The sequence below is a fragment of the Enterococcus sp. AN402 genome (genome assembly GCF_040719405.1).
Lineage (GTDB): Bacteria > Bacillota > Bacilli > Lactobacillales > Enterococcaceae > Enterococcus > Enterococcus faecalis.
Genome location: NZ_JBFDTM010000003.1, coordinates 1 through 115,343, shown reverse-complemented (window position 1 = coordinate 115,343; position 115,343 = coordinate 1). Strand labels below are relative to the sequence as shown.

117 protein-coding genes, 2 tRNA genes and 7 pseudogenes (1 of these 126 running past the window's edge) are annotated in these 115,343 nt (G+C 31.8%); 86 read left to right on the top strand and 40 right to left on the bottom strand.

The genetic code is table 11. From position 1 onward, the window contains the following. From AB1I62_RS01145 to AB1I62_RS01095, 11 genes are all read right to left on the bottom strand, one after another. Positions 1–732, bottom strand: the 5' portion of a protein-coding gene (locus AB1I62_RS01145; RefSeq protein ID WP_033598538.1) for an ABC transporter permease. Its footprint begins 42 nt before the window's first position; 732 of the gene's 774 nt are visible here — the first part of the coding sequence; the start codon lies at positions 730–732; the stop codon falls past the left edge of the window. Beyond that, a complete protein-coding gene (locus AB1I62_RS01140; protein ID WP_181039740.1) occupies positions 729–1,634 on the bottom strand; it encodes an ABC transporter ATP-binding protein in 906 nt (301 codons plus the stop codon). Before AB1I62_RS01140 ends, AB1I62_RS01145 begins: the two co-directional genes overlap by 4 nt. A gap of 506 nt (positions 1,635–2,140) precedes the next feature. After that, complete coding sequence (nrdF, locus tag AB1I62_RS01135; protein WP_074653822.1) at positions 2,141–3,091, bottom strand: class 1b ribonucleoside-diphosphate reductase subunit beta; 951 nt, start codon at positions 3,089–3,091, stop codon at positions 2,141–2,143. A 29-nt stretch (positions 3,092–3,120) separates the two neighbouring features. Then, complete coding sequence (locus tag AB1I62_RS01130) at positions 3,121–4,053, bottom strand: ribonucleotide-diphosphate reductase subunit beta (protein ID WP_033598535.1); 933 nt, start codon at positions 4,051–4,053, stop codon at positions 3,121–3,123. 28 nt (positions 4,054–4,081) lie between these two features. Then, entirely contained in the window at positions 4,082–6,244 is a 2,163-nt protein-coding gene (gene nrdE, locus AB1I62_RS01125) for a class 1b ribonucleoside-diphosphate reductase subunit alpha (protein WP_367018912.1), read from the bottom strand. 1 nt (position 6,245) lies between these two features. Further along, on the bottom strand, positions 6,246–6,722 hold the full coding sequence (locus AB1I62_RS01120; protein WP_080482585.1) for a class Ib ribonucleoside-diphosphate reductase assembly flavoprotein NrdI: 477 nt from the start codon (positions 6,720–6,722) through the stop codon (positions 6,246–6,248). 512 nt (positions 6,723–7,234) lie between these two features. Next, a complete protein-coding gene (gene dltB / locus AB1I62_RS01115; protein WP_033598529.1) occupies positions 7,235–8,434 on the bottom strand; it encodes a D-alanyl-lipoteichoic acid biosynthesis protein DltB in 1,200 nt (399 codons plus the stop codon). 796 nt (positions 8,435–9,230) lie between these two features. Beyond that, positions 9,231–9,833, bottom strand: coding sequence for a protein adenylyltransferase Fic (gene fic, locus AB1I62_RS01110; RefSeq protein WP_367018910.1), 603 nt, complete (start codon positions 9,831–9,833; stop codon positions 9,231–9,233). A gap of 278 nt (positions 9,834–10,111) precedes the next feature. Then, positions 10,112–11,050 carry a hypothetical protein gene (locus tag AB1I62_RS01105; RefSeq protein WP_033598526.1) on the bottom strand — a complete coding sequence of 313 codons (939 nt, stop codon included), beginning with the start codon at positions 11,048–11,050 and terminating at the stop codon, positions 10,112–10,114. A 112-nt stretch (positions 11,051–11,162) separates the two neighbouring features. Beyond that, positions 11,163–11,504: a type II toxin-antitoxin system PemK/MazF family toxin gene (locus AB1I62_RS01100; RefSeq protein ID WP_033598524.1), complete on the bottom strand. Its 342-nt coding sequence runs from the start codon at positions 11,502–11,504 to the stop codon at positions 11,163–11,165. Then, the gene (locus AB1I62_RS01095; protein WP_002362431.1) at positions 11,504–11,734 is read right to left on the bottom strand and encodes a hypothetical protein; all 231 of its coding nucleotides are present in this window, start codon (positions 11,732–11,734) and stop codon (positions 11,504–11,506) included. The genes AB1I62_RS01100 and AB1I62_RS01095 overlap by 1 nt, the downstream gene beginning before the upstream one ends. Positions 11,735–11,875: 141 nt before the next feature. Here AB1I62_RS01095 and AB1I62_RS01090 point away from each other — a divergent pair, with 141 nt between their 5' ends. After that, the gene (locus AB1I62_RS01090; RefSeq protein WP_242391762.1) at positions 11,876–12,496 is read left to right on the top strand and encodes a recombinase family protein; all 621 of its coding nucleotides are present in this window, start codon (positions 11,876–11,878) and stop codon (positions 12,494–12,496) included. Between the two features lie 711 nt (positions 12,497–13,207). Here AB1I62_RS01090 and AB1I62_RS01085 read toward each other — a convergent pair. The 11 genes and pseudogenes from AB1I62_RS01085 to AB1I62_RS01035 form a co-directional block, all read right to left on the bottom strand. Continuing rightward, positions 13,208–13,295, bottom strand: a tRNA-Val gene (locus AB1I62_RS01085). Between the two features lie 38 nt (positions 13,296–13,333). Then, entirely contained in the window at positions 13,334–14,356 is a 1,023-nt protein-coding gene (locus AB1I62_RS01080; RefSeq protein WP_367018907.1) for a D-alanine--D-alanine ligase family protein, read from the bottom strand. Positions 14,357–14,368: 12 nt separating this feature from the next. Next, positions 14,369–16,204: a hypothetical protein gene (locus tag AB1I62_RS01075; protein ID WP_367018905.1), complete on the bottom strand. Its 1,836-nt coding sequence runs from the start codon at positions 16,202–16,204 to the stop codon at positions 14,369–14,371. An 8-nt stretch (positions 16,205–16,212) separates the two neighbouring features. Continuing rightward, positions 16,213–17,394: an MFS transporter gene (locus tag AB1I62_RS01070; protein WP_367018903.1), complete on the bottom strand. Its 1,182-nt coding sequence runs from the start codon at positions 17,392–17,394 to the stop codon at positions 16,213–16,215. Further along, positions 17,381–18,328, bottom strand: coding sequence for an ATP-grasp domain-containing protein (locus tag AB1I62_RS01065; protein ID WP_065536096.1), 948 nt, complete (start codon positions 18,326–18,328; stop codon positions 17,381–17,383). Before AB1I62_RS01065 ends, AB1I62_RS01070 begins: the two co-directional genes overlap by 14 nt. 2 nt (positions 18,329–18,330) lie before the next feature. Then, positions 18,331–19,422, bottom strand: a complete 1,092-nt coding sequence (gene aroB, locus AB1I62_RS01060; RefSeq protein ID WP_367018901.1) for a 3-dehydroquinate synthase — start codon at positions 19,420–19,422, stop codon at positions 18,331–18,333. Continuing rightward, entirely contained in the window at positions 19,415–20,179 is a 765-nt protein-coding gene (locus AB1I62_RS01055; RefSeq protein WP_080476208.1) for an SDR family NAD(P)-dependent oxidoreductase, read from the bottom strand. The genes aroB and AB1I62_RS01055 overlap by 8 nt, the downstream gene beginning before the upstream one ends. Beyond that, positions 20,157–21,419, bottom strand: a complete 1,263-nt coding sequence (locus AB1I62_RS01050) for an aminotransferase class III-fold pyridoxal phosphate-dependent enzyme (RefSeq protein WP_367018899.1) — start codon at positions 21,417–21,419, stop codon at positions 20,157–20,159. The genes AB1I62_RS01055 and AB1I62_RS01050 overlap by 23 nt, the downstream gene beginning before the upstream one ends. Further along, entirely contained in the window at positions 21,409–22,185 is a 777-nt protein-coding gene (locus tag AB1I62_RS01045; RefSeq protein ID WP_367018898.1) for a bifunctional 3-deoxy-7-phosphoheptulonate synthase/chorismate mutase, read from the bottom strand. Before AB1I62_RS01045 ends, AB1I62_RS01050 begins: the two co-directional genes overlap by 11 nt. A gap of 15 nt (positions 22,186–22,200) precedes the next feature. Next, the gene (locus tag AB1I62_RS01040) at positions 22,201–24,006 is read right to left on the bottom strand and encodes a hypothetical protein (RefSeq protein ID WP_367018896.1); all 1,806 of its coding nucleotides are present in this window, start codon (positions 24,004–24,006) and stop codon (positions 22,201–22,203) included. A 730-nt stretch (positions 24,007–24,736) separates the two neighbouring features. Continuing rightward, positions 24,737–25,000: pseudogene (locus tag AB1I62_RS01035) on the bottom strand (IS5/IS1182 family transposase); the annotation flags it as partial. Positions 25,001–25,321: 321 nt separating this feature from the next. Here AB1I62_RS01035 and AB1I62_RS01030 point away from each other — a divergent pair. The 4 genes from AB1I62_RS01030 to AB1I62_RS01015 all read left to right on the top strand — a co-directional run bounded on the left by AB1I62_RS01030 (position 25,322) and on the right by AB1I62_RS01015 (position 26,898). Beyond that, the gene (locus AB1I62_RS01030; protein ID WP_367018894.1) at positions 25,322–25,705 is read left to right on the top strand and encodes a DUF805 domain-containing protein; all 384 of its coding nucleotides are present in this window, start codon (positions 25,322–25,324) and stop codon (positions 25,703–25,705) included. A 262-nt stretch (positions 25,706–25,967) separates the two neighbouring features. Continuing rightward, positions 25,968–26,102, top strand: a complete 135-nt coding sequence (locus tag AB1I62_RS01025; protein WP_258286212.1) for a hypothetical protein — start codon at positions 25,968–25,970, stop codon at positions 26,100–26,102. Positions 26,103–26,417: 315 nt separating this feature from the next. Further along, positions 26,418–26,618, top strand: a complete 201-nt coding sequence (locus tag AB1I62_RS01020) for a DNA helicase UvrB (RefSeq protein ID WP_367018892.1) — start codon at positions 26,418–26,420, stop codon at positions 26,616–26,618. A 67-nt stretch (positions 26,619–26,685) separates the two neighbouring features. Then, positions 26,686–26,898, top strand: a complete 213-nt coding sequence (locus AB1I62_RS01015) for a hypothetical protein (protein WP_367018890.1) — start codon at positions 26,686–26,688, stop codon at positions 26,896–26,898. Between the two features lie 151 nt (positions 26,899–27,049). Here the strand turns inward: AB1I62_RS01015 and AB1I62_RS01010 are convergent, their stop codons facing one another. Next, positions 27,050–27,178 carry a hypothetical protein gene (locus AB1I62_RS01010; protein WP_002409262.1) on the bottom strand — a complete coding sequence of 43 codons (129 nt, stop codon included), beginning with the start codon at positions 27,176–27,178 and terminating at the stop codon, positions 27,050–27,052. 89 nt (positions 27,179–27,267) lie between these two features. Between AB1I62_RS01010 and AB1I62_RS01005 the strand changes: the two genes are divergently transcribed. The 6 genes and pseudogenes from AB1I62_RS01005 (at position 27,268) to AB1I62_RS00980 (ending at position 30,347) form a co-directional block, all read left to right on the top strand. Further along, a complete protein-coding gene (locus AB1I62_RS01005) occupies positions 27,268–27,519 on the top strand; it encodes a hypothetical protein (protein ID WP_002358196.1) in 252 nt (83 codons plus the stop codon). A gap of 115 nt (positions 27,520–27,634) precedes the next feature. Further along, a pseudogene (locus tag AB1I62_RS01000) lies at positions 27,635–28,950 on the top strand (Y-family DNA polymerase). Between the two features lie 3 nt (positions 28,951–28,953). Beyond that, a pseudogene (locus AB1I62_RS00995) lies at positions 28,954–29,460 on the top strand (hypothetical protein). Further along, positions 29,435–29,635, top strand: a complete 201-nt coding sequence (locus AB1I62_RS00990) for an excinuclease ABC subunit C (RefSeq protein ID WP_240466857.1) — start codon at positions 29,435–29,437, stop codon at positions 29,633–29,635. The pseudogene AB1I62_RS00995 and the gene AB1I62_RS00990 overlap by 26 nt, the downstream one beginning before the upstream one ends. Before the next feature lie 79 nt (positions 29,636–29,714). Further along, the gene (locus AB1I62_RS00985) at positions 29,715–29,798 is read left to right on the top strand and encodes a type I toxin-antitoxin system Fst family toxin (RefSeq protein WP_115256601.1); all 84 of its coding nucleotides are present in this window, start codon (positions 29,715–29,717) and stop codon (positions 29,796–29,798) included. A 249-nt stretch (positions 29,799–30,047) separates the two neighbouring features. Further along, complete coding sequence (locus AB1I62_RS00980) at positions 30,048–30,347, top strand: type III secretion system protein PrgN (protein WP_163402654.1); 300 nt, start codon at positions 30,048–30,050, stop codon at positions 30,345–30,347. A 782-nt stretch (positions 30,348–31,129) separates the two neighbouring features. Here AB1I62_RS00980 and AB1I62_RS00975 read toward each other — a convergent pair. Next, a complete protein-coding gene (locus AB1I62_RS00975; protein ID WP_002375363.1) occupies positions 31,130–31,672 on the bottom strand; it encodes a hypothetical protein in 543 nt (180 codons plus the stop codon). Between the two features lie 9 nt (positions 31,673–31,681). After that, entirely contained in the window at positions 31,682–32,533 is an 852-nt protein-coding gene (locus AB1I62_RS00970; RefSeq protein ID WP_192190570.1) for a ParA family protein, read from the bottom strand. A 661-nt stretch (positions 32,534–33,194) separates the two neighbouring features. On the opposite strand from AB1I62_RS00970, the gene AB1I62_RS00965 reads away from it, so the two are divergent. Further along, on the top strand, positions 33,195–34,211 hold the full coding sequence (locus tag AB1I62_RS00965; protein WP_192190569.1) for a replication initiator protein A: 1,017 nt from the start codon (positions 33,195–33,197) through the stop codon (positions 34,209–34,211). A 145-nt stretch (positions 34,212–34,356) separates the two neighbouring features. Beyond that, positions 34,357–35,517 carry a TraB/GumN family protein gene (locus AB1I62_RS00960; protein WP_367018887.1) on the top strand — a complete coding sequence of 387 codons (1,161 nt, stop codon included), beginning with the start codon at positions 34,357–34,359 and terminating at the stop codon, positions 35,515–35,517. A gap of 55 nt (positions 35,518–35,572) precedes the next feature. Here AB1I62_RS00960 and AB1I62_RS00955 read toward each other — a convergent pair whose 3' ends face one another. Continuing rightward, positions 35,573–36,493 carry a helix-turn-helix transcriptional regulator gene (locus AB1I62_RS00955; protein WP_367018885.1) on the bottom strand — a complete coding sequence of 307 codons (921 nt, stop codon included), beginning with the start codon at positions 36,491–36,493 and terminating at the stop codon, positions 35,573–35,575. A 752-nt stretch (positions 36,494–37,245) separates the two neighbouring features. On the opposite strand from AB1I62_RS00955, the gene AB1I62_RS00950 reads away from it, so the two are divergent. The 32 genes from AB1I62_RS00950 (at position 37,246) to AB1I62_RS00795 (ending at position 70,267) form a co-directional block, all read left to right on the top strand. Beyond that, positions 37,246–37,626, top strand: coding sequence for a type III secretion system protein PrgR (locus AB1I62_RS00950; protein WP_104890987.1), 381 nt, complete (start codon positions 37,246–37,248; stop codon positions 37,624–37,626). Positions 37,627–37,676: 50 nt separating this feature from the next. Beyond that, on the top strand, positions 37,677–37,898 hold the full coding sequence (locus tag AB1I62_RS00945; RefSeq protein WP_002385566.1) for a hypothetical protein: 222 nt from the start codon (positions 37,677–37,679) through the stop codon (positions 37,896–37,898). Positions 37,899–38,199: 301 nt separating this feature from the next. Continuing rightward, complete coding sequence (locus AB1I62_RS00940; RefSeq protein WP_010715949.1) at positions 38,200–38,505, top strand: hypothetical protein; 306 nt, start codon at positions 38,200–38,202, stop codon at positions 38,503–38,505. Positions 38,506–38,515: 10 nt separating this feature from the next. Then, positions 38,516–41,191: a surface exclusion protein SEA1/PrgA gene (gene sea1, locus AB1I62_RS00935; protein ID WP_367018883.1), complete on the top strand. Its 2,676-nt coding sequence runs from the start codon at positions 38,516–38,518 to the stop codon at positions 41,189–41,191. Positions 41,192–41,210: 19 nt separating this feature from the next. Next, positions 41,211–41,489, top strand: a complete 279-nt coding sequence (locus tag AB1I62_RS00930; RefSeq protein WP_126263878.1) for a hypothetical protein — start codon at positions 41,211–41,213, stop codon at positions 41,487–41,489. Positions 41,490–41,832: 343 nt separating this feature from the next. Continuing rightward, positions 41,833–41,905, top strand: a tRNA-OTHER gene (locus AB1I62_RS00925). 45 nt (positions 41,906–41,950) lie between these two features. Further along, the gene (locus AB1I62_RS00920; RefSeq protein WP_164548981.1) at positions 41,951–42,127 is read left to right on the top strand and encodes a hypothetical protein; all 177 of its coding nucleotides are present in this window, start codon (positions 41,951–41,953) and stop codon (positions 42,125–42,127) included. A 281-nt stretch (positions 42,128–42,408) separates the two neighbouring features. After that, positions 42,409–46,326 (top strand): LPXTG-anchored aggregation substance PrgB/Asc10, encoded by a 3,918-nt coding sequence (prgB, locus tag AB1I62_RS00915; RefSeq protein WP_367018882.1) that lies wholly within the window; start codon positions 42,409–42,411, stop codon positions 46,324–46,326. Between the two features lie 61 nt (positions 46,327–46,387). Further along, entirely contained in the window at positions 46,388–46,744 is a 357-nt protein-coding gene (gene prgU / locus AB1I62_RS00910) for a pheromone response system RNA-binding regulator PrgU (protein WP_048947141.1), read from the top strand. Positions 46,745–46,754: 10 nt separating this feature from the next. Beyond that, positions 46,755–46,952, top strand: coding sequence for a hypothetical protein (locus AB1I62_RS00905; protein ID WP_010829144.1), 198 nt, complete (start codon positions 46,755–46,757; stop codon positions 46,950–46,952). 7 nt (positions 46,953–46,959) lie between these two features. Then, positions 46,960–47,790, top strand: coding sequence for a hypothetical protein (locus AB1I62_RS00900; RefSeq protein WP_367018880.1), 831 nt, complete (start codon positions 46,960–46,962; stop codon positions 47,788–47,790). A gap of 30 nt (positions 47,791–47,820) precedes the next feature. Continuing rightward, entirely contained in the window at positions 47,821–48,000 is a 180-nt protein-coding gene (locus AB1I62_RS00895; RefSeq protein ID WP_002360809.1) for a hypothetical protein, read from the top strand. A gap of 35 nt (positions 48,001–48,035) precedes the next feature. Continuing rightward, entirely contained in the window at positions 48,036–48,371 is a 336-nt protein-coding gene (locus tag AB1I62_RS00890; protein ID WP_010829142.1) for a hypothetical protein, read from the top strand. A gap of 7 nt (positions 48,372–48,378) precedes the next feature. Next, positions 48,379–49,506, top strand: coding sequence for a hypothetical protein (locus AB1I62_RS00885; protein ID WP_367018877.1), 1,128 nt, complete (start codon positions 48,379–48,381; stop codon positions 49,504–49,506). Between the two features lie 530 nt (positions 49,507–50,036). Next, positions 50,037–51,578, top strand: a complete 1,542-nt coding sequence (locus tag AB1I62_RS00880) for a cell surface protein (RefSeq protein WP_367018875.1) — start codon at positions 50,037–50,039, stop codon at positions 51,576–51,578. Positions 51,579–51,747: 169 nt separating this feature from the next. Beyond that, positions 51,748–52,275 (top strand): hypothetical protein, encoded by a 528-nt coding sequence (locus tag AB1I62_RS00875; protein WP_367018874.1) that lies wholly within the window; start codon positions 51,748–51,750, stop codon positions 52,273–52,275. Between the two features lie 64 nt (positions 52,276–52,339). Beyond that, a complete protein-coding gene (locus tag AB1I62_RS00870) occupies positions 52,340–54,871 on the top strand; it encodes a type IV secretory system conjugative DNA transfer family protein (RefSeq protein WP_029682333.1) in 2,532 nt (843 codons plus the stop codon). Next, on the top strand, positions 54,861–56,864 hold the full coding sequence (locus tag AB1I62_RS00865; RefSeq protein ID WP_367018871.1) for a pLS20_p028 family conjugation system transmembrane protein: 2,004 nt from the start codon (positions 54,861–54,863) through the stop codon (positions 56,862–56,864). Before AB1I62_RS00870 ends, AB1I62_RS00865 begins: the two co-directional genes overlap by 11 nt. A 6-nt stretch (positions 56,865–56,870) precedes the next feature. Further along, the gene (locus AB1I62_RS00860) at positions 56,871–57,251 is read left to right on the top strand and encodes a hypothetical protein (protein ID WP_367018870.1); all 381 of its coding nucleotides are present in this window, start codon (positions 56,871–56,873) and stop codon (positions 57,249–57,251) included. A gap of 78 nt (positions 57,252–57,329) precedes the next feature. Next, positions 57,330–58,127 (top strand): hypothetical protein, encoded by a 798-nt coding sequence (locus AB1I62_RS00855; RefSeq protein WP_367018869.1) that lies wholly within the window; start codon positions 57,330–57,332, stop codon positions 58,125–58,127. Between the two features lie 16 nt (positions 58,128–58,143). Then, complete coding sequence (locus tag AB1I62_RS00850) at positions 58,144–60,699, top strand: trse protein (protein ID WP_367018868.1); 2,556 nt, start codon at positions 58,144–58,146, stop codon at positions 60,697–60,699. A 2-nt stretch (positions 60,700–60,701) separates the two neighbouring features. Next, positions 60,702–60,890: a hypothetical protein gene (locus AB1I62_RS00845; RefSeq protein WP_002360822.1), complete on the top strand. Its 189-nt coding sequence runs from the start codon at positions 60,702–60,704 to the stop codon at positions 60,888–60,890. Positions 60,891–60,908: 18 nt separating this feature from the next. After that, complete coding sequence (locus AB1I62_RS00840; protein WP_367018866.1) at positions 60,909–62,060, top strand: toprim domain-containing protein; 1,152 nt, start codon at positions 60,909–60,911, stop codon at positions 62,058–62,060. Beyond that, positions 62,057–63,139, top strand: coding sequence for a lysozyme family protein (locus AB1I62_RS00835; protein WP_367018864.1), 1,083 nt, complete (start codon positions 62,057–62,059; stop codon positions 63,137–63,139). Before AB1I62_RS00840 ends, AB1I62_RS00835 begins: the two co-directional genes overlap by 4 nt. Before the next feature lie 63 nt (positions 63,140–63,202). Beyond that, the gene (locus AB1I62_RS00830; protein WP_367018862.1) at positions 63,203–63,436 is read left to right on the top strand and encodes an antitoxin MazE; all 234 of its coding nucleotides are present in this window, start codon (positions 63,203–63,205) and stop codon (positions 63,434–63,436) included. Then, on the top strand, positions 63,437–63,763 hold the full coding sequence (locus AB1I62_RS00825; protein ID WP_002360827.1) for a type II toxin-antitoxin system PemK/MazF family toxin: 327 nt from the start codon (positions 63,437–63,439) through the stop codon (positions 63,761–63,763). Positions 63,764–63,853: 90 nt separating this feature from the next. After that, positions 63,854–64,492: a hypothetical protein gene (locus tag AB1I62_RS00820; protein WP_367018860.1), complete on the top strand. Its 639-nt coding sequence runs from the start codon at positions 63,854–63,856 to the stop codon at positions 64,490–64,492. Positions 64,493–64,498: 6 nt separating this feature from the next. Then, positions 64,499–65,440: a hypothetical protein gene (locus AB1I62_RS00815; RefSeq protein WP_367018859.1), complete on the top strand. Its 942-nt coding sequence runs from the start codon at positions 64,499–64,501 to the stop codon at positions 65,438–65,440. Between the two features lie 371 nt (positions 65,441–65,811). Continuing rightward, on the top strand, positions 65,812–66,093 hold the full coding sequence (locus AB1I62_RS00810) for a hypothetical protein (RefSeq protein ID WP_002369721.1): 282 nt from the start codon (positions 65,812–65,814) through the stop codon (positions 66,091–66,093). Further along, a complete protein-coding gene (locus tag AB1I62_RS00805; RefSeq protein WP_367018857.1) occupies positions 66,086–66,478 on the top strand; it encodes a hypothetical protein in 393 nt (130 codons plus the stop codon). The genes AB1I62_RS00810 and AB1I62_RS00805 overlap by 8 nt, the downstream gene beginning before the upstream one ends. Beyond that, a complete protein-coding gene (gene mobP2, locus AB1I62_RS00800; RefSeq protein ID WP_367018855.1) occupies positions 66,471–68,531 on the top strand; it encodes a MobP2 family relaxase in 2,061 nt (686 codons plus the stop codon). The genes AB1I62_RS00805 and mobP2 overlap by 8 nt, the downstream gene beginning before the upstream one ends. A 77-nt stretch (positions 68,532–68,608) precedes the next feature. Then, positions 68,609–70,267 carry a hypothetical protein gene (locus tag AB1I62_RS00795; protein WP_367018853.1) on the top strand — a complete coding sequence of 553 codons (1,659 nt, stop codon included), beginning with the start codon at positions 68,609–68,611 and terminating at the stop codon, positions 70,265–70,267. A 186-nt stretch (positions 70,268–70,453) separates the two neighbouring features. On the opposite strand, the gene AB1I62_RS00790 is transcribed toward AB1I62_RS00795, so the two are convergent. From AB1I62_RS00790 to AB1I62_RS00765, 6 genes are all read right to left on the bottom strand, one after another. Beyond that, a complete protein-coding gene (locus AB1I62_RS00790) occupies positions 70,454–71,797 on the bottom strand; it encodes a PcfJ domain-containing protein (RefSeq protein WP_367018852.1) in 1,344 nt (447 codons plus the stop codon). Continuing rightward, complete coding sequence (locus tag AB1I62_RS00785) at positions 71,797–72,570, bottom strand: Cas9 inhibitor AcrIIA9 family protein (protein ID WP_367018850.1); 774 nt, start codon at positions 72,568–72,570, stop codon at positions 71,797–71,799. Before AB1I62_RS00785 ends, AB1I62_RS00790 begins: the two co-directional genes overlap by 1 nt. 121 nt (positions 72,571–72,691) lie before the next feature. Beyond that, the gene (locus AB1I62_RS00780; RefSeq protein WP_367018848.1) at positions 72,692–73,258 is read right to left on the bottom strand and encodes a hypothetical protein; all 567 of its coding nucleotides are present in this window, start codon (positions 73,256–73,258) and stop codon (positions 72,692–72,694) included. 23 nt (positions 73,259–73,281) lie between these two features. Beyond that, positions 73,282–73,473, bottom strand: coding sequence for a DpnD/PcfM family protein (locus tag AB1I62_RS00775; RefSeq protein ID WP_002386503.1), 192 nt, complete (start codon positions 73,471–73,473; stop codon positions 73,282–73,284). Then, a complete protein-coding gene (locus AB1I62_RS00770; RefSeq protein ID WP_002360847.1) occupies positions 73,458–73,643 on the bottom strand; it encodes a hypothetical protein in 186 nt (61 codons plus the stop codon). Before AB1I62_RS00770 ends, AB1I62_RS00775 begins: the two co-directional genes overlap by 16 nt. Positions 73,644–74,239: 596 nt before the next feature. Continuing rightward, entirely contained in the window at positions 74,240–74,470 is a 231-nt protein-coding gene (locus AB1I62_RS00765; RefSeq protein ID WP_367018767.1) for a hypothetical protein, read from the bottom strand. A 54-nt stretch (positions 74,471–74,524) separates the two neighbouring features. Here AB1I62_RS00765 and AB1I62_RS00760 point away from each other — a divergent pair, with 54 nt between their 5' ends. From AB1I62_RS00760 to AB1I62_RS00675, 18 genes and pseudogenes are all read left to right on the top strand, one after another. Further along, on the top strand, positions 74,525–75,019 hold the full coding sequence (locus AB1I62_RS00760) for a hypothetical protein (protein ID WP_002398975.1): 495 nt from the start codon (positions 74,525–74,527) through the stop codon (positions 75,017–75,019). Between the two features lie 65 nt (positions 75,020–75,084). Continuing rightward, positions 75,085–75,537: a single-stranded DNA-binding protein gene (gene ssb / locus AB1I62_RS00755; protein ID WP_002393727.1), complete on the top strand. Its 453-nt coding sequence runs from the start codon at positions 75,085–75,087 to the stop codon at positions 75,535–75,537. Between the two features lie 13 nt (positions 75,538–75,550). Beyond that, on the top strand, positions 75,551–75,703 hold the full coding sequence (locus AB1I62_RS00750; protein ID WP_002395035.1) for a hypothetical protein: 153 nt from the start codon (positions 75,551–75,553) through the stop codon (positions 75,701–75,703). A gap of 11 nt (positions 75,704–75,714) precedes the next feature. Further along, positions 75,715–76,293 (top strand): thermonuclease family protein, encoded by a 579-nt coding sequence (locus AB1I62_RS00745; protein ID WP_367018770.1) that lies wholly within the window; start codon positions 75,715–75,717, stop codon positions 76,291–76,293. A gap of 90 nt (positions 76,294–76,383) precedes the next feature. Then, positions 76,384–76,704: a hypothetical protein gene (locus AB1I62_RS00740; protein ID WP_002395033.1), complete on the top strand. Its 321-nt coding sequence runs from the start codon at positions 76,384–76,386 to the stop codon at positions 76,702–76,704. A gap of 223 nt (positions 76,705–76,927) precedes the next feature. After that, a complete protein-coding gene (locus AB1I62_RS00735) occupies positions 76,928–78,388 on the top strand; it encodes a glucosyltransferase domain-containing protein (protein ID WP_367018846.1) in 1,461 nt (486 codons plus the stop codon). A 543-nt stretch (positions 78,389–78,931) separates the two neighbouring features. Further along, entirely contained in the window at positions 78,932–79,177 is a 246-nt protein-coding gene (locus tag AB1I62_RS00730) for a helix-turn-helix transcriptional regulator (RefSeq protein ID WP_002382821.1), read from the top strand. Between the two features lie 15 nt (positions 79,178–79,192). After that, a complete protein-coding gene (locus tag AB1I62_RS00725; protein ID WP_002405596.1) occupies positions 79,193–80,533 on the top strand; it encodes a glycosyltransferase family 2 protein in 1,341 nt (446 codons plus the stop codon). After that, complete coding sequence (locus AB1I62_RS00720; protein WP_002405595.1) at positions 80,530–82,632, top strand: ABC transporter transmembrane domain-containing protein; 2,103 nt, start codon at positions 80,530–80,532, stop codon at positions 82,630–82,632. The genes AB1I62_RS00725 and AB1I62_RS00720 overlap by 4 nt, the downstream gene beginning before the upstream one ends. Continuing rightward, on the top strand, positions 82,632–84,182 hold the full coding sequence (locus tag AB1I62_RS00715; protein ID WP_085444287.1) for a hypothetical protein: 1,551 nt from the start codon (positions 82,632–82,634) through the stop codon (positions 84,180–84,182). The genes AB1I62_RS00720 and AB1I62_RS00715 overlap by 1 nt, the downstream gene beginning before the upstream one ends. Next, positions 84,183–84,587: a thioredoxin family protein gene (locus AB1I62_RS00710; RefSeq protein WP_002382826.1), complete on the top strand. Its 405-nt coding sequence runs from the start codon at positions 84,183–84,185 to the stop codon at positions 84,585–84,587. A gap of 7 nt (positions 84,588–84,594) precedes the next feature. Further along, positions 84,595–85,089, top strand: a complete 495-nt coding sequence (locus AB1I62_RS00705) for a DUF6568 family protein (protein ID WP_002405593.1) — start codon at positions 84,595–84,597, stop codon at positions 85,087–85,089. A 44-nt stretch (positions 85,090–85,133) separates the two neighbouring features. After that, positions 85,134–85,358 carry an enterocin 96 gene (locus AB1I62_RS00700; RefSeq protein ID WP_010715014.1) on the top strand — a complete coding sequence of 75 codons (225 nt, stop codon included), beginning with the start codon at positions 85,134–85,136 and terminating at the stop codon, positions 85,356–85,358. Between the two features lie 207 nt (positions 85,359–85,565). Next, complete coding sequence (locus tag AB1I62_RS00695) at positions 85,566–85,901, top strand: hypothetical protein (protein ID WP_002382829.1); 336 nt, start codon at positions 85,566–85,568, stop codon at positions 85,899–85,901. 392 nt (positions 85,902–86,293) lie between these two features. Beyond that, complete coding sequence (locus AB1I62_RS00690) at positions 86,294–86,725, top strand: GNAT family N-acetyltransferase (protein ID WP_367018842.1); 432 nt, start codon at positions 86,294–86,296, stop codon at positions 86,723–86,725. After that, positions 86,676–86,929 (top strand): annotated as a pseudogene (locus AB1I62_RS00685) (type II toxin-antitoxin system RelE/ParE family toxin). The gene AB1I62_RS00690 and the pseudogene AB1I62_RS00685 overlap by 50 nt, the downstream one beginning before the upstream one ends. A 716-nt stretch (positions 86,930–87,645) precedes the next feature. Further along, entirely contained in the window at positions 87,646–87,942 is a 297-nt protein-coding gene (locus AB1I62_RS00680) for a hypothetical protein (RefSeq protein WP_367018840.1), read from the top strand. A 64-nt stretch (positions 87,943–88,006) separates the two neighbouring features. Next, the gene (locus AB1I62_RS00675; protein ID WP_367018838.1) at positions 88,007–88,504 is read left to right on the top strand and encodes a hypothetical protein; all 498 of its coding nucleotides are present in this window, start codon (positions 88,007–88,009) and stop codon (positions 88,502–88,504) included. Positions 88,505–89,200: 696 nt separating this feature from the next. On the opposite strand, the gene AB1I62_RS00670 is transcribed toward AB1I62_RS00675, so the two are convergent. Then, positions 89,201–90,028 (bottom strand): LysR family transcriptional regulator, encoded by an 828-nt coding sequence (locus tag AB1I62_RS00670; protein WP_367018836.1) that lies wholly within the window; start codon positions 90,026–90,028, stop codon positions 89,201–89,203. Between the two features lie 404 nt (positions 90,029–90,432). On the opposite strand from AB1I62_RS00670, the gene AB1I62_RS00665 reads away from it, so the two are divergent. The 5 genes and pseudogenes from AB1I62_RS00665 to AB1I62_RS00645 all read left to right on the top strand — a co-directional run. Continuing rightward, positions 90,433–91,110: a WxL domain-containing protein gene (locus AB1I62_RS00665; RefSeq protein ID WP_367018834.1), complete on the top strand. Its 678-nt coding sequence runs from the start codon at positions 90,433–90,435 to the stop codon at positions 91,108–91,110. A gap of 84 nt (positions 91,111–91,194) precedes the next feature. Continuing rightward, positions 91,195–91,506 carry an LPXTG cell wall anchor domain-containing protein gene (locus tag AB1I62_RS00660; protein ID WP_367018832.1) on the top strand — a complete coding sequence of 104 codons (312 nt, stop codon included), beginning with the start codon at positions 91,195–91,197 and terminating at the stop codon, positions 91,504–91,506. A gap of 3 nt (positions 91,507–91,509) precedes the next feature. Beyond that, the gene (locus AB1I62_RS00655; RefSeq protein ID WP_367018830.1) at positions 91,510–92,520 is read left to right on the top strand and encodes a DUF916 and DUF3324 domain-containing protein; all 1,011 of its coding nucleotides are present in this window, start codon (positions 91,510–91,512) and stop codon (positions 92,518–92,520) included. A gap of 12 nt (positions 92,521–92,532) precedes the next feature. Then, positions 92,533–95,133: a bacterial Ig-like domain-containing protein gene (locus tag AB1I62_RS00650; RefSeq protein WP_367018828.1), complete on the top strand. Its 2,601-nt coding sequence runs from the start codon at positions 92,533–92,535 to the stop codon at positions 95,131–95,133. Positions 95,134–95,178: 45 nt separating this feature from the next. Beyond that, a pseudogene (locus AB1I62_RS00645) lies at positions 95,179–95,295 on the top strand (ornithine carbamoyltransferase); the annotation flags it as partial. Between the two features lie 37 nt (positions 95,296–95,332). On the opposite strand, the pseudogene AB1I62_RS00640 reads toward AB1I62_RS00645, so the two are convergent. The 5 genes and pseudogenes from AB1I62_RS00640 to AB1I62_RS00620 form a co-directional block, all read right to left on the bottom strand. Beyond that, positions 95,333–95,605: pseudogene (locus tag AB1I62_RS00640) on the bottom strand (ATP-binding protein); the annotation flags it as partial. A 155-nt stretch (positions 95,606–95,760) separates the two neighbouring features. Further along, positions 95,761–96,579, bottom strand: a complete 819-nt coding sequence (locus tag AB1I62_RS00635) for an AAA family ATPase (protein ID WP_367018826.1) — start codon at positions 96,577–96,579, stop codon at positions 95,761–95,763. A gap of 12 nt (positions 96,580–96,591) precedes the next feature. After that, positions 96,592–97,998 carry a Mu transposase C-terminal domain-containing protein gene (locus AB1I62_RS00630; RefSeq protein ID WP_367018824.1) on the bottom strand — a complete coding sequence of 469 codons (1,407 nt, stop codon included), beginning with the start codon at positions 97,996–97,998 and terminating at the stop codon, positions 96,592–96,594. Further along, a complete protein-coding gene (locus AB1I62_RS00625) occupies positions 97,970–98,572 on the bottom strand; it encodes a recombinase family protein (RefSeq protein WP_148397821.1) in 603 nt (200 codons plus the stop codon). The genes AB1I62_RS00630 and AB1I62_RS00625 overlap by 29 nt, the downstream gene beginning before the upstream one ends. Before the next feature lie 212 nt (positions 98,573–98,784). Continuing rightward, positions 98,785–99,543 (bottom strand): trypsin-like peptidase domain-containing protein, encoded by a 759-nt coding sequence (locus AB1I62_RS00620; protein ID WP_367018822.1) that lies wholly within the window; start codon positions 99,541–99,543, stop codon positions 98,785–98,787. 305 nt (positions 99,544–99,848) lie between these two features. Between AB1I62_RS00620 and AB1I62_RS00615 the strand changes: the two genes are divergently transcribed. The 13 genes from AB1I62_RS00615 (at position 99,849) to AB1I62_RS00555 (ending at position 109,032) form a co-directional block, all read left to right on the top strand. After that, positions 99,849–100,469 (top strand): recombinase family protein, encoded by a 621-nt coding sequence (locus AB1I62_RS00615; RefSeq protein ID WP_033628120.1) that lies wholly within the window; start codon positions 99,849–99,851, stop codon positions 100,467–100,469. A 16-nt stretch (positions 100,470–100,485) separates the two neighbouring features. Beyond that, complete coding sequence (locus AB1I62_RS00610) at positions 100,486–100,770, top strand: hypothetical protein (RefSeq protein ID WP_050444222.1); 285 nt, start codon at positions 100,486–100,488, stop codon at positions 100,768–100,770. Next, on the top strand, positions 100,767–100,973 hold the full coding sequence (locus tag AB1I62_RS00605; RefSeq protein ID WP_192190578.1) for a hypothetical protein: 207 nt from the start codon (positions 100,767–100,769) through the stop codon (positions 100,971–100,973). The genes AB1I62_RS00610 and AB1I62_RS00605 overlap by 4 nt, the downstream gene beginning before the upstream one ends. Before the next feature lie 158 nt (positions 100,974–101,131). Further along, complete coding sequence (locus tag AB1I62_RS00600; protein WP_309219181.1) at positions 101,132–101,326, top strand: transcriptional regulator; 195 nt, start codon at positions 101,132–101,134, stop codon at positions 101,324–101,326. An 865-nt stretch (positions 101,327–102,191) separates the two neighbouring features. Beyond that, positions 102,192–102,494: a hypothetical protein gene (locus AB1I62_RS00595; RefSeq protein WP_367018821.1), complete on the top strand. Its 303-nt coding sequence runs from the start codon at positions 102,192–102,194 to the stop codon at positions 102,492–102,494. A 174-nt stretch (positions 102,495–102,668) separates the two neighbouring features. Beyond that, complete coding sequence (locus AB1I62_RS00590; RefSeq protein ID WP_367018819.1) at positions 102,669–104,885, top strand: putative mucin/carbohydrate-binding domain-containing protein; 2,217 nt, start codon at positions 102,669–102,671, stop codon at positions 104,883–104,885. A gap of 360 nt (positions 104,886–105,245) precedes the next feature. After that, entirely contained in the window at positions 105,246–105,455 is a 210-nt protein-coding gene (locus AB1I62_RS00585) for a hypothetical protein (protein WP_002399367.1), read from the top strand. A gap of 11 nt (positions 105,456–105,466) precedes the next feature. Then, positions 105,467–105,769, top strand: a complete 303-nt coding sequence (locus AB1I62_RS00580; RefSeq protein ID WP_367018817.1) for a DUF6440 family protein — start codon at positions 105,467–105,469, stop codon at positions 105,767–105,769. Positions 105,770–106,196: 427 nt separating this feature from the next. Then, complete coding sequence (uvrA, locus tag AB1I62_RS00575) at positions 106,197–107,525, top strand: ultraviolet resistance protein UvrA (RefSeq protein ID WP_367018815.1); 1,329 nt, start codon at positions 106,197–106,199, stop codon at positions 107,523–107,525. Then, positions 107,522–107,872 carry a UvaF gene (locus AB1I62_RS00570; protein ID WP_367018813.1) on the top strand — a complete coding sequence of 117 codons (351 nt, stop codon included), beginning with the start codon at positions 107,522–107,524 and terminating at the stop codon, positions 107,870–107,872. Before uvrA ends, AB1I62_RS00570 begins: the two co-directional genes overlap by 4 nt. Continuing rightward, the gene (locus AB1I62_RS00565) at positions 107,829–108,041 is read left to right on the top strand and encodes a hypothetical protein (protein ID WP_002360669.1); all 213 of its coding nucleotides are present in this window, start codon (positions 107,829–107,831) and stop codon (positions 108,039–108,041) included. Before AB1I62_RS00570 ends, AB1I62_RS00565 begins: the two co-directional genes overlap by 44 nt. Before the next feature lie 81 nt (positions 108,042–108,122). Then, complete coding sequence (locus tag AB1I62_RS00560; RefSeq protein ID WP_002360667.1) at positions 108,123–108,233, top strand: type I toxin-antitoxin system Fst family toxin; 111 nt, start codon at positions 108,123–108,125, stop codon at positions 108,231–108,233. A gap of 337 nt (positions 108,234–108,570) precedes the next feature. Then, positions 108,571–109,032, top strand: a complete 462-nt coding sequence (locus tag AB1I62_RS00555; protein WP_367018811.1) for a hypothetical protein — start codon at positions 108,571–108,573, stop codon at positions 109,030–109,032. 209 nt (positions 109,033–109,241) lie between these two features. Here AB1I62_RS00555 and AB1I62_RS00550 read toward each other — a convergent pair whose 3' ends face one another. After that, entirely contained in the window at positions 109,242–109,613 is a 372-nt protein-coding gene (locus tag AB1I62_RS00550) for a DUF5388 domain-containing protein (RefSeq protein ID WP_000049959.1), read from the bottom strand. Continuing rightward, positions 109,606–110,450: pseudogene (locus tag AB1I62_RS00545) on the bottom strand (AAA family ATPase). The gene AB1I62_RS00550 and the pseudogene AB1I62_RS00545 overlap by 8 nt, the downstream one beginning before the upstream one ends. 204 nt (positions 110,451–110,654) lie before the next feature. Here AB1I62_RS00545 and AB1I62_RS00540 point away from each other — a divergent pair. The 5 genes from AB1I62_RS00540 (at position 110,655) to AB1I62_RS00520 (ending at position 115,295) form a co-directional block, all read left to right on the top strand. Then, positions 110,655–111,557, top strand: a complete 903-nt coding sequence (locus AB1I62_RS00540) for a replication initiator protein A (RefSeq protein ID WP_367018810.1) — start codon at positions 110,655–110,657, stop codon at positions 111,555–111,557. Between the two features lie 170 nt (positions 111,558–111,727). Further along, complete coding sequence (locus AB1I62_RS00535) at positions 111,728–112,399, top strand: TraB domain-containing protein (RefSeq protein WP_367018808.1); 672 nt, start codon at positions 111,728–111,730, stop codon at positions 112,397–112,399. A 23-nt stretch (positions 112,400–112,422) separates the two neighbouring features. Continuing rightward, positions 112,423–113,013 carry a hypothetical protein gene (locus AB1I62_RS00530; protein ID WP_367018806.1) on the top strand — a complete coding sequence of 197 codons (591 nt, stop codon included), beginning with the start codon at positions 112,423–112,425 and terminating at the stop codon, positions 113,011–113,013. 42 nt (positions 113,014–113,055) lie between these two features. Next, entirely contained in the window at positions 113,056–113,700 is a 645-nt protein-coding gene (locus AB1I62_RS00525; RefSeq protein ID WP_367018804.1) for a hypothetical protein, read from the top strand. A 192-nt stretch (positions 113,701–113,892) separates the two neighbouring features. Next, positions 113,893–115,295 (top strand): IS3 family transposase gene (locus AB1I62_RS00520; RefSeq protein WP_367018802.1). Its coding sequence is split into 2 segments (ribosomal slippage): positions 113,893–114,394 and positions 114,394–115,295, totalling 1,404 coding nucleotides; the frame shifts between segments, so codons are not numbered across the junction. The last annotated feature ends 48 nt before the right edge of the window (positions 115,296–115,343 follow it).

Here is a 115,343-nt window from a genome sequence, read left to right as displayed (position 1 = left end):
GAAAATAATAATATAAAGAACATTCCCTATGAGCAGTTGGTTAGTAGATAAATGCGTTAAGGGTTCCATGATTTTTTCATTACCCAATTGCTTTTGCAAATTTAACATGCTAACAGGATTCCATTTTATCCACTCCCACTTAGTTATAACAGCGGTCAAAATATCGGATATTATAGAAGAAGCAAAATAAAAAACTATCCCCACAGAAATGGCAGCTCCAGAGCTATTAATAAAACAAGCTAACATTAAGACTAAGCTAAGAATAAGCCATAAACCAATATAACTTCCCAATATATTTAACATTAAAGCTTTTAACAAAGTTTGTCCATTTTCTAATGTTTGTGTAAAACTGATAGAAGGAAACAAAACTATTTTTACTATTATAGAAGTAACTGTTGCTACTATATATAGAAAAACTGAATAAATAGCTAATGTTAACCATTTACTAGCCAAAATCTCTCCACGAAAATATTTTCGATAAAGTAAATTTTTTAATGTTCCGTATTGAGATTCCATAGAAATAATAGTGCTGCTTGTTGCAATCATGATAAAAACAATCCAAGAGGTGCCACTAAAACTACTGGTAAACATGGTATCTGGGGCAATCGCACCGGAATATTTTTTTGTAAGTACGCCAGTCGCAATAATAAGCACTACTAATAGTAATGGGGAAATAAACGTAGATTTTTTTTTAGTTAACTTAAAAAGTTCTTGTTTCACAAGCAAAATCATTCTTGAACACCAGCTTTCTTTTCATCTAATATTTCAAGCAAAGAACTTTCTAAATCGTTATCAAGGTATTGAATATCTTTAACTTGTATTCCGTTAGTAGATAAAAGTTGGATAATATCACTTAATTGTTCCTCCGAATCTTTAACTATTTTGAGTTCAGTTGGACTCTCAATAAGAAATTTTTCTTTTATTAAAAGCTCTCTAGCTAGTTCATTCTGTGACGTTTTTAAAAGAAAGTAATGTTTCGCTGACTGATTCAATTCATCTATAGAACATTGACGAATAATTTCACCGTTATTAATAATAATAAACTGATTAGAGATTTTTTCTAGTTCACTAAGGATGTGGCTTGAAATTAAAAAAGTTGTACCGGTTTTAGCTAATGCTAATATAATTTCTCGCACATCACGAGTTGCTTGAGGATCTAGTCCATTCATTGGCTCATCTAATACAACAAGTTCAGGACTATTTATTAAAGCTAACGCAATTCCTAATTTTTGCTTCATTCCCAAAGAGTAGGACTTCGCTTTTTTATGAATATACTCTGTCATTTTAAGCATAGTCACGAGATTGTCAATAGCGGCTTTATCTTTCGTTTCAGAAAATAACTTCAGGTGGTCATAACCAGAAAGAAAAGGATAAATTCCAGGATATTCGATTAAGGCTCCTACTTTATCTAGCCCTTTGTGACTAGTTGGTGAAATCGGTATATCTTTAATCTGAATAGTTCCTTCTTGATATTGAATTAACCCTAATAATGCTTTCATTATCGTTGTTTTTCCCGCGCCATTAGGACCTACTAGCCCAATAATTTGTCCTTGTTTCAAGGTGAAGTTAATATTCTTTAGTGCTTGCTTTTTACCAAAGTTTTTTGATAAATGTTGAATAGACAAAATTTCTATCAATTGTCCCACTCCTTTCATATTCTTTACTCTTGCATTATATACTTTTGGTAGCACATTGTCGCTAGGTCTTTAGTATGATTAAATAAACTAAAAATCATTAATAGATATTGAGATAAGTTTTGAGAAAAAAGAAACCTTATTTTGAGGGAGTCTTTTTAAATGATTTTTATCGTATCAAAAAACGATTATTTATGAAACTGTATATACACTATTAAAGTAGATAAAAAATGAATATTTTAAATAGACTACTAACAAATTTCTTCTTTCAATTTTGGAGAAAACATATTAATAGCTGAATTTTGTTTTCTAAGATTATAAGAGATAAGAGCATAATGTATTTGATTGGCATCTTTAAATTCAATATGAGGAGGTTCTATAATTTGTATGAGATTCAAAATTAGGAAAAAGACTGTCACAATCTTTCGGATTTTTTTAGATATAATCGTCGATAATCTTTAAAAATACGAACTTACACAATGTTCTTTACAGGCCATTTAAATAAATTAAAAAAGATAATCATCATCCTTCATAGATTCAACGCTACCCATTAAATATCCTGCTCCTACTTGTGAAAAGAAATCGTGGTTTGCTGTTTCAGTTGAAATACCATTCATTACAATAGGGTTAATACTAGTAATTGTTACATCTTCATATCTAACTGGAAATCCCATATTTTGCAAAGACTTATTGGCATTATATTTAATAAAGTCTTTTACTTCTTCAACTAAACCTACAGATTCATATAGCTCTTCGGCAAATGCAAATTCATTTTCTAATAAGTCATCTAATAGTTCATACATCCAGTCCTTCAAATCCTCTTGTTCATCAACTGTTAATTTAGAAAAGCTCATCTGGAACTTATATCCAAGATAAGTTCCATGTACGGACTCATCTCGAATAACGAGTTTGATAATTTCCGAAAGATTTGCTAATTTATTTTGTCCACGATACCATAGGGGGATAAAAAAATTGTTATAGTATAATATACCTTCTAAATAAACACTAGCTATTTTTTTCTTTAAATTATCACCGTTTTGATATATATCGTTTATTCTTTTTACTTTGTATTGCATTCTATAATTATTATTCATCCAATTGTAAATATCATCAATTGTTGATGAATCATTTAGTGATGTTAAGATAGTTCCATAGCTTTTGGCATGGATTGATTCCATCATTAGAAAGTTATTAATCACAGCTATTTCTTTACGAGTTATAGCATCTTCTCTCATTACATTAACGCCTTCCTCCGATTGTAATGTATCTAACAAAGCAAGGCCACCAACAACTCTATTAATCAGATCCTTTTCAGATTGAGAAAGAGTTCTCCAATCTTTTAAATCATTTGAAACTGGAACACGAGTGTCTAACCAAAATTGAGCGGTGGCTTTATCCCAAACATATTCGTCAAATTCATCTTCTATTATGTTCCAATTTACTGTTTTTACTGTCATATCTAATACCTCCGGTTATTATTTCAAAATTAGAATGTATAATCATCATTAGAAGTTTTTTCTGTGTAAATGTTATTACACTTTTGTGCTTGTTGAAAAAATTTATTAGTGGTCATTAATAAGCTATCTAAATAAACTTTAGTTGATGGTGTTAGTTGCTCTTCAAATTGTTTTTCAAATCCCATAGAATCAAAGGCATAGTTTGCTCCATATGATAATAAATTGTTGGCATATGAACGGGTATTTTCTGATAAACTATCATAGAAACAAATTTCTTCTAAAATAGTTTCTGCAGAAAACTCCTTGAACCAATTTATGAAATCACTTCTAGAATCTTGAGTTAGAGTCATAAATGCCTTTTGAAATTTATAACCACTATAGGCTATAAAAAGTCCACTACCTTGTAAAATATTACGAATTATTTTGTTTGATTGAACTAACTCTTTTTCTTTTAAAATAGGAGCATAACATCCAAAAGTCAGTGCGCTTTCAAGAAAAATAAATGCAGCTTTTTTTTGAAAGGTATTTCCATTCTTAAAAATATGCTCAAAGAGATTTACTTTCTTTTGTAATATAGGATTTGTATCAGCAAATTGATAATACTCATATGCTTTATCATTTAAATCTAAAGAACGAAAAATTGTAGTAAAAGATTTTGTATGAACAGACTCCATAAACGTAATTACATTAAGAATAGCTTCTTCTTGTTGTGTCTGAACATTTTGGCGTAAACTCGCAACTCCAATTTCAGATTGAATAGCTGTATTTAAAGATGCACAAGCTAATAAATTACATATTTCTTCTTTCTTGTTTAATTCCAATACATTCCAAATTTTTCTATCTTCTTTAAGAGAAATTCTAGTATCTAGCCAAAAATTATTAGTTAATTTCTCCCATGTATACTGATCTAAATAATCAAGTTGTTCATTCCAATTGATTGCTTTATAATATAAAAAGCCCATAGTATATCCTCCGTTTTATTCAATTTTTTTAAATCATACAAGCATCGCATTCATTAGAACTAGAAATTTCATCATCTTCTGTGAAAGTACGTACATAATAGAGAGATTTAATTCCCTTTGTCCATGCATAGTTTCTAAGACGATTTAAATCACGAGTAGTCATCAATTCATTTCCTTCTTCTTTCCATTCATACAAGCCTTTTGGTAATACAGACCGCATAAATAATGTTAAACTCATTCCTTGGTCAATATGTTTTTGAGCCACAGCATATGTGTCTATGATTTTTCGTTGATCAATATCATAAGCAGAGATGTAGTAAGGTAATGTATCTTCATTTAAACAAGGAGCAGGATAAAAAATTGATCCTACTTTAGTTTCTTGTCGTTGTTCAACTAATTGAGTAATTGGGTGTATTGAGGCACTGGTTTCGTTAATATATGAAATAGACCCATTTGGAGCAATTGCTAATCGATTTCTATGATATAGTCCATATTTCATAATAGATAATTTTAAATCTTTCCAATCTTCAACAGTTGGAAGTTTAATGTGTTTAAATATTTTTTTTACCTTGTTATTTTGTAATACAAATGGGGTTGAAATATAAGTATCAAAATAACTACCATCTGCATATTTTGACTTTTCAAAGTCATGAAATACTTTTCGTCGTTCCTGTGCAATTTTATTACTTGCTAATAAAGAGTAATAATTTAACGCAATAAAAAATGCTTCAGTAAATTCTAATGCTTCTTTAGACCCATAATAAATTTTATTTTTTGCTAATGCTGTGTGTAAGCCCATGGCTCCTAAGCCAATTGTATGATATAGACTATTCCCTAAACTTATACTGGGAACTTCATCTATACTTGTGTTATCAGTAACTGTTGTTAAAGCTCTGACCGCAATCTCGATAGACTGAGAAAAATTTGGAGAATGAATAAGTTTGTCAATATTCAAAGATCCTAAATTGCAAGAAATATCTGATCCGACTATTTCATAAGACAAGTCATCGTTAAGTATTGAAGGAGTCTGAGGTTGTAAAATCTCACTGCAAAGATTACTCATAATAATTTTTCCTGAAACAGGATTTGTTTTATTCGCTGTATCAATATTTATAATGTATGGATAACCAGATTCCTGTTGTAGCTTAGATATTTTTTGTTCTAGTTCCCGTGCATTAATATACGTTTTTTTTATTTTGGGATTATCAATTAATGACTCATACTCAGCAGATATATCTACATAACTAAAGGGTTTGTTGTATATACGTTCTACATCATAAGGGCTAAATAAGGCCATTTGTTGATTTGTTTTTAAAAGTTCATAATATTTATCTGGAACAATAAGACCTAATGAAAGTGTCTTAATACGAATCTTTTCATCAGCATTTTCTTTTTTTGTTGATAGAAAAGATTGGATATCTGGATGGAAAACATTGAGATAAGCAACCCCTGCACCATTTCTCTGACCTAATTGATTAGAATAGCTAAAGGAATCTTCTAATAGTTTCATAACTGGAATAATTCCAGAAGATGCATTAGATATTTTTTTTATAGGATCTCCAGCAGCACGAATATTAGATAAATTTACACCAACACCGCCTCCGATTCTAGACAACTGTAAAGCTGAATTTAACATTCTTCCAATTGATAACATTGAATCGTTAACATCAATTAAAAAGCAGGATACAAGTTCTCCTCGTCTTTTTTTTCCAGCATTTAGAAACGTTGGTGTTGCAGGTTGATATCTCTGATTAATTAATTCTTCCGCAATCATTTTTGCAAGATGCTCATCACCGTTTCCTAAATATAAAGAATTAAAGAAAACACGATCTATAAAGTTTTCAAGAAATTGTTTGTTATCATTTGTCTTCAATGCATATTGTGTATAAAATTTATAGGCTCCCATAAAACTATGGAATTTGAATTTCTGTTTTTTTAGATATTCATATAGATTATTTAAAAATTTTTCTGAATAAAGATTTAGTAGTTGTTCTTCAATATAATCTTGTTTTACCAAAAAATTTAATTTTTCTGCTAATATATTAAAATATTTTGTATTTGGTTTTACTTCTGTTTCTATATAAGAATCTAAAGCTTGTTTATCAAAATACAAAGGGATTTTTCCTTCAATAGGAATATTTAATAGATTGTTAAGATAAAAATAATTTTTAGAAATATTAGTTTTTGTCATATTACCCCTTCTTTCTCATATTAGCTATGCCTTGTAACCTAATTAGTTTTTCTCCAATTCTTTTTACATCTTCAAAAGTTCCACGAAGCTCAAATTCATCAATATAAGGAAAACCAAAATATTTTGAATATTGCTTTGCTGTAAGTCCGAACTGTTTATTAAAGTTTCGATTACCACTACCAACAATCCCATAGCAAAGTAAGTAATTATCGTTAAACGTTAAGTATTCCTTTAATGGAGTAGTCAGGATTTCCTTATAACCATTTTCAATACCGTTGCCTCCTTCTAAAAATGAAGGTAAGAAGGTGACGAATGGCTCATTCATACATTCAAAAGGTTGATTGCTTAATACTGTATCTTTGATATTTTTTGCACAAAGATTAATATTCTTATTTGTAAAGTAGCTATCAAGTTGTTGAATAAAATCTTTGGTATTTCCAGTTAAACTTATATATATGACATTTATTTTTTTTATCATATTTATAAACCTCTCTTTCACAAAATATACCACATATAGTATCACTGTTTTAGTTAGAATACAACATAATGTGTTTTTGCTACTTCTAATAAAAAAAGCAATTGTTTTTTTTGTCACAAATAAATTTAAATTTTTGTTCTTATGTTTTATATTTTAAATATAGAATTACCGGGGATATTTGATAAAAAAAACTGCTATGGGAACAATAATTTAAATTTTTCTAATATCATAGAGATGTTTTTCACAAATAACATGACAACTCTTTATAGTTGTTTTTAGAAGTGACAATTATGTTCATATTTAAATGTGAGCATTTTCACAAGTTTATATTTTTTATTGTTTAGAATAGATGATAAAAAATATAAAAACGAGATATGAGTTACCATATCTCGTTTATTCAGAAATATATTTTTATAGTAAATAAAAAATTTTAACATACAATTAAATTAGAGATAATATAAAACTGCTAAAATCAAAAACTATTATTTGATATTTTGCTTTTTCATTTTCAATTATTTAAACCAAAGTTGGTTTAAAAAGCCTGAAAATATTAAGAAACTCACGCAAATTGCATTAAAGGTTAGAAATATTGCAAATGCATGTGTAAATTTGTTCGATGGAATTTTCTCCCTGTTTTTTTTCTTAAAACGTAGCCAAGCATCTGTTAGACAAATCAGTGTTGCATGATATAATCCATACGCAATATAGTACCACTTTAAACCATGCCATATACCCATGATTAAAAATAAAACAAAGTATCCAACATTTGATGCTACAATTTTACTTTTAAATACCTTCTTTTTCATTAAGAAAAACATTAGACGCATATATACATAATCACGAAACCAAAAAGATAAAGTCATGTGCCAGCGATTCCAAAATTCTTTTATATTCCAACTTAAAAAAGGCTTGTTAAAGTTTATTGGTGTATCATATCCCATTAAATAACTTGTCCCAACTGCGAAGAGACTATATCCTGCAACATCAAAAAAAAGGTATACGCTATAAATATACATATAACCTAAAGTCCACAACGAGATACCACCTTGTGATAAGGCGCTTTTTTCAAAATACATTAAGAATTCATATAAATAATGATTAATAATAAACTTATATAAAAAGCCTAAAAATATATAAAAAATTCCTTTATCTAGAAAGTCTAAATATTTTTCTGGACTAGGTGGATTTTTTAAATCCTTTTCAAAACGTCTATATCGATCAATTGGGCCTGAAGAAATCGTTGGAAAAAAAAGTAAGAATTGAATGTAACGAGATGGATAATACTCTTTAATCAACCCATCACGTAAGTCCATGTTTACTTGAACAGCTTTAAATGTTAGATAAGATATTCCTAAGAAACCTATTGGTGTTTTTCCAAGCATAAATGGAGAAATTTTTACTAAAATAAGTGGTAAAATATTTAGAAAAATGGAAAGATAGAATATTTTATCTGTATTTTTATTTTTTCGATAGGTAGCGTAAGCCCATGTTAATAGTGTTTGATAGATAGTATATATAATTATAGTTATCCCCTGTTGCCATTGATTTCCACCAAAACTTATATAAAGGAAGATTAAAGTTACAAGTGTTTGATACCAAGGCCATCTTTCCCCTTTAATTATTAATGTTAAAATCATTGGTAGTAATGCTATAATCAATAATACAAAATAAAATGGTGTATAATAAGGTACCATATGAGGAAAAGTTGTCATCACGTTTTCACCAATCTTTCGCAGTTTATTTTCATCTGTTAAATAATATCAAAAAAAAAATCTATTTCCATTTATAAGACTAACAATTTTCTTACAAAGTTGTAATGGTACTTATATAATTAGATTTTATAAATATTAAGAGTTTTTTTGAATATATCTTTAGTTTAGTATGTATAAAAAATGATAAGCTTAATAGCCAATAAGATATTACAAAAAAATATTTTAAAATGAAAGAATATTGGTATAATTTGTTTAGAAAATTTAAGAATAAAAAACACAGAAAGAAGGATAGGTTATGCATTATGTTGAAGTAATCACAAAAGGAATTAAAAATAAACAATTGTTTATTACTCATTATTAAAATAGCTCTCTTATTTCTTTAGCAAAATATTCAATTCGTTTTTTCATAGTAATTCCACTACTAAATGGATTTTGTAATTTGGGAGCTAATATAATTGTTACATTTACAGAATACATAATATTTTTACAGCTGTTATTAAATTGTCTTATCAATACAATACGAAGATCTTGATTCTGTTGTTAAAATACAATTATTATGCAAAGTAAAATAAAAAGTGTGAGTTATAACAAGAGATGTAACAAATAATCTTTTTTAATAACGTTTTATCGTTGATAAAATAAAGTTAAATTCATCCGTTTAAGTTTAAATGTTATGTAAATAAATCCTTATATAACTAACTATTAAATAGAATGTAACTTTCTTAGCTTTTTTCCTAAAACAAAAGGTAGCTTGGATTAATTATCATCCAAGCTACCTTTTGTTTTTCTACTTAATTTATAAGTCATCAACATTGTATTCGGTATATCCTTCATAATAATAACTAATATCAATGCCCTTCATGAAGATTTCTCTGTCATCAATTTTATCAGTTAAAGCATTTGAGATTAAGTGTTTGATTTCTAAATCGTTGACCGGACTTCTTTCCATTGCAGACAAATAATCTTCTTTATCAATTAAGTTCCAGTCTACAACCTGCTTTAATTCTTTTTTCAGAATTAAGTCTAACCATATTCTCATCGCTCTACCATTGCCTTCACGAAAAGGATGTGCGATGTTCATTTCACCATATTTGGCTACAATTTCATCTAAATTTTTTTGTGGCATTTTATCTATATGTTCTAAAGCGATTTCTAGATACATTACTGGTGCAAAGCGGAAACTTCTTTTAGAAATATTTTGACTTCTTACTTTACCTGCAAATTCATAAATATCTTCAAACAAATAATTATGGATATATGATAGCCCTTTGAATGTTCCAACTTCTACTCTGTCGATATCTCCAGAGTCATACAATTGTTTTGCCTTTTCTTTACTGACACGTTCCTCAACTCTGTTTAACTCAAGTTGGTTAATAATACCTAATTTATTTTCTAACAACTGAATTCACCGCCTATTAATTATTAATCCTATTTTTCAATAACTCTTTCAACTTTCATGCTAAGTTTTTCAATGTATTTTAGCACGAAAGCTACATAACAATCAAAAAGCTAAAGATACATATTACGTATTATCCAGCTTTTCTCCAGTAGTATTCTCCTTTTTCCTAATGGTGAAAATAAACTCAATGTCTTTTTTTAGATCTGGAAAATTATCATGATAGATAGTTGATGCTATGTAATAAATGTTTTTTGTTATTACATATAAAAGACATTAATTTAGATATTTTTAACAATGAACGCTTGTAAAATATCTAATTTGCTAGTTTCGATATTGTGTGCCGCAGGTTTAACAATTTTAATTTTTCTTTTATCTGAAATTTTTAATAATCCTATTCCTTCAGGAAGCTTTTTAGATGCAAGTAATAAGATATCTTCAGGAACAACTACCCAGCTATAGTTAGTTTTAGTGTTTAAAATTATATTGTTAAGTTTGTTATCCGAAAAAACTATTTCGATGCTATGCGTATTTAACTCTTGTATATATTTACTAGAAACGTTTTCTAGTAATAGAAAATCTAAAGTAACTTGTCTCGTTAATAACGAAGAATAAAAGGAGAACTCGGGAACTAACTTATAAACTGATTTTCCTTTTTGATATGAATTATTAGTACTTTGTAACCACGAACTATCTGACAATGCAAACGAAAAATCAGATATAGTAAATATTTGTTCGTCGCTACTATCAATTTTAGAGTATCTATTTTTTTTAACTATTCCTCCACCCTCTTTTGCTTGTATCGTTTTAATAGTTGACCAAGTGTTTAATAAGTCAGATCTCTTAATATCTTTTGCTAAAACTTGCTGCATTAATTCATCTTTTATTTGGCTGTTTCCTTGACTAATTTTTTCTACTAATTCAAAGTTATCTGGACTGACTTCTACATCCTCTATGTTAGGAACACTAACTCCCCTACTTCTTGCTCGTTGTTGGTAGTCAAAGTATATTTCTCCTGCTTTTTTTCTTTTCCATATTAGCGATTCAGTTACTCCTGCTACATATGCTAAATGTTTAATCCACTGTGTGAAAGAACTATACTCGTTACGCCATAATTTATTATATTCTACTTCTCTTATTAGCTCGTATAGGCGCACCCATGAATGAGAATCTTTAGACAATATTTCTTCAATTTCATGTTCTATTTTTCTTAGGTTCAATTTATCCTCCTTTCTACCTATTTACTATAATATCTTATAGTAAATAGACGTTATAAAAAGAAAGAATTCATGAATATTAATTATTATATGTATCCTTTCTTCCTATTTATAATTAAAAAATGTATTCAATGATTTGATCTATTTTAGCCATATCCTTTAATGGTAAATGTTCTATTTGGCTTAACTTTCTTTCTGTAAAATCTAAAGATTTTAATTGGGAAATAACGACTTGTCCACGAGTTTCCATTTCATCAGGTAATGTATAACGAGTTGGTATATTTTTAATTGTAGAAGTTATGGGACAAATTACTGCAAACATCGTCTTTCTATTAAATTCGTATCTAGAAACTACTAGACCTGGATGTCTTTTCTGTATTTCTTTTCCAGCTGAAGGATCGAAATCTATCCATACAATATCGCCCTTTTTAGGAATATATTTCTTTTCGTCACTCATTAAAATAATTCTCTCCCTCCAGGTTCAATGTCATGCCATTCATCTTTTTCGTAGTACTCCCCTTCTGATCCACCACTAAATGGATCTTGTAATTTAGGGACTAACGTAATTGTCCCATCATCAGAATACATCACTATATATTCTTGGTCTGCTTTTGGTTTCTGTCCGTTATTAGATGGTAATGTCAATACTACAGAACTTCCTTGTTTTCTAGATTTTGTGGTTAACATACAATCACCTCTTATATTTTATTATACCAAATAATTAAATAGTTTTAAATGATTATATACTATATTTAATTAATTTAGTGTAATTTAGTTATCTAATCAATATTAGATGTTTTAGAATTGATTCGTTAGGTTCATAAACTTATGTTCAGAAAAGGTGAGGAAATTTTGTCCATTTATGGTTATTCAAGAGTGAGTACTAGTAATCAAGATTACAAAACCCAGATTCAAAAACTAGAACAAGCTGGAGCAGAAAAAATCTTCAGTGAAAAATATACGGGAACAAAAAAAGAAGGAAGAAAAGAATTAGAAGAACTACTTTCTATTGTAAAAACTGGAGATAAAGTTTTAGTGACGAAAATTGATCGGCTGGCTAGAAGTATTGTTGATTTAAATTCGATTATCTCTTCTTTAAACAATTCAGGAGTGACTATCACCTTCTTAGATAATGCCCTAACCTTTGAGCCAAATAAAAGTGATTCGATGCAAACATTAATGATGAACATGTTAGGGAGTTTCGCACAATTTGAGAGAGACCTAATTGTCACGAGAACACAAGAAGGAAAACAGTGGCATCGAGCAAACAATAAAAACTATCGAGAAGGACGTCCGAAAAGAGTTCTGAATGATAAATATAAACATGCACTCGAGTTAATGGAAACAAATAGCATGCGAGAAGTAGAAAAGAAAACAGGTATTTCTTTATCTACTCTCAAACGAATCAAAAAACAAGCAAAAGAAGAGCAGTTACTTAGTGAGAAATAATTTAAATATAGAAAATAGATAAAAGATTATTAAATTGTTGAAAAAGTTTTTAGTTTCGAGATATGGGATAAAAAAACATTGTCAAAAATCTTCAGTCAATTTATAACTATCGGTAATAGGCATTAGTTAAATAAAAGAAATAGACAGCCGTTTTCCGCCGGCTGTCTAAGATAGATTTGTAAAGAAGTTAATATTGTGCTTCCTATAGTGTATTTTTAGGATACTTCAATTTAAACAATTAAAATCATGTTCGATATAAGGTAAAAGTGTTCTCTTAAGAAATAAATGAGAGTAAAAAATTTTTCTTCATTCTCACTAACTAAACAAGTCCTTTATTATAGTTAGTTTCCTCTTTATCTAAAAGATATTGCCATTAGCTAATTCACTTTAAAAAATATCTTTCAAACGCCGGGTGAATTGTTAAAATTATTAACGCTGAGGCAAACACCCAAAGGATGGTCAGAATTTTAAAGCCTTAGAATTCATATAAAATAATATAAACTTGCATGTACACAAAAAACTCACTATTTTGACTAACAGTGAGTTTTTTAGATATTTTATGTATCTCAAAAAATAATTAAAATATAAAAGAAATTCAATTATATTATATAGTTGGAGAGTATTCAAAAAAAGTATAATTTCTAAATCAGTAGACATACTTATATAACAGTAAAGTACTATTATATAAGTATGTCTGTTGTTCAAATTTTATGCCGGGTGGAGGATTCGAACCCCCAAAAGACATTTCATGTCTAACTTAGCTGTAATCTAAGCGCGTATCCCAGTTCCGCCAACCCGGTACACAAATTATACAACACAAATAATTATATTGTCAAACTATAATTCATATTTAACTTTATTGTTATTTTCATGCATTTCAAAACCATAGCTAATTAAACTTAGCAGTAATTCTTTATAGCTAATACCTATTTCTTTGAAAAGTAAGGGAAACATGCTACTGTTCGTAAATCCTGGCACTGTATTAACTTCACTTACCGTAATCATCTCATTTTGATCAATAAAAAAGTCTATCCTTGCCATACCTTGACATTCTAATATACCATAAATTTTTTTTGACAAGTCCTGTATCTCTTTTTTTAAATTTTTAGATATCAATGCTGGAATATTTAATATTGCGCCATGTTCATCTACATATTTTTTTGTATAATCATAAAATCCATCTTCTTCCGTTTCAATACTTCCAACTTCACTTACAATTACTTTTTCATTACCAATTACTCCACATTCTATCTCAATACCTCTTATTTCTTGTTCCAGAACAATTTTTTTATCAAAGGTAAATGCTACATCTAGTGCTTCCACAAATTCTTTCTTTGTTGTTACTCGTGATATTCCTACAGATGATCCTAAGCTTGCAGGTTTCACATAAAAAGGACAACCTAAAGTCTCAATAATTTCTTCATAGGTGTAGGACTCTTTTGTTTTCATAACTAACCAGTCAGCAACATTTATTCCTTCATAATCTAGAATCCGTTTAGTAATATCTTTATCCATGCAAAGTGCCGATGCTAATGTAGAGCAGCCAACAAAAGGTTTATTTAAACTTCTAAATAGACCTTGTAGTCCACCATCCTCTCCTAAATTTCCATGTATTAGTGACATGAATATATCCACGTTATATTCAACAGCACAGCTCATTCTGTACATTCCAATATCCTTATAATTCCAATTTGATTTGGTAAAAAAAGTACGGTTTATCATCCATATTTTTCCTTCAAGGTCTAACTCAAACAACTCAATATCTATCTCTCCAGATAAAACCTTGCAAATATTATAACAAGTGTTAAAAGATACTTCTCTCTCTGTTGACTGACCTCCAAAAAAAATGCCCAATTTCATCTCAATAGCCTCCTAAATATAGAACTGTCTTTTAAATAAATAAATACCACCGTTAACTAAGCATAAAATCGTTGCATAAACAATATCTTTAAGTAAACCACTTTGTTTTAACTTCCGTTTCAAATTCACCTTTATATAAGAATTTGGTTCAATTTCATACCTCTCATCTTTTACTTGTTTCACTGTTTCCATACCTCTAACACAAAGAGAAGTAGTAACGTAAATTTTAAAGTTAGAATTATTAAACATATTAACATCTAATTCAACCATATCATCTTTTAGAGAAGATTGAACAACCTTTAAATCAAGGACTTTATCTGTTTTATCATCTATAATAGAGCAAGAGGGGCATATTTTAATATATCTACTATATGAATCAAAGTAGTCTATACTTAATATTTCGCTAACTTCATAATCATTACAAACTGGGCATACATCCTTTTTTTGAATACCACTTCGCTGATTATACCCGAAGTGTAAATCATACAACCTATATTTATCTTTTGTAATATTTTTTTCCCAATAAGCCATAATATTATCAGTTAATAATTCATTGCTTTTTTGTATATTACTAATCTTGTTAATAATGTCTTTATTATGTGCTGTGTTGCTTCCTAATAGGTAAAAATTTTTTTCGAGACTATAATATAGCTCTTGATTTTTCACTAGCATTTTTTTGAATTCATTTGTATTTGGTAATAATTTACTTATGCTTTGATTAGCCTTTATATTTTTTTTGAACTGACTGATATCATAAATTGTTTGATTATAATTGAAATCTACCAGTTCTATCTTATCAATCAAATTCTCAGTATTCTTTCTCGTTACAACTATTTCTTCACATATGTCAGTATCAAAATAAAAGTATTTAGTTTTACTTGTCATTAGTTTTGATTCTTTTTTTATCTTTTTAACGTAGTAGTTATTATCTAATCTCTTCTCTACATGATTAGGATCTCCATAATATGCATAAACTGGCGATAAGTTATGTGAAATACAATATAAATTACTGTATAGAGCTGTCATACCTATAGAAAAACCTGATTCAAAAATAGCTTGAGATAATTCCACTTCTTCCTCATCTGATAATTTAGTAGCAAAAGGAGCAATATATCCAACTATCTTGCTTCTTAATATATCTCTTGATAAAATATTTCTTCCTTTTCGTTCAAATTTTTTTGGAGAAGTATTACCTAAAACACAACCATTTATCATTAAAAATTCAGTGTTTAAATCATCCGGTTGCAATGTAAATTCATCTTTATTTTCTGTTGTTAGTACTAACCTGCTGCCTATAGAAAGCTGGTCTATTCTACCACCTCCGAAAATTCCCGTAAAAATTTTTTGTTTAGAAAAAAATTGTTTATTTACTGTAGGACTATAAACAGAAGATATGGTTAGATTTCCCATTTGAATATCAGTATACTTTGGGGTTAAAACCATTCTTTCATTAACAATTTCTACATTTTTCGAATATTTTATAGATTTATACATCTGATACGCAATATCTTTTTCATTCCCAACTATCAGGCCAACTGAAATGTTTTTTTTACATGACCAACCTACAATTTTAGTCAAATTTTGATAGTCTAAAGAATCAAAAGAATCAACAATAATAATAGACCTATAGTCTATAGTTATTCCATTGAAAAGTTCTTCTAAATCTTTAATAACAACTCTGTCATAATTAAAATATTTACAATAACTTTTTGTTAAAAGATCAATATCACCATTGAATAATTGTATAATCAGTGTATGATTTGCTTCATGTTTCTCTACGCAAAAACCTGATTCCATTTCTGAATAAATATCTTCTATATTGAAATCTTCAAATTTTTTAGTATTCATTTTCTCACCTACTTATTCTTCCCCAAATTAATAAGAAATATCGATAGTACTAGTATTAATGCCCCTGTTCCTAATACAATCAAACTAAAAGAAGAGCTATAATTCGTTGAGACAGAAGAACTGATAATCCCACCTAGAGGCGCTAATGTCATTGAAATAACAAAAGCACTAGATAAAACTTTACCAAGATTTTGTTCATCACTTTGTTGTTGCTGTAAAGTCGTTATGGATACCGAAGCTACTGTAATCATAAAGCTCATACATGCATACGAAATTGCAAAAATAATCCAATTATTAAATACCGCGCTTGTTATTACAAATGCTGGAATTAGTAACATAGAAATGGTTAATGTTTTCATCACTGATTTATCTTTTAAGATTGTAGATAAACATACGGCCCCTAATAAACTACCTAAACCAGAAATAGAATAAACTATGCCTATTAACTGATCATTCAACATCAGTTCTGATTTTAAGTAATAAATTATCGATGAATTAAAACCCACCATACATATATTTATTACAATAGTAAATAACAACGCAATTCTTAAATAGTAATTTTTAAAGTTAATTATAAATCCATTGAATATCGTACTGAGCTTTTCATTTTCTTCATTTATTTCAATTTCTGGAATTTTTGAGATTATTAAAATGATAAATAACACTAAAAACGTTAAACCATTTAACACAAACATAAAGTCAATAGAAATTTTGGTCATCAACATACCTGCTATCCCTGGCGATAGCAACTTGGAAAAAGTTCTTACTGTTTGAAATTGAGAATTAAACTTTTGTAAATCATTTTTTGAAAATAGGGTAGGCAAAACCACTGAAAAACTAGTTTGAAAAAATATAGCAAATGCAGGTAATGAAAATGCTATTATATAATATAACCACAAATCACCATCATACTTATGAACAAATGGTATAGATAGGCACAATACCATTTGAATCAAAGTTGCTATACACATACTAAGCTTTCGGCTATACCTATCAAGAATATACCCCATTATAAACCCTAAAAAAAGTTGTGGTAACATTTCTATAATGACCATACTGCTCAATGCAGCAGAAGATTGTGTAATATTATATATTAGTATAGGAAATGCTATTTTTTGAAATCTATCACCAATGTTTGAAATAAATTCTCCAAATGTTATTAAATAAAACGTTCTTTTAGATCCGTTCATAGTACACCCCACATCTCCTTAGTGACTGTTTTATGTCGAAACATATTAAATCATACAAATCTAATCCAGCTTCTCGACCAGAGAAAGGTATAATACTATGTTCTGAAATTCCATACATAACGCCTAATTCAATAACATAAGGAATATTATTTTTCACTCGAAAATCAATGTATCCCATTCCACCAATTTCAAAAAAATCAGCAATTTTCTCACTTATTTTTTTTATTTCACTTACCAAAAAGTCATTCTGTTTATTTAATAGAGTGAAAAGAGGGGAGCCGCTGGTGTATCTACAATAAAAATTTTCATCTTTATTGATTTTCGCTTTACCCACAGAAATCAATTCAACTTTTTGATTATTCCTAATGATTCCGCTAATATAGTCATCTCCATCTACATAGTCCTGTATTAAAAAGTAATCATCAATAGATTTATTCTCTAAAACAGCTTCTTCAAAGTCATATTCATTATATATTTTTTTAATACCAGCACTTGAACCACCATTAAATCTAGGCTTAAGTATCACAGGATACTGCAAAGCTGATTCCTTCATTTTTAAAACAAATTCTTTCCTACATGAATTTGAAGATATGGAAAAAAATTTAGGAATATTAATTCCAAGCAAAGTACATATTTTATTGAAAAAATACTTATCTTTAGACATTGCACTTACTGTACCTATTGATCCAGAATATGGTACTCCTTTTTCTTGAACGATTGCCTGGAATGCCCCATTCTCTCCTATACCTCCATATGAAATAATATAAATAAAATCATACTCAGTAATAATATCCGTATTCTTCAATATATTTGCGATTTCCTCAGTAGAAACCTCCATATTATGTTTTTTCAACTCATATTCAATACGTAGAGCCGCACTGTCAGCTATATCTTTTTCTTGTTCTGATCCGCCTTTAGCAATAAGTATTTTCATAGTTAAACTCCTAAAAATATTTTTAATTCATTATTTAAAATATTTGATTTATAATCTAACATTTCTATTCTATATGATTCTTTTGTGGGAACAACTAAAGCTATTTCGTCTCCAACATTTTTTTTATCAGTTTTCATTATTTCTAATAATTTCTCAGCTGAATTCTCATTCTTTATAAGATTAAATGTCGTGGGTAAATGGTATACCTTTAAAACATCTAATAATGATTTGAGTTGAGAGTATTCTAAGTTATAGATATGATATCCATACATTGCCTCAAAAGACATTCCAATTGCAACTGCTTCGCCATGTAAAAGGGATTTGTGTTGTGTAATTGTCTCGAGGCAATGTCCCAATGTATGACCAAAGTTTAAGCTTAATCGCTCTTTTTTCTCATATTCATCATTTACTACAATTTCTTTTTTTAATACAATTGACTGATAAATAACTCTTTTAAGTAATGAATCATTTGTACGTCTTAGTAGATCATCTGAATATAATTGTAAAACTTTAAATAATTTTTGATCATGTAAATAGGCTATTTTTATAATTTCACTGTATCCGCAGTATAGCTCTCGATTAGGAAGAGTATTAAGAAATTTTGTGTTAATTAGAGTTACTTCAGGTGGATAAATTGTCCCTATCATATTGGTTAATTCTTCAAAGTGAATGGCCACCTTTCCACCTATAGAACTATCTACTTGACTTAGCAAAGTTGTAGGTATTTGAACAAATTTCATTCCTCTATTAAACGTAGCTGCGATGTATCCTGCTAAATCACCAATAACTCCTCCTCCAAAAGCTAAAGTAATGTCATTTCTTTTAAAATTTTTTGCTATTAGTTTAGAGTACGCTTTAGATACATTCCTCATATTCTTGCTATTTCCACCAGCTTCAACAATATACAATTCAACAAAAAATATTGAATTTAATTCTTCAATAAAACTTTTATAAATTGAATATACATTGGTATCTGTTACTAAGAATATTTTTGTACCCTCATTAACATTCTTTTTTAAATACTCAATAGGAGTATCACAAAAAATCACTTTATAAGTTTTTAAATTTGATTCTATTTTTATCTCGTCAAGCATACTTGTATCCTCCATTCAAGCTAATATCTTCACCATTAAGATAACTAGATTTTTCAGATACCAAGAAATCTACCATATTACTAACGTCCTTCACATTTCCCAATCTACTTTGACAGTTAATATTTTTATACAGTTCATTTTCTGCTTGTTCATAAGTTATGTCGTTTTCCAAAGCAAATTGATGAACTGCAGCTTTTGTCATATCTGTTTCTATAGATCCTGGTGATATAATATTTATTCTAACCCTGTGTTTTAGATAGAGCTGACTCATTATTTTAAGATAATGAGATACCGCGGCTTTTGTCATAGAATAGAAGGGGAAATTTGGTCTTAATATTTTACCTGCTATACTAGATATATAAATTAATTGTCCCTCAGATAAATTATTAGCATGCATTTTTAAATGTGCTTGAGATAGTACTATTTGAGCTGTTAAATTAATATTAATAATTTCCTCCAAGTAACTATCTTCTTCTAAAAACTGCTCTGGTCTTCCTATCCCTGCATTTAAAACAAGCACGTCAATATCACCAACTTCTCGATATAGTCTCTCATAACTATCAAAAAGTGTTTCGGGTTTAGAAAAATCAGAAATAAAAATTTGACTGTTACTTGGAAGAAAATCTAACGAATTTTTACTTTTAGCATGATAAATTACTGTATATCCTTTTTTTTCTAAACTTTGAGCAATAGCTTTTCCTATTCCTCGAGAACTACCTGTCACAAGAGCTATTTTATTTTTCGTATTTTTCCCCATATTGATCTATCACTCTTTCTATTCTTTCAAGCAAGTCAGTAATAAATTGATTATCTGAAGTTAGTGGTGGCATTAGAACTACTACATTTTGGTATGCTGAACGACTAATGATATGTTCTTTTTCTAACAATTGATAAAAATAGTCCAATTCATGCTCGTCTTGACTTTGCTCAACTAATTGAATTCCAATCATTAATCCCTTACCACGAATATTTTTAATACTCTTTGGATACTTCTCTTTTAACATTGATAATTTTTCAAATATTTTTTTAGACTGTATATTGACATTTTCTAAAATATTCTCATTTTCAAAAATGTCTAGCACTGCTTGAGCGGCTGCTATACCTACTACAGATCCAGCATTAGTATATCCATGTAAAAATTTTTTATCACTTTTAAATGGCTCTGTAACTTTACTTGTAAAAACTGTAACGCCTAGCGGTGCATACCCTGCAGTAATTCCCTTAGCCAGAACAAGTATGTCAGGGATTACCCCTAGTTCCTGATATGCAAACAAAGAACCCGTTCTGCCGAATCCTGTCACAACTTCATCAAAAATAAGTAAAATATTATTTTGAATTGTAAAGTCTCTTAATTTTTGTAAAAATTCTGCAGAAAAAACGTATATCCCTCCCGAACCTATAATTGGTTCTACAATAATTGCTGCTATCTGCTCTACATCATTGCTAATAATTTGCTCTATAATTGAGTCATCTGACATTTGGTCGGGTAAATCTAAAGTAAAGTAGTTCTCTTCATCCAAAACACAACCTTCTCTATTAGGACGTTCTCCCATCACATTCATTGTGCCTAATGAAACACCATGGTAACTGTAATTAAAATGTCCTATCTTTTTTTTCTGTTTCAAACCTTTAAGATACCAATAATTTTGTGCAGCTTTCAAGGCGGTTTCTACACTATCAGATCCACCAGTTCCAAAGAATACTCTATCGAACTCTGGCAATTTACTTATTAATCTATTTGAATAATCTATTAAATCTGGATAGGCCCGGCCAAATAAAGCAGTCGCAGGCAAAGAATTCAAAGCAGAAGTAATTCTATTTATAATATCTATCCTAGAATATCCTAGAGAAACATTCCAAATCCCAGATATTGCATCTACATATTTATTTCCATTATTTGCATAGACATAAGAACCCTCTACTTTATTAATAACAAAAGGATTTTCATCAAAATCATTAATATTAGTAAAGTTTAACCATAAGTTTTCAGTATTCATACGTATCCCTCCATAAGTCGTTTGAAAATTTTTCAAATTCTATATTGTCTATTTGTTGCTCTTTATCTGATAAAGCAGTTTCTGGATTTGGATGAGTTTCTATCATTATACCGTCAGCGTTCACCGCTCTAGCTACTCTTGCAGCAGGTAAAAGCAAGTCTTTTCTACCTGTAGAATGCGAAACATCTACTATTATAGGTAGTCCCGTTTTTTCCTTCATAATAGGGACACACATTATATCCAGAGTATTTCTCGTTTCAACATCAAAAGAACGTATACCTCTTTCACAGAGAATGATGTTTTTCTTTCCTTGTTCACGAAGATACATTGCAGCTCCTACGAACTCTTCTATTGTGGACATTAACCCTCTTTTTAAAATAACTGTTTTTTTTATCTTTGCTACTTCCTTCAACAACTCAAAATTCTGCATATTTCTAGAACCAATTTGAATAATATCAATGTAATCATATCCACATACTAGTTGTTCTTTTGACATAATTTCACATACTGACATTAATTCTAACTTATCTGCTACTTCTTTCATGTACTCTAGTCCTTGTACTCCTAAACCTTGAAAGCTACTTGGAGTAGTTCTTGGTTTAAAAGCACCTCCACGAAAATATTTATAACCTAAATTTTTAATGTTACTTGCACTTGAAAAAAGCTGCTCCATTGATTCAATAGAACAAGGTCCGGCAATTAAATTATCCTTAGAGCACCCCACATTCGAAAAAAAATCTTTAAATATTTGTGCTTGCTTATCCATAGTATGATTTTCCTTTCAAATTTCTTTTCTAAAAGGCTTACTGTAAATATTTAATTTATTGTTGAAAATACAGTAAACTTTAATTGAGTTTACTAACGAAACTTTTGATAATTCATATTCGTATTGATGAAATGCTTCCATTTTATCATTTGGCTGTATCATTATAGGAGAATCCATTTCTTCGTCATATAATAAACTAATAGCTATTAAGCCAGGTTCAGAAATATTTTCCATTTTCACTTTAATTAACAACTTCTCTTCTTTGAGACACTCTTCACTAAGAATTGTTACTTTTATTATGTTTGGATCGGTTATATCAGTAATTTGTCCACAATTTGCACAATATTCTTGTTTTCTATTCATTTGTCCTAAATGTCTTTTTACATGCTTCTCTAAAATATTATAGCTACAATAGGGACATTCTGTTCCATTATTAACGTCTACTAGTTTAAAGCTATCTATATATGTCTCACTTAATGGAGAGAGAGCATTCTGTTTACTTTTAACTATGTTGTCTAAAAAAGAAAAAAGCAAACTCATTTCTTTCTCTTTAATTTTATTTATTTTGGTAATTATCTTTTTAGCCTCATCAGAAAAAAAATTGGCATAATTTAATGATTTTTCTAAACTAGAATACTGATTCCTTAAATCATTTAGCGCATTTTTTTCTTTATTGTTTATGCTACCTTTCAGCTCAATTATTTCTTCCACCATTTGATAATTATTAATATTAAAAAACTTTTGTTTATTCACAAAGTATATTTTTTGGGGAAGAACTTTTGTTTCTGAGAAAAAAAGAATTCGTTCAGATATACTATCCAACACCCAAGTAATACGAACATTGCTTACAAATAAACATTTACTTAACTTTTCAAATTCTCTATGGCCTTCGATATAGCCAAATCTACTTTCCGCAATTTCTTCTTCGTTTGTTTCAATATAGCCTTCGCGTATTTCAAATTTCAGAAACACGTCTTCTCTTAAGCTACTATTTAACGGGTTTCCTATAGCAACATATCTTGGTAAATCTGTAGAGCGTTCTTTTATGTTATTATTTATTATCCGAGTTAATTGAGATAAACTATAGCCAAATTTTTTCAACACTATATACCACATACATTCTGGGAAATAGTTATCCTTCAGCCCTCTATATAAAATTGCTTCTAGAATATTGGACTCTACTATGTCATGATAAAGAGCATTGTTTGTAAAAGTTAATCCAAAACAAGATCCTAAAAAAATCGATTGTATATTATGAATATTCAAAAAATTCAAAAATGAATCTGAATTATACGTTTTCGTCAATCCTTTAGATATTAATTTCTCTTTGCCAAAATAAAGAATTTCACCATTACCATGTAATATCATAGAGAGACTCGTTATTTCTTTAAAATTTTTCAATTTTGTAAGCGGATTGTTTTTTCTATTAATTATCGAAAAAATCTCACTATTATAATCTTGGACTTTTGGATCAATCATATTTAAATATACATCTTTAGATCCTTTTAGTTCTTTCTTACTACCACATTTACTAAGTAAAATCAACAACTCATCTCTGTTGCGCCCTAGAAGATAACTTATATTTAGGTCACTATTACGCGATATAAAATTTTCTAAATTAACATCCATGGACGTGTCTGAAAGTACTAAGTAGTATTTTTTATTATCACATACATAATCATTTAAATCATAAACTATTTCTACTTCATATTCTTGATTGTCATCAAAGAATGAAGATACTTCGTTTGAATCAGCCTCTTTACAGTAAACGAGTACATTGACACGCTTTTCTTCCCCATCAAAATTTAATCCAAAATCCATATACACATCCCCATTCCAATATAAAATACTTTTCTTTAACCAAAATTTCATTTTCTTGATAAATAATATACTCTTCTAAGTTTATATTGTCTATCCTTATTCATAAATATTATTGTTCTTTTTTATGTGCTATGGTTAATTTTTCTAAAAAAACCTTTAGTCACAGCTAAACCCTATATTGTTTAAAATTTTATAGAATTTTTATGAACTCTATACTATGTACTCTTCTATTATGCGTATTCCTAAAAAATTATTCAATTGTATACAAATCCTGAAGAAAGATAATAATGAAAGTGAGACATAAGTCTTAAAATATTCAGCTGTATAATTTAGACATCGGTAAACAAAGAATGTATTTCTAAGTTACGCGATTACTAACTAATAATCTTACACCTATAAGAATTTATAAACCCTAACCTCGCAATGAAAATATTTACTGACTTGTAATCTCTAGATATTTTCTTAGCACCAACAGTTAATAGGCTTTTCTATAAATATATTCCGCTACTTATTTGATCTTCTTCAGACTTTTAGTTAATTTTATCCAAAGACACGTTTAATTTATCAAACGAAACAACCAAAAAGAAAGTAGTAAATTGATTGTCTAATCATTTAGTCAGCGAAGAGATGGGTGCACACATAACTGGTCAAGCAACAAATACTTTTAAACAAGTAGTAAAACTTGGACATATAATTCCTTTTTACGAAACTGAAGAGAAAAGTCCCACTATTACGAGAAGAACTTGAAGAATACGCTAATAAAAAGAATAAGAGTGGGACAATAGTCCTTTCTCCAAAAGAAACCAAGTCCGATTTTAATGATTACTTTCAAAATCGGACTTGGTTTTTCATTTTTACGTTGCTTTCCTTCCATATATTTCCCTAATTCTCTTAAATTTAATGCCATGAGTGCCAAGCCAATGTCAATCTTGGCTCCTTGCTTCCCTCGTAAGTGGAAACGTTGGAACGCCAAATGAGCCTATAGATGACCAAACGCTAGAAGGTTTGTTGATATTGGATGGTCTAAATATTGCGCATTACTAGGCTTCATTCCACTAATTGGAATTATATCTACTGGAATTTGTCTAATAAAACTATGACAGGTATTTCTTTATCTACTCTCAAACGGATCAAAAAAACAAGCAAAAGAAGAACAGTTAATTGAAGATCTAGCACTGCATAGGCAGATTACAAATTAAGGACGGGAATTATCTTGATAAACATATACTCGAGATTAACTAGACTAAGAGATGATTTTTCAAATAAATTACAGTACACTATAATTATACTAAATAAAAAATTAGGAGGTTAAACTATGGAAAATCTATTAAACTATAAAGCAAAAATGAACAGATTAGATTTTTGGAAAGCAATGATTTGTTTATTTTTTATAGGTTTTGTATTAGAGGGAATGGCTTGTTTAATTTATAATCAGACTCTCTTAGAAAGATTTTATTGGGAATATTTATTTTTGAATTTCGGAGACCCTATTATTTTTAATTTTCTAAAAATACTAATGCTTTTTGTTATTCTGACAAGTTTATATTTTCAAACTAAACGGATTAGGGCTACAGGATTACCTTTATGGATTGTTTTATTAAATTTTATTCCGTTTGTTGAAGTTATTCCAAATTTAATCTGTCTATTTAAAGCCATGACAAGAACCAATATTATACATTGCTTGAATAGCAGCATTTAAAGAAATACCTCTGAATGCAACAGCATTATAAATACTTTTCACTACACAATTTCCCATTTGTCTCTTCATTTGATCAACTTTAGCTTTTTGAGCTTTAGAAACTCTAGAATATACATAATGATCCCAAGGTCCTCCACCATCACTTTGCGCATGAGTACTTAGTAGAGTTGAGCGTGTGGTATATGGTATAATAATTAAGAAGAATCATTTAAATATTACTGCCATCAATAGATTTGTTATGGGTTTATGGGAAGGTGAAAAGATGAAAAAATTTCAAGTAAAAGAATGGTCATGGATAGTAATCGCTTGTTCTTTTTTAGTGTTGGCTTTTACAGAAAAACAAATTATGTTTGGCGTTTTAGGGTTGTCTTTTCTTGCTGTTGCTTTTAATGATTAAAGAAATACTATAATAGCGGGGAGTTTAAATGAAACGAAGGGTATATGATTTTTTTGGTAAAGAAATAAATTTAGAGAAAGAAAAATATTGTCCAGTCTACTATGTACAATGTGATTGTGGCCATTTAGCAATACGTAAAAATAATACGGACAGGCCAATTTTTAGATGTAGTCTTTGTAAAATGGAGTATCGGCAGAGGCAGAAAGCAAGGACAGTAGTGCCTATTTTTAAGGAATTATAATTATCAGAAAATTGAATTTTTGATAGCTGGTTTATGTAAGTCCAAGGGGAATAAAGAGAGGAAAGAGGTGCTTAATGAATTTTGGTTACTTGAATTTTGGAACAAAACACGCTATTTTAGGAATTGCTTTTTTTCTTATCTTAATATTGACAGTATCTTTTCATTGGTCAGCTTTAGAATTTGTTTTATCTTCAGGGGTAGTAGGGATGGCTTTTTTCGCTGGAAATATGAAACAGGATAACAGAATACAAATCAAAAAAAGTAAAAAGAAATAAGTGTAGTGATGCTGCCACAAAGCCTAAAACAACTACTGACTAATAATTAATAATGGGAGGGGATTTCATGAAAAAAATAGTATTTACTTTTTTGTTTCTTGGAATTTTAGTCACAGCAACTATATCTAATTCTACACCGGTAAGTGCTACTTCTTTTGAAGATATAAAAGAAAATGCAGTTACTCTTTCTACACGTCATGGTGAATATAGAGTGAAAACAACTGCTGCCTTGAATTGTCGCTCAAGCATGAGTACTAAATCTAAAGAGGAAAACGTATAACTGGTTACGTTGATAGCCAGTATTTAAAAGGTGCCTGATTAGGGGCTGTAAAAAAGACTGAAAAAGTAATATGTACTTAAAAAAATGAGAAATTATTAGAGAACAAAAAAGACATTCCTTTTAACAGTAATAAAAGGGATGTCTTTTTTGCCTAAATTTTGTGATCAATAAGAGGATGTCCATATCCAGCCTCTTGTTTTACTTCAGTAGTTAAAGCAAAAGATGTCCCGATAACACCTAGAGCAACTAAAAGCAATGAACCTAGTGCTAATTTTTTCATAAGAAAACTACCTCCTTTTTTTCATTATATTTATATTAACGTTTAATTATATATATGTTAATATAAGATGAGAAAAAGGAGGTTTAAACATGAAAAAAAATATTCTAGAAGAATATAGAGCTACTAAAAACAAAGGAGAAGATTTTTTACATTGGTTATTGGTTAGGAAATTGAATACCTTTGGAAAAGTAGTTATCGCGATTATATTATGGCTGTTGTGGTTAAAATACGCATTCAATCTAGTATTCATGGTGAACTTTCTAAAAGTAATAGTATTAATTACAATTATTTACTGGCTGGTTGATATCTACTTGCGCGTTAAAAACAAACTAAAAAAATAATGACTGTAGATTTCTAAGCTACTTTAAATTCAAGAAAATTCGGAAAACTGAAATTTTATTGTTGTAAAACAGAACGTTAGTTCGTATAATGTAACTCGAAAGGACGGTTTTTTGCATGAAATTTGATTATTCAAAGAACCCCGGAGAGATGTTTTATGTATCGATGTAAAATCCTTTTACGCGAGCGTAGAATGTGTAGAACGTGGCTTAGATCCCCTCAAAACAATGCTTATAGTAATGAGTGGTGCGGATAATACAGGCGGATTAGTGCTTGCTGCTTCGCCAATGGCAAAAAAAGTCCTGGGAATTTCTAATGTGACTCGTAAAGATGAAGTGCCTGATCACCCAGATTTGATTATTGTTCCACCAAGAATGAATTTATACATGAAAAGAAATAGTGAAATTAATAATCTGCTCAAACGTTTTGTGGCAGATGAAGACCATTCTGTTTTTAGTGTGGATGAAAGCTTCATTGATATAACTGCTTCGTTGAGATATTTTAATTGTGATACGGCCTATCGATTGGCCAGAATTATTCAGCGTGTCATTTATAATCATATGGGATTATACGTTACAATTGGCATTGGTGATAATCCATTATTGGCCAAACTAGCTTTAGATAATGAAGCAAAAAATACACCAGGTTTTGTTGCAGAATGGAGATATGAAGATGTACAAGAAAAAGTTTGGGCTATCTCCCCTATCACTGAATTTTGCGGGATTGGCAAGCGTATGGCAGCTCGTTTAAAGATGTCAGGAATTGAGTCGATTTATGATTTAGCACATGCAGATCCCTATCTATTAAAACACCGCTTTGGTGTCATGGGATTACAACTGTTCGCACATGCTTGGGGCATTGATCGTAGTTTTTTAGGAGAAAAAAGGCAGGTGGCCAAAGAAAAATCATTCGGTAATAGTCAAGTATTACCTAGAGACTATGCTCGAAAGGATCAAATTGAATTAGTGCTGAAGGAACTTTCAGACCAGGTAGCAACCAGGTTAAGAAATTCAAACTGTCAAACTGAATGTGTTTCAATTTTTGTTGGTTATTCTAAAGGACAAGTTGATGGACTGGGCAGGTCTGGTTGGCGAAAACAGCTTAAAATCGCTCGTAGCAACAACACAAAAGTGTTAACCGAGCATGTTTTGAAACTTTTTCGAGAAAACTATGTTCCTGGTATGGATATTCGAAATTTAGGAGTCTCCTTTGGAAAGCTGGTTTGGGATACTACACTTCAAATAGATCTCTTCTCCCCTCCTGAAGAACAAATAGTAAACAATCAGTTAGACTTTCTAATTGATAAAATCCGTCAGAAATTTAGTTTTAAAGCATTGATTCATGCGTCCTCACTTCTTGAAGGGGCGACAGCTGTGAATCGTTCAGGCTTAGTTGGTGGTCATGCAGGTGGCAACGTCGGTCTTGGAGGTTAACAAATGAAGAAAACTAAAAAGGAATTTACACCTTATAACGATTATGTAGACCGCCCTTTTGATTTGAAGTGGCCAACTGCTTTCCCTTTAGGAGAGTTGCAAGCAGCAATCAAAGAAACTAATGAATTCAATGCACGAGAGATTGAAAGGCTTCCACAACAATCTCAAGTTAAAATAGAATACTTATTAGAACGCTCAATTAAACAAAATAAAGTGCTTGAAATCCAGTTGAACTCATTGGATGAATATGATCGTGTAAAACCGCATGTGTTTGGTGTTTTCCGGGGAATGGCTGAGTTTGATGTTGTTTTAATTAGTGATTTTCAAATCGATTTCTACGACATAAGGCACATTAAAATTCATAACTTTTTGAAATGGTCTGCAGTAGATACATTGGAAAATCCTTTTGCGGACGTCGTACTTCCAGAATTATCAGATGAAGAATAAGAATCAATCGATGCTTTTATGAAAGATTATTACGATGATGGAGAATTTTATGAAGAAATTTAACTACCAGGGTGCAGTGATTAAAGACAACAATAAAATAAGTAGCGTTGCATACGTACAGTGTGCGTGTGGGTGTCTTGCGAGCAGAGTGTCAAGTGATTCAGTTAAGTACAAATGCTCGTTATGTAAACGAGTATACGTACTAAAAAGAGAGCTAAAAGTTGAAGTAAAACACTGAAGGTTTACTACTGTATAGGTATATTCGAATTTATGTTATAATTATTTCGGCAACTTGCCTCCGATTGGGGGTGCTGTTTATGTACGAACTTATGTCTTTGGTTATCGCCCCACTTTTTGTGGGTCTAGTAATCTTACTAGTTGACCATTGGTTAGATGATTAGCAGATAACCATGCAAGTTGTCCTAGCCCACACGTCTATCCGCAAGACGAAAAAAATAGCCCAAACCTGTGACGAGGTTTGGGCTATTGTGCTGTTCATATCGAACTTATGTCTTCCGCATTATTAGTATAACACATTATTAAAGAAGGTCAACAAAAAAGAAGCAGGAACGCCCTTCCCTTATTGCATGTTTTTTAGTACAATATTACTGCAAACGCATTAATAACCTAAGAAAGGAAGCTTACCCACCATGCCTAGAAAAACCTTTGTATATCCACACCCTATCAACGCATACGTTATCAAGCAACTAGGGATTACTGTAGAAGAATTTTGTGAATTACATGCTTTCTCTCAAGGAACTGTCTCTTCTTGGATTACTCGCAACAAAAAAATTGAAACACTTCCTATTTCATTTATTTATTCTCTTTCTTTGTCGGCCAGCAAGACTATGGATCAGGTATATTCAGACCTTCTAAAACTGCAAGACGATTATTTGCTGCACCTGGAACGTTACAGACGTACTAAAAAAATTATTGATAAAGAAGTTTAGTGTAACATGGATTAACAATATTTCTATTTTTTTGTTCAATCAAAACCAAGCAACAGCAATCCTTATTTTTAGATTATTATACCTTAGGATTATCTGTATAAACCTATCTATAAATAACAAATCGGCGAAAAATGTCTGGCTGTTTATCCATTTCAACTTCTACATTTTGTTTCTTTCTATTACTTATATATCAATATTTATTATGTATTACTTACCACTTTTAATACATTTAGTTACTACCTTAAATTGTTTTATCTAGTACTTTTCCCCTATACTTATAACGTAAATACCGGTTTTATTCTATTTAATTACTACCTTATCAATATTTATTTACTACTTTAATTGCATTTATCTACTACCTTTTATTAAAATTCATTACTTATACATCAACATTTAATATATATTACTTCTTATTTATCTACCACTTTTATTGCATTTAGTTACCACCTTAAAACGTTTTATCTAGTGTTTTCCATTTATCTTTATAACTTAAAAAATATTTATTTTATTTAATTACTACCTTATTGATATTTATTTACTACTTTAATAGCATTTATCTACTACCTTTTATTAAAATTCATTACTTATACATCAGTATTTAATATATATTACTTCTTATTTATCTACCACTTTTATTACATTTAGTTACCACCTTAAATATATTTAAACATACGTAAGGAAAGTGTAAAATTCAAAACTTATACTTCTCCTTATAGACTTCAAAAAATCAATAAGTAATAAAAAAATACCTACCACTTTAAATAAATATGGTAGGTATTTTTTTATTTTCTTATTTTATCGTTGATTCCCCATTGTTTCTTTATATCAGTAAACGTTTCTTGCTTTATTTCTTCAGACGAACGTATCACATTATTGTCTATATCTACATCAGGAATAATAGGATGGGCTTCTCTAAACAAATCTAATTCAAGGGCAACAGAATTAAGTAAATCATTTTTATCTTCTTGAGAAAGATTTAATCGAATATATTCATTTAAAGCTTTCCGTAATAATTCGTCTTTTTTCATATTTGTTTCATACTTTTCAACCATGATGCTTGCTGTAGCATTAGTAAGGGCAGATAATTTAACAGATTGCATTGCAGCGTAAACTTTATCAAATTTTGTTATTGGGGCACCTTTTCTTTTCTTTCGAATAGGTACTTCATGAGTTACAGAGCTTGTTTTCTGGCTTCTGGAGGTACTATTAGTCTTAGGAATATTACTTATAGTTGTTTCTCTTGCCCTCTCCTTTGATCGCTGCTTTATTTTATCTAGTCCTTTATTACTACTACCAAAGATACCTAAGTTTTTAATCTCAGCCATTCTTTACACCTACCCTTCATACCAATGTTCATGTTCTTCTAATTCGTCCAAAATGTTAATAAATAATTCATGGCATCTTTTATCCCATTGCTTTAATTTTCCTTTTTTAGTTACTTCAGTAGTGATACCTGATCCATCATATCTTTTAAGTCGTGCATTTTTTAGCACAACATTTTTAATTAAATGCTCTCCATAGATTTCCTGTGCTTGTTGATACATTTCTTTATCTACAGAATCACCGCTTTCTAACATAAATGGAACAACACCAGCAACTTTTAAATTTGTATCAAATTCATTAGTAAAGAAGTCCATATATTCCAAATACTGCATAGCATTACGCATAGATTTAACTTGGGTTTGTAGCACGACAATAGCCCAATCAGCTATATACATAGCTGATTTACTATAAATAGAAATTGATGGAGGTACATCCAAATAAATGACATCAAAATCATTAAATAGAGGGGATAGTTTTTCTTCCATGTATTTGAACTTATCAATTGAATTAGGAAATCTATCTTTAATCCAATCATCGTATAATTCAAATGACATATCCGCAGGTAATATATATAGATTGTCAATAATCTTATAAATAGCATCATGTGGATCAATGTTAGAGATAAGTACATCAGTAATTGTATTGGTATATTCGATTAACTCACCTTCACCGCCACCTTCTTCTTTAGAAAAATTCATATGCGTTAAGTTCATAACATCAGAAGTATTTCCTTGCATATCTAAATCAATGATTAATGTTTTTAATTCTTTAAATTTTGCTGACTCAAATCCAAACATTTGAGCACAAGTACTTTTACCGACGCCACCTTTAAAGTTACCTATTACATATTTTTTTGCTGCCATACATGCAACTTCCTCTCTAAGTACAATTTTACAAATATTATAACATACCACCAAAAATATAACTAGTTTAAATACCACCATAAATACTTAAGGTAGTAATTAATTTCAATCCAACAATAATTACTGTGGTATTCAATTTATTTAAAGGTGGTAAGCAAATAATTTATTTATGTATTTACAGTGGTAGATAATTAATTATATTGTTGAAAAAGGTAGTAACTAATTATATTTTAGGTGGTAATTAATTCATAGTGTTTTAACATTTAAAGTGGTAGGTAATTAAATTAAAAGTGGTAACTAATTGATTAGATAACTATTATTATTACTACTATTTATACATTTTCATACAAAAAATAAGTGGTAGATAAATAAATTAAAAGTGGTAACTAATTGATTATTAAAAGTGGTAGATAATTTATTTTATAGTAGAAGTGAATTATATATTCAGGTAGTAACTAAATAAATTTTTTTGACATTAATGGTGGTGGTTAAATACTTATTTTTCAAGATTGAGTGGTAGCTAAATATTTTTTCTTTGAATTTAATGTGGTAACTAATTGAATTAGCTATTATTATTGCTTGCCAACCTCTTTTGTCTTTGATATTTTTAAATTACTTACTATGCGAATAAAGGATATTTACTAAAGGAGTATGTAAAATAATGACGAATATTAAAGAACGGGGGTATAGTTATCAAAACAGCTACTCAGAGCTATTTTGGAAATTCCCACAGTTTCTGTTGAAAAATAAAAAATACAAATCCATGAAAGATAGTTCTAAAATTGCTTATATGCTTTTTAAAGACAAAATTTCTCTTGCTCTCACAAATAACTGGATTGACGAAGACGGAATGATCTATTTGATTTTTCAACAAAAGGATCTCATGGAGATGTTAAATTGCTATCAAGGAAAAGTTAAATCTACCCTAGACGAATTAGAAAAGTATGGCTTATTGGAAGTCCTCAGAGGGGGATTCGATGCGAAAGCTGGAAAAAACATAGCAAACAAATATTATCTCTTACAGCCAGAGTTAGAAAAAAAAGATTTATACTTATCAACAAATACAACTGATGAAACCTTTGATAAAACTGGATATGCTGAAATCGCACACCGTGAAACAAACGCTGAAACTCTTGATAATAGCGGATATGCTGAAATCGCACGTCGTAAAAAAATGTCTGAAACCCTTGATAAAACTGGATATGCTGAAATCGCACAAGTAAAAGATAATATCTATATAAATAATTCTTTAGATACATTAGACACAAAAGATACGAATAACGAGCAGATGCGACAACGTACTTTATTAGATCAGTTTCATGAAGTTCAAGAACAAACATTTTTAAACAAATCCAGCTTAAAATATATAGCGCTTTTTTCAAATACAATTCAAGAAGCTCATGAAAAAGTTGGAACAATTATTCGAGCTAAAAATAAAGCAGAGAAAGAGTATAATACGGTATTGTTAGGTGAAGATTATCAAGAAGAAATAGAAAAATGTTTGCGTCGTGTTCAACATAAGATTACTACAGATTCTACAATTAAAAGTCCCCAAGGTCTGTTTTACAAGTCTTTTTACAATTTATTTGTTGAATGTGTATTAGAAAAAGAAAATATAAAAAATAGGAATATTTCTAAAAATTCTGAAATTACTTTGCATAATTGGATTGAAAACTAAGTAAATTGATTTATTTGTTTTAATAGATCTTATACTTTATTTTGCATCCTACTTAAAGTTTATTTGATAAAAATAAACTTTAAAATGTTTTCATCCATTCGGCTAGAGCAAAGTATTAACATAAAAAATGAAAATTCAATAGAGAATGGAGCTTGCTATGGATGGAGTAGAAAAATTAGTTATACAAGATAAAACATATTATCTTGTAGGGACAAATCATATTTCAAAAGAAAGTGCGGAACTTGTAAAAAACGTTATTAATGAAGTTAGGCCAGCTTGTGTTTGTGTCGAGTTAGATCAAAAGAGATACCAAAAATATACTAGTCCTGAAGAATGGGCCAAAACAGACATTATTAAGATAATCAAACAAAATAAATTAGTAATGTTGTTCTCTAATATTGTTTACGGGGTATTACAAAGAAAATTAGCTAAGGAAAAAGGTACTATACAGGCAGGAGAACTAATTCAAGCCTTGGAGAGTGCTGAAAACGTAGGGGCTGATATTCAATTAATAGATAGGGACATACAAGTGACTTTCAAAAGAATGTGGAGGCATCTAAGTTTTACACAGAAGCCCAAATTAATAATGACTTTTTTTTCAGAATTTGAAGATGTTGAGACTGAAAGATTGGAAGATTTCTTAGAGTCAGATAGCTTTGATAATGTGTTTATCCAACTTTCAAAGAAATTTCCAACTATATACGACGACATGATAACGGAAAGAGATAAAGTCATGGTAACTAATTTACAAAAATCCAAATATGATGTGAATGTTGTTGTTGTCGGTAAGGCGCACATAAACGGCATTAAAGAAAAATTAAAAGAAGAAAAAAATTATGATATTTCAGAATTAACAAGTATTCCTTCTAGAAAGTTGAGTAGTAAATTAATTGAGTTTATATTTCCGTTAACGATAATTTTACTACTCGCCGTATCTTTCTTTTCGGGTGTTCAAGTTGGGTTTCATCAGCTTTTAAAATGGTGGGTCTGGAATGGTGGTTTAGCAGCGATATTTACTTGCTTTGCATTGCCTAGTCCTTTAACTATTCTGACGTCTCTAATAATGGCTCCCGTAGGTGCGTTGTCTCCGGTTTTGTCAGTAGGTGTTTTTTCAGCTTTAGTAGAAGCTACTGTTAAAAAACCTACTGTTAGAGATTTTTTAACAGTTCAAGATGATTTTTTATCAATTAAGACTATTTACAGTAATAGACTTATAAAGATAGGGCTTGTTTTTCTTTTATCAAATTTAGGAGGAGCTATAGGTAATATTATTGGGGGAATAGGTATTTTAAACAGTTTATTTTAAAAAAATCATAAGGACTACAGTCTCATCCAAAGCGTAGTCCTTATGATTTTTTAGTTTATAGATCGTTAGAATAAGGCTGTGTAGCAAAAACATTTTTATCTGGATAAACAAAGTTTTCTCTTTGAGAAATAGATCTTAGTTCATTATCAAGATTTTCATAAGTGGAAATATAGCCTAGTTTTTTAAACATTTTTGCAGTTTGGACAGCTTCTAAAAAGATAGTAATATCTCTCGTTTGAAGAAAACTGGTTAGTTGTTCTAAGTAAACAATTTCTAAGTTTATAGACAGACCAATATGAAACCTAGGTATTTTCCTTAGTGATTTGAAAGTAGTTATATAGTCTAGAGCAAGAGAATACTCTTCTTGATGTAGGCACTTAGAAATTATATTACTAAGGCACTGTTGTACACAAAAATCAAAAGTAACTCCGTGTGATTCAGTAACAGGAAATAATTTATCTATTAAAAACGATATATCTTGTATATTTACGAAAAAAACCATATTACTAACCATTTCGTAATCAAAAGAATAAAAGATTTTACGTTTTTTGTACTTGTTTTTAAGCTGTCGTAAGTCTTTTTTTGAAAAATAATCTTTATCGAGATAGTTCTCCTGAATACCTAATGAAATCATGGTAATATACAAACAATAATGACCAAAACTTTTATCTTTGTCGTTTTCAATTTCCGTGAACTTCTCCAAAAAGTCTTCAGATGAGGATAAATAATTGGGAATATTTAGTTTTTGTTTCCAGAAAGGCAATGAATCTAATTGAGTTACGTCGGACCAATATAAAATTTCTTCAGGTCGCATTGCAATTTTATCACAAATTTTTTGTAGTTGTTGTAGTGATAATTCTTTCTCGTTTTTTTCAAATCTTTGATAGCTAGCTTTTGACATTATGTTTTCATAAAAATCTGTTTGGGAATAACCAAGCTCTTCTCTAATTTCTTTGATTTTTTTTGGATTAAACAATCTCTAAAACCCCCTATAAATAGCATAATTTAGAACCCAGTTAAATATGTTTTGTTATCAAAAACAAGAAAAGTGGCTAAAAATAGCATAAAAAAGATGGATAAAATTGATTTAAAAAGCACCTTATATTTATAAAATTTAGAATTTATTATAAAAATCGTTGATAAAGAATCAAGTTTATGCTATTATATATGTGGGGAGGGAATATCTTTATGAAAAACAAAAAAATATTATCTATCCTTAGTATAATTAGTGTATTAACAGTTACATTAATATCGTAAACGTCTCAAAAATTTTAGAGTTAACAAAATAAGAACCGACTACCATAGGACTGGTAATCCTAGAGGGTAGTTAAACAATTCATGGTACAACATGAACTGTAATCGGCTCGCTCGCTGTAATTATGTTACAACAATCTATAGTATAACAATTTTTATGAATAATTTCCATATATTTCAGGATTTTTAGTTTTTTCATAAAGATTTATTCCTATTAATTATTGATTGTAGAACAAGACAGCATGCGGAGAATGTATACAGTGAATGTATGTATTCTCCGCTTTTTTGTTGTCTATTAATTTATTGAAAAAATAAAAAACCAAGTAGCAAGTATTCTCATTTTGTAAAAATGACCCGCTTGTGGAATAATTCAATGCTTTCACGCATTGTTTGTACTGGAACTACTCGTAAGAGCCGTGCAAACAACGTGTTGCATGGCTCTTTTTCTACTTGGTTTAGAAAGTAGGTGAATCAATGATTGAACTGAAAGCAACAGACTTGCACCGTATTACGTGTCAACTGACCTTGTTTAATCGACAAAGATTTAAATTGTACAACGGCACAACAGAACGCATTGTATATGATTTTTCAGGAAGAAATCTGTTGATCAATCCTGTGAGTTTTGAAACGGAGCAAGACATGGAACGTTTCTTTCGACAAGTAAAACTGATTTATTTTGATGGAAAAGTAGTCGGTTATCGTGGTTGCTCGGAACTTCCGTTAAAACTTGAATGTAGAGCGTTCCAAAAAATGGTTAAACGACAAAAGATGTTACTCAATGCACCGTTCAACTATAAGGTTTTTGAAGAAAATGAATTTAGGGAATGGTGCAATAAAATGAGAAGCTATAAGTAGTGAATTTGGGTTTTTATACTTGGTCTTTTTGTTTGTTAGTTTTAACTAACATGCGCAATTTACCAATAGCTAGGTTAGCTATCGAAAAAGGATGCAGAAAAGCACACGGACACGAAGGTGCAAACTGGCTACACGTCAACTTTTTTGCAAAATTTGGGAGATCCTTAAAAAATGAATACTACAGGACTTATCTAGTCAATCAGCGTGTCTTTAAAGGGCTAGGTAAGGATAAACTACCTAAAGAGTACGGTCAGAATAAAGGCGGTACGTGATTATGGGTGTGACACAGTAACTAAAAAGATTTCGTGCGATGATCTTTTGTTTTAAAGGGAGCCAGATACTTTTTTAGAGTTTGGGGTTGCTAACGCTATAAACCCTGCGATCAGTAAAATCTGTAGAAAAATTGCTAAAAAGCTAGCAAACAAAAGGATCAAGTAAGACGAGGATATTTACCATAAAACCAATAGGAGGAAAGTGAACATGAAGACATAGGAGTGTTTTTCTAAGGGGTCCAAGGGTAATATTTTTTTAATAATGAAGGCTTTGTTACTATTAATTTGAGGTGAGAGGGGTATGACAAAAAAAGAGCAAAGTATCTGGCGTAAAGAGATGTTGGCATTGATGAATGAAGACGCAGACTGGTATAGGAATGAAGATACCGAGCGTTTTAAACGAATACAAGAACTTGCAAAAAAGATAGAAACAGCAAGCACCAGGCAATTTTCTTCTCATATTAGCAAGGAAAGATTTGAAGCCTATCAAAGAATGGGTTTACAGTTTAAAGAAATAGCAGAAGAATTCCATATAACAACTACAGCGTTACAACAATGGCGTAAAGACAATGGGTATCCCATTTACAATAAAAATAATAAGAAATGAGGAAAGCAAAATGAAAAAGTTCGCAAGTGCAGGGTTAAGTATTTTAGTCGCAACAGGGGTTGCAGGTATTGGGGGAAATGAAGTACAGGCAGCAGAACAAGCGCAACCAAAAACACCTGAAAACAGTTCTACAGAACAACCAACAGTGAAAGCTACAGAAACAACGGAGCAAGCCATTACTGAAAAACAGCAACAAGTAACAGAGAAACAAGCAATTGTCGATCAAAAACAACAAGTTGCTGACACTGCGAAAAAAGAAAAAGACGCCATTGATCAATCTGTTAAAGACCAACAAGCAGTGGTCGATCAAAACAAAGACGCATTGGATCAAAGTCAACAAGCAGTGACTGACCAACAAGCAGTTGTAGACGAAGCTAAAAAAGTCGTGGATGAAGCAACACCTTCAGCCATTGAAAAAGCTAAAGAGCAAGTGGCTACGGATACACAGGCTGTTGATGAACAACAAAAAGTAGTGGATCAAGCTCAAACAGACGTTAACCAACAACAAGCTGTTGTCGATGAAAAAGCAAAAGAAACGGCTGCTGCTAAAGTGCAAAATGAAAAAGATCAACAAGCAGTAACAGCTGCAAAACAAGAACAAGCCAAGCTTGAAGAATTAGCGAAAAATGCGGAAGCGGAAAAAGCAAAGGCTGAAAAAGAACAAGCAGCAAAAGAAGCAGAATTGGCTAACAAACAGAAAGAAGAAGCCAAAGCTAAAGATCAAAAAACGAAGGACGATCAAGCAGTCGCAGACCAACAAACTGTTGTGACAATTAGTCAAGAGAAAGTAGCAGACGCAAAAGCAGATACAGCTGCAAAACAGGCAGACTTAACTGCGAAAGAAAATGTTTTGAAAGACAAGCAAGCAGCAACAAAGCAAGCGCAGAATACTTTAGATAGCTCAAAAGAAGAGTTAAAAGGACATAAAGGAATTAACTTGCCTGCCAATTTCACACCTGATTATTACAAAAAATTATCTGAACAAGAAAAACAAGCAATGGAAAAAGAAGCATTAGCATTAAATAAAGTTTTTCCTGAAAATCAAGCAGATGCGGCAAAAGCAACGGAAATGATTGATATCAAAAATCCTACAGAAAAACAAAAGAAACAAATGAGTGATTATTTTGTTGGTTTATTAAATGACGTTCGCGAAAAACTTGGCTTGCAAAAATTAAAAGTATCCAGTCAAAATATAAAATTTGCTTGGGATAATGCGAAGTATACTAATCCTAATGAAATTGGGCATGATGAAAATGCAATTAATAAAGCAGCAAAAGAGAATGGTTTTAAAGAGTATCCAGGGCAAAACTTTTATGAAAATTTAAGTGGCGGATACTTTCAACCAAAAGACGGGAAAATATCAGTACTAGATTTTGAGCGAGCAGCAAGGGAAGTTTTAGTCGATATGCTGTTTAATGATGGAAGAATGGGTTATGGACATACTGAATCATTATTACAAGCAGATAAAACAAATACTGCAATTGCTCTTTCAGAAGAAAATCACGGTTTTTCTTCCGGTAAAATTCATATTATTGGGTACAATCAATCAAGATTGGTAGATCAAAATACTTATGAAGAAGGAAGTGTACCAGTCTTTAAGAGTAAAGAAACCCTTCAAAAAGAAGTAGCAACCAATCAAGAAAAATTAGCTACCGCACAACAAGCAGAATCAGACGCTCAACAAGCAAGAAGTGCAAGTCAGCAAGCTTTAAATGCAGCCAAAACAACACAAGCAACAGCAGAAAAAGAACTATCTGTTCATAAAGCGACATTGGCAAATCTTCAAGCGGTTGCGACTAAGAGTACGACAAACTATGAAGAAAAAGTACGACAAACTGCGGAGGCAGAAAAAAGCCTTCAACAAACAAAAGATCAATTGGTAACAATCAATGAGTTAATTCAAAATCGAGCTGCTGTTTTAGAAAAAGCGAAAACAAAAGTTGCAGACGCACAAGCGATAGAACAAACGTCTGCTAAAGTGCTGAAAGAAAAACAAGAAGCCCAAAAAGCAGAAGAAAATACATTGGATAGCTTGAAAGAAGTATTGGATTTAGCAAAAGAAAACTTAAATCAAAAACAAGTTGCGCTTAAAACAAGTACACGTTCATTGTCTCGTTTAGAAAATGCTCAACCAACATACGAAAAAGCATTAAACGAGTTAAACAAAGCAGAAGCAGCAGTGGTCCAAGCACAAGAAGCCTATGAAAATTCTCTGAAATCATTGGAGGAACTTAAAGAACAACAAGCCGTCGCTACACTTGCTTATGCACAAGCACAAGAAGACCTTTCTAATGCGAAGTTAGAGCTACAGCAGTACCAGGGCGTATTAAGAGACTTAGAAGCACAACAAGCCGAACAGCGCCGACAAGAAGCGTTGCAAGAGCAAGTAGCAAAAGAGCAACAACGCCTTGAACGAGAAGCAAAACAAAACCAAACGTTAGTAGCAAGTGCTACTTCAGCAGACAAAACACCTGGTCTCCAACAGTTATCTTTTTCTAAACAAAAAGAACAGCCAAAAGCACAAGCATTAACACATTTAGAACCTCATAAGACGAAACAAGTAGCAAAAGCTCAAGAATCCTTACCACAAACGGGAGAACAACGAAGTATTTGGTTGACTATAATTGGCTTATTTATGGCAGCAGGTGCGATCAGTTTCAAGAACAAAAGACGGAAAAATAATTAAAAATAGGGAGGATAAATAAATGAACTTTTATGAAATTAAAGATCCTTATTTAGCATTGATTGCTGCTGAAGATGAAAAACAATGTTTAAAACTTTATAAGGATATTGTTTGCGGCGTAGAGAATGAAAAAGAGTTCTTCGAGGAAATGAAAATAATTGATAAATACGAAGCGTTGAAAATGGTTGCTGACAGCAGAGTGGGAGAGCAGGAAATAACAGGAATTGAAAGAGCTTTTGAAGATTTAGAGGATCTTGAAGAAGACGGCGAAGTATTGTTAATTGATGGCAATTTGTTATAGGAATGAAAAATTAAGAAGTAGTAACAAAGATATTATACAAGGAGAATCGAAGATACTTTCGGTTCTCTTTTTTTAATAGAAAACGAAGTTGCTGTGGCGGAATAGAAGTCGCTTAAAATAAAGCAATACAAGCCCTTTATTGTTTTATTTGATTATGCAAGGTGCGAATCCTTGCCAGCAAGTAGGGTTTACGGTAAACGATCCCGGCTGCCGGTTAGCAAAAACCGTACAGAGGTTGAGCGGTAGCGTGGCAAACAACAGCTCTTATACCATTCATAAGCCTACCGCAAAAAGAATGGCAATCTCAAAAAAACAGGAAACTGAAAGGTCGCTCCTTTTAGGTTGGCGTGTAGCATTGCGGTGATGCAACTGACTTCGTGTGAGATAAGAAGCGGGTTCGACTCCTGCCACGCCAATAAGTAGCTTTGCTACGAGAGAAAAAAACAATAGGAGGAATAGTAATGAAAAAAATTGAGTTAAACGACAATAATTTAGAAACGTTGATGAAGTGGAGTACCCCTCGTAAAAATTATGAAAAATGGACGGAAGACGATGAATTGCTTTACAGAAAGCTATTTGATGAACCGTATATGTATTTACCAGAAGAAATAGATGATGAAGATGAGGGAGAAGTATAAAAGAGGAACGAGAAGATACTCGCTCCTCTATTCCATGGGATATTGTTCAGAAAAAATAGGTAAGTAAAAAGAAAGCTACCTATTGCGGTATAGGTAGCTTTTGAAAAGAAAAATGAAAAAAATATGTCAAATTACTTATTTTATAGCATAAAGGAAAACAGTTGTCAAAAAGAAAGGAGGAGAACGGATGATGTGTGTACGTGCCCCATGTGGAAGAAATCGTTGTTTGTAAAGAAAAACTATTAGGAATGAAAAAAGAAAGTTTACGAGGAGAATGATTCATGAAACAACAAACAGAAGTAAAAAAACGGTTTAAAACGTACAAAGCTAAGAAACGCTGGGTAACTGCCCCTATTCTTTTTCTAGGCGTGTTAGGAGTTGTAGGATTAGCTACTGATAATGTACAAGCCGCGGAATTAGATACGCAACCAGGAACAACGACGGTGCAACCCGATAACCCCGATCCGCAGGTAGGTAGTACAGCACCTAAGACAGCAGTAACTGAAGAAGTAACAGTACAAAAAGACACTACTTCTCAACCGACCAAAGTAGAAGAAGTAGCGTCTGAAAAAAATGGAGCTGAACAGAATTCAGCTACCCCAAATGATACCACAAACGTGCAACAACCAACAGTAGGAGCTGAAAAATCATCACAAGAACAACCAGTAGTCAGTCCAGAAACAACCAATGAACCTCTAGGGCAGCCAACAGAAGTTGCACCAGCTGAAAATGAAGCGAATAAATCAACGTCCATTCCTAAAGAATTTGAAACACCAGACGTTGACAAAGCAGTTGATGAAGCAAAAAAAGATCCAAACATTACCGTTGTTGAAAAACCAGCAGAAGACTTAGGCAACGTTTCTTCTAAAGATTTAGCTGCAAAAGAAAAAGAAGTAGACCAACTACAAAAAGAACAAGCGAAAAAGATTGCCCAACAAGCAGCTGAATTAAAAGCCAAAAATGAAAAAATTGCCAAAGAAAATGCAGAAATTGCGGCAAAAAACAAAGCAGAAAAAGAACGCTACGAGAAAGAAGTCGCGGAATACAACAAGCATAAGAACGAAAACAGCTATGTCAATGAAGCGATTAGTAAAAACCTAGTGTTTGATCAATCTGTCGTGACGAAAGACACTAAAATTTCGTCGATTAAAGGCGGAAAATTTATCAAAGCAACTGATTTTAATAAAGTAAATGCAGGGGATTCAAAAGATATCTTTACGAAATTACGGAAAGATATGGGCGGAAAAGCTACTGGCAACTTCCAGAATTCCTTTGTCAAAGAGGTAAACCTTGGAGCTAATGGGGGTTATGCGGTTCTTTTAGAAAAAAACAAACCAGTGACAGTGACCTATACAGGGCTAAACGCTAGTTACTTAGGGCGCAAAATTACAAAAGCAGAATTTGTTTATGAGCTACAATCCTCACCAAGCCAAAGTGGAACGTTAAATGCAGTATTTTCAAACGATCCGATTATCACGGCTTTTATTGGTACAAACAGAGTCAATGGTAAGGATGTTAAAACACGCTTAACGATTAAGTTCTTTGATGCGTCAGGTAAAGAAGTACTACCAGATAAAGATAGTCCATTTGCGTATGCGCTGTCTTCTTTAAATTCAAGTTTAACGAATAAAGGTGGGCATGCGGAATTTGTTTCTGATTTTGGTGCGAACAATGCGTTCAAATACATTAATGGTTCGTATGTGAAAAAACAAGCGGATGGAAAATTTTACTCACCGGAAGATATTGACTATGGCACAGGACCTTCTGGATTGAAAAATAGTGATTGGGACGCTGTAGGTCACAAGAATGCGTACTTTGGTTCAGGTGTAGGTCTAGCCAATGGGCGTATTTCCTTTTCTTTTGGTATGACAACAAAAGGAAAAAGTAATGTGCCTGTATCTAGTGCGCAATGGTTTGCTTTTAGTACCAACTTAAATGCAAAATCTGTAACACCGAAGAGACAATTTAATAGTCCTAAAGAACCAGAAAAAGCAACGATTGAATTTAATGGATACAAAGCCAATGTCGTTCCTGTTCTTGTTCCGAACAAAGAAGTCACTGATGGTCAGAAAAATATCAATGATTTAAATGTGAAACGTGGCGACTCTTTACAATACATTGTGACAGGGGATACGACAGAACTTGCCAAAGTAGATCCAAAAACAGTAACCAAACAAGGGATTCGAGATACCTTTGATGCAGAAAAAGTGACGATTGATTTATCCAAAGTGAAAGTTTATCAAGCAGACGCAAGTCTAAACGAAAAAGACTTAAAAGCTGTTGCCGCAGCGATTAATTCAGGAAAAGCGAAAGACGTGACCGCTTCTTATGACCTTCATTTAGACCAAAACACCGTCACAGCAATGATGAAAACCAACGCAGACGGCTCCGTTGTATTAGCAATGGGGTATAAATATTTACTTGTCTTGCCATTTGTAGTGAAAAATGTAGAAGGCGATTTTGAAAATACAGCTGTTCAGCTGACAAATGATGGTGAAACGGTAACAAATACAGTTATCAACCATGTGCCAGGTAGTAATCCTTCCAAAGATGTAAAAGCAGATAAAAACGGTACAGTTGGCAGTGTTTCTCTACATGATAAAGATATTCCGTTACAAACAAAAATTTATTATGAAGTGAAATCTTCCGAACGTCCAGCCAACTATGGCGGAATCACAGAAGAATGGGGCATGAATGATGTCTTGGACACGACCCATGATCGTTTCACAGGGAAATGGCACGCTATTACAAACTATGACCTTAAAGTAGGGGACAAAACGTTAAAAGCAGGAACAGATATTTCTGCCTACATTCTTTTAGAAAACAAAGACAATAAAGACTTGACGTTTACAATGAATCAAGCATTATTGGCAGCGTTAAATGAAGGAAGCAATAAAGTAGGTAAACAAGCTTGGTCTGTTTATCTGGAAGTCGAACGGATTAAAACAGGTGATGTAGAAAACACACAAACAGAAAACTACAACAAAGAGCTTGTTCGTTCTAATACGGTGGTGACGCATACACCTGATGATCCAAAACCAACCAAAGCCGTTCATAACAAGAAAGGGGAAGACATTAATCATGGAAAAGTGGCTCGTGGTGATGTTCTTTCTTATGAAATGACCTGGGACTTAAAAGGGTACGATAAAGACTTTGCTTTTGACACAGTCGATCTTGCGACAGGCGTTTCTTTCTTCGATGATTACGATGAAACGAAAGTGACACCAATCAAAGACTTACTTCGTGTCAAAGATTCTAAAGGGGTAGACATTACGAACCAGTTCACGATCTCTTGGGACGATGCCAAAGGCACGGTGACAATCTCTGCCAAAGACCCACAAGCCTTTATTCTAGCGTATGGTGGGCAAGAATTGCGTGTAACGCTCCCTACAAAAGTCAAAGCCAATGTTTCTGGGGATGTTTATAATTCAGCGGAGCAAAATACATTTGGTCAACGAATTAAAACCAATACCGTTGTCAACCATATTCCAAAAGTGAATCCTAAAAAGGATGTGGTCATTAAAGTTGGTGACAAACAAAGTCAAAATGGCGCTACAATCAAATTAGGGGAGAAATTCTTCTATGAATTTACAAGTAGTGACATTCCTGCAGAATACGCTGGTGTTGTGGAAGAATGGTCGCTTAGTGACAAACTAGACGTCAAACATGACAAATTTAGTGGCCAATGGTCTGTGTTTGCCAATTCTAATTTTGTTTTAGCAGACGGAACCAAAGTGAATAAAGGGGATGACATTTCGAAACTATTCACGATGACCTTTGAACAAGGGGTAGTGAAAATCACGGCCAGTCAAGCCTTTTTAGATGCGATGAATCTAAAAGAAAACAAAAACGTTGCACACTCATGGAAAGCGTTCATTGGTGTAGAACGAATTGCGGCAGGAGACGTTTACAACACAATCGAAGAATCTTTCAACAATGAGAAGATTAAAACGAATACGGTAGTGACACATACGCCAGAAAAACCACAAACGCCACCAGAAAAAACAGTGATTGTACCACCAACACCAAAAACACCACAAGCACCAGTAGAGCCATTAGTGGTAGAAAAGGCAAGTGTAGTGCCAGAATTGCCACAAACAGGCGAAAAACAAAATGTCTTATTAACAGTAGCTGGTAGCTTAGTTACAATGCTTGGCTTAGCAGGCTTAGGCTTTAAACGTAGAAAAGAAACAAAATAATTGAAGACGAAAAGAAGGACGAATTGCTTGTCCTTCTTTTTTTAGTTATGGAGGGGAAAAATTGGAAGCAGTAGTCGCAGAAAGAGAGGCAAAGGGGATGAAAGAAATTGCCATCCAAGAAAAAGATTTGACCTTACAGTGGAGAGGAAACACAGGTAAGTTAGTTAAAGTTCGATTAAAGAATACACGTGCAATGGAAATGTGGTACAACAAACAAATTACCGAAGAAAACATTCAAGAGATCACCACGTTGAATATCATTAAAAATGGAAAATCTTTGGCATTAGAAGTATATCCAGAAAAAAGTATCTATGTGAAACCAAATTTAGGTAAAATTAATGTGCCAGTCTTTTTTATCAAAACACCTATTAATAGAGGGGTATTTGAAGAGATCTTCGGCGAAACATTAAAAGGATAGGGTGAAAAAAATGAGTAATAAAAATGAACACGGGTTTTGGGAATGGCTACAAATAGACTACTTTTCAAGGTTTCCAGATGCAACGAATGATGATGTGACTAAATTCTTGTTACGCTTTACAGAAGCTAGTAAAAATTCAACCAAAGAAGGATCAAAAATCATTGAAGAATTGTTTGAGGAAGAACGAAAACGCAGAAAAGGACGGTGATTTTTCGATGAACGAACGTGAAAAAGATATAAAAAAGTGGCTTTGCCAGTTATTAGATAAGACCTACCTAAATGCGGAAGCGTATAAAAATTTTTTTGTAAGAGTTCTTCCAAAACAGCGTAAACGGACACTTGGTAACTATTTAGAAGTAGAACGTGTATTAGAAGTGAGCAATTTGTTACGAGAGCCTGTGGAAGTCATGCTGACACTGATACGCTTATTAGCTGCTCATATTGTTGTTGTTAATCGTGAGCAATTTCAAGAGGAAGAAGCAAAAGAGAAAATAGTGAAGGAATTATTAGGGGAATTGCTTAAGCAAGGGAAAATTAGTCAAAAAGAACAAACAATTATGTTAGGCACTGGTTTTTTAGAAGAAGAAACTGCTCTTTATGGCGAGTTAGAAAGTTGGGCGACTGATGCGAAAGAAACCATTTATTGTACGGTAGTTGAGAATGGCTTCCCTATTAAAATGGAGTTACACAAACTTGGGTATCAATGGCTAAAAAGTCGCCAAGCTTGGGTGAAAAGTTACGAGACACAAGAAGCTGCTGAAGTTGCCAAAGGTCAGCTTTGGGCATTAAGTAGTGAAATAGAAGTTAGTGTAGAGACACCGATTACTTGTTTGTTTCATTTTGATTATTATTTATCCGTTAAGCCAGCGGAACGTTACAATGAAACGATTGTTGCTTTTGGGTATATCTATGAAAATTACGGCTTTAAAAAGAAATTTGTCAAACAAGTACCAGTAAAAGATTTTTCAGGAGAACGTGAGCGTTTAGCACGATTAGAAATTCCTTTTGAACTAGTAGTACCAAAAGAAAGACAAGTGATTTATTGACTATTTAAGAATAATTTAGGAGGAATAACAATGGCAGTGAAAATTGATGGAACGATAAAAAAACGTGTTCAATCTTTAATGGCTTTAAATGGACAGTCTTATGAAGAATGGCTTAATAATCAGCACCAAAAGTATTTAAATGAACAATCAGAAGTCATTGACCGACTATTGAAAAAAGAATTGGAACGGAAAAAAGGAACAAATGAATAGTTAAAGTAAGTAGAATAATTTAGGAGGAAATCAACGTGAAAAACAAAATTAAGAAAAAAGTGAAGTATTTTACAGCTGTAATTCAAACGATTATTGGTCTTGGATGGATTGAAGTGAGTACGATGATGCCGGCATTTGCCGATGTTGAACGAACAATCCAAGGCGTTGAAACTGGTTTAGGATCGGAATTTAAAAAGTTTGCTAATCCGGCATTAGGTATAGCAGTCCTCATTTATGGAGGAGCTAGATTTATGGGACATGATATTGCACAATGGGCAAAAAAATGGGTTTTCGGAGCATTTGTTGGTGCAGCAATTATTGTGAACTTTACTTGGATTAAAGATACTGTTTGGGGTTGGTTAGGAGGTTGATTCTTAAATGACTGTAGAAGTGGAGATTTTATCGTCTAACGTTGAAGTCTTAGAAAAACAACCACCGTTGGAGTTACTTCCCTTCGCAGATTTTATTGAAATCACAAGATGCATGTATGTTAAGGAGGCAGTAACTTTCCAACTATTGGAAGTTGGTGGAGATCCTTTTTATCGGGGAAGTTTTGAAAAATTAAATGATGAATGGACACTAGAAAAAGATATACAAAAGAAGTTAAATCAACTAGTCAAAAAAAAGAAAATGACGGCAGAGCAGGCGGAGGGCTTACTATACAAAATTTCTTTTAAGAATCTACAGGAGGCTAGTTTTTCGAACGAAAAGAAAACGAGATTCTTCAAAAAAGAGAAGAAGCCCAAAAATACCCAAAAAGTCGGGAAGCTTAAAAGAAAAATACATGTTGTTTCTCCAATAAAACTTTCCCAGAAACAATTGAAAATTTTAGGAGTATTTGTGATAGGAATACTCTTAATTGTGATTGGTTGGAAATTTATGGCGGGCAGTCAATCGACGGCCAAAACTAGTTCAGAGCCTACGTATCAGCAGTTAGTCAATAAAGAAAAGTACGCTGAAATAGTAAAAAAATATCCTGAGAAAGAACCAGAGCTAATTGAGGAGTTATTTCAAAAAGAAGATAAAGCTGGTTTGAAAAAAATAGCTGAACACTCTAATACACAGTTAGCTCAGCTATATCTTGCTTTTTTAGAGAAAGATTGGCAGAAAGTAACAGAACTTTCCAAGTTACCACAGGATAGTGATGTTCAAGCAATGGTAGGCTATGCTTTTTTAGAACAAGGTAAGATAGAAGAAGCAAAGCTTATTAATAAAGAAATTCAAAACGATACGCTAACAAAACAAATCAAAAGTAAGGAAATCGAACAGGCGTATAAACTTCTTAGAGAGCGAAAAATATCTGAAGCGGAGAGAATAAACGAAAGATTGAAGGATAATGGATTATCCGAAGCAATTAAAGTAGCCAAAAGTATTCATAACTTGTTAGAAAAATACGCCAAAGATAAGGAAAATAAAGAATTATCAGAAAACGAGCGAAAAGAAGCTGCTGATAATTATCAGCTATGGCTGAAAAATTTGGAACAAATTGGTAAGTCTGTTCATTAATTCGGAGGATAAAATTATGAATGAATTTACGAATTTCAACTCTTTGTTCCACTGATTACTTTTACGGATTAGATAAAAAAAGAGCGAAAAATGTGATATAATCACCAAGAGTAAATGGAAGTTGAAGACGGTAGCATAAATCCACCGCAAAGGAGCTGGTGCCTATGAGAGTACTCATAGTAAATCAGAAAAACTGGCAAAGGAGTTGTGCAGTTGTGTCTGTATTAGAAGTGTTGGCCTTGCTTACGCTATTAATACAAGTCTATAAATTAGGCAAAAAAGACGACAACAAAAAAGACCGTCGGTAGACTTTAGCGGGTTTACGGCGGTCTTTTTTTTGTATCGTCAAAATATATGCTGCCGATCTTCTATCGGTCATTTACTCTAAGGGGACATGTTTCGAGCATGTCCTCTTTTCATAATCTATTATACGTATAACGAACGAGAAAGTAAATAAAAAAGCAAAAAAAGGGCTGTTCTAAAAAGAATAGCTCTTTTTTTGTACACAACAATTGAGAGGGATGAAAGAAATGAACGGAAATCAAAAAGAAACCGCTAAAAAGCAGCATAAATATCTAATTATTGGATTATGTTCAGTTGCGTTACTAGGAAGTGGCTTGACTTATGCCGCACTCAACCAGGGGGAAAAGAAGGAAGCACAGACAGAGCAACAAGGTACAAAACCTAAAGAAGAGCGTCAAACACCAAAAAGTAAACAGTCCCCTTGGGAACGGAAAGTGACGGAGAATGAAGAAAAAAACAAGGATAAAGACAAAAAAATTAAAAGTAAGCAGCCACATAAAACAAAAGACTCGTTAGCAGAAGTAGTTAGCGGTTTTGAACGTACAAAAGAAGAAAAACCAAAACTTTTTGGTGTGGAGATACCTGAAATAAAAAGCGATTTATTAGGACAACTAGCGAATGCGCTTGTTCAACAGGACCGTAAGGAAGCGATTCGAGAAACGAACAAAAAAGAAAAACAGCGGGAGACAATTCTTGCGTTAGCTAATGAGAAAACAGCAAGTGAACCAATGGAAAAATTACCAGGGAAAATAGATACAACCGATAAAATACTTTTACCAGAAAAACCAGTGATTCCGGATAAACCGCTAGTACCTAATGAGCCAAATTTACCAGTAGTACCAGAAGTACCAGATCAACCGGAAGTACCAGATCAACCAGTTGATCCCGAACAACCAACAAAACCAACGGTTTCAGAATTGATTAAAAAATCACAAGATCAACTAGTAGCGGCTACACAAAAAGCACAAAATATTAATCATCAACTAGAAAACGTGCAGAAAAAGTTAACGCAACTCACTCAAGTGGAAGAATTAAGTAAGAATGGGGAAGAAACAACAAACTATTGGTCAGAAGTAGCGCATTTAGTCGATGAATATAATCAGTTATCTGAACAAATTAAGACATTAGTAAGTGAGAACAATGAGGTAGAAGAGATTAATGCAGCTTTGTATAACCAAACATACCAACAACTACAAGAAAAAGTTGTCGAAGTTCACAACGCCCAAGAAAAAGCGAACCAGGCAACAAATGATTTTGAAAACAAGGTTTCTAATGCAACGAAAACGCATGAAAACTTGGAAAACCTAGAAAATCACTACGAAGAAACATTGCAACCTCAAGCAGAACAGGCAAAAGAAACGGTTGGTGCAGCAATTGATGAAGCGCAAACCAATACAGAAGTGGCTGTCAATGTTCAAACAGAAGTTGCACAAGCAGAAGCAGCTGCTGTTGCTGTACAAAACAATCAAGAAAAAATTTCACAACAATTGGTTGTCGCAAAGAGTCAAGAAACACAAGAAACATTAAGTGAGGTACAAGATACCGTAAAAGAAGTGAAAGAAATCGCAACTACGCAAAATCAAGCCGTTGCAGACGTACAAAAAGATTTTACTCACTTACCACAACCAATCAAAGACCAACCAAAAGAACCAGAGACAGTCTCTGATTCAATGATAGGTACGACTGCACAAAAAGAAGAAGCGGAAGTTAAAATAGATGAACCAACGAGTCAAATGGTGGAGACGCCTATTACCAATCAAGAAAAGTAAACATAATTTTCAAAAAGTAGATTTGAACCAGAATCCTTTTTATATAGGGTCAAAAGAAAATAAAAATTGTTCGAAGTGAATAGAACATTAAAAAAGAGAGAGCTCTTGAAGTAAGAGTTGCTCTCTTTCTTTTTTATTGGAGGGAATCAATCAAATAAGGAGTGGAATTATGGATCGGTTAAAAATATTTGCAATGTCGTTGATATTTCTATTGCTGGCCGGAGTAATGACTTTTATTGGTACTGTTTCCCAGGAATCCCACTTATATCCTATAGAAACTCAAATAAAAGTAAAAAGACTATTACTACCAGTGATTCAATCAAAAGATAATTTAACAGACGAAGAAATTTTAGCATATGAACAAGAGTTATCCCCCTTCATACAAAAGGATTTCCCCTTAGTAAAAGATATTCTATCAGTTGAGAAAAAAGAGAGGAAATTTTTAGAGCTTACTGTTGTTTTTCAAGATAAAGAAGTCAGAACTATTGCATATCCGTTAAAGGATGTGCTAGAAAATGTACCTAAACTCAACGAAACATATCAAAAAAATGTTGCTCTCAAGGAAAAACAACAAAAGAGCATCGAGAAAGACATAGAGAAATTAGAGAAACAAAAACAAGTAATTGAGAAGAGATTAACTAAGTGGAAAAAGTATGATTTAGTACACCGAATTAGAGAGACTTTAATAGGTGATTAAATAAAAAGAGGAGAACGCTAGGAAAACAGCGTTCTTTTTTTGATTGGAGGGAATCAATCAAGTAATGAAGAAAAAAGAAAAAGGAAAGTTTAAAAAGAAAAATTATGAAAAAGCAAAGCAAAACAACCTACGTTTTTTAGCAGATAAGCGTTTTTTAATCCCTGCCATGATTTTTCTTTTTTTAACAGAAATAATCGTAGGCAATTGGTTATTACAAAATATATTTTCTCTTTTAAAAAGTAATCTTTTTTCTATCCAGTGGGTAGAATTTAAAGAGACCCTTTTCTATTATCCGTTGTCTGAGTACTTGTTTGCTTATATTCTTTTGTTCATAGCAAGCATACTATCAACAAGCATAATCGCTTATCGAATGTATACGTCTTTTCGATCATTGGAGGAAGAACATGTGCAAGGAACAATGGATTTTGAAAGCACAGAAGGAATGGACAAACAATATCCAACCGTAGAAGTACACCCTTTTACTAAAACGGAGGATTTTTATGATGGAAAACCAGGATATCCAGTAGGCAGAAAACCTAAGACCATGAAACAAAAAGCAGAAGGCACATTTTCTCTCTATGTAGATACTACCGATTCCAATACCATTACGTTAGCAGGAACTCGTCAAGGGAAAGGAATCTATTTTGTAGACACATTTATTGATATACTCACACGCGCACGATTGATTGCTAATCGTGCTTCTTTTGTTATGACGGCTACAAAAGGTGATGAACCTAGAAAATGGTACAACACGCTAAAACGACGTGGGTATCGTATAAGAATTGCTAACGTAGTCAATCCTTATTATTCAGACCCAATCCCAGCATTAGCTGTGTTTAATAATTACTATCGGCACTATAAGCGTTTAAAAAAAGAGAGTGTGGGTTTAAAAGAAAAAGGAAAAGCTAGCGAAGGATTAAATGTAAGTATTAAAGCAGAGCAACAATTATCCAATGCAGAAAAAATTATTAAACAGGTAGCATTTTCTTATTTTCGTGAAGTGAACGAAGGTAAAGACGGCGGGTTTTGGACGAAGGCGTGTCGAAGTTTGTTTATGAGTGTGGGTCTTGCTTTAGCTGATCAGGAATACGAAGAGAATGAAACAAGTAAAGTGAATCCTTACACTATTTATAATGTTGTAAACGACATGCAGAGACGGAGGATTAAAGAGAATTCGCATGAATTTTTAAAGAAATACTCAAATGATGAAAATGAGTTACAGCGGTTGCTAGCTGAATATGAAAATAAAAGCGAATTAGACGTATTTTTCGGCGAATTACCACGAACGCACCCGGCAAAACGTCATTATGACGCCATTTTTGCTTCAGCACCCGCTCATGTGACGTTGGGAAATATTATTACGCATTTTGATGGAGATTTAGAACCATTCTTAATGACGTTAAATGCAAAAATGACAGCAATTGATGATGGTTTTGACATGGAACTAGTCGGGTTTGATAGAGAACAACCAACCGCTGTCTTTGTAATGCTAAGTGACGCGGATACGTCTAATAATCAATTAGGTGTGATGTATTTAGAACAAATTTATCAAGTATTGTTGAATCGTTGTAATTTAGAAGACGATTCTCAGTGTTATCGTGATGTCCATTTTATCTATGAAGAAGGTGGAAACTTAGGAGTTGCTATTTCTGATTTAGCACGTAAATGGACCGCTGGATTAAGTCGACGTTTGTTTTCACATTTGGTCTTGCAGGATATTCAACAATTATCTTCTCTCTATGATGAAGATACAAAAGATATTATCTTAGGCAATACAGGAAACTTAGCTTATATAAGGACGGGTTCAGAGTCCACTAATAAATATATTTCTGGACGTCTAGGAGATCGTTCGAATTATTCAAAAACAAGACATAAAGATCCATTATCAATTAAGTCGACGGAAACAGAAAGTACGGAAAGAATTGATTTACTTGCTTCTTTTGAATTAGAACGACTACGTGAAGGAGAATCCGTTATTTTACGTATTAATAAACACAGAGATTTGGAAGGAAACCCTATTTATCAGTATCCTATTTACAATACGTACGAAAATGATACAAATTTGATTCCTTTTTATAAATTCCGAAAATTAGATAAGGTTTCTTGGGAAGAAATACCAGTAAACAATCAATTCATGGAAATAGAACTAGAGGATTTAAACTGGAAACTACAACCAGGGAAAATAATTGACCAACAAAAACAAGTGATTCCGCAAATACCGACGTATAAGAAGCCAGAACGAAGAAAAGACAGCAATAGCATTACACCAATAGAACAGATTGCAAAAAAAGAAGTGAAATCAGTTTTTTCAACAGAAAAATATGCAAAAGAGGCGAAGTTTCTTGAAGATATGTATGGAGATAAATTAGAACATTTAGTAATCAATGTGTTCTCAGTCGAGCAACAAAAAAGACTGATAGCTTTGATTCAAATGACTGGAGAAAAGGAACCTCAATCATTTGCAGAACTGGAAAGAGTATCGAAAACTGGCAATGTTCGTTCTTATATTAGTTGTATTCTATCAAGTTTCGGTCAGGGGGCGGTAAATATGGTTGTACAACAACTAAAAGAATGGAGGAATTCTAATGAGTTCTGATGAGATTCTAAAGATTTTAATTACATTTGATGATTTCCTCAAACTAGCGAATTTGGGGGCAGATATAGGACGGAATATACTTTTTGGTATTGTACGTTTTTTCTTCTGGATTGTGCAAAATTTAGAAAACATAATGACAGAAATGTTGACCTTCTTAGGTTTTTATAATGATTCTTCTCTTAAAGGAGAGGGAGGGCTGCTACAAACATTAATCAGCTTTAAGTCATTTGGTGTTGGCATTGCGATTCTAACAATAGGTTTAGTATTAATGTTCGGGAAATCCTCTCAAACAAGAGATATTCCTATGAATGTACTTATGTTGTTGCTGATGTCTTTAATGCTTCCAACAATTATGAGTGATGGAATGAAGTTGGTTAAAGCTACACAAGGCGAATTAAGCGCCACACAAGGAGATATTGGGTTTTCAACGATTAAAAATAATGTTACAGATGTTTTTGTTTTAGCAGATGGTGGGTGGAAAACGACTAAGCCTGAAAATAAAAACTATTTAACAGATGTAACAGGGTTTGACGTGAACGAACGTATTTTAGATCCCGATGAAGTTGAAAATGGGGAGGTGCTAAAGTACAAGTTAAGAAACAAGCAAAATGAAGAAGGTAAAGAAGCAGTAGAATTAGATGAAGGGAATGGAGGAGTTCTAGGTTGGTTAATAAAATCAATGTTTGCTCCAAAATATTATCGCTGGAAAGTAGACTGGATACCTTTAATTGTTACTTTAGGGGTGTTGGCTTTTTCATTGGTCATTTCAATGGTGAGAGTGGGCAGACTAGGGATAGAGTTAGCTTTTAATGAATTGTGGGCTAATATTGTTGTTTTTTTCAGCTTTAGAGAGACTAAGCGAGCGAAAATGGTATTAATGGAAATTGTTGGTGGATTTGTCATGGTGATTTCTATTTTTACAATGTACTATGTTTTTATTTATTACAACAGTTTCGTTTTTGCGACAACTACGTCCATTTGGGCGCAGTTATTTGCAGTAGTTGGCGGCGCATGGTTTATTTACGATGGCCCTGCGATCATACAAAAACCGCTGGGAATTGATGCTGGATTATCAACCGCTGGTTCTTTTGTAATGGGCATGGGTGCTAAAAAAGCAGTAGATCAAATTGGTAGTAGTGTGAAAACGACTGTAGGAGCAGCTACTTCTGGTACTGTAGCAACCGCAGGTTTTGTCGCAGGATTAGCTTCTGGAAACGCCGAGAGAAAAAATGATGAAGATGCGAATTTGAATAAATTTGATACCGATAATGAATCTGAAAAAAATACTGAAGATACAAATAATGCGCCACAAGACGAACCGAATGACACTCAAATGAACGATCCTTCAAAAGATGTATCTGAAGAAACGAATGAAGCAGTTAATGACGAAGATGTTGCCAATAGTAAATCAGAGGAAGATTCAGACCAGGAAACTTCAGAGAATACAAATTCATTAGATAATCCGGAAAAAAATGGAGAGGATATTAGCGATTCGGCTGTTGATGAAAATGGAACAAACGATGGCAAAGAAACAGAGGATTTTGAAAGTAAAAATACGGATACAGAAACGAATGATCAAAATATGAGTGATTACGATGAACAAAAAAATGTTAATGACGACACACCTAAAAACACAACGACTGCTAATGAGGGTCAGCTAAATGATAAGAAAATGGCCGATAATGATGATGAAAATTCTAAATATACAGGTGAATCAAGCAACATGGAACACTCCGATTCTGATAGCGAGACTGAATCACCTTCAAATAGTTCAAGTGAGCCATTAGAAAATCCATTAAAAAAGAAAGTTAGTCAAATGGTAAATACTAACAAATATCAAAAGAACATGAAAAATCCTATTGGTAACCAGGTAGATAGATACAAGAGAAACAAAGAATTTGGACAAGAAGTAAATGAATGGTTAGCGCAACGAAAAGAGCAGAAGTCACAACAACTACCTAAAGAAAAAAGATCAAAAAATAAGAAAGGATAGAGACCTATGCATGAGATACAAGAAGAAATATTTACCCAAGCAAAGTTTGTAGGAAAGATTTTAACAAAAGATGCGGTTTGTTGTTTCATTCTCTTTCAGGTAGCTACAGGGCTACAGGAAAGAACATATGGACCTTTAGGAACAATTGCTTTTCTCTTTGTAATGATTATGGGTATTTACTGGTTATCTCCTAGTTCTCTTACTAGGAATAGTCTAAGAAACTATCAACGATTATGGATAATCTTAACGAACAATAGACAAGCGTATCACCCATTAGTACAACAACAATTCCAAGACGAAGAAGATTTATCTATGGCAATGCTAACCGAGGAAGAATTAGCAGAAGAAGACAAATTGATTGAAGAAGAAATGAAAGAATATAACTAAGGTAAGTTATTTAAAGGTAAAGAAAGCAGAGAATATTCTTTGCTTTCTTTTTCATTAAACAATTAAGGAGGATATTCAATGAAAGAATATGCAACAAAAATAAAAAATAAGAGTGTGGGCTTACTGAAGGATAACCATTTCTGGCGAATACAAGGCTTATCTGTACAATATTTTGTTAAATATCATGCGCTGTATTCGATGGAAGTGTTATTACTAGTTTTACTAGTGATTGCACTTAACGACGAAGTTGGATCAATATCTAACGAAGTTAGTAACTTTGTATTTATACAAATACTTTTACAAGTGTTTGTATTCATAAAGTTAATAATGCCCTGTGTGTATGTTGTTCCATTGATTTTTGATCTTTCTCTTCATAGAGTAAATAGAAATAAAATTTGTACATTTCTAAAATCCTGCTTGTTTGCAAGTATCGTAATCAATTCAAATTACCTCACTGCGGAGTTTTATCAAGATATACATGGATTTAAAGATTTGCCAGTTTCGGTGGTTCAAAAACTGATTATTTATGGAATCTTGTATTTTATTATGCGATACTCCATTGAAAAATATTGGGAATGGTTAGGAAAAACGATTGTACTAAAACCAGAACTAACTACATTAGAAATACCAGTAAAAGAGAACTACTTTTCTAAGCGTATTGAACTAATGGAGGAAATGAATCAATACGTAATCCCATTAGCCATTACAAAAGAAATGGTGCGTAGAGACTCAAACTGGGCGTTTGTAAGTAGTTATGGAAACATAATTGAAGAAGAACCAATTGTTGAAGAAAAAAATAATGTGACTGTTCAATTAAAGTATTCGATTATTCCTCCGATAGATTTGATCTATTACAAGCTTGACAAAGTAGAGTAAAAGGAAGTGAAAGAATTTGATTGTAGATACAGATGAGTTACTGGATGTACAAGTAGAACCAGCGTTGGTAGATACTACGACAAAAGAGAAAAAAAAGAAGAAAATACAGAAGGTTGAAAAATCGGTGCTGGCCTTTATGCCAGAACGTCGAATTATTTCAGAAGAATGTATTGCGTTAGAAAAAGGTGTAACCAATTTTTATCGAATTGAAGATTCTTCAGCAAGAGAAGGAAGTTTAGAACAGCGGCAATCTGCATTGAATGATTTCCTAGTCTTTTTAAAAACTATTTATACAGACATAAAATTCATATTTACAAGTTTTCCAATTGATATGTCTGAGAATATTGATTATGCAAAACGCCGTTTTAAAATGGGTGCGTTGAGCGAGACAGTAAAAAAAGAACAACAATATACGTTGGCTGTCCTTGAAAATTTAGATAATACACGATTGATCGATACGGTTTATTTACAAGTATTTGCGGATGATGAAGAGCAATTAAAAGAAGTTGAAAGAGAAATTCGTCAAGCGCAAAGTACAGATTTTCGTATTAATACGATGACACTAACACAAAAAATAAAATTTTTATTTCGTCGGTACAATCCATTAGCTCCTTTGCCAATAGGAATTCCTTATCAACGGACAGATTACACTGGAAGAGACGAGAAGGTGCAAAAAATTGTAGCAAAAAAAGGCTATGATCCTTTGTTTGTGGGTACGATTCAACCAATGGGTGGAATTAAACCTCATTCTTCTAAAGATTTACAAATTTCTGATGGGTTTATTCGAGTACTTAATCTAGTCATTTATCGTCCTAAAAACAATCCTAACTTTTGGGGAGAACAAGTCTTTTGTATGAAAAATGTATTAACTACTTTAGATACGCATACAATTGATACCTCCAATCCACTTGTTGAGCAGAATTTGAATCGGAGCCTAGGAGAATATGAGGACAGAGTTTATAGCTCTAAAGATAGGATTTCTCAAAAGAAAGCACGCAAAGAGTATGAAAAGTTAGATAGAACAGTAGAAAACGTCCTTGAATCTGTTGAAGTATTAAAGGAGATACATGTACGTTATGTATTGGCTGAATCTACTATTGAGAAATTGGACGAACGTGAACAAGAAGTCATGCGAAAACTTAGAAAACACCAGTTCCAAGCAGCTTGTTTTTTAGATGAACAGGAAAGACAATTTAAAGCGACGTTTGTTAGCTTTAAAGAAGGCTCGAAGCTAATCAAACGAAAAGGGAAGGAAATAAAAGGAACAGCATTAGCAGGGAGCTATGCGTTTAATTATGCCAACCATATTGATCACGATGCTCCGTATAGTGGTTATCCGTTGTACGGTTCAGGTGTTGTTTGCCTATCTACAACGCATAAAGATAGTTTGAGAAAGTCCTATAGCAGTATTATTTTAGGAAGCCAAGGGTTCGGTAAGACAACAGCGGCTAAAAAGCAGTTAAAACAAGCTGTAGAGTATAATAATATCCATTATGGGTTTTATGTCAGTGATGAAACAAAACGGCTCACAGAAGCTCTAGGCGGTGAATTTTATGATGGTCGAGAAGTTCGATTGAATCCTTGTCAAATCTATCGTTCTGACGTGGATGCTCGAACAAAAAGAACGAAGGAAGAGCAGTCGTTAAAAACTAATTTAGTGAAAATGAGGTTAGTTTTTGGATTAGCAGAAAATATTGATTTTCAAAGTCCAATTATGACAACGGCTAAAAAAATCTTTAATAATGGATATGCTGATTACATGGAACGCCATGGGTTAGAGATCAACAAAATAACGCAATATGATCCAGAACAGTATCCAGTTTACTCAGATATCCTTGAATTTGCTAAAAATGAATATAATAAAGCTACGGAAGAATTTGAAAAGAAAGACATGTATGATTTTATTTCAAAATTAGAATCATTTATCACAGATTCAGGAAATATTTTTAACCAGAAATCGACATTTGATTTTTATAATAAAAAGCTTGTAACGTTTAACATGGAAAATCTCGTGAAGTCAGATATATCCACTTATAATGCACAATACTATAACTTATATACAGCAGCGTTTAGTGAAGCTGTACGAGTTGGCCAACGTGAAAAATATTTATTTGATCGTAAACAGAAAAAAGTGGATGAGTTAATTTATTCTAATATGACTTCCGATGAATTCCATAATCCAATACGGACAAAGAATAAAGTTTTACTGAAGGAATTAGATCGCTATAACCGAGAAGGGCGAAAATTATTAATCGGACAAACTTATATTATGCATGACATAGCAGATGCTTTTCCTGACTATAATAGTGAAAATGGAGAAATGGGGGAGATTTCTCAAATTGTTGTTAACTTGTTTAAACTTTCGACGTATCGCTTTTTATTTAAACAAGACGAATCTTCAGAAGAATTACTAAAGAAAGTATTTGGGAAGCAACTTAGTGATTATGATATAGCAGACATTATTGGATTTGAGGAACGTGATATTCTGTTAAATATTAAAGGAGCAAAAAATATCAAGTTCCGCTATGGTTTATCAGAAACAGAGAAACGAATCTTCGATGGAGGACTGTAACCATGAAAAATAAAGAGGGAAAACAATCTAAACCTAAAAAGAATTATTTAAAAAAGACAAAAAAAGCATTTCAACTCGTAGTTTTTGGCAAAAAACGAGAGAACATTGAAAGTTTTCAAACAAAGAGACTCTACTTCGTATTAGTAGGTGTCTTTTTTTTGTATCTTTTATTCTCCTTTTTAATTTCTTAAAAGAAAGGTGGACGAATAATGCATACAAAAAAAATTCCTGTTTTTACAAAGAAACAGCTAGACGTTGCTAGAAGGACAAATATGTTAGCGTTCATGCAAGAAAAAGGAGAAATTTTTGAGAAAGTTTCTTCAAAGTTTGTAGAACATGTGGATCATGACAGTATGAGAGCAAATGTAAAAAATGGCATAGTCAATTGGTATTCAGAAGGAATTAGCTCGTATGATAATGCCATTGAGTTTTGCATGGCATATTATAATTACCCTTACGAAGATACTGTTCAGCAGCTGTTAGACTATCAATTTAGTAAACAAATTAGTAAGACAACCACTCAAAAATGGATAAAGCAAGAAGAAAAAGAACCGTTTAATTTGCAACATTTATCCGTTGCAGGAAATTATGATACAGGCCTACTTGATGAAAAAGGGTGGGCTTATTTGCGTAGTAGGCATTTATCGGACGAAACGATTGGTCGTTTTGCAGATGGGTCAATTACTTCAGACAATCGTGGGAATATTTTGTTTAAAATCACAGACATTGGGAAGAACAAATTTGGGACCTATGTTGGGGCTGATGTTCAAGGAACATATGCTAAGCCGTTAGAAAAGCGTATGAAAATAAACAAAAAAGGAGAATTAAAACTAGACCGAAAATATTTTAAAGGAATAGCAGAAAATAGCAATGGCCGCCGTGGCTTTTGCTTTGGCGCCAATATGGATTACAAAAGTCCAATTACCCTTTTCGTTACAGAAGCACCAATAGAATCACTATCACTGTGGGAGTTAGATAAGGAAAATTTACCTAATAACTCCTTTTTCTTGTCATTATCTGGCTCAGGAACAAAACAAGAAACTATATGGAAAACGTACAAAGACTTGCAAAACATGCTCAATATTAACGAAGGAACGATTGTAATGGCTGTAAATAATGATAAATCAGGAAAAGAATTGATTCGTGCAGTTCACAGCCAATACAAACAATCTGAAGACTTAAAACAAATAGCAAAGCTGTCTTTATATTTACCACCAATCGAAAATGGAGACTTTAACGAATGCCTGGAATTAAAAAAGACTGGACGTTTGGAAAGTCGTGAAATTAAGAAGAAAGAAAACGAACAAGCCAAAGCAATTTTTGAGCAACAAAAATCAGCTGTTCAAGAGATGAATGTATGAAGTCATTAAAAATAAAAATAATTCTCATACTTTCTGTGTTGGGACTTGGTTGTTTAACTGTTATAGCTGTTGTTCAAGAAACGGAAAGAATGATTCTTATGATAGCAGGTGCAGAGTCAGAGGAAAAAAATAATGCCTTGCCAAATGAGAATATAAATCTTCCTCCGGAAGTTTTAGCGTTAAAACCAACAGTGGAAAAAGTGGCCAAGGAAATGAACATTCCTGATGAAGTACCCTATCTTTTAGCGATAATAATGGTTGAATCGGGTGGTCGCGGGGGTGATCCATTTCAATCTAGTGAAAGTGCGGGGTTACCTCCTAATACGATAACCAGTCCGGAACAATCGATTCGTCAAGGCGTCACTCATTACAAAAGTTGTCTTGATTTAGCGAACCAATATAGCATTCAAGATAGAAAAGCTGTATTACAAGCTTACAATTATGGTGGTGGATTTTTAAGCTGGCTTTATCAAAAACAGAGACCTTATTCTTTTGAATTAGGAGCAGAATTTGCGAAAGAACAAAGTGGAGGAGCAAAAGTAGTTTACACGAATCCTATTGCAAGCGCTAAAGGAAATTGGCGCTATGCATACGGAAATATGTTTTATGCAGAGCTAGTTTATCAGTATGTTGCAAGCATGCAGCAAGGCATTAATGAAGGAAATGGGGGAAACATACAGGTATTAGAATCTATTGTTGGTCAATCAATATATGGTGGAGAGTGTTACATGCTTACAGCATATTATGTTGAAAAATTGGGTGGCCCACAGCTGCGTGGAAGTGGCTTTGATTATGCCGAAAGAATTGGTGATGATTACAATTGGTCAGCGTACGGTTGGTCAGTAATTTTTGACCCCAAACCGTCTGATCTAAGGATAGGAGATATCGTCAATTGGTACGCAGGTGGTGTATTAACCCCTCAAATATATGGCCATACAGGCGTGATTTCAGGTGTATCAAATGGTGGACAAGCATTTACTACCTATGAGCAAAATTCAGAGCGTGGGCGAGTTGTAGCAAAGTATAATCGGACATTTGATATAACAAAAATACGTAGTATTGTTCGCAAAAATAAGTAATATTTGACGAGTGCTTGAGGGTGTGTTAAATTTAGTTTAACATACGTATAGGAGATGATAGTCATGGAAACAGTAGTACGTAAAATAGGCAATTCTGTAGGAGCAATTTTCCCAAAGGGTATTTCTCCAGAAGTTGGAGATGCGTATACAATTTTTAAAATTGATGATACGTATATTCTAAAACCTAAAAGAGAAGATATATTTAAAAATGATGCAGATTGGAAAGACTTTAGAGATTCTGTGACTGTAGAAGATACAGAATGGGATACAATGAAGTTAGAAGGGATAGAATACTAGATGGATTACCCAAAGCAAAGGGATATTATTTGGATAGATTTTGACCCTTCAAAGGGTAAAGAAATCAAAAAACGAAGACCCGCTCTAGTTGTGAGTAAAGATGAATTTAACGAGCGTACGGGTTTTTGTTTAGTTTGCCCTATTACTTCTACAAGACGAAGCTTTGCGACTTATGTAGCGATAAAAGACCCTCAAAAAATAGCAGGAGATATAGTTACCCATCAACTGCGTTCAGTTGATTTCATGAACAGAAATGTAGAAAAAATTGAACAGTGTGATCTGCTGACTTGGGTCGATGTTATTGAAGTAATTGGTATGTTCATTTAGATACAACAGTCAAAAATCTAAATTAGATAAGTAACCTAAGATAACTACTTAGGTTATTTTTTTTATACCAAAAATGTAAAGGAGAAGATTATGAAATCTATAACCCAACTTTTAATAATGGGTGCATTTGGTTTAGCATTAGGGATAGGTGGAACATTTGTATATGCTAAAAATGTACTCCTTCCTCAACAAACCAAAACCATTCAAAATTATGTTAAGAAAACGAATGATTTAGAACAAGAATTAAAAGTGTTTAAAGAAGATAAAGAGGGTGCTTCTACTAAGGAAATCCCTATTCCAAAACACTCTTATTCACACCAAGAATACGTTAACTTGAAATCAATAGGTGAACAATTTTCTAAAAGTTATTACGACATTACTACAGACACGGCGGAAGAAAAATTGAAAGGATTATCTAAAATTTTAACACCAAAACTTAGTGGAAAATTACGTCCGGCATGGGTTGACGATTATAAAAATAGTATTCGAATTGAACAAGAAACTATTAGTGAACAGTACTATGTAAAATTGAATGGGGTGACTGGAAAAGCGACAATGATTGGTTGTCTGATTGTGTCTACTAAGCATGGGAACGCGCAAGCATTTGACGTGAAATATATTGATAAATTCAACTTGGAAAAAGATGAAAAAAATCATTGGAAAATAAAAAAATTTGAAGAACAAATTGCCCCTCGCGAATTCTCCGAAAGTTATTTTACGCAGGAGTGATGAAAAATGTTTAATAAATTAAATGAGTTGAAAGAGAATGTAGAAGTATACCGTGACAGAATACAATCTGGTGAAAAAAAGAGTGGTCGTTGGAAAAAAAGATGGCACAAATATTCTTCAAAATTATATCTATTTATGTTTTTTTTAACAGTTTCTGGGTTTGTTTTTTTTAACTATTCAAGGTTATTTTTTAAAGATGATAGTCCTTTGTTGGATAGTGGAATTGGAGAAATAAGTAAAACAAAAATAGGGTCAAGTGAAGCTGAAATTGTTTCTCGAAAAATAAACAATTCAACTGGTTATGCAGAAGTCCTTGTTCATGTTGAAGAGTCTTCAGACCAAGTTCATAAAGAATATGTTTCATTTGCCGGAGAAGTAAAAAAAGAGCAACCAATAGAAACAAAACTCATTCCTATTTCAGAAAATTATTATCTGATTCAATTACACGGTGTTCCTAAAAATTGGAAAACAATAGGGATTGACTTTGGCTATAATGCTACACAGAAAGCACCAACGACTGTAGAACAAATTGAAGAACAAAGTCAGCAAAAACAAACAGATAGATCACAACAAACTTCTTTTTATTGGGATGTCAGAAAAAGTAAAACAGACGATGATTTAAAAGAGAAACCTAGAGTAAAATATTTGGCTGATGTGATTGTCATTGAGGAAAAATCAACGAGAGATAAACAGAAATTGCTAGCAAAAAGTACAGAAAAAATTGATTCGGAAATTGTAAGAATAGATGAAAAAGTAAAACAAGAAACGGAAGAATTGATTTACAAAGTTGGAAAAGAAAAAGAAGACTCTCAGACTAAAATTGCTCAATTAGAGCGTGAAAAAGACAAGTATATTGAAGCAAAAAGTGGGATAAAGAAAGAAGAAAAATTACTTGATGAGAAGCTTGAAAAGTTGAAGGAAAGAAAAGAACAATCAACAACTAATTAGGCAAATTAAGGGGTGCTAAACAACTGCTAGTAGGTGCTAGAGATGTGCTATAAAGGGTGCTAGTTCGGTGCTAGTTACTGCTAAATACGTGCTAGTTTAGGTGCTAGAAACGTGCTATATGGTGCTAAAAAGGTGCTAGTTTGCATGAAGTTACCTGCTAGCCAAGTGCTAGTGGCGTTCGTTTTTGGGTCCCACGGGAAAGCCTTGCACTGCAAGGCGGGTCAGCTTGTCTGACCCCCATTTCCCCTTATGCTCTTCCGAAACACAAAGCGCAATTAAGCGAATACTAGAGAATAAATAAGAAAAATGTCGTGTAGTGATAAAAAATAAGCAGATCAAAGACTAAAAAATGGCTGAAAGGTAAGAGAAAAATGACAGAAAAACAAGTCATAAAAATAAGAGATGTAGATAAAGATATAGCAACTAGACTGGTAACAGTAGCAAAAGAAAAAGGCTACGCTAGTCGAGATGAAATGTTACGAGATGTGCTGCAGAAAATCGCCTACGAAGAGTTCCAATTAGAATCAGAATTACGTTACCAGGCATTTACAAAAGATGTCGTTGAATCAATGCAACTTGGAATGGATTTAATGGTAAGGGAATTCTTTCGTCCAGCGTCGAAATTAACTGAAAGGGAGAAAGAAAATGGATGAAAAAAAGAAACCGAAAAACATATACATGACAGACAAAACAAAAGATCGTTTGAGTCGAATTGCTGCAGAAAAGCATATGCATTTAGGTGACTTAATTGATTATATGCTAGATGTCATTGAAAACAAAAACGAGAATAATATAGACGAGCTTTTAACCCTTCAAAAACAGAATAAAAAATTATTATCTGTCATTGAAACACACACAGAGTTGACGACAATTCTCTTCAACGAATTAGCAAGAACTATGCAATTAGAAATTAAAAATGAATCGGACTCACTTGGTGTAACCCAAGCGAAAAAAATAGTACAAGAGCGACAAGAAAACCGAAGAATCCAAGCAATGAATTCGGCAAAATATTCCCAGTCGGTTGTAACAAATGAATAAGAAAACGGCGGGCATTATTCTTACGAGTGCGTTCGTTATGCCAGGTACAGATACGTTCAAAGAATATCTTGACTATATGGAAAGAAGTGAAGCGACCAGGAACGAACATTTTGATCAATTCAATGCCTTTTCACCTGACAATTCAATGGATAGTATTGCGGCAGTTGAAGGTTCAAATGAGACGATGTTCTCAACCTATAATGACTACATGTCAAACCCGAAAAAAACGTCAGCTTTGTTTACGAATAATTATGACCAAGCGCCAGAAGAAGTTATCCGATACATGAAAGAATACTTCGAAATGGCTCAAGAAAATAAATCACCTTTATGGCAATTAGTTTTTAGTTTTCGGAACGAGTGGTTGATTGAAAATAACTATCTTGATCCAGAAACAAATCAATTAAAAACGCAACATATTTATCAGGCCACAAGATTAGCCATTGCTGAATTAGAAAAAAAAGAAGGGTTAAAAGGAGAGTGGACAGGTGCAGTCCACTACAATACGGATAATATTCATGTTCATGTCGGATATGTTGAAAAAAATCCAACAAGAGAATGGATCTTCTACAAGCACCCGAAAGAACCGAGTAAAACTGGCTGGCAGTTTAAAGGAAAATTTTTACAGAAGAGTATTAAAGCGACAAAGCGAACATTTGTGAATGAACTGATGCAAAATAAAGAACAATTGTCTATGTTAGAAATGTACGTCACGCACCAAAAAAAGTTGGCTGAATCATGCAAAGAACAGTTTACACAAGGAAAGTATGAGCAACTATTTACGGATTTACTTCAAAAGCTGCCAAGCAATCAGTATTTCTGGAAATATGGCTTTGCAGAACGTCATAAATTTAAACCAGAACTAGATAAAATAGTGGATTTGTTTATGGAAACAGATGGGAAAGAAACAATGGATGAAATTCTTCCGCGTCTACAAAAAATTTCTGATGATTACGAAGAAGCGTATGGAAATCCAAGGAACGAACCAACTTATCTTGATAAGCAGCTGTACGGAAAAAGTGGATTATATTCACGAATTGGAAACATGATTTTACAAGAAGCAAAGAATTATCCGGAACTTCTTGCTAAAAGGAACACTAGTTTGATGAATGAGTCAGATTTTGAACAATTTAATTTTGAAACAGAGATAGAAAGCGAAGGATTAATTGAGCCATTTGATTCATTAGAAATGACCATGCCACAAGAAGAAAATGCAGAAGAAAGTATGATTTATGATGATGTTTTACCTCATGAACTTTTAGAAGAGAGTCATGAGGAAGTTAATAATATAGAGGAACAAATAAAAGTAAAACAATCAGAAATTAAAATGGATCAGGCATTGAAGACGTTACATGATTACTTCACTGAAAGAGAAGAATCGAAAGATAGCAGAAACTTAAAGATAGTGGATCAATTAAAGGCAGAAAAAGAATCCTCAAAAAAAGAAATTCGAGGTATGTTCTTACATGAAGTTGAGGGTAATCAATTTGCCGAACCGGTAAGTAGTTTTACTCATGAGACTTTAGGTAGAAAAATTATTCTTCCAAGTAAAAATAAAGCACACTATATTTCGATAGAAACCTCTAAAGACAAGGAAGTAGATTCAAATTTACAGAGTTTTTCAGGAAATAATCAACGTGCAATCTTGCAACAAATACCTACTGCAACACATGTCTTAGGGGAAAAGCAATGGCAATTAAACAATCGCCAGATAAGAGAAGATGAAATTGAAAATGCCATAAAAATTGTGACCATTAAAAAAGATGAATCAGGATCATTTGTTTTTGAGACAAAAGATGTTTACGATATTTCGCAAACAGACAAGCTTCCCAAAAAAGAGAGGAATGCAAATTATAAAATAGAAAAAGCAACAGGAAAAAATGGTCAAAAGAGAATTACAAAAGTGTCCAACAGGAAGCCTGTAGTCTCTCATAAAAAATCAGATTATGAATTCAAGAAACAATTAAGACAATTGAGAAAATCGTGTGAGCGAAGTGTCCAACGTTATTTAAATGAAAAAGCATATCAAGAATTAGAACAAAGTATAAATGTCTAAAAAATTAAATAGGAATTATAAGAGGATAACGAATAGTTATTCTCTTTTTTTATTCAAAAAAGAAAGAGGATGGAAAAATGACAGAAAATAATTCTAGGTTTGACTTCTCAGATTTTTATGAAGAAGGTTTCGAAAAGACAGAAAATCTTGAGCAAGCCATTTACGTTTTTCAAGATGGAACTTTATGGAGTGGCTATTCAGAAGGCGGAGATGGTTTCAGTAGAGATGTTGATCATGGATCTATTGAAGCTTTTTTTAAAGATAGTTCTATTGATCGGTATCACCCTGACTTTCATTCATTAAAGTTAGAAGAATTAATTCAGATTGTTCCTGAAACACGTACAGTATTAACAGTGATGGATAATCATTATTCACAAGAACAAGTTGAGGTATTGAAGCAGTTAGAGGAGGAGAATTTTATTATTGAACAGTTGGAAAATACTCTACAGGTGGGAGCTGAAAAGCTCAATTTAGAAGAATATCAAGAAGGCGTTTTTGAGGAAGAAACCCCAGAAAGTTATCTCTACGATATTGATATTGTCGAAGAAAACGAAGAAATAGTTCAAGCATACAATCACTTTTTAAAAAATATAGAATTGGATTCCTTGTCAAACGGCAATAATGAGTATAATGCTTATAATTTAACTATAGATATTCCTGGTACAGCCGAAGAAAAATTCCGAAAAGAGTTAACAGCTAGACTTGAAGAGAGGGAATTGTTCTTTAATCAGCAACTAAGTATAAATGCAATATTGAAAGAAAACCTAATAAAACAATATAAAGAACACACACCAGAACGCTTTATCTTTGAAGACTATAATTATGAAATTGCAATTAATGGTTATTATGCCAATGAGATGAATGATGTTCTAGAATTAGTTGGTGAAATAGATTCAGCTGACAAGATGCTGGACGTTTTAGAAAGTGTAGGAGGGTTGATGACATTTGATAAAGAGACACAGCAAGAAATAACAGACGCTATCCAAAAACTATTAAACAATTCTGATTACGAAACGCATGATGGATTAGGGGACCGTCGTCTTGTTGCGGGTCCTTTAAAGCAAAATATGGTAACTGAGAATATTGATGTACTAATAGTAGATGAACATAGATTACCAACTCACTATCATTTGATGTATGATTCCATAGAAAATGAATGGACAACAACGGAAAATATAACAATTCCACCAGAAAAACTTGATTATTTAGCAACTATTATTGATGAGTATGGAATTGACGATGAGTATGAAATTGAACATGAATATGCGATGGAACAACCTGTTTTTGGTATGAAAGCAATGAATAAACTTATAGAAAACAGCTACAGACAACCTTTACCTGAAAAAGATAGACCGTATATTGAAGAATTTTCTAGGAATGCGACAATTAGTCATGAATTGACATTTGATGATTTTGACATGGAATATACAGAATATAAAGTAAATGGACGCCCTTTTTATTACAAATATGCAGCACTTGATTATGAAGATGAAAAAAGCATTCTGTCTGAAGCGCTCACAGAACACTTGATGAAAGGAAATATTACAATCTCCGAAATTTATGGTGATGATGAAATTGAAAACTTATCGCCAGAAACGCAAGAGTATTTAAAAAGAAGCACAGAACAAAGTATTGTTTTAGATGAAATAGAACAAGTAGAAAATGAAAAATCAAAATATTCAAGAAAAGAGCAATTGGTAGAACAAGAAAATCAGTTAGGTATGGGATACGAATAGATATCAGTGAGCAATGAAGAAGATTCTAGTAATTTTTTTAAAATAGGAAAGGCGAACGCCTTTCTTTTTTCCAGCGCGCCTTAACGGCGGTGGCGGTGGGAGTTTGGCGCGCTGGAAAAAACGCTCTTTTCTTGATTTCTAATCAAGAAGATACTCGCCGAAAGCGAGTATCAGTCTTGTCTTATATTATGATGATAAGGCGTGCTGTAAATTCTCTTGCCATTGTCTGACTGCTTGTTTTATCTTTTCTGGTACTTCCTGACGGTTACATTTTCCTTGTATTTGTGTAACCTGTTGATTTCGGTACTCTAATGTGAAGTAAGGTAAATTTGGCTCTTCTTTTTTCCGGATAAATACAATCGTTGTTGCCCCCTGTTTATGTTGCTCTAGATAACGTTGACTTCCCACACAGTGGTGTAAAATACTTCCCTCTTGTACAATCTCTTGTAATGAGTGAGGTGTGAGAAAAAGCAAGTCGTCAATCTCTGCTTCAAACACTTTGATTTGCTTTTTCCTTTCTTCGTACTCTTTTTCCTCAATCTCGCTTTTCAGAAGATTCAACGTATTCACAGCATTATCATGGGCTACTTGTAAATTCTCTGGATAAAGAACCGTGTCATCATTGAGTGGGGTGTCTAATTCTTCCAACATGTGTAAGTAGTCCATATAATAGTCAAAACGTTCGCCCTTTCGTATAAACCACTTTTGAAACTTGGTTAAGTTCACCTCTTTCGGTAATTGCTTAATTTGCGAATAGTGCAAATACTTTTCTATTCCGTCTATCATTGGGGCGTTTCGTTCTTTTAACGTATTTTCTAACATGAGTTCTTGAAACGTTGGATTGTTTGCTTTCAGTTTGTGTTTATTTGCTTTTAACCATTTCTTTGTGATTACTCTCATATCTGCTTTATGAAAATACAGTCCAAAAACGTTGCGATAGTCGTCAAAAATGATTTCATTCGCTAGGGTTGTGGCACCTATCTTTTGTAAAAACTCAATTTCGTTTCGGTATTTGTAAATATGAGCTAGTTCTTGACGTTCTATTTCAGGTAACTGTAGGTATTTTAATTCGGATATAGTGGTTAGTTTTTCTTGCCAGTTGTTTGGATAGAATACTGTATTTGTATAAGTACTACTCATAAAACCATAATTTGACAACAAGCCCTCATACCAGTAACCATTACGGCAATGGGCTTTAAGGTGGGTATCCTTTGAAAAACGTTCAAGATTTGAGTGTTCATAGATAAGCGTTTCTTTACCGTCTTTTATTGTTTGCCAATAACAGTGGGATTGAATTTCTATTCGCTTTTTACTGACAAGGATAACACCGAATGAATAAAATTTTGTAGGATAAGAGAGCTTCGATCTCTTAGTTAATCGCTTTTTGATAGTAGGGCAATTCTTGCGAGAACTCGCAAGAATTGTCTCCTTTTTGTTTTTCCATTCATAGGTGGGTATTTGTGACGTACACCAATCAAAAAATGCTTTGGGTGGGGCTAGTGGTTTTTGTATTTCCCGATTCATATTCATTACAACTCGAACAATTTAATTTGTTCGTCCACCTCTTTTCTTTGAGGTTTAGGCTCTTCTTTTTTTGCCGGTTGCTTTTTGGTAGTCGTCATTACTTTTCCGATGACTTTCATTTCGGGTAGTTTTTCAAGCATGAAATATTCCTTTATCCAACGAAATGCTACCTCGTCTGGCACCATAGCACTTGTTTGGTTTTCTGCTTGTTCTTTGGCTTTTCCCATGCAATAAGTGACAGAGCCTTTTATGGTTCTATCTTCCTTTAGAATACCTTGAAAAAGGGACTCGTCGTTTTGTTTGCATAGCCAATTATGGATATATTCGACTGTGTCGTCATGCTCGGTTTCTAGTTCTTTTAGCATTTTTTCAAGTGCTTGTTCTTGTGCAGTCAATGTACTTATTAGGAAAAAGCGTTCATAAGAAAGTTTGTCACTAATTACTAGCCACTTGTATTTATTCCCTTGGTCTATTGTTTCGTCAATTGTTAGATAAAGGGAAGAATAGTTGCCGTCTGGGTCTTTAATCGCAATGGTGGCTTGTTCTGGTAGCTTTTCAAGATAAGAAAGCAATTTCACGACTGGATAAAGAGCTACTTCATAATTAGGATAGAAACATAAAAACTGGAAGTTTTTTCCGTTTCTTTCAATACTTTCTTTTCTGAAAGCTACACTGATATAACCTTGTGTATCGTCAAAAATAGTGGTTGCTAGATTTTGATTGTATTGTTTGAGTGCATATGTCAATTCTTTTACAGTTTGTATATTTTGAAAGTCCATAACGTTCCCTCGTTTCTTTTGTTAGCCCAACCTCTTATTCATAAGAGGTTGGGGCAAATTCACTTGTCAAAGGTCATGAGATACGTTATACTTGTTTTACAGTTTAAACATGTATAACGTTTTAGAAATCTTTTGTTAGTCGCAAAAGGTTTCTTTTTTTTGTCTTTTTTTCGTGGAAATATTTTGATAATGGTTCAAAATCTTTCATATCTCCATTGCAATTCATGGTGCTTACTAGCCACTCTCCAGACTGACGTTGTGCATATAAATAGCCGTTGTTATCAGAGCCACGATAAGGTGTAAAGGTTACTTTCCCTTCAACGAGTTCCGTCCAACCGTCAATTCGGTCAAGGTCAGTTAGGGTTAGGTATTGTTGTTCTCTTATTTCTTCTAATGATTGTGCAAGATACATTTCTGTTTCTGGTCGAACATATAGACAAAACTCGTGCCAACCACAACAAGTTAGTTCCCGACAGCCGACATTGTCGTATTCGTAAAGTACGTTTTCTTTCACTCCTAAACAGGACAGGCCTTTTTTCTGATTGATAACTTTTTGAATTTTTTCAGGGTCTTGGTAATGTTCATATAAAACAGCGCCTACACCCTCTATATAACCGTCCCAGTGACAATATATGCCTTGATACGTTCCGTCTGCTTGTTCTTTAAAAATTGCTGTTCGTGTTCCCATAAAAGCTCTCCTCTTTCGTTGTTTTAAATGATAAACTCTGTTGCTTCGTGATTATCTTCTGTCAAGATAATTTCTTGGTCGTAATACATGTTAGAAACCAATTCATGTGCCTGTTCTTCGCTTTCAGCAAATACAGAAACAGCTACCTCTAAGGTTTCAACAATTGTCACACAGTATTTTTTCTTTTTTTCTGACATATTTATACGTCCTTCCATTCAATGTGATTTAAAAAGAATGCTAACTGATTCAAACGATTATTGGCATTTTTCAGACAACCATAGTTTAGTAACAATGTAGGCGTATCATTTTCAAGAATGGCTTTATTTAACTTCTGATATTCTTTACGTGCCTGCTCTAGCTGATTTTTTAGCTGTGGGTCGTTCATTTTACTACTTCCTTTCTGGTTTTGATTTTTGTTTTCGAGCAACCATTTTTGTCTGGCGTGAGGGAGGGAAGCTGTTCGCTTCTTTGGCTCATGCTAGGACGTGGGACACTATCCTCCTTTCGTTTTTAGATTTGATTGTTCATTTTCGCCAGTATGTTTCGGTCGGTTGCTGTGCCGAGAAAGAATCATAGACACCAAGAAAAGACAAGGGCGAACGGAGTGAGTTCATATACCCTTGTCTTTTCGACTGGCTATGATACTGTAACAAACAGCGACTGACCGGGGCATACGACAATGAGCGGTCATAAAACGATTGAGAGGACACACGTCCGTAAAAGCATGAGCCAAAGAGGCGAAATTTTAATGCACTTAAAAGAACTAGACGCAAAGCGGCTAGTTCTTTCTTTTGTTTTGCCTTGCTTTAGCAAGGCATTTCTTTCGAGCGGCGGTGGCGGTTGGAGCGAGATAGAAATAAACACTAAACAAAGTAATTAGGTATGAAAAAATGGAAAGACGATTTTTCAGTGAATAGTCATAAAATAAACTAAGAATTTTATATAAAAAAATAAACGAGAATAAAAGAAGGGAGTTCTCTTTTATCTTCGTTTATTTTTTGCGTATTCCTTTAAATCGTCTACGTGATACAAGCGTACAGTAGGTCGTTCACCGTTTACATGTTTAATTTCAAAGTAAGGCTTAATTGCATTCAATTTTACGGATTGTGTGAAGGCATTTAATGATTGGCCTGTAATTTTTGCAGCACCTTGTTTATCTACCACATTGTTTTTTAAATAAGTTAAAACTTCTTCACGAGAAAGATCTTTCATTGAATTACCCTCCTATATATACTATACAAAATATAGTATATAAAAAACCAAAATTTGTCAATATTCCTCATTATTATACTATGCATTGTATACAATGTATGGTATAATAATTATAAAGATAAACAGAAACGAGGGATTCAATTGAATTTAGAAAAAATGAAAATGGAAGCAAGAAAAAGAATGAAGATTTTAGGTATTCATGAACCAACAATTGCACAATTTATTGAGGAAGGAAAAATTAGTTTTTCGGGAAAATCATATCTAGGCGCCAACTATTGGATCAACGAAGAACGAAAAAAAGCAATCGAAATTATCGAGAAAGAAAACAATATACTTGTATACTATGCGATTGAACAAAAGTATATGGGGGATATAACAATGTTGTACTTGTTTTATATATCTCCGTATGAAGAGGACTGGGAAATGGACCATCAAAGTATTGTAGAGAATTACCAATACACTTATGGATTAAACGAAACGGATCCGTTCCTTTCAGAGTTTGGTGAAATCAAGTTTAAAAATATGTTTGGTGGTTTAGTAAAACAGTAAATATTTAGAAGTGATAGTACCAGTTGCTATCACTTCTAAAAAAATAATAGAAAGAGGTTTTTTAAATGATTAATAATGTGACTTTAGTAGGAAGACTTACAAAAGATTGTGATTTACGTTATACGTCAAGTGGTGTAGCTGTTGCGGCTTTTACACTAGCAGTTAACCGGAATTTTACGAATCAAAATGGCGAACGTGAAGCAGACTATATTCAGTGTGTGATTTGGCGTAAACCTGCAGAAACTTTAGCAAACTATACACGAAAAGGAACATTGGTTGGTCTTGTGGGTAGACTTCAAACACGTAACTATGAGAATCAACAAGGACAACGTATTTATGTGACAGAAGTGGTTGTAGAAAGCTTCCAATTGTTAGAGTCAAAAGAAGTTAGTCAACAACGTGGTGTTAACGCTTCTAATCCTACACCAGTTGGGCAGCAGGAAAGCAATACGCAACAACCCTTTCCAGATTTAGAAGGTAGTTCTATTGAGATTTCAGATCATGACTTACCGTTTTAAGGAGGAGTGACTCATGGTTAATGGAGATTTACAAAAAATATATGCAGACAGTACAAAGAAACGTACAGAACAACAAACAAAATGGGAACGAGCTGTTGAAGGATTAACGTTTGATAGGTTAGAAAAAAAGAAAATTGAGTATTCTTTAAAACGGAAAAAAAGTTAGGGAGTTAGGAAATGAAACTATTTATTGGAAAAAAGTGGCTACTGCTAACAGCAGCCACTTTGCTATTATCAGGATGCGCAAGTCTTGAACAAAAAGCACAAGATATTTCGAATGATGGTACTGGTAATTTTACTCAAACTATTTCGAACGATAATCGTATACCAGCTGAATTTGTCCGTCATGTTGATGGAGATACCACCGTGCTAAGAATAGACGGAAAAGAACAAAAGGTTCGCTTTTTATTAGTAGATACACCGGAAACTGTAAAGCCGAAAACAAAAGTACAGCCATTTGGTTTGGAAGCTAGTAAACGTACAAAAGAACTTTTGTCTACTGCTTCAGAAATTACTTTTGAATACGATAAGGGCGATAGAACTGATCGTTATGGCCGTACATTGGGCTATATATTTGTGGATGGGGTGCTACTTCAGGAAACACTCGTGAGACAGGGATTAGCACGTGTGGCATATGTCAAAGAGCCTAACACAAAGTATCTACTCGAATTAGAGGAAGCACAAGAAAAGGCTAAAAATGAGTCACTCGGAATTTGGAGCATACCAGGATACGTAACTGAAAGAGGGTTTAAATAAAGAACTGGAAAAGCTGTAAGAACAAAATTTTAACTATAAAAAAGAGCATGTATCGGAGTTTGCGAAGAATAAAGAAAGTGAGTGGAAAAGATGAACGAGCAAATAAATTTGTTTGATTCAGACATTGATAAACGGTATCAATTTTATGGACATTATTGTAATGACGATTGGTCTACTAAAACAGCAATGGTGAATGGTGTTTCTGATATAGTGATGAGTTTTAGCATTGAACTTACCAAAGTTGAACTGAAAAAAATATGCAGAGATGCAATCAAAATAGTCAGGTTTAAGTATGGATATTCCATTAAGTTTTTAAAAAATAATGTAAAGAAAGAGTTGTTTATCAGGTTTGATAACTACACAACGAGCAAAAAACGAGATGTCTTTGAACATATAAATTTATATTTTTAAATCGAAAGTGAGTGAAGAAGACTTATGCAGTAAATGTGTATAAAAAGAGAAAAAAGCAGATAAAAAATTATTTGCTTTTTTTTCCTTATATATTTTATACGATAAAAAACGTGGTTTTTAGTTTGAAAACCCTGTAAGATTATTATATGGACCCGTTTAGTGTAAATATAAAAGGTGTTCGTTTTCTTAGGGGGTATTTTAATAAAAATTGAGGAGTGAAAAAATGAATAAGTTTCAAAGTTGGCTTATGGCCAATAAAAATCTGTTAATTACAAGTGTAGTAATGTGTCAAGTGTTAGTTTTAAGCATAGGGATAATCAATTTTCCTTATATTGATGACACAGGCAGGCAAATTGATGGCAATACGGACTTTGCTAGAAGTTATTCTCGTTGGGGTAGCGAAATTGGTTCTTGGTTAGTTCAAGGGAGTAGACACCTTACGGATATGGGGTTATGGACGCATATTCTTTCTGGATTCATTGTATCAGTAACAGGGATTATCATTGTTTACTCTTTTCATAAGAAGCTATCTCTTTTAGCTTTAACAGCAGCCATGTTGGTTGGCTTTAATCCTTGGTTTTTACAAAATTTAAGTTTCAGGTTCGACAGTCCTTACATGTCTTTGAGCCTTTTATTTTCTGTTCTTCCATTTCTATTTTGGAATAAAAATAAAGTCTTATTTTTAGTTGTTTCTATTTTAAGCATTTTTTTGATGTGTAATACTTATCAGGCGTCTTCGGGGATCTATGTCGTGATGGTGTTAGCATTATCACTGAAGCAGCTGTTAGACAATCAATCGTTTATTGCTGTGCTTAAAAAAGCGATTGTAGCTATGATTAGCTATATAAGCGCCATGTTTCTTTATCTTATTGAAACAAAATTTAATCCTGAAATAGCAACGCGAGGTGGTATGACAACAATCGCGAGCGTTAAGGATATACCCAAAACAATCCTGGTAAATAGTCAAATGTATCTGTCAAAAATAACTGAGCAGAGTACAAAACTATGGATACTTTTGTTTTTTATTCTAGTAATTTTCTTTGTTTTAAGTACTGTTCTTAATGCGAAAGTATCGCCTGTTAAAAGCTTTTTATACGCAGTGTTATTTCTATTTTTAGGCTCTATTTTGAGTTACGGCGTCTTTTTAATCTTTCCGGAAAAGCTTTTGTTAATTTCGCCTAGATACGGCTATGGATTTAGTTTTTTTGTAGTTTCAATTATCATGCTTACTTTGGCAAATACTTCTAAAAACGTGCTAGGATATGTGTCAAAAACAGCGGTTTGTCTTTTCTGTGTTTACCTTTTATCTTTTACATTTGTTTATGCTAGTGCGTTAAGTCACCAAAAGGAATCTTTTGAACGACAAAGTATGATATTAGCCGATGATTTAAAAGACCTAGTGAACCGTGACACGGTGATCGTGCATAGTACGTCTTTATTTAAGGATTCGCCAGTATTTGTTAATAGTTCGAAGAATTATCCTATATTAAAAGAACTGGTTCCACCAAATGAAGCCCTTTATTGGCCAAATCAGTTTTTATTTAGAACGTACACTGGTTTAAAAGTGAACATGGAGATCTTTGATATTAACGCGTTGAATAAAGAAGAAAGTGAGTTAATGAAATCTAATTATTACCATGACATTTATGTAAAAGATTCAGAAGTATTTGTTCATGTTAAATAATCTTGAAATAAAAGTAATATCAAGGAAATTGAAAGGCCAAGGCAGATACTGTAAAATAAAAATAGCTATTTCAGACTTAACTATTTTCTTACAGACTGAATGAATTGATCGTTCAGTTCTATGAATGATTATTTGTTAGAAATGAAAGGCTAAAATAAGTTATAACCTTAGAGACTGTCTCCCCCCAAGAGACAGTCTCTATTATATATTTAAATATATTATCATTTATAGTTTGAATAAAACAACATAATATTATATATGTTGTTTTTCGTGACAGTATAGTTTTAGTAAATAATATAAATCTAAAGAAAATAGGCTGATCGATTAACTCGATCAGCCTATTTTGAGCGTTTTTGCTCAATGGATACTTATATTATAAAACAAATAATAAAGAAATACAAATTTTTACCTTTTATAAAGGTATAGACATATTTTATTTTCTCGTGATTGATAAATAATAAAAATTTTAGAATTATGCAGAATCCGAATAATATATTGACTGTTATTAACAAACAAAGATAGCATACAGGAGAGGGAAAAATTATGGAATCTAGGTTGCTATTTTTGAGAATTAAAAATAATTATACTCAATCTTTTGTCAGTAACTATATACATTGTTCTCAATCTGCGTATTCCAGATATGAGAGTGGTGCAACAATGGTACCAGTAGATATTTTAGTTAAGCTATCACTTTTGTATTCTACAAGCGTAGATTACATATTATGCTTAACAGATAACCCAGAGTGTTACACAAAATTAAATTGCATAACTATCTCTAATAGAAAGTAATGAGGTGAAGAGATAATGTATTCTGAAAATTTTATTACTAATGACTGGTTTAATGTAGAGGTATTTAATAAAAATAAGTATACTTTAACGAACCAAGAGAATAAAGATGTAACAGAATTATGGTTACAAATTTTAAAAGGGCTAAAGTTCCCCAACGAATTAAAGGAAACTGTCAGTTACTCTAAAAATTTAAAAGAATTATCTTTAAAAACTCACGCAGAAGTATCTGTATGTATTATTGCTAAGAATGAACAGGATTCAATAAGAAAATGTATTAATAGTATCTATGAATTTTCAGATGAAATTATATTTATTGATACAGGATCAATTGATTTGACAAAAAAAATAGTAAAAGAAATAGCAAGCGAAAAAGTAAAAATATTTGATTATACTTGGCAAGATGATTTTTCAGATGCGAGAAATTATTCAATACAAAAAGCAAGTAAAGAATGGATATTAATTATTGATGCAGATGAATATGTATCTTCAGATGAGCTTACCAAATTAAGGCTCTTAATAGATATGTTAGACAGGTTTAAATTTAAAGATTCATTAAGAGTTAGTTGTGCAATATATCAATTAGATAATGTTATCACACATGGCCAAAGTCGATTATTTAGAAACAATAATAAAATTAAGTATTATGGTCTAATACATGAAGAGTTGAGGAACAACAAAGGATTAGATCCAATTTTTAACGTTGAAAGCGAGATTACTTTTTTCCATGACGGTTACAAAGAAATACTTAGGAAAGAGAAGTGTGAAAGAAACATAAGGCTACTAGCTAAGATGTTAGAAAAAGAACCAGACAATGTTAGATGGGCATACTTGTATTGTAGAGATTCATTTTCTATAAATGCCAACATTGATTTTGAAAAAATTCTACTTCCATTTTTAATAAAGAATATGGATGAAAGTATATCATATGAGAATATCCTACTTACAAACTATACTCATTTAATCCTATTTCTTATTACTAAGAAATATATAATTGATGGGAAAAGCTCACTTGCAAGTAAATGTATAAAGGTGTTAGAAAAAATGCTACCTAACTCTTCTGATGTTACTTTTTACAAATTTTTAAATAAACAGCATAGTTTGTATGAACAACAATTTGAATTTTTAAAAGAAGTAATTCAATTTAGAAAAAATAATGAATATGACCAATATAGCCAAATAGGGTGTAATTTATTACACTATGATTTATTAATTTCAGGATTACTTTTTGATGTTAAGTCTTATGATTATTCATATCAATACTTTTTAAAATTAGATTTAGCTAACTATTTTTCTGAATTAGAGATTCCTGATGAATACAAAATGTTAATAAATAAGTATCGGGAGAATGAATCATGATTAAGAGACCTCATGTAATGCAAGATAGTATACAAGATTGTGGTGTTGCATGCATAGAAATGATATGTAAATTCTATAATATTAATATAGATAGAAGATATATCCAAGAAGAAACTGGCTATGGAATGATAGGAATATCATTAAAAGCTATGGAAAAATTTTTTTCAAAAGTAGATGCAAACCCAGAAATAGTAAATATATCTAAAATTAATAGGTTAAACAAAGAAAATAGGGAAATGATTAATAACTCACTGCCAGCAATTGTCTTTCTTGAAGAGGAGGAAATTATTAATCATTTTGTAGTAATCTGGCATATTGGTAAGAAAAGAATACTTGTTTCAGATCCTACACATACTAAAAAAGAATGGATAAATAATAAACAGTTTGAAAAAAGAGCTATTAGTTATTTATTTGTAGAAAAACCAAAAAATATTTTTTTAAATCGCAGTCCCAAAAAAGTAAGATTTTATGGGAAGTTTATAAAAAGAAATTTAAAAATATTCTCGTTAGTAATGTTCTTTTCTATAATTGTTAGTTTGTTAAGTACTTATCTATCATTTAATTTAGGTAAAAATATAAATATTCTTGAAAAAAATATTCCTTTGCAAGAAAAAACTTTTCTTATTCAAAGTATATCTATAGGTTTTATTGTATTAGCTTTAGTACAAGTAGTAGTTAGCTATTTCAAAAATATTCTAGTTATAAAAGGAACATTTGCTTTTGAAACACAATTATTCAAAAAGTATATAAATAAAATGTTAACTATTCATCCAAAATATTTTCAGTTAAATAGTTCAGGAGAATTTGTATCTAGAATTTCCGATATCTTACAAGTTAGTAACGATGTGATGAACTTTTTCATAAGCGTACTTCTAAACTTTTGTATGTATGTTTTCTCGATAATAACATTGTTTTATTTTAGTAAGGTTATGGCGATTTATCTTGTAGTTATTTCTGCAGTAGTAATATTGTTTTTTGCATATATTTATCCAAAAATCTATCATTTTGGGTACACAATATCTAAATCCAATACTGATTTTCAGAAAAAATTAATTACTTTTATTGATGGATTAGAAGAATTTAGGGCTTTAAATGCTGATAAATACTTTAGTGAGAAAGTCTTAGATAAAATAAATAAATTTATTACTAATAATAAAAAACTACAATTTTTTGGTACAAATAGTAATGTTTTTTTAAGTTTATTCAATACTGTTGGGACAGTAATATTGATAGCTATAGGCAGCTTATTAGTATTAAAGAATAGTATAAATTTAGGAAATTTAACAGTATTAATTTCATTATCAGGAATAGTAGTATCATCCCTAAATCAATTTGGGTCGTTTCAAGCGCAATATGAATCGATGCAGGTGGCTAGTCATAGGCTTGAATCTATATTAATAAATATGGAAAATGAGAATGTATGCGGGGAAATAATTTTAGACAAGAAAATAGAATCAATAAGATGTAAACGTGTTTCCATAAAAAAAGGAGATACTTTATTACTCGACACTGTTAACTGTGAAATCTATAGAGGGAAAAATCTTTCAATACGAGGTGAAAATGGTTCAGGTAAATCTACATTAATTAAGTCTTTAGTAAGATTAGATGATGACTATAGGGGACAGATTCTAATTAATAATATTGACATAAAAAAAATCAACTTGGACTGTCTACGATCAAAATTAGTGTTTGTAGAGCCCAATCCTAAATTTTTAGAAGGTACAATTAGAGATAATTTATTATTGGGACATAAAGTTCCGAATAGTATATTTAATAAGTTGATAAGAGATTTTGAAATAAACAAAATATTAGACGATCTACCTTTAGGTATAAACTTTCCTGGAGAAGCTGCAATAAAATGCTTATCTTCTGGACAAAAACAAAAGCTAGCCTTGTTTAGAGGTATTTTAAAGAGACCTGATATTTTACTTGTAGATGAAGGCTTCTCAAATATGGATAAAGAGTATTTGGATAGAATTTTACCTAAATTTGACTCATGGGGAATTAAACTTATAGTAATAGATCATTCAAATCGTGTAACAAAAGATATTGATTATATTACTATGGAAAATTACGATATCAAAAATAGTTGGATGTGATGATAGTGTTACAAAAGAAAGCAAATATGCTCTTGGAAAGCTATGTTAGAGAAATTTATTCCGATAAATTATACACATTGATCCATAAATTAAATAAGAACTTAACTTCAGAAACACTAGAAAATGATTTAAGAAAAGTTGCAGATAAAGTTATTATTTCTGATTTTGATATTGATAAAAATCATGGTCAGGGGCCGATATTATTATGGAATAGTAATAAAGAAGAACTGTTTCTGGGTGTTGTTGAATTAACCAGAGATGGAAAAGTCATTCTAGATGAAAAAAAACGAAAAGTCGATTTAAAAACAAATATAAAAAAAATATTACTGTTTAGAATCAAAGTTATTGAAATGTGTAAAAAAGAGTCATTAATAACATTTTTTAGTGTAAATAACAATAGTCAAACTTTTAAAAAAAATATACAAACTTCCTTAAATATAATATTAATATTTATAGCTCTACTTGCACTATCTACAGTTTTAGAACTATTAAAAAAATTTGTAATAGATTTTAATCAAACTAACTATTTAGCTATTGCAATTCTTTTAATTTTTGCATTGCTAAGTATAGTATCAATCTTAAGTATTAAAATCTGTGTGAAATACAAAAATATCGTAAGTGATGGTTTTTATGGAATAGTGATATCGTCTTTGTGTATATCAATTTTTTCAATCTATAGCATAGCTATCATAGATTATAAAACAGTGTTAATGGTAGTTTTAGTGGGTACTTTTTTACTAATAAAAGAGATTTTCTCGTCTGTAGGGAGGATTTATGAAGATAAGAAAAAATCTGGAAAGATGTTAAAAGCTATATTGTTTTCAGTAATTACTAGTATTTTCTTATTTATAAATAGCGTTTTAATTATAAAAGGAATTACTACGTATAGTGCTGTTTTAACTTTTATTGTATTTCAGATGGCAATTTTGAATATTTTTTTCATAGTAAAGAGCTTAATACACCTGTACAAAATGTATCGTATCCAATCAATATCTCCCGCATTAACTAATATGCAGCCGCAACTAGTTAGCAATTACAAGAGAATACTAGATCTAAATTATGTAAAAGTCACTGGAAACAATAGTTCATTTAAAAGTATCAATGCAAAATTTATTTATAATTACTTAGTTAATCAAACTTCAGGTGTATATCTTTCAAATGATTTAAACACTGAAAAATATAATTTTGTTATAAATAAAGGGTTAAAGGGAGAAGATATTTTTTTTGATAAAGATATAAAAGATTTTGTCGAGAAAGTAGGCGTTTCAATTAATGACCTAGACTTCAAAAAAACTATTTTTAACCAGAATATATCAACTTCTGAAAAAAAATTATTGATACTCGCAATCTCTATAATGGAAAATACTGACTATATAATATTGGATCAATTTCTTGATGATTTAGATGAAAAAATATTTTTAAGTTGTTTAAGTTTGTTAAAGCAATATTATTCTACTGTAATTGTATTTACTTATAGAAAAGAAGAAGTCGATGGTTACTATGAAATTAGTATTGATGATGGGGATTTTTATAGAAGGAGCGAAGAATAAATGAAAAAGATGATTGGTGGGTTAGTAGTAGGTCTGTTTGTTTTAATATTTTTCTGGCAATTGTATTCATTAAATAAAGAAGAGATTGAATATAAAATAACAGATTCTGAGAGTATTGAGAACAAGATTTCTCAAAATAAAGACTTGAATATCTATTTTTTTAAAAAAGGTTGCCAACCATGTAATGTACAAAAAAAAGACTTGAATAAGGTAATTAAAGACAAAAATTTATTAGTATATGGCGTAGACATAGAAGAGAAGAATAAAGAAAGTAATTTACTTTTAGATCAATTAAATATAACACAGACTCCTACTGTAATTATTATCAAAGAAGGAAAAGTGTATAAACGATTAGAAGGAGTATCTTCATATGAATTACTGGAAGAATCTTTGATAAAGGAGTGAAGTAGGAATGAATAAAAAGACTGTTATATTGTTAATTATAGGGTTTACAGCAGTTTCTATAGGAATTGCTTGTTTTCTTCAATTCAAAGACAGGACAAAGGAATTAGAAGTTACTGTAGATCCAATTGCATTAAAGATAAATACAATTACTCCAAATAACTTGGATGGATACTTAAAAAAACATAAAACTGCCTATGTATATTTTGGTAGGCCAGATTGTTCAGATTGTAATGAATTTGATCCAAACCTCATTAAATCAATTGATAAGTATAAAGTTTATGACAAACTTATTTATGTAAATCTTATTGAAGTTAGAAAAGACAAACAATTATGGGAAAAATTTAAACAAAAATATGGAATTAAATATACACCTACTTTAGCAAAGTACGAATATGATGAAAGAAAAAATAAGCAAAAACCCAAATTCATTGTTCAGTGGACACCAGAAAATGGGACTGTTTTGAAAGATTTTGATAATTTCGTTTCAAAAATAGAAAAATAATTTATATCACTTGATTAGTGGAGAGGACGAAAGGAGATAATACTATGTTAAATAAAAAATTATTAGAAAATGGTGTAGTAAATGCTGTAACAATTGATGAACTTGATGCTCAATTTGGTGGAATGAGCAAACGTGATTGTAACTTGATGAAGGCGTGTTGTGCTGGACAAGCAGTAACATATGCTATTCATAGTCTTTTAAATCGATTAGGTGGAGACTCTAGTGATCCAGCTGGTTGTAATGATATTGTAAGAAAATATTGTAAATAAAAATTTCTAATTAGAATAACCGTCCTCTCCACTAATCAAGTGATTAAAAAATGAGTAAAAGATATTATAGATTAATATATTGTGATATAATTAAAATGAAAAGGATTTCTTTGACGAACTATATCATATCAATTTTTATAAGTAAATTAAATAAGTTCAAGCATAGCTATTGTGTAGATTTTATTATAGTTTAAGGAGTGAATAAATATGAAAAGTGTAGTATGGATTTATACAGTAAATACTGATGGAGTTGTGATTAGAAGTAGTGGTTCTGGTATGATGTGGATTAGCTCAAAAAAATTTCAAGATAAACTAAAAAAAGAATTACTACCAGAATGGAATCTATCCATTATTAGTTATGATATAGCTAAAAATGATATACCTGATGCAGATATTATTATGTACAATGAGATGGATATGGCATATCTTGATGAAAAAATCAAGAATACTGGATTGCCTGTATCATATATAGATTTACAAACAAAAAATGCTGATAGTATAAAGAAAAAATTAGAAAAATTTGCTGAAAATAAAATACAATAATAACTACTATAAAGTTACTGATGAAAAGAGCCAACAGGGTATACCCTGTTGGTTCTTGTTCTTGGTTGTGAATATATTGAATTTGTAAAGGGTCAACAGAATTGGGCAATAAAATTTTGAAACGGTGAGTATTTTTATGGTAATAAAGTTTCTCATTTTTTTAAGATCATAAGATATTCACGGTTGTTGAAAAATACGTTTATTGATAAACTTACAGTAATAAATCTATAAATTTAATTATAAAAAAAGAAAGGGAAAAGTTATGTAAACAATATGAGTATGAAGTTAATCAATTTAAATATTGGAAAGAGCAACATAAGATAAATAACACCAGAAGTGAAAAATATCCACTATCCTCTCCTGAAATTTTAGATAATGGAAATCATATTATATTGGACGAGTTGGATTTACTTAATGGGATTATTATGGTGTTTAAACTTAAAAATCCTGTTGAAAGATGGATGTTAGATTTAGGTTCTTCCTTACAATATAAAGATGATTGTGCGAAATGTATAGCTAGAATTAAATTGGGCATGACTATTGACAATTTTACTAAAATTGAAGGGCTAGGTGTAGATTCTGCGTATAGAAAGAAAGGACTAGCAACTTATTTACTAAACAGAACAATTATTTGGAGAAAAGAAAAAGGTATTTCAGGACTATATCTTACAGCATGCGCTTCTCCAATAAGTTATAAAAATTCGCTAACTCAAGATGAATTAGTTCAATTTTATAAAAATTTTGGATTTCAACAACGTTATGATGAGTATTCAGATGATTTGGTATATTACTACAACGAAAAAAGAGATTTCCGATGGATTTAATAACCTATAATAGTTGCATGGATTAGAAAAAATTTAGAAGGAACTGATGATCCGCGCCAACATGGAAAAGGCTTGACAGGAAATAGAAGTGATAAATGTCGTTATAGAATTGGAAACTATCGTATACTAGTTAATATTTGTGATTCCGAAATTGTGATACAAATATTTTTAATAGGTCACAAGAGTACCGTTTATAAAAGATAATTTATTGTTAGTAATAGATATTCGAAAATAAAAAAATAGTATGAAAAGAAAGGTCAGAAACTTCTAATTTTTTGACTTAGTTGTATTTCCATTTTGTCATTTTCTCTTTTATACTTCGTCAATAGATATAGTAAAGAATTAAAAAACGCAAAGTCAATCTTATATATCCTAATGACTTAAAATTATTTAGACTGATATATATTAACGATGAAATTGGCTCTAAGCCGTGTGTTAAAAGAGTAATCTCTTTTAGAAGTATCAAATCGTACTGAAATCATGGCAATATTAATGGTTCATTTTAACACTTTGTAACAGAATTACTAGTATATACTTGGAGTTAATCTTTCATTTTTGTTAGTATATTTTTATATTATTCGATGGTCATGTTTATTCTTAATATATTTTAATAGGATTAAGTGCTTTAACATTAAGAAAAACGATGATAAAAAATATATTGAATAATAAATGTGAAAAGAGGAGTTGAGTTTGTTACTGTTACTATCATTAAAATTTATTTCGATAATAGCAATTGTTTTTGTCGGAATTAGGTCTTGTTGGGAAAATCATGATGACTATTTTTAGAAACGATTACTTTTTTCTTTTAAGTGTATTACGTTCTTCTGTACATCAGGATGTGTTAAAAAAATTAATTAAAAAAATAAAATTTATTTGATGAAAGCTTACAATTTAACTATTAGAGAAAGGATTAATAAAGCATGTGTACAAAAAAGGACATCATTGAATTGCTAAGAAATCCAATGATATCAGCTTATTCTATTGAAAAAATGTCTAACGGTAGAATATCAACTACAACTGCATCCTGTTATAGGAATCGTGTAAAAAAAGAAAGTAATCCCTATCTTATATTCACTAGAATGTCTGATGGAACCATAAAAAAATTTGAAGAACTAACGAAAGAAATCAAAAAAGTTAATCCTAAGACAAAAGAAGAAGTTATTAAGATGATTAACGATTATAGCTTGAGAAGTTTATATAAGATTGAAAATATCTAAATGTTTTCATTAATTTGGCACCCATAATAGAATATAATACAAATACTGGTTAGGAGATGAAAAGATGAATTTCAAAAAAATACTTTTTTTAATAACACTATTAGGAGGAATTATTGTTTTTACAGGATGTGGTCTAGGTAAGGATGAAGTAACAAATACAGATTACAAGTTAACCATTGAAGATGCAGCAAATATTTACAAAAAAAATAATAATAATCCAGAATTACTATCCATCAACTTTGATATAGGTGAAGATTCTAAAGAATATGAATATATTTTTGTTAATGATTCTGAAAAGACATATATAAATCCACAAAACGAAAAAGTAAAAAAAGAAAACAATCCTAGTAGTGTGGATAAAAATACAGAAAAGTTTGATATAAAAGAAATTGAAGGAATTAAATCTACAAAAAAAGTTTTAGAAGAGGCTAAAAAAAAGGTAGGAGGAATTTCACCACGGGTACTGGATTGGCGTGTAGAAAAAAATAATGGAACTTTAGTTTATGATGTTAATGTCAAAACGACAACAGGATCAGAAAGAGTACAATTGAATGCAAAATAATGTATAAGTTCTAAAAAGATTTTAGTAAAGGTGATTAAATAAAAAAGAAGCTGAATAGTACGCTCCTAAAGTTAGACAAAAAATCTGACTTTGGGAGCGTATTTAAATTGAAAAATATGATTATACAAATTGTTAATCTAGAAGCCCAAAATTTCTATCTTTTATCGTTATTTTTCACACTTATTCTTAATTAAAAAACTAACGATAGATATGTCTGAGTTTAGGTATGATAAAGAGTCTTAGAGTGGAAATAGTAAAATGGAAAAATTGATTTAGATTCTTTTAGAAACACGGCTTTCATTCTACTAAGGTTGTGAGAAAAATAAAGCGATGTAAAATAGTAGAGCTAATCAATCGTACTATCTTTTAAGTATGTTTCGCTAGGATAGCTACTTTGATCATTAATCATTGGATACTTTCTTAGATTTAATGAAATAAAAGTAGTATAACATTATTTTTTCTATAGTTTCGTACAATTAGAACAAGCAACTAAGATAGATCTTTTCAAGTATAATCATTAATGAACCACTAGGAAACTATATCTTAACCCTGCTTAATATCGCAAGGAGTTTCTCTTATAAAATATCAACCAGATATCTCTAGTCAATAGTAAGTTTAAATTTTACTACAGACAAACTATAAGTTTAGTTTATTATATAAAAAAAGTGATATTACATATGGAAATCAAATATTTTTTTATTCAAACAAATTTATTCTGTTTGTTAGAAGCCAACCATAAACTTCTGAAATTATGGATTTAGATATTACATTATTTTTTAGAATGAATAATTTGCGAAAAGGAACAATTTCTTCAATAGGTGAATAAGAAATTGTCGGTGATACAGATAGTTTTGAAATAATTGATTTCCCGATACCTTCTGAGATCATTTGAATTAATACTTCATTGTTATCAACATAAATAATGGGATAAGACAAGTTATTTTCATGTAAATATATCTCATTGTAAAATCTTAAACCAGACTCTTGTTCACGTAATATCCAAAACTTTGCATCAGAATCACCAGCTAATACCAGTTTATCCTCAAGAAATATATCCTTTACTAAGTTAGGAGTCTCCATGGGCTTTTCAATTAATCCTATATGACAGGTGTTGTTATCTAGTGACTGAACAACTTCTGTTGAATTCATCATTTTAACTGAAAAGTCTAAATTAGGAAATTGTTTGATCAATTTTTTTATAATTTTAGGGGCAATGTAAATTGCGTTTGTATGAGAACAAGCTATTACTAGTTCTTCTCGAAAAGAATCTTTTATTGTTGCTTCCGTGAACGAAGAAGATAATATATCAATAATATCTAAACATTTTGGATAAAGAAAATCAGCTTCTTTGGTTGGAATAATCGTTTGTTTACCACTCCGAGAAAATAATTTCAAGTTATATTGTCTTTCTAGTTTTTTTATTTGCATCGAAACAGTTGGTTGTGAAATAAATAATTTTTTTGCAGCTAAACTGAAGTTTCTAGTTTCATATACAACAATAAATGTTTTAATCCACTCTAACATTTTGATTCCTCCTATCTCTCAATATATTATTCATTTTACAGATAAAACCGTTAGTAAAAATAAATCATACAAATGCATATGAAATTTAACAAACAGGCACTGATAGTTAGTCATTCTAATTTCTTGATAGAAATACTAACTATTATTTTCAGTTACTAGTATAAAATACATAACGAAAGTTATATATTATTATTTTCTTAAGAAATACATATATATAGCTTTTTTTTTAAGTAAATAATATAAGTTACTACCCCCTTTTTTATTATTTTTTGTAATGGTTTTATGTCTAAAAAGAATTTAAAAGTACTGTTAAATCTTATGCAAGTACTGTATAAAGTAAGTAGAAATTGAAAAGCATGAAAAAACATAATTTCATTTTATTATTAAAATAGGAGGACTAATTTATGAAAAAAACAGTTTTATTAGCAAGTTTACTTACTACTTCATTATTAGTTGGTGTCCAAACAACACATGCTGAAGTGAAAAGTGAAGCAGAATCAAAAAGTACAGTAAAAACAATTGTAGGAGATAACAAAGAACCCGTCGATCCATTAGATCCAACCAATCCAGATCAACCAAATCCTGATCCAGAAAATCCTGGTACAGGAAACCCAGGTCCGTTATCGTTAGATTATGTCTCTAATATCGAATTTGGTAAACAAGAAATTAAGGGGAAAGATGCAGTATATAATGCAAAAACTGAACATCCTTATGTACAAGTATCTGATCGACGAGGTACAGGAACTGGATGGACCTTGAAAGCTTCCGTGGAGGAATTTAAAAATGAAGATGCATCAAAATTATTGAAAGGTGCAGAACTTTCTTTAAAAAATGGTGAAATTAAAACATCTATTGGAAATGTATCTGAAAAACCTCAGGGATACGATGTTATTTTAAACAAAGAAATGCAAGTAATTATGCAAGCTGGTACTGATGCAGGAATGGGTTCTTGGTTAGATGTGTTTTCTGGAAAAAAAGATGACAATACAAATGTACAATTAAAAGTTCCAGCAGGATCAGCATATGCAGATCAAACTTATTCAAGTGTGATTCACTGGGAATTAACAGATGCGCCTGCTTAAATCGTTTAGTCATACAAACTATGAGGTCAGGGCCTGATAGTTGTATGACTTCCTTTACATAATAATGATTGGGTTGGTGATTTTATGAAAAAAGTAGTTTTATTTCTTATTGTTGTTTTGTTGCTAAGTAGTTTTTTTTATTGTAAAGAAATGCATGCTTCCAACAAAAAATCAAATGCGGAAAGCAACGTAACTATTACTTTTATAGAAAGTTCGAAAGAACATGAAGATACAATAATACAAGAGTTTAAGGACGTAAACTTGAAGAAAAATTCAAGTATCTCTTTACCTAACACAGGATCGAAAGAAAACGGAGTAATTTTTATTTTAGGTATTGTATCTTTTATTATTAGTATAAATATTTTGTTGGGAAAATTTAAGAAGAAAGAAGAATAGGTTATGAAAAAAATTATCTATATATTTTATATTATTTGTGTTTGCATACTAACGACCATACCTTGTACAGCAAATGCCGCGGATATGTCCTATAGTGTCAAGGCAAATTTACCAGAAAATCAGCGAAACAAAGAACATACCTATTTCGATTTATTAATGGAACCTAAACAACAGCAAACAATCAGTATTACCTTTGAAAATCAGTCAGATGATCCAATTGAGTTAGAAGTAAATTGGAACTCTGCACAAACAAATGATAATGGGGTTATTGAATATAAGGGAACGACGGAAAGAAAAGATAATAGTCTAGAGTATGAAGTAAAAGAACTTATTACAGGTGAACACTCCATAAAATTAGATAGTAAAGAAAAAAGAGAAGTACCTTATATCATAACCATGCCTGAAAAAAAGTTTGACGGAATACTTTTAGGTGGATTTCATATTCATAAAAAAAATAAAGACAGCAGTAATAAACAAAAAGTTCAAATAAAAAATGACTATTCCTATGTTATTGGATTACAACTAAGAGAAACAGAGAAACAAGTAACTCCTGAATTAAAACTAAATACAGTTGAGCCTGGTTTAAACAATTATCGTACGACATTGTTTGCGAATCTTCAAAATACTACTGCAACAATGATTACGGATATGACCGTTACCGCTGAAGTGCATAAAGAAAAAGGCTCGGAAGTCCTTCACAAAACGGTCAAAAACAATCAATCAATGGCGCCAAATTCGAATTATAACTTCCCAATTTTCTGGGACAATCAGTCATTTCAACCAGGAAAATATATCTTGAAATTAAACGCAGTAGATAAAGTAGGACACAAGTGGTCGTTTAATAAAGATTTTGAAATAAAAGACAACGCAAAAAAATATAACAAAGAAGCCGTAGAAATAAATGAGCGAGTAAATAAAAATGACTATATCATATATACGTTAATTTTTATACTTACTTTAGCAATAGGAATCATTGCTTATTTGTTAATTAATTTGAAGAAAAATATAAGATAAGGGTGATTTTATATGAAAAAAATACTATGTAGTCTTTTAATGTTAAGTCTTCTTTTAAATCATGGAGTAGTAGCTTTCGCAGAAACATTAAATAGTACATCTGATAGTACAAGTAAGCAACAAAGTGAAAGTAACGATTTAGATGCAAAAAAACAGTATTCTAATGTAGATGTGAGTACTGATTTAAATAAAAGCAAGGATAATACAAATGTATCAGATAGTAAAAGTGAGCAACAAAGTGAAAGTAATGATTTAGATGTAAAAAAACAGCATTCTAATGCAGATGTGAGTACTGACTTAAATAAAAGTAAGGATAATACAAATGTATCAGATAGTAAAAATATTCAAGAAGTTGATAGAAATACTAATGATACAAGCATTATTCCTTACGACGAAGGCGACGATGCAGTGGGATGGAACTGGAGAGGTCATAATGTGGAGTGGTTTTTTAACGATCATTTAAGATGGTTACTTGATAAGGCGTTTGAGCATATGGAAATTAGTAATATACCTAATGTAGGTACTATGGTTTCTGTTCCTTTACCTGGAGCCGGAGAGCATATGGATAGTCATAACGGAAGAAGTCTCTATGATATAGCTATTGCAAGAATAGATTGGGGACTCCCTTCATTAGACACCGGTGATTCTTCACTAACTGGAACAGCAACTATAACAAACAATGATAGATTAGAAATATTTTTGAATAAAAATAAAAATGCTGTAATAGATAGTAAAAAAATAAAACTTAAATTTAGCGTTCCAAGATTAGATTCCACTGTATATGTAGATAAGGGGTGGACAAATACTTTTCAATATTTTGCTCGTCAAGCTGAATCCACAATTAATTTAAATATCAAAATAAATAATTCATATGAGTTATTAAAAGATGTTACTTTAAGACAGGGAGAAAAATTTGACCCAAATATGCCGTTTGATTTAGTAACAGACGATGAAGGAAAATCACTTTTGGCTTCTGATCCATTAATTCGCCATTATAAAGTTGATGGTGTTGAAGGTAAGGAAATTGATACCAGTAAACCAGGTGAGCATGTAGTTGAAATTGGTGTATTGCGGAAGGGTAATATAATATACGGGAGTAACAAAGCTCGAGTGACAGTAAAAGAAGACAAAACAAAAGCAGAATTAAAAGACACAGAGTTATACGTAGGTCAGAAATGGGACTTAGGAAGTGTCTTTAAGAATGTAGTAGACAAAGACGGTAATCCAATTAAACCTGAGAATGTAGAATGGGTCTGGGTAGACGGCAAGGAAAAAGTCAGAGAAATAGATACTAGTAAACCTGGTAAACATACTGTATCAATTGCTGTACTAAACGCACAGAATAAATGGGTATATAGTAATAAAATTACAGTCACAGTAAAAGAAGACAAAACAAAAGCAGAATTAAAAGACACAGAGTTATATGTAGGCCAGAAATGGAACTTAGGAAGTGTCTTTAAGAATGTAGTAGACAAAGACGGTAATCCAATTAAACCTGAGAATGTAGAATTTGTATGGATTGATGGGAAAAGAATGAAAGAATTAGATACAAGTAAGCCTGGTAAGCACAAAGTTCAGTACTGTATATATATAAGTAGTCGTTGGATTTATACCAATATATGTACAGTAACAGTAAAAGAAGATAAAACAAAAGCGGAGCTAAAAGACACAAAGTTATATATCGGTCAGAAATGGAACTTAGGAAGTGTCTTTAAAAATGTAATAGATAAAGATGGAAATCCGATTAAACCAGAGGATGTAGAATTTGTATGGATTGATGAAAAAAAAACAAAAGAAATAGACACAAGTAAGGCAGGCGTTCATAAAGTAAGAATTGCTTTGTTAAATACAAAGAATCAATGGGTATATAGCAATGAAACTACAGTTACTGTAAAAGAAGATAAAACAAAAGTAGAATTAAAAGATATTGAGTTATATGTAGGCCAGAAATGGGACTTAGGAAGTGTCTTTAAAAATGTAGTAGACAAAGACGGTAATCCAATTAAACCTGAGAATGTAGAATGGGTCTGGGTAGATGGCAAGAAAAAAGTCAGAGAAATAGACACAAGTAAAGCAGGTGCTCATAAAGTAAAAATTGCTTTGTTAAATGCAAAGAATCAATGGGTATATAGTAATGAAGTCACAGTCACAATAAAAGAAGAACCCTTTACTGTTAAAAAAATACCATATTTTGACTTTGGAGATCATGTTCTTGAATTAACGAATAAATTAGCAGTTAATAAGAAAGAGAATCCTACAATTGAATTAGAAACTCCTTCAATTGTGGGAAAAGATTGGCAATTACAAGTTGAACTATCTCCGTTTCTAGATAAAAAGAATAAAAAAAATATTTTAAAAGGGGTAAACTTGTTTATTCCCAAAGGGAAACTAGAATCTGATTTAGAAAAAGAAGAACCGAATCAGTATGAGTGTCAATTGGAAGCAAATGGAAAAGCAAGTATTTTAATGAGTGGAATGAAAACAAAAGGTAAAGGTCATTGGAAAAATAAATTGGAAACAAAAGGAATAACATTATCTATTCCTTCAGAAAATAAAACGGGGGATTTTGAATCGACATTGCACTGGACACTATTAGACGTACCCAATAAATAACTATAACTAGTTATTATTAAAATAATATATTTAGGAGACATTATAATGAACACTTTATTTCCAGGAAGAAGCTATTTAGCTGAAAAAGATTTTACAAAAGAAGAATTAAATTATTTAATTGATTTTGGTTTGCACTTAAAAATGCTTAAAAAGAAAGGGATGTCAAGGGCCACATAAAAATGTAGGTTTTGGGTCCCTGCTATTTTTCAATAACAGGTCCTTTTGTTTCCATGTAATCTTTCATCCGATAAGATTTTCCATTGATAGATAGAATTTTAGAATGATGGATTAAACGATCAATAATCGCATTTGTTAACTTTTTGTCTTGGAATACGTCTGTCCATTGGGACAGAGGAATATTGGACGTTAGAATCGTTGATTTTTTCTCATAACGTAAGTTAATGAGCTGAAAAAATAGATTTGCCCCATTTTTTGTCATAGGTAAATAGCCTATTTCATCAATGATAAGAAGGTCATATCGACTGTACTATTTGAGTGCAGCTTCAAGGGTCCTGTTGTATGGGCACAATCAAGTTTTTCAATAAGCTTATTGTGACTTTTGGATTTAAATGGCCTATTATTTCTATAGATAAATGGCACTATCTTAAATAGATAGTGCCATTTTTATCAAATACCTATCACAAGACTATCTCTTGCTGCTTCAACTACATCCACAGTAATTGTATTCATGTTGTTAATCTTTAAAACACGATCAATCTGTGTAAATAGTCGATGAATTAAACGAAAGTTACCCTTAGTTATCTTGATAATGGTAGTAATGGTTTCATAATCAGAAAAATCTTCTAGCGTCAAGTCGATACCAAGATCAGCCCATTGATATTCTAAAATATGATGGGTTTCGTCTTTACTCAGATTAGAAAATTCATGAGAAAAGCCAATTCTAGAATACAATTGGGGGTAACGAGATAATCGCTTTTCAATCCCGGGCATTCCAATAAAAACCATAGCCAAATCATGTTCATCATAGATACTGCGTAACTGTTCTAAGTGCTGTAACTTCAAACGGTCAATTTCATCAATGATAATTAAATCAATCCCCTCATACTCATAAAAATTTTTGTACACACTTTCTTCATCAATGAGGCCTTTTCTCCATAAATAATGTCCTTTTGTACTAGTTAATTGCAGACAGCGATTGGATACGTTATGCCCAATTTTAGTCGCTGCTGTTGCTGGTGCAGTGTAAAAAATGGTATGTGCATCAAGTACTTCATCTGTTGCCTTTACAGCAATGTCGGCAAATATACTATAACTAATTTGTTTGCCAATCTTATCCCTATTAGAATAATGTCTAGAGGATAACGTTTTACCTACTCCTGGAAGGCCATAACAAATACCAATATACTTGTATTGGATACAAGCATCACAAAATTCTGCAAAGCGGCGATACTCCTTCGTCTCAATAAACTGTTTGTTATCACTCATTATAGTACCTCTTTAATTTTGATTTTTTTGTAATTCTTTCTTTTTTTCACCGATTAAAAGATCTACAGCACTTGGTGATTGTACTTTCTCTTGCAACGTGCGTTGACGTTTGTTTCTAGCTGAAACTAGTTCGTTAAGATCCACAGAGTAATTAGATAGTTCCGGAGAAATCCCATTACACAAATACTTATTTTCATAATAGATACGGATTTCTACAAGATCGGCAGGATTGTATCTGATAAGAACATATTCGCCAACATAAGCCACAAGGTTTGGATTTGTGTAACGAATACCTTGAAAATGAACGCCATCTGGGTGAACTTTTCTGGTCTTTGCCACTTCTAATAATAATAAGTCCAACATTTCTAAGTTTTCAGGCATATTAGGTAAAAAATTTGATTCATTCCACTTATAGATGGGTGCCATTTTTATGGACGAATGTTCACGGTAATTATACTCTTTAATTAAAAAATCGTGTAACCGTAATTTGAATTCATTTATAGTCAATAAGTTGGCTGTGCTTGAATTGCCAATATATCCTGGTTGATTTTCTAAAAATAGCTGATTAACCGTCTGAAAGAACCGCTCGATTTTGCCACGCCCTCTTGGAACACCTACTTTTGAAAAGATTAGATTAATTCTCAGATCAGCTGCAATTTGTTCTAAATGTTCTGAAGTAAAGTCACTGCCATGATCAGTATAAAAGGTTTCTGGAATTCCACAAATCGGCCATTCTGAGTCTCTTTTCGTCCAAATAGCTTGGTGCAAAGTTAAGGAAGTTCGTATGGCACTTGGTGCAGCAAATGATAAGTTATACCCTGCAATACATCTGCTATAGTCATCTAAAATAATCGTGAGCCAGGGTCGATTTTTTTGTCCTTTTTCATCAAAAATTTCAATATCTAATAGAGTGTGATCTGCTTGCCAGATTTCGTTAGGATAATTTGCTTCTCTGATGTGTACAAGATCAAAACGCTCTTCGTATTTCTTTTTTCCATGATGAGAAAGATAGATCAAAGAAGCATCCATATTTTTTACTACTTTATAAACTTGATCATAGCTTGGAATAACCTTAGTTTCTTGATTGTGAAAAACACTATTGACTATTTTTCGATGAATCGTTGCCACGCTCATTTTTTTGTTTTTCAATACCAGTTGTTCAATCGTTGTAATTAACTCTTTTGGTAGTTTGAGTGTCCCTTTGTCAGAACGTTCTTCACGAATCAGGCCCACTAAACCAAGTGTAAGGTATTTTTGTTTCCAACGAGAGAGTGTTCTTACAGGAATTTTTTCTTTACTAGAAATATCTGCTAACGACAATTCATCTTTTAAGAAAGGTTCGATTACTTTATACTTTTTCAGGGCGTTTCTCCGTTTTTCTTTAGAAAAACTAGCGAGATTTTTTTTCCTTCCTGTCATTCTCTTTTACCTCCAATTTATTCAAGTAACGATAAACGGTTGTCCGAGAAACATTCCACTTGTCCGCAACTGTTTTAATTGGTGTACCACTATCAACGAGTGTCTTGAGTAATTCTAAATCTTTTGAAGATAATTTTTCTGGGCGTCCACCGAAACGTCCGCGAGCTCTAGCAGAAGCACGGCCAGCAGCTGAACGCTCCAAAATTAGATTCCGTTCGAATTCTGCAAATGCTGCAAATAAGTGAAACATTAATTGACCTGTCGAGCTTGATTTGTCCATCGTGATATTTTCTTGAAGACTATGAAAACTTACACCTCGCTCATTCAATCGATTAACAAGCGAAATTAAATCTTCCATATTTCTGCCTAGACGATCTAAACGCCAAACGACAAGTGTATCTCCAGACCGAACAAAGTCAATGGCCATTTCTAATCCTGGTCGATTATTTTTTGCACCACTCATATGATCTGTAAAAATTTTTTCGCAACCAAATTTATTTAAGCTATCTTCTTGTAAATCCAAATTTTGTAATCCGGTAGACACCCGGGCGTATCCTATTTTCAAAAAAATCACTCCTTAGTTAAACTTATTGTAACATAACTTTATTTAAACGATATAATTGAACATAGAATTTATTACGAGTTTATGAACACTAAATATACTCATATTTCAAAAAATAGAATAAAAAAATAGAGTGTACAGAAAGGGACCATTTTCTGTACACTCGCTTTTCTACAAATGTAAAGGTGAATCAATTTTATTAAAAGTGATTCTAACTCATAAATTTAAGAAATATTTTCTGATACAAATTGGTAGTACTCATTATTCAATTTAGTACCAAAATTTTTACTACCAGCCCCAGTTGTATGAACACCAACAATTTCTTTATTTAAATTATATACAGGTGAGCCTGATTGTCCTCCAGCAGTATCCATATTATAATAAATACGTGTATTTGTTTGTCCTTGCACAGTTCCGTTACTTGACCACATAGTTCCCCAAGTTTTATCTCCTGGATAACCCGTAGTGATTAAATCCATACCCGTTTCAACCGTATTAGTCAATTTGTAAGGTAAAATAGGTACTAATTCCCCTATACTTTTACCATTCAAAGTACCAACAGTAATTACTGCTATATCACTATCTACACTTGGATTTTCAATATATCTTTGTGGAATATGAACAGACTCTATTTTAAATTTCCCGTAAGGTAAATTAGTTCCATTTCGTCCAGGAATCACATAAATACTCTCCTTATTCGTATTATTACGTATATTTTTCACAACATGAGCAGCGGTTAATACTGTGTTTTTTCCAATTACAGCACCACTACCTGCCGCACCATCGGCGGCAATAAAAGCAATACTATTATAAGGACTTTCTGTGGTATCAAAAATTCTTACTCGCTCGTCACTTCCTATTATTGATCGTACTTGAACTTCTGGTGAATTTTCCGTTGCGATAGCTTCGACTCGCACTGTTTTCATAGAGAAACTAAAGACTAAGCCAGTTAACAGGCTTAGTAATAGTAATTTATTTCTCATAATACTTACCTCCATTTTAACTTTGATATCTATAGTATAGAATAATTTTAACTTTATTCCAAATATAATTACTATCACTCGTCAAATAAAATTAATGTCATTGAATATAAATGCTGAATCTCAAAATTAAAATACAATAATTAAATAATTTATCTATGCGTCATTTAATGACAAAAAAACAGGCCATTTAAATCCAGAAATTACAGCTCATTTTTACCTAAAAACAAAGAGATCATAAACTTAAAAAGTTTTTGACCTCTTTGTTTTTTCGTGCTATACTTGGAATTATCTAGTGTCAAAAACTTATGTTCAGAAAAGGTGAAGAAATTTTGTCTATTTATGGTTATTCAAGAGTGAGTACTAGTAATCAAGATTACAAAACCCAGATTCAAAAACTAGAAAAAGCCGGAGCAGAAAAAATATTCAGTGAAAAATATACGGGAACAAAAAAAGAAGGAAGAAAAGAATTAGAAGAACTACTATCTATTGTAAAACCTGGCGATAAAGTTTTAGTGACGAAAATTGATCGGCTAGCTAGAAGTATCGTTGATTTAAATTCGATTATCTCTTCTTTAAACAATTCAGGAGTGACTATCACCTTCTTAGATAATGCCCTAACCTTTGAGCCAAATAAAAGTGATTCGATGCAAACATTAATGATGAACATGTTGGGGAGCTTTGCGCAATTTGAAAGAGATTTAATCGTGACGAGAACGCAAGAAGGAAAACAGTGGCATCGAGCAAACAATAAAAACTATCGAGAAGGACGTCCGAAAAGAGTTCTAAATGATAAATATAAACATGCACTAGAGTTAATGGAAACAAACAGCATGCGAGAGGTGGAAAGGAAAACAGGTATTTCTTTATCTACTCTCAAACGAATCAAGAAACAAGCAAAGGAAGAACAGTTACTTAGTGAGAAATAATTCAGGAGTAGTTATAATGGAAAATAGAGAGAAAATTATTCAATTGTTCAAAAATCCTTTAGTAACAGGTTATGGGATTGAGATAATGTCAAACGGGCGACTTTATTCAGCAAACTTCCAAAGATATAAGAATCGAGTAAAGAAAGAAGAGAACCCGTTGATTATTTTTGAGAGCATGACAGAAAAAGTTGAGCAGGTATTTTTAGAATTAGCTGAAGAAGTCATACGAACGAACCCTAAAACAAAACAAGAATTCAAGGAAATGATTAGAGAATATAGTTATAAGGAGAATAACAAATGATAGCTCGAAAAAAATATGATCATTGGGGAATAGAAATTACTACGTGGAATAAGACAAATGTAGTTGCTTATGTTGATTGTGATTGTGGCCAATTGGCTAGAAGAGAGTTGGGAAAATATAATCATTTTAAGTGTAGTAATTGTAAAAAAGAATACAAATTAAGTAAGGGTATTTTCATAGAAATAAGCCCAGAAAAAATTTGAAAAAGGGGAAATCTTGATAAAATAGTAATAGGCAACAACTAATTCCTCAATGTTACTATAATAGTGTCAATTAAAGTGCATAAATTTATCCCTTAATTTTTAGTTGTTGTCTTCCTGATAAATAAAATTGTGGTAGTTATTATTTAAGGTGACTAGTTATGAGAAAAGAGTATGATTATCAGAAAATAGAAGTAGCTAACAGATCAGAAGGTATTTTGGTTGAGTATATTTCTTGTGATTGTGGCATGTTAGCGGAACGTATTCGTTGGAAACGAACAGAATACAAATGTAAAAGTTGTGGTAAACAGTATAAGCTTGCATTTGGTGGACAATATATAGAAGTAAAAAATTGAGGTGACAGCTAGTGAAAGAGAAAGAAAGTACTACTTATCATACATATGAATTTTTGAAAAAAAAGAAAACATGATCCTAAATGGAGAGAAGAGTATTTACAAAGAAAAGAAGAACATACTGTTGCATTTATGATTAAAATTTTTTGGTTTTTAGTAGGCTTGAATGTTGTTATTTGGACATACGGTTTTTACAAGCATTTTTAGTTGAAGAGGCAAAAAAGGTACGTAGGTAGATTCTTTTTAATTATATATACCTCCTTACAAAAATGTTAGAAAAAACCTTTTATTGTATCGTTTACAAAACTATACCAATATCTATATAATTTCTATATAGAAGACGTTTTCTAATTTTTATTTTTCGAGGTGAACATTAATGAAAAAGAAATTAGTTAAAAGAAGGGCTAAACTTTAGTCCTTCTTTTTTCTTGCCAAATCAGTAGTAATGCAGAAATTACACTAATTATACCTGTGACGTAAAAGATATTTTTTGAGATTATTTCTGTATTAGACATGAAAAATATTTTTATTAAAATAATCAAAAACAAAAATAGTGACCATAAGCGAACAACCTTATCAAAGAAAACTATTAAGGTATTAGAAATATTATCGTTGTTTTTCATAAATTGCTGGTCCTTTCTAAATTAGATTATATCTAGCCTGTTTATTTTAGTATATATTAATAGTGTTACTTCTGCAAAAATTCAATAATATATAAAGACATTAAAAAAGTATTCTACTATCAATACTGTTATCCTGTACATGTTTATTACTATTAGATATGCTTGATTGTAAATTTGTAGTGATATTTTAAGAGTATATTTGCAATATTTTGTATAAGAAATTATTTAAGGAAGGAACAAATTTAATGAAGAAGAAAAAAATGATGAAGAATTTAAATTTTGTAATCTTACCTTTGTTATTAGGGGGTTGTAGTTCATTAATATGGAATATACCATTTTTTGCTGTTTCTGGAGCTATTTACTTTGTACTTTTAGTTTTTTTGGTTCCGTCAGTTGACTTTGCCTTTACAGATTTCAATACCATACGTATAAATCCGCACTACAGAGGAAGAAGAAAGACAATTTTATCCAATGATATATTGACATTAGTATTAGTTTTAATAGGATTAATAGTATCTGTGGTACTATCATATTTTTATTATAGATAAGAAGTATAATGGTAAGAGGAAATATAATAAATCAAATATAAACCATAAGGATAGATAAATATTTGTGAGGTCAAAAACTTCTGATTTTCTGGACGTTCAGTTTATCGTTTGCTAATACTAATAATATCGTTTAATCTAATATTATATAAAAGAATAAGTTATAGGAGGGATTTTATGAGAAAAAGTAGTTTATTTGTGTTTGTACTATTAGTTATGGGTTGTTTATTTTCTTTAAATGCAGAAGCACAAGGAGTTGAGAAAAAGGAGATTTTTAATATTCCGGAACCTACATGGATTTTTAATGCTGGAATGAGCAAAGGAAAAAATCATGATCGGCAAGATTTAGGTTTTATCTTGCGAGAAAATACGGAATTAAGGATGAGGCAAACAAATCCTAATTTTAAAGATAAATTGACAGTTAAATTATTAGGGAATGACTCTAAAATAGAAAAGAGTGTACAAGTCGGTACAGACTGGGTAACTATTCATGCATCGGATCCGTTGGTACCGTTTGTTAACACACCTTATGGAGACAATGCTGCACAATTAGAATATGAAATTAATGATTTTAAATCACAAAAGCCTTTACCAATTTATGAATACCACAATAATAGAGATGAATTTTTTAATACATGGGATAAGTTTGATGGAAATTATGCGTTGGTTAAAGGGGTAGACTTTCAATTACTAATACCTAAAAAAGACAAAGAAAGCGTAAGAAATTTAAAAGATTTTCAGTCTATAGATCAATTAATCGAGCATTATAATGACTTATTTTCTTACTACAATCAAATTGCTGGATTCGATAGCTCTTCTGATGTAAACAAAAATGGACAAAATCGTTATTTTTTAAAAGCAGATAAGCATGGTGCGGGCGGCGCATACTATGGCACTAACTGGACAGCAAGTAGCTATGATACAGTCGACATGTGGTTGAAAAAAAACAGTTGGGGGGCGTTGCATGAAATTGCTCATGGCTATCAAGCAGGATTTGATGGTGTAGGAATGTATACAGGAGAAGTATCCAATAATTTATTTGGTGTACAGTACCAATACAATAAATATGGAAAAGAAGCCGATAATATCGGTTGGTTATTTGATTATGGAAATAAAGAAAAAATGGATACTGGTCTTTACACGAAAATGATATATCAAGAAGGATCCTATGATTCGGTAGGTCTACGAGAAAAACTGATTCTGTTATCTTTATTGAAGCAAAAAGCTGGAGATAATTCATTCACAAAAATGTATCAAGAATACCGTAAGTTAGCAAACCAGCAAAATTTCAATAGAGCAGATTATCCTTTACCAGATTTAATGAATCGTATTTATAGTGAAAATAGTAAGCAAGATTTCACCCCTGTTTTAGAAAGATGGGGCTTATCTGTTAATGATTCTCAAGGAGAAAAGAACCGCGTTTCTGGATTCCCAGCCATTGCTTCTTTAGCTGACATTGTTCCAGAAAGTGAACTTGCTCGTGCACGTGAATTAATAGACCCTTCTTATTTAATTAACTCAAATTTTGAGATGGTTAGTAATGCTGAAATATCCTCTCTTAATTTAGCTGGAAATCTTACGATACAATTAAACACAACAAATATTAATGAGTTAAATGGTGTAAAAGTAGCTTTAAAAGATGGTAAACAAGAACTAGCTACGCAAGATATTCAAGAAGGAAAACTGACATTTAAAAATATCCCTAATGGCGTATATCACTTAGAATTTTATGGTGAGCAAATGAAAAACTATGTGCCAAAAACTCTCTATGTATATGTTAAAGATGCTGAAAATACTTCAAGTCTTAACGTAGAAAAAATCAATAGGAGTTCTTTAATGAACCAACAATTTAATTTTCTTGGTTTAGGTAATGCAAACTTTGGTTCATTTTCAACTAATCTGAATAATCAAGAAGCCACTGTTTCAATTACCAATGCAAACCCACATAGTTATTTTCAAGGAAAGTTATATACGAAAGTCACCATAAAGAATTCAAAGGGAGAAACAAAATATGAAAAATCTGTCGAAGGAACGAACGCGGAAGTTGGAACAGATAAGATTAAACTAGAAGAAAGTGATGTGGTTGAAATCTTCCATGCAGAAACAAAAGGACGCTTAACTTGTTTAGAAAATATTATTGATAAAACGAAAAACACAAATAATTGGGTTGTCACAAAGTTTGGATTACAAAACCAAACGCTGAAAAATGATCCTCAGCAAGATTTAATTCGTAAAATTGATGAAAGCGGGAACGTTCTTTTACAGCAAGAAGAATTATATCCGATATCATTTGAACTATCGTCAGAAAAAAAACAATTGTTTCATGCAATTCAGGATTTGGATGAGCCGTATAAAACACAATATATGGATAAATTTTCAGTGTTATTTTCGTAATACTTAATAAGGACGTTTATAAAGCTAACAGATAGCAAGCAGTATTCTTGCTATCTGTTAGCTTTATTTCTCATACTATATGCAATTATCAGATCAAGAATTATCTATACCAAATATAAATAAAATTTTTGCCATTTAAAATGGAAAATAATAGATTGTGACTGCGGGCAATTAGCTAAAAGAGAACTGGGAAAGTATAATCAGTTTAAATGTGATAGCTGCAATAAAGAATACAAATTGTATCAAGGCAACTATATCGCAATTGATGAAAAAACAAATGAAGTAGCTCAAAACGATTGAAAAAATAAAAAAGATTTTTGATTGTGTACTTTCAATAATTTAAAAAAGGTGGAGAGTTTAATGAATTTTGGGTATTTAAATTTTGGAACAAAAGACGCCGTTTTAGTGATCGCAATATTTATTATCTTAATTTTGACGGTTCTGTTTCGTTGGTCAGCTTTAGAATTTGTCTTTTCTTCAGGTGCAGTAGGAATTGCTTTTTTTGCTGGAAATATGAAACAAGACAAAAGGATAGCAGATAGGCAAAACAAAAAAAGTGAGAAACAGTAAGGAGAATATTTATGCCAGTTAATAAAAATGGTTTACCTTTTTATCTCGATAGAAAATTAGATGTAATACGCTTTGGAGTTGATCCAGATAATCATGTGAAAGAACAACGACCTTTTAAATCTCTGGTTAAAACGGAGAATCCAAATAAAAAAGAACGTTTCATTAAAAAAGAAAGTGAATCTTTAACTCAATTAGGATATAAAATTGTAGTTGATACAGTTACTGGTGTTAATTATTTAGAGAGCCCTAGAGGAGGAATTACACCTTTGCTTGATGAAAAAGGGAAAGTTTACATCGATAAAATTAGTAAGTAAATAAAACCCCACCCCTGAAAATCTTTTTTTGGGGGTTATTCTATATTCAATTATTAATGATAATTATAGTGATGAGAGAGCAATTCTAAGCCATTTTCACAATTATTGATCGGTAGTTATGCAATGAAGAGATTTTAATGCTCGCTCTTACAGGATTAAATATGATATGTAGATGAAAATAAAAAAATCTCTATTTAAATACGAATAATTTTTCATACCAGGCATGTGGCCAACCCTCAAAAGACGAATGATTGGTTTCGCTTTGCTCAACTGGCCTTCAACGTTTTGTATAGTTTCCCTCTCTGCGTTCAGTCCAACTATGCCAAAAGTTTACAGGTATATAAAAAAATACGGAAAACTGAATTTTACTAGTTGCTAAAGAGAACGTTAGTTCGTATGATAGGTTAGTAGAAAGAAGGGATTTTGGATGAATTTGACGTTCGATTATACGAAAGAACCCAGTCGTGATGTGCTTTGTATCGACGTAAAAAGTTTTTATGCCAGCGTGGAATGCGTAGAACGTGGACTTGATCCATTGAAGACAATGCTTGTGGTCATGAGCAATTCTGAAAATTCGGGTGGCTTGGTACTCGCTGCTTCCCCTATGGCAAAAAAAGTATTAGGCATTTCCAATGTTACAAGGAAAAATGAAGTTCCGGACCACCCGAACTTAATTATTGTATCTCCACGCATGAAATTATACATGAAGAAAAATCAAGAAATTAACAATTTATATAAACGCTTTGTTTCTGATGAAGATCATTCTGTATTCAGTGTCGATGAATCGTTTCTTGATGTGACTGCTTCGCTGACCTATTTTAAGTGTGACACCGCCTATAAACTGGCCAAGATTATTCAACGTGTGATTTATAACCATATGGGATTGTATGTGACAATCGGAATTGGGGAAAATCCGTTGCTGGCCAAGTTAGCATTGGATAATGAAGCAAAGAATGCACCAGGCTTTGTGGCTGAATGGCGCTATGAAGATGTGGCAAAAAAAGTTTGGACAATCTCCCCTCTTACAGAATTTTGTGGGATAGGAAATCGCATGGCTGCTCGCTTAAAAAAGCTAGGTATTCGGTCCATTTATGACCTAGCGCACATTGAACCTTACATGTTAAAAGAGCGTTTTGGTATCATGGGGCTACAGCTGTACGCGCACTCATGGGGCATAGATCGTAGTTTTTTAGGGCAAAAAGCGGGACGGCCAACAGAAAAATCATTTGGCAATAGTCAGGTTTTACCCAAAGATTATGTAAATAAAGAACAAATAAAATTGGTTTTGAAGGAATTGTCAGATCAGGTTGCTAGTCGCTTACGCATGGAATCGTGTCAGACAACCTGTGTCTCTTTGTTTGTTGGCTACTCAAAAGGTCAGACAGACAAATACGGCCAAACCGGCTGGCGTAGACAAATGAAAGTAGAACCAAGTAATAACACAAAAGTCTTGACTGAACATGTACTGCGTCTTTTTGAAGAGAATTACGCACCAGGGGTCGACGTACGAAATTTAGGAGTATCCTATGGCCGTCTTGTATGGAACAAAAATTTACAGCTGGATTTATTTTCTGTTCCGGAGGAGCAAATTCATGAAACGGATATGTATTTTCTTATTGATAAAATACGTCAGAAATTTGGGTTTAAAGCACTGATACATGCTTCTTCACTGATGGAAGGCGCCACAGCAATTTCACGAGCAAGCCTTGTTGGTGGCCATGCAGGTGGAACTGTTGGCTTAGGTACAACCAAATGAAGCAAAATAGAAAAGAATTTTCTTCTTATTTTTCTCGCTCAATCAAACAAAATAAGCCATTATATTTATTACTTATGTCTTCAGAAACCAATCCTTTTCCTAGACAAGTTATAGGAACTTTTCGAGGATATGCGGAAGAAAACAAAATAATAATTGGTGAAGATTCCTATAGTATAGAAGAAATTGACTTCGTGTGTATGTATCGTCATTCTAGCAGAATAAAACAAGAAGAAAGAGTAAATTCAAACCCTTTTCAAGGTTTGGTCTATCCTACTTTGTCAAAAAAAGAGCAGAAAAAGTTAGATGAGTATTTTAGCGATTGGGGGGTTCGTAATGAAGGCATATGATTATAATGGTACCATTATTCCTCTAGGAGACAGCGTCCGCCAAGTGGCTTATGTAGAATGCAGCTGTGGCTGTCTAGCAAGCAGAGTTACGAGTGACTCAAACAAGTATAAATGTTCCTGGTGTAAACGAGTTTACACGCTTAGAAAAGATCATAGAACAGCTAGATAAATTGTTGAAGGTTTTATTATTGAATTGGCAGAATTTCAATCTATGATATAATTAATACGGCAGCTCGCCTCGATTGGAGGTGTGTTATTTGTGAAAGATTTAATGTCGTTGGTTATCGCGCCGATCTTTGTAGGATTGGTTCTGGAAATGATTTCTCGTGTGTTGGACGAGGAAGACGATAACCGAAAGTAAGCTGCTATCAACACACACGCTAGGAGTCGCAACTAGTGTAAAAAAAAGCAATCCTATTCGCCGTAGGATTGCTTTTTGTGTTATCTGTACGATTTAATGTCGTTTCGCACTCTTAGTATAGCACATTTTTATTTTGGGTCAAGTTTTGTGACTATGCAGGAATTGGTAAAGAATACAGTGGTAGAAGTTTCCATCGATGCTATTTTATTAATAAAATAGTAGTAGAAAAATATATTTATTGATAAACTTATAGTTATGAATCTGTAGGGTTAGTTATAATAATTGGTATTTTTTAGGAAAATTTGAGCTTTTGAATTAAATAAGAAGGAGTGATTTTATGGATTTAAAGTACAATGTTTTTGGTAAATCAATGTATTCTTTGAAAGAAATGGAGCTAATTCAACTAGCTTCACAATGGTTTTATGATGCAGGAAGGTTGCCTAGTAGTGCATGGGCGCAAGTAACCTATGGGGATGTCGCTGTTGATAGTATACGGAAAATTTTATCTAATCAAAGTGAGCCGTATTACTTTGGAGGAGTTGATAAAATTTTTCCTCCCTATATACATGCTATTAGATCAGCAGTAGAAATGTATAATGATTTTTGTAGACATGCACCACCGTATTTCTTTAATAAAACTTCAGATGAAGAAATAGAAAAAGTAATGAATATTTCAGCAAATTTTGGTATTGAGTTAAAGAAAGAATATTTTACACGTTTCACAATGCTAGAGGAAATATTAGATAAAATAAAAGATGATATTGATTTCTTTGAAAATAATTCAAAACGGATGGAATAACAAAGTGCTAATTATACGTACAATACTTTATAATTAATTATACAGAGCTTTTAAGGCTATTTTATAAAAAAACAAGTAGTAAGGGGAACAAGCATTTCCTTTATTGCTTGTTTTTTGATAGAATATTACTGTTTTACTACAAAAAATAAAAACACAAGAGTAATGTTTGAACAGCATTTCTTGTGTTTTTATTTTTTTAACAGTGTCTTTTATTTTTGTTTCTTTTTGTCTCGTGATTCATAAGCTTTCATATACATTTCAAACATTGTACGTTGTTCTGGTTCTAATGTGTTATCTAATCTATCTAACATGAACGATACAATGTCGTCTTGTGTTTCAAAATCTAAAGTATTCTGAAACGCATTTATTCTATTGATGTTACTCTTTTGTATCCTAATTGTACTATATACTTTATTTTTAGCAGGTCGCCCAATTCGTTTTGATCCTGAATCACTTGCTGAACTTTCTTCTTTTGAAAAACTACTTAAATCAAAAGTAGTTTCAGGTTCTGAAATTTCAGTTGCTTTAATTTCTTTTGATTGTTTACGTTCAGGATCCTTATGAAATGTATACTTACTCATTAGCAGTCGTCCCTTCTGTTCGTTCAATTATTTCATCAGATAATTTGTTATACAATTCATGAACTTTTCTATCATGAAAATCATATAATTCCGTATATCCTTCTTCTGATATACCTTTACGATCATAACGTTTTAACCGTTCCATGTGTCTTACAATTGTATTAAACAAAGTTTCATCACCAAAAGCGTCTTTAGCATCTTTAATTATTTGATTATCAATTCCAGAATCGTTTTTCAACAGCACTGGAAGTACCCCAGCAATATCAAAATCAATGTTTTTATAAGTATCATACAAGGTTTGCAAGTATTCCCAAAATGCTTCTGCACCATCAAGGGAACGTTGCTACGTTTGCAAAACAATTACAATGTAATTAGAAGAATAAAGAGCTGTATCGGTAAATACTGAAAGTGTAGGAGGAACATCAAATATAATGTAATCATAATCATTTTCAATTGGTTTAAGTAATTCACTAAAAAAGCTATTCGTCTCTCTTTGTAGTTTTTCTCTGTCGGCATAATTGTTAGCTCAAGAAAATCAGGATAATTAACAAAGTCTTTGTGTGAAGGCAATAAATACAAATTATGCATTACATTTACAACAGCTTTGCCTAAATTTCCTTCTTGAATTGCTACCATCATCGTTTCTTTTATAGGTAGTTCTTTATTATTTTGTAATCCATATGTTCTTCGCAACAATTGCGTTGAATTTGCTTGTGGGTCTAAGTCACAAACTAAAACTCTAAAACCTTTTTTAGCTAATTCATACGCTACCATTACAGAATTAGTAGTCTTCCCAACGCCGCCTTTGAAATTTCCAAATACAATTTTTTTAACCATACAATGACTCTTCATTTCATAAATATTTTCTTACTACAAATAATATTTATAAAATTTACTATTTTACTATTCTACTACTTTACTATCTTACTACTAAAAATAAAAATTGCTTTATTTTAAATAATGTTTTGGTATTCTTAAAAAAAGAACGCTTACTAAATAAATTAATAGATAAATTTTTAACTAAGAAAAGAGGGATCTTATATGAACAACTTCAAATTTTTTAATGTAAACCGTATTTACAATGAATTATTCTATCAATTCCCAAAAGTACTTATTGCTAGCGATAAATACAAAAAAATGTCAGATTCTACAAAAATTGCATACATGCTTTTAAAAGCACGTCTGGAATTTGCTGTTCAAAGAAATCAAGTAGATGAAAATGGAAATGTCTATTTTACATTTACTATTAGTGAATTAGGAGAAGTGCTTGATTGCGGTAAACAGAGAGTATTAGCTATAAAATCACAATTAGAAGAATACGGATTGCTTTATCAAAAACAAATGGGTTTTAATAAAACACTAGGTAAGAACAATCCTAATAGACTTTATCTAGCGGAACTTGAAGTAACAGAAAACGATATTTATCAATTGCAATCATTCGATGATACTATGAAAGAAAACGTTGATAAATCAGAGGGTATGAAAATCAGTACAGTATTTAATAATCTAAATACAGATACATTAGATACAATAGATACTGAAAAAGAACGATTGCAACAACAATTATTGCTCGATCAATTTTCAGAAGTACAAGAGAACACCTTTCTTAACAAAGATAGCTTAAAATTTATTGCTGCCTTTTCTGATACTATTCAAGAAGCCCATGAAATGGTTGGAACAATTATACGTGCTAAAACTAAAGTTGAAAAAGAATACAATGTTGTTTTAATTGGGGAAGATTATCAAGAAGAAATAGACAAATGTTTGCGACGAGTGATGCATAAAATCAAGACAGATTCTACTGTTAAAAGTCCTAAAGGTTTATTTTACAAGTCTTTTTACAATTTATTTGTTGAATGTGCGTTAGAAAAAGAAAATATAAATAAAGGGAATAATTCGAAAGGTTCTGAAATCACCTTGCATAATTGGGTTGAAAATAAGTAATAAATTGATTTATTTAGATAAATTTCATACTTCATTTTGTATCACTTTTAAAGTTTGTTTGATAAAATTGAAAATATGATACCTAATATCGTGAGTTGTAGTAAAAAAGTTTTTTGTATTTGTTCATTTTTTTTGAAAGCTTTGAGAATACTATAGATAGGAGTTTTTTTATGGAGGAAGATATTATAAGGTTGTTTTATAAAGGATCTGAAATTATTTTAATTGGGACCAGTCATATCTCAACTGAAAGTGCTGATTTGGTCAGAAAAACAATTCAGGAAGAAAATCCTGATACTATTTGTATTGAATGGGATGAAAAAAGATACAAAAAAAACATATACCCAGACGAATGGGATGATACAGATATAGTTAAAATAATAAAGAATAAACAATTTACAGTTTTTATTTTTGGCGTTATTTACAAATTATTTCAAAAAAAAGTTTCTCAAGATATGAATCGCCTTGTAGGAAAAGAATTTGTAGTTGCTGTTGATGAGTCAAAAAAATTAAACATAAAATTTTATCTAATTAATAGAGATTCTTCTCTTACTTTTAAAAGAGCATGGAAGATGTTAAATTTTCGTGAAAAAGTGAAATTACCATATGCTTTTGGAAAAATATTTGAGGGTGCGGAAGAAACTGAAGAAGAGGTTCAAAATCTGTTAGAATCTGAAAATTTTGAACCTGTTTTTGAAGAATTGAAGGAGTCCTATCCTAATTTGTGGGAAGTTTTCGTAACTGAAAGAGACGATTATTTAGCAACAAAAATTCAAAATACAGCGAATGGAAAGACTGTTGCTGTTTTAGGGAAGGCTCATTTGATGACTTGTTTGAACTTATGAGAATAATTACAATAGTCACATATATGACGTTATCCGAAAAATCCGAAGAAAATTCTAGTAGTTTTATCGACCCGATTACAATCGAAATACTATCTATTTTATCGAATATAAGGCTATGTAATCATGTTTTGACAGAAGGTTTTCGTAAAAAATTCAATCTTAAAAGAAAAGATCAAAGTTCAATTGTGCTTGACAATTTAAAAGATATTTTTCTGTCTACGTTTATGTTAAATAGTTTTGAGATGCAGGTAACCCTATTTTTAGATGAGGATAAAATTTTGGCCGCAAAAGAATTATCAAAAATATATAAAAATATTTTAACGGAATTTTATGGCACAAATTATTTTTATGGAATAGAAAAAAACAAATATGACTGGGTAGAAAGGACAAATCTGCTCAGAGGGAAAGTATATTTAAAGAGGATATTGGCATTAGAGATAGTTGGTTTTATTTGGAATAACAATTCTAAAAAAACTAGGTTTATGAGAGAAATAATTAGTAGTCCTACAATCAGATACAAGGAGATACAGAGTAGACTCAATTTTAGTTACAAAATTGATTCATATGAAAATTCTATAAAATTACTAGAAGATTTCTTGGATAAACTATGCTAATTGATTATAATTTAATGCATATTTCAGATTGGGGGAGTACATTTGGAAAATTTTGGCCTAAATTATTTAAAGGATAGTAGATTCAACGAATTCCTTGATTCTATTCCTACACCAGCAATGATTTACAATTTAGAGTTATTAATAAATTGGGCTCAATATTTAAATTATACAGCAATGGAGAAAAACATTTTATTAGGCTATTCTCTAAAAGCTAATTACAATAAGAAAATTTTAAAATGTTTGAAACCTTATGTTGACTTTGTTGACTGTGCATCCATAAATGAATTTAAAATAGCTACAAGTTTAGACTTCAAAAAAATATCATGTACGTCTCCAGGATTAAGTAAAGAAAATATAAATTTTATCATAAAAAATAATGGTGAAATATCAATTGACTCTATTGATCAGTTGACATATATAAGTAAGTTGCATCCTAAAAAAAGAGTGAGCATTAGAATAAACAATGGCAATAATGGTATAGGGATAGAGATTGAAGAATTAAAAAATTTTTTGATTAATAATAAATATGTAAAGGTTTCTGGTCTTCATTTTCACAATGATTCTTTACCAAACATAAAAAAATTAATAATTGGTTTAAAAAATATACTTAATTTAAATTCAATTGACTCTATTAATTTTGGCGGAGGCAGTTTACCCATTGATATTCTTTTAAAAGATTCGCAATAAATACAAAGTCATATTTTGAGTATAAGAAACCTAACCCCTAACGCAAATTTAAAAGTTGAACCAGGACAAGCTTTGGTTATGACATCAGGTGTATTAGTATCAAGTATACTTTGGAGAAAAAAAGGTTGTTTAGTCATTGAGCCGACCCCCAAAAGTTAGACCTAGAAATCTAACTTTTGGAGGTTTTTTTGTATGGCAAAATACAGTTTTGAATTTAAACTTAAATTTGTTCATGACTACTTATCTGGTCAAGGAGGTCTAAGGTTTCTCGCAAAGAAGTATGGGTTTAAAGATAGTTCTCAAATAAGCAAATGGATAAATGCCTATAAAGAACTTGGTGAAGAAGGCCTACTTCGCAGTCGAAAAAATAAGAATTACTCTGTTCAATTTAAGCTAGATGCGATAGAGTTATATTTAACAACAGAGTTGTCCTATCAAGAAGTAGCTAATCTTCTAAAAATGAATAATCCATCATTGATTGCGAATTGGCTTAGAACGTATCAGAAGTTTGGTATAGAGGGACTCTCTAAACAGAAAGGACGTCCACCTACCATGTCTAAAAAGAAACGAAATGAACCCCAACCACTACCAAGTGAACGATTTCAAGTAGAGAAACTAGAAAAAGAAAATAGAATGTTAAAAATTGAGAATGCCTATTTAAAAGAATTGAGGAGACTGCGTTTAGAGGACAAACAAAAAATGAACGAATCGCACGAATCATTCACAGTCTCCGAAGACACTTTCGATTAAAAGATATTTTGGAAACCCTAAGGTTTCCAAAATCTACTTACATGTACTGGCAAAAACGCCTCGACAGAACAGCTTCAACACAAATCATTGAAGAAGAGATTCAAGCGATTCGTAAAAAACATCAACATTATGGCTATAGAAGGATAACCCAAGAATTGAAACGACGTGGATTTCAAGTGAATAAAAAGAAAGTCCAGCGATTAATACAAAAGTTAAAGTTACAAGTCAAAGCTTTTACTAAGAAATCCATAAAATATAATTCCTATAAAGGAATCGTTGGTAAAATCGCTAAAAATTTGATTCGTCGCCGATTTAAAACCTCTGTTCCTCATCAAAAAATTACAACTGATACAACTGAATTTAAGTACTTTGAAGCAGATAACGCAGGCATCTTTCGTCAGAAAAAACTATACTTAGATCCATTTATGGATATGTATAATAGTGAAATTCTAAGCTATAGCCTTTCTACTCAACCAAATGGTAAAACAGTTATGGAAGGTCTGAAAGAAGCAATTTCTCAAACAAATGATTGTCCCTATCGGCGCACCTTTCACTCTGATCAAGGCTGGGCTTATCAAATGAATGTCTATATACAAACATTAAAGGACAACAATATCTTTCAAAGTATGTCTCGAAAAGGAACCTGTTTAGATAATTCTCCTATGGAGAATTTCTTCAGTATCCTAAAACAAGAAGTGTACTATGGAAAAATCTATCAAAGTCAAAATGAATTGAGAGAAGCAATTGAGAACTACATTTATTATTACAATCATCACCGAATCAAGGAAAAACTTAACTGGAAAAGCCCAGTAGAATTTCGACAATTCAATCAAAAAACTGCATAAAAATAGAGTGGAAAAATCCACTCTATAAAAAGTCTAACTTTTTGGGGT

What these genes read in the sequence shown, in the direction of transcription:
- nrdF (WP_074653822.1), bottom strand. Translation starts at nt 3,091, where the DNA reads ATGACAGTAAAAACAGTAAATTGGAACATAATAGAAGATGAATTTGAC.
- AB1I62_RS01130 (WP_033598535.1), bottom strand. Translation starts at nt 4,053, where the DNA reads ATGGGCTTTTTATATTATAAAGCAATCAATTGGAATGAACAACTTGAT.
- nrdE (WP_367018912.1), bottom strand. Translation starts at nt 6,244, where the DNA reads ATGACAAAAACTAATATTTCTAAAAATTATTTTTATCTTAACAATCTA.
- AB1I62_RS01120 (WP_080482585.1), bottom strand. Translation starts at nt 6,722, where the DNA reads ATGATAAAAAAAATAAATGTCATATATATAAGTTTAACTGGAAATACC.
- dltB (WP_033598529.1), bottom strand. Translation starts at nt 8,434, where the DNA reads ATGACAACTTTTCCTCATATGGTACCTTATTATACACCATTTTATTTT.
- AB1I62_RS01100 (WP_033598524.1), bottom strand. Translation starts at nt 11,504, where the DNA reads ATGAGTGACGAAAAGAAATATATTCCTAAAAAGGGCGATATTGTATGG.
- AB1I62_RS01095 (WP_002362431.1), bottom strand. Translation starts at nt 11,734, where the DNA reads ATGTTAACCACAAAATCTAGAAAACAAGGAAGTTCTGTAGTATTGACA.
- AB1I62_RS01090 (WP_242391762.1), top strand. Translation starts at nt 11,876, where the DNA reads ATGTTCAGAAAAGGTGAGGAAATTTTGTCCATTTATGGTTATTCAAGA.
- AB1I62_RS01080 (WP_367018907.1), bottom strand. Translation starts at nt 14,356, where the DNA reads ATGAAATTGGGCATTTTTTTTGGAGGTCAGTCAACAGAGAGAGAAGTA.
- AB1I62_RS01075 (WP_367018905.1), bottom strand. Translation starts at nt 16,204, where the DNA reads ATGAATACTAAAAAATTTGAAGATTTCAATATAGAAGATATTTATTCA.
- AB1I62_RS01070 (WP_367018903.1), bottom strand. Translation starts at nt 17,394, where the DNA reads ATGAACGGATCTAAAAGAACGTTTTATTTAATAACATTTGGAGAATTT.
- AB1I62_RS01065 (WP_065536096.1), bottom strand. Translation starts at nt 18,328, where the DNA reads ATGAAAATACTTATTGCTAAAGGCGGATCAGAACAAGAAAAAGATATA.
- aroB (WP_367018901.1), bottom strand. Translation starts at nt 19,422, where the DNA reads ATGCTTGACGAGATAAAAATAGAATCAAATTTAAAAACTTATAAAGTG.
- AB1I62_RS01055 (WP_080476208.1), bottom strand. Translation starts at nt 20,179, where the DNA reads ATGGGGAAAAATACGAAAAATAAAATAGCTCTTGTGACAGGTAGTTCT.
- AB1I62_RS01050 (WP_367018899.1), bottom strand. Translation starts at nt 21,419, where the DNA reads ATGAATACTGAAAACTTATGGTTAAACTTTACTAATATTAATGATTTT.
- AB1I62_RS01045 (WP_367018898.1), bottom strand. Translation starts at nt 22,185, where the DNA reads ATGGATAAGCAAGCACAAATATTTAAAGATTTTTTTTCGAATGTGGGG.
- AB1I62_RS01040 (WP_367018896.1), bottom strand. Translation starts at nt 24,006, where the DNA reads ATGGATTTTGGATTAAATTTTGATGGGGAAGAAAAGCGTGTCAATGTA.
- AB1I62_RS01030 (WP_367018894.1), top strand. Translation starts at nt 25,322, where the DNA reads ATGGAAAATCTATTAAACTATAAAGCAAAAATGAACAGATTAGATTTT.
- AB1I62_RS01025 (WP_258286212.1), top strand. Translation starts at nt 25,968, where the DNA reads ATGAAAAAATTTCAAGTAAAAGAATGGTCATGGATAGTAATCGCTTGT.
- AB1I62_RS01020 (WP_367018892.1), top strand. Translation starts at nt 26,418, where the DNA reads ATGAATTTTGGTTACTTGAATTTTGGAACAAAACACGCTATTTTAGGA.
- AB1I62_RS01015 (WP_367018890.1), top strand. Translation starts at nt 26,686, where the DNA reads ATGAAAAAAATAGTATTTACTTTTTTGTTTCTTGGAATTTTAGTCACA.
- AB1I62_RS01010 (WP_002409262.1), bottom strand. Translation starts at nt 27,178, where the DNA reads ATGAAAAAATTAGCACTAGGTTCATTGCTTTTAGTTGCTCTAGGTGTT.
- AB1I62_RS01005 (WP_002358196.1), top strand. Translation starts at nt 27,268, where the DNA reads ATGAAAAAAAATATTCTAGAAGAATATAGAGCTACTAAAAACAAAGGA.
- AB1I62_RS00990 (WP_240466857.1), top strand. Translation starts at nt 29,435, where the DNA reads ATGGAGAATTTTATGAAGAAATTTAACTACCAGGGTGCAGTGATTAAA.
- AB1I62_RS00985 (WP_115256601.1), top strand. Translation starts at nt 29,715, where the DNA reads ATGTACGAACTTATGTCTTTGGTTATCGCCCCACTTTTTGTGGGTCTA.
- AB1I62_RS00980 (WP_163402654.1), top strand. Translation starts at nt 30,048, where the DNA reads ATGCCTAGAAAAACCTTTGTATATCCACACCCTATCAACGCATACGTT.
- AB1I62_RS00975 (WP_002375363.1), bottom strand. Translation starts at nt 31,672, where the DNA reads ATGGCTGAGATTAAAAACTTAGGTATCTTTGGTAGTAGTAATAAAGGA.
- AB1I62_RS00970 (WP_192190570.1), bottom strand. Translation starts at nt 32,533, where the DNA reads ATGGCAGCAAAAAAATATGTAATAGGTAACTTTAAAGGTGGCGTCGGT.
- AB1I62_RS00965 (WP_192190569.1), top strand. Translation starts at nt 33,195, where the DNA reads ATGACGAATATTAAAGAACGGGGGTATAGTTATCAAAACAGCTACTCA.
- AB1I62_RS00960 (WP_367018887.1), top strand. Translation starts at nt 34,357, where the DNA reads ATGGAGCTTGCTATGGATGGAGTAGAAAAATTAGTTATACAAGATAAA.
- AB1I62_RS00950 (WP_104890987.1), top strand. Translation starts at nt 37,246, where the DNA reads ATGATTGAACTGAAAGCAACAGACTTGCACCGTATTACGTGTCAACTG.
- AB1I62_RS00945 (WP_002385566.1), top strand. Translation starts at nt 37,677, where the DNA reads ATGCGCAATTTACCAATAGCTAGGTTAGCTATCGAAAAAGGATGCAGA.
- AB1I62_RS00940 (WP_010715949.1), top strand. Translation starts at nt 38,200, where the DNA reads ATGACAAAAAAAGAGCAAAGTATCTGGCGTAAAGAGATGTTGGCATTG.
- sea1 (WP_367018883.1), top strand. Translation starts at nt 38,516, where the DNA reads ATGAAAAAGTTCGCAAGTGCAGGGTTAAGTATTTTAGTCGCAACAGGG.
- AB1I62_RS00930 (WP_126263878.1), top strand. Translation starts at nt 41,211, where the DNA reads ATGAACTTTTATGAAATTAAAGATCCTTATTTAGCATTGATTGCTGCT.
- AB1I62_RS00920 (WP_164548981.1), top strand. Translation starts at nt 41,951, where the DNA reads ATGAAAAAAATTGAGTTAAACGACAATAATTTAGAAACGTTGATGAAG.
- prgB (WP_367018882.1), top strand. Translation starts at nt 42,409, where the DNA reads ATGAAACAACAAACAGAAGTAAAAAAACGGTTTAAAACGTACAAAGCT.
- AB1I62_RS00905 (WP_010829144.1), top strand. Translation starts at nt 46,755, where the DNA reads ATGAGTAATAAAAATGAACACGGGTTTTGGGAATGGCTACAAATAGAC.
- AB1I62_RS00900 (WP_367018880.1), top strand. Translation starts at nt 46,960, where the DNA reads ATGAACGAACGTGAAAAAGATATAAAAAAGTGGCTTTGCCAGTTATTA.
- AB1I62_RS00895 (WP_002360809.1), top strand. Translation starts at nt 47,821, where the DNA reads ATGGCAGTGAAAATTGATGGAACGATAAAAAAACGTGTTCAATCTTTA.
- AB1I62_RS00885 (WP_367018877.1), top strand. Translation starts at nt 48,379, where the DNA reads ATGACTGTAGAAGTGGAGATTTTATCGTCTAACGTTGAAGTCTTAGAA.
- AB1I62_RS00880 (WP_367018875.1), top strand. Translation starts at nt 50,037, where the DNA reads ATGAACGGAAATCAAAAAGAAACCGCTAAAAAGCAGCATAAATATCTA.
- AB1I62_RS00875 (WP_367018874.1), top strand. Translation starts at nt 51,748, where the DNA reads ATGGATCGGTTAAAAATATTTGCAATGTCGTTGATATTTCTATTGCTG.
- AB1I62_RS00870 (WP_029682333.1), top strand. Translation starts at nt 52,340, where the DNA reads ATGAAGAAAAAAGAAAAAGGAAAGTTTAAAAAGAAAAATTATGAAAAA.
- AB1I62_RS00865 (WP_367018871.1), top strand. Translation starts at nt 54,861, where the DNA reads ATGAGTTCTGATGAGATTCTAAAGATTTTAATTACATTTGATGATTTC.
- AB1I62_RS00860 (WP_367018870.1), top strand. Translation starts at nt 56,871, where the DNA reads ATGCATGAGATACAAGAAGAAATATTTACCCAAGCAAAGTTTGTAGGA.
- AB1I62_RS00855 (WP_367018869.1), top strand. Translation starts at nt 57,330, where the DNA reads ATGAAAGAATATGCAACAAAAATAAAAAATAAGAGTGTGGGCTTACTG.
- AB1I62_RS00845 (WP_002360822.1), top strand. Translation starts at nt 60,702, where the DNA reads ATGAAAAATAAAGAGGGAAAACAATCTAAACCTAAAAAGAATTATTTA.
- AB1I62_RS00840 (WP_367018866.1), top strand. Translation starts at nt 60,909, where the DNA reads ATGCATACAAAAAAAATTCCTGTTTTTACAAAGAAACAGCTAGACGTT.
- AB1I62_RS00835 (WP_367018864.1), top strand. Translation starts at nt 62,057, where the DNA reads ATGAAGTCATTAAAAATAAAAATAATTCTCATACTTTCTGTGTTGGGA.
- AB1I62_RS00830 (WP_367018862.1), top strand. Translation starts at nt 63,203, where the DNA reads ATGGAAACAGTAGTACGTAAAATAGGCAATTCTGTAGGAGCAATTTTC.
- AB1I62_RS00825 (WP_002360827.1), top strand. Translation starts at nt 63,437, where the DNA reads ATGGATTACCCAAAGCAAAGGGATATTATTTGGATAGATTTTGACCCT.
- AB1I62_RS00820 (WP_367018860.1), top strand. Translation starts at nt 63,854, where the DNA reads ATGAAATCTATAACCCAACTTTTAATAATGGGTGCATTTGGTTTAGCA.
- AB1I62_RS00815 (WP_367018859.1), top strand. Translation starts at nt 64,499, where the DNA reads ATGTTTAATAAATTAAATGAGTTGAAAGAGAATGTAGAAGTATACCGT.
- AB1I62_RS00810 (WP_002369721.1), top strand. Translation starts at nt 65,812, where the DNA reads ATGACAGAAAAACAAGTCATAAAAATAAGAGATGTAGATAAAGATATA.
- AB1I62_RS00805 (WP_367018857.1), top strand. Translation starts at nt 66,086, where the DNA reads ATGGATGAAAAAAAGAAACCGAAAAACATATACATGACAGACAAAACA.
- mobP2 (WP_367018855.1), top strand. Translation starts at nt 66,471, where the DNA reads ATGAATAAGAAAACGGCGGGCATTATTCTTACGAGTGCGTTCGTTATG.
- AB1I62_RS00795 (WP_367018853.1), top strand. Translation starts at nt 68,609, where the DNA reads ATGACAGAAAATAATTCTAGGTTTGACTTCTCAGATTTTTATGAAGAA.
- AB1I62_RS00790 (WP_367018852.1), bottom strand. Translation starts at nt 71,797, where the DNA reads ATGAATATGAATCGGGAAATACAAAAACCACTAGCCCCACCCAAAGCA.
- AB1I62_RS00785 (WP_367018850.1), bottom strand. Translation starts at nt 72,570, where the DNA reads ATGGACTTTCAAAATATACAAACTGTAAAAGAATTGACATATGCACTC.
- AB1I62_RS00780 (WP_367018848.1), bottom strand. Translation starts at nt 73,258, where the DNA reads ATGGGAACACGAACAGCAATTTTTAAAGAACAAGCAGACGGAACGTAT.
- AB1I62_RS00775 (WP_002386503.1), bottom strand. Translation starts at nt 73,473, where the DNA reads ATGGAAGGACGTATAAATATGTCAGAAAAAAAGAAAAAATACTGTGTG.
- AB1I62_RS00770 (WP_002360847.1), bottom strand. Translation starts at nt 73,643, where the DNA reads ATGAACGACCCACAGCTAAAAAATCAGCTAGAGCAGGCACGTAAAGAA.
- AB1I62_RS00765 (WP_367018767.1), bottom strand. Translation starts at nt 74,470, where the DNA reads ATGAAAGATCTTTCTCGTGAAGAAGTTTTAACTTATTTAAAAAACAAT.
- ssb (WP_002393727.1), top strand. Translation starts at nt 75,085, where the DNA reads ATGATTAATAATGTGACTTTAGTAGGAAGACTTACAAAAGATTGTGAT.
- AB1I62_RS00750 (WP_002395035.1), top strand. Translation starts at nt 75,551, where the DNA reads ATGGTTAATGGAGATTTACAAAAAATATATGCAGACAGTACAAAGAAA.
- AB1I62_RS00745 (WP_367018770.1), top strand. Translation starts at nt 75,715, where the DNA reads ATGAAACTATTTATTGGAAAAAAGTGGCTACTGCTAACAGCAGCCACT.
- AB1I62_RS00740 (WP_002395033.1), top strand. Translation starts at nt 76,384, where the DNA reads ATGAACGAGCAAATAAATTTGTTTGATTCAGACATTGATAAACGGTAT.
- AB1I62_RS00735 (WP_367018846.1), top strand. Translation starts at nt 76,928, where the DNA reads ATGAATAAGTTTCAAAGTTGGCTTATGGCCAATAAAAATCTGTTAATT.
- AB1I62_RS00730 (WP_002382821.1), top strand. Translation starts at nt 78,932, where the DNA reads ATGGAATCTAGGTTGCTATTTTTGAGAATTAAAAATAATTATACTCAA.
- AB1I62_RS00725 (WP_002405596.1), top strand. Translation starts at nt 79,193, where the DNA reads ATGTATTCTGAAAATTTTATTACTAATGACTGGTTTAATGTAGAGGTA.
- AB1I62_RS00720 (WP_002405595.1), top strand. Translation starts at nt 80,530, where the DNA reads ATGATTAAGAGACCTCATGTAATGCAAGATAGTATACAAGATTGTGGT.
- AB1I62_RS00715 (WP_085444287.1), top strand. Translation starts at nt 82,632, where the DNA reads ATGATAGTGTTACAAAAGAAAGCAAATATGCTCTTGGAAAGCTATGTT.
- AB1I62_RS00710 (WP_002382826.1), top strand. Translation starts at nt 84,183, where the DNA reads ATGAAAAAGATGATTGGTGGGTTAGTAGTAGGTCTGTTTGTTTTAATA.
- AB1I62_RS00705 (WP_002405593.1), top strand. Translation starts at nt 84,595, where the DNA reads ATGAATAAAAAGACTGTTATATTGTTAATTATAGGGTTTACAGCAGTT.
- AB1I62_RS00700 (WP_010715014.1), top strand. Translation starts at nt 85,134, where the DNA reads ATGTTAAATAAAAAATTATTAGAAAATGGTGTAGTAAATGCTGTAACA.
- AB1I62_RS00695 (WP_002382829.1), top strand. Translation starts at nt 85,566, where the DNA reads ATGAAAAGTGTAGTATGGATTTATACAGTAAATACTGATGGAGTTGTG.
- AB1I62_RS00680 (WP_367018840.1), top strand. Translation starts at nt 87,646, where the DNA reads ATGTGTACAAAAAAGGACATCATTGAATTGCTAAGAAATCCAATGATA.
- AB1I62_RS00675 (WP_367018838.1), top strand. Translation starts at nt 88,007, where the DNA reads ATGAATTTCAAAAAAATACTTTTTTTAATAACACTATTAGGAGGAATT.
- AB1I62_RS00670 (WP_367018836.1), bottom strand. Translation starts at nt 90,028, where the DNA reads ATGTTAGAGTGGATTAAAACATTTATTGTTGTATATGAAACTAGAAAC.
- AB1I62_RS00665 (WP_367018834.1), top strand. Translation starts at nt 90,433, where the DNA reads ATGAAAAAAACAGTTTTATTAGCAAGTTTACTTACTACTTCATTATTA.
- AB1I62_RS00660 (WP_367018832.1), top strand. Translation starts at nt 91,195, where the DNA reads ATGAAAAAAGTAGTTTTATTTCTTATTGTTGTTTTGTTGCTAAGTAGT.
- AB1I62_RS00655 (WP_367018830.1), top strand. Translation starts at nt 91,510, where the DNA reads ATGAAAAAAATTATCTATATATTTTATATTATTTGTGTTTGCATACTA.
- AB1I62_RS00650 (WP_367018828.1), top strand. Translation starts at nt 92,533, where the DNA reads ATGAAAAAAATACTATGTAGTCTTTTAATGTTAAGTCTTCTTTTAAAT.
- AB1I62_RS00635 (WP_367018826.1), bottom strand. Translation starts at nt 96,579, where the DNA reads ATGAGTGATAACAAACAGTTTATTGAGACGAAGGAGTATCGCCGCTTT.
- AB1I62_RS00630 (WP_367018824.1), bottom strand. Translation starts at nt 97,998, where the DNA reads ATGACAGGAAGGAAAAAAAATCTCGCTAGTTTTTCTAAAGAAAAACGG.
- AB1I62_RS00620 (WP_367018822.1), bottom strand. Translation starts at nt 99,543, where the DNA reads ATGAGAAATAAATTACTATTACTAAGCCTGTTAACTGGCTTAGTCTTT.
- AB1I62_RS00615 (WP_033628120.1), top strand. Translation starts at nt 99,849, where the DNA reads ATGTTCAGAAAAGGTGAAGAAATTTTGTCTATTTATGGTTATTCAAGA.
- AB1I62_RS00610 (WP_050444222.1), top strand. Translation starts at nt 100,486, where the DNA reads ATGGAAAATAGAGAGAAAATTATTCAATTGTTCAAAAATCCTTTAGTA.
- AB1I62_RS00605 (WP_192190578.1), top strand. Translation starts at nt 100,767, where the DNA reads ATGATAGCTCGAAAAAAATATGATCATTGGGGAATAGAAATTACTACG.
- AB1I62_RS00600 (WP_309219181.1), top strand. Translation starts at nt 101,132, where the DNA reads ATGAGAAAAGAGTATGATTATCAGAAAATAGAAGTAGCTAACAGATCA.
- AB1I62_RS00595 (WP_367018821.1), top strand. Translation starts at nt 102,192, where the DNA reads ATGAAGAAGAAAAAAATGATGAAGAATTTAAATTTTGTAATCTTACCT.
- AB1I62_RS00590 (WP_367018819.1), top strand. Translation starts at nt 102,669, where the DNA reads ATGAGAAAAAGTAGTTTATTTGTGTTTGTACTATTAGTTATGGGTTGT.
- AB1I62_RS00585 (WP_002399367.1), top strand. Translation starts at nt 105,246, where the DNA reads ATGAATTTTGGGTATTTAAATTTTGGAACAAAAGACGCCGTTTTAGTG.
- AB1I62_RS00580 (WP_367018817.1), top strand. Translation starts at nt 105,467, where the DNA reads ATGCCAGTTAATAAAAATGGTTTACCTTTTTATCTCGATAGAAAATTA.
- uvrA (WP_367018815.1), top strand. Translation starts at nt 106,197, where the DNA reads ATGAATTTGACGTTCGATTATACGAAAGAACCCAGTCGTGATGTGCTT.
- AB1I62_RS00570 (WP_367018813.1), top strand. Translation starts at nt 107,522, where the DNA reads ATGAAGCAAAATAGAAAAGAATTTTCTTCTTATTTTTCTCGCTCAATC.
- AB1I62_RS00565 (WP_002360669.1), top strand. Translation starts at nt 107,829, where the DNA reads ATGAGTATTTTAGCGATTGGGGGGTTCGTAATGAAGGCATATGATTAT.
- AB1I62_RS00555 (WP_367018811.1), top strand. Translation starts at nt 108,571, where the DNA reads ATGGATTTAAAGTACAATGTTTTTGGTAAATCAATGTATTCTTTGAAA.
- AB1I62_RS00550 (WP_000049959.1), bottom strand. Translation starts at nt 109,613, where the DNA reads ATGAGTAAGTATACATTTCATAAGGATCCTGAACGTAAACAATCAAAA.
- AB1I62_RS00540 (WP_367018810.1), top strand. Translation starts at nt 110,655, where the DNA reads ATGAACAACTTCAAATTTTTTAATGTAAACCGTATTTACAATGAATTA.
- AB1I62_RS00535 (WP_367018808.1), top strand. Translation starts at nt 111,728, where the DNA reads ATGGAGGAAGATATTATAAGGTTGTTTTATAAAGGATCTGAAATTATT.
- AB1I62_RS00530 (WP_367018806.1), top strand. Translation starts at nt 112,423, where the DNA reads ATGACGTTATCCGAAAAATCCGAAGAAAATTCTAGTAGTTTTATCGAC.